Raw genomic sequence first — 111,169 nt, 5'->3', positions numbered from 1 at the left:
TGTCGGGTACGTGTTCGGCGACCAGGGATGCCAGGCGCTCCTCGAGGCCCACCGGGGCTTGTTCCGCAGGCCACGTTGAAGGGCCTCGCACCGCGGCCAGCAGGCCCGCGAGAACGCGGCGTTGCACGTCGTACAGCGCGTCGGCCCCTTCCGCGGCGCCGCTGCGCACAAAGCCTTCCTCGTCGCCAGCCACGCGCTGCAGCACACCCAGCGTCAGCAGGCTGCGGCAGACAGCGACCAGTTCGCGGCGTTCGTGCGCGGCGGTGAGCGTGAAGTCGAAGCCTCGCGAGGCGAGCATGGGGTCCGAGGCCAGCAGCAACAGGCGCTCACCCAGCACGCGCAGGGTGATCTGGGGGTCTGCGCGTTCGAGTACGGCGCAGGCCAGGCAAAGCAGCACATAGCGGCGGCGTTCGTAGCCCGGCAGGCCGCGGCTCGCGTCATTCAGGTCGGCGGGCCGCTTGTACAGCCGCGCGCAGTCTCGCTCGATATGCAGTGCCCAGCCGGTCTCTCGCGCGAACCAGGCGCGCAGTTCGTCGGCGTGGCGGCGCACGGCCGCAAAGTTTTCATGTGCCGGCGTCATCAGGGGCTCCATCAACAGCGCGCGCAGGGCCTGGCTGCGCTCGTCATCTCGGTGCCGGGTTTGCTGACGGTCGATGTGCTGGCTGTCGCGGGTAACGGTAGCGCCTTCGCGGCGGCTCATGCCAGGTCTTCCACGCGCGTGATGGTGACAACGTGGTCGCGTCCGCCGAACACGCCTGCGGGCGTACTGATCTCGGCCCGGCTGTCGTCGGCCAAGGGGTGCAGTTGAATGTGCAACAAGCCGTCGCCGCTTTGCAGTTCCACCGGTGCATCGGGAGAAGACTGCGCCGTGAGCGCTTCGCCCAGCAAGTTCAGGAACAGGGCGAAGGCGTGCGGCTCCAGCATGCCGAGTTCGGAGAGGCGCATGGCACGGCCGGTGGCCAGGCGCTGCCGCGCCGCTTCGATCTGCGCGTGTTCTTCTTGCAACTGTGCCGCGAGCAGGCGCCGCTCGGCATCGCGCGCCTGCACGCGGGGCAGGGCGCCGCGCGGCGCGGCTTCGCCGTATTCGCGCAGACGCGGATGAATGCGCAACGGCGGCGCTTCGGCCCAGGGCGTGTTGGCCGGAAGGTCCTGCGCGCCGGACGCGGGCGCGGGGATCATCGACAGATGGCGCGCCGGGTTCAGCGCGAAGGCGGCGCGTGCCAGGCGATGGGCCTGCGCGTCGTCCGCGCAGGCGGCAAACCAGCCGGCCATGGTGCGGAAGTCGGCCGAGCGGTCGCTGCGTCCGCCGCGCCGCTCGTTCAGCACCGCAACGGCCGCGAGCAGTTGCGGGATCGCGGCGCGCGCCTTCGAGCGCAGCAGCTCGGCCTGCGGCGGTTCGTGGCCGTTGGCGACGAACCAGCGCCGCAGCCCCTTCCATCGTTCGCGCCAGGCTTGCCAACCGCGCGCCACAGCGTCGAGCTGCTCCTGTTCATCGCCGGGCGCGCTGTCCCGCGCTTCGCGCTGCGCAGCCAGCCAGAGCAGCGGGTCGATGCGCGGTGACAGCGCGAGGATGTGCTGGGCGATTCCGCCCGAACGGCCGACCAGGTCGCCGATGAAGCGCTCCAGGTAGTCGATCAGGCGCTTCTTGTAAGCCAGCACGGCATGCGCCTCGGCCTGCTGCAATTCGATGCTGCGTCCTATGCCGGCCATGAACGCCTGGGCGTTGTCAGCCAGGCTCTCGAACACGCGAACCAGGTCGCGCAAGGTTTCGTGCACCTTTGCGGCATCTGGCTCGATGCCGTTCGCCAGGGTTTCCAGCGCGTGCAGGCGATGGGAAATGTCTTCTAGCGCCACGGTCTGCAATTCCGCACGGCGGCGCAGCGTGCGTGCGAAAGTGGCCAACGCAGCTTCCACGGCCTCGCCACCCTGCGACAGCCGGTACAGGTAACGCGCCCGATAGAAGTCGCTGATGCTGGCGACGCGGGCTGTGTCCGGTTGCGATTCGAGGTTGCCCCACTCGGTGAGCTGCGCGAGCGCGGCCTGTATCTCTTCGATGCGGGGCGACGTCTGATTCTCCGGGAGGGACCATTGGCCCTCGGTCAGGACCTCGTCGGGGCGCAGATGCAGTCGGAACTGGTGTTTGGCGGCCGCGAAACACTCCATCACACCGCGATAAAGCATCGCTTTCTCCGCGCTGACATGGCGGAACAGGTTGGCTTGCAGGTCGGTGTGGAGCATTCGCTTGTTCGTTGGTTGGTCCGTGCTGCCAATGCAGTTCGTCCCAATGGATGCGTGTACGTATGTCTGCTTGTCGAATTCCGAGATTCGAAGTTCCGCCAAAATTCTGGCATCTTTTGTCTTATCAAGCCACAAAATTAGCTTGTGGATGACTCTTGCTTGCGAACAAATGCCGCCCAATAGAGATGATATTTCGACTTTATCTCTCCAAAAAGAATAAAATATTGGCACTATGGCGAAAAAAACAGCGCCCCTCCTCCCCACTACCGAGGAGCTGCTACGGCAGTTCAGCGAGCGCCTGCGCCTGGCGCGTCGGCGCCGGCGGCTTTCGGCCAAGCAGGTCGCCGAGCGGGCCGGAATGTCGCCCATGACCTTGAGAAGCCTGGAGCGAGGTGGCTCGGGGGTGACTATCGGGGCGTACCTTGCCGTCATGCAGGTCCTGGGCATCGAGAGCGACCTTGATTTGCTGGGCAAGGCCGACCCCGTGGGCAGGGAACTGCAGGATGCGCAGTTGCCGCCGCAAACCAGAACGGCTGGCCTCTTGATGTCAAAAGCCCCGAAGGCCTCGCCTGCCACTCAAAGAAGTAGGGATCTACCGAAAGCTCTCACGGAGCAGCGCAAGCCCAGCTCCCAACCCGCCGCCGAGACGCAGAACTGGATCGAGAAAAGCGGCTTTTCCAGCGCCAACATGCTGGCCAACCTGATCGACCCCGTGGCGTCCCCGGCGAAAAAAGGGCGCTGATCTTATGGCTATGGACATCGCCGTCTACGCGGACTGGACCGGGCTTGCCGCGCCATTGCGCCTGGGATGGCTGCATACCCGACGCGGCGCAGGGCGGGACCTCTTCGAGTTTGAATTCGAAGCCGCCGCGCTTGCCCACAACGCAACCCGGAACTTGCATCTGGACCCTCGACTGGGCCTCTTCGAGGGCCGGCAGCACCCGCCGCAGGGCCATGACACCTTCGGTGTGTTCGTCGATGCCAGTCCGGATCGCTGGGGCCGCCTGCTGATGCGTCGCCGGCTCGAACGTGCGCAACGGGCAGGTCACGTGGGCAAGGCGATTCGTCTGCACGAATCCGACTATCTGCTGGGCGTTCACGACGCTTATCGTTCGGGAGCGTTGCGCCTGCGACTCGACGATACAGGTGATTTCCTGGACAACCAGCATGGCGCGGCAGCGCCGCCGTTCGTGCAACTGCGCGAACTGGAAGCGGCCAGTCTTTCACTGGAGCGCGATGAGGACAACACTGCTGCGGCCGGCGACGACTGGCTGCGCATATTGATTGCGCCCGGAGGCTCACTCGGCGGTGCGAGGCCCAAAGCCAGCGTTGTGGATCCGCAGGATGGGTTGTGGATCGCCAAGTTCCCCAGCGTTCGCGACGAGCACGACGTGGGTGCTTGGGAACTGTTGGTGCAGACACTTGCGAAAGGCTGCGGTCTGGCCGTGCCGCAAAGCCTGGCCCGCAAGTTCGCAAGCCCACATCACACCTACCTGGTGAAACGCTTCGACCGAACGCCAAGCGGGCGGCTTCATTTTGCCTCGGCCATGACACTCACCGGCCGCGCGGATGGCGATGATGCATCCACGGGGGCGAGCTATCTGGAAATTGCGCGTGTACTGATCGATCATGGCGCGCATACCATCGCAGATCTGCGTGAGCTGTGGTCGCGCATCGTGTTCAACATGCTGGTTTCCAACACCGACGATCACTTGCGCAATCACGGGTTCATCCTCGTGCCCGGCAAAGGCTGGCGCCTGTCCGATGCCTACGACATGAATCCAGTGCCCGACGCGCAAGGCCTGAAGCTCAACGTCAGCGAGGCCGACAACGCCTTGGACCTCGATCTGGTTCGCTCGGTGGCGCCGTACTTTCGGGTCTCCAGGAAGCTGGGCGACGAGATCGTCGCACGCAGCCAGGCCGTGGTGAAGCAGTGGCCAAAGATCGCCGCCAGCCTGAAAATCCGTGCTCGGGAGCAGGAGCAGATGGCTGCGGCGTTCCGACTCGCTGGCTGATCAGGCGCCTTGCTGGCCTCGGTGAAGCCGTGCCCTGAAGTTTCGGAAACGGGGCGGGAGTGAGGCGTACCCACCCAGGCGCCGTTCAACGCGTCATGGCGCAGCCTGACCGTTCGTTAAGTCTTCTGCGCAAGCGGGGTGTCTGCGTACTGATCGAAGGGCAGTTCGTCGTCGAAATCAATCCGTAGCGGCACATGGCGGTCGCGAGAAACGGATCTCCTTGTCGTGCGACACGCGCAGCAGCTACCTCATTTGCACCACGACCTTGCCCTTGACGCGCCCACTGTCTACGTAAGCCAGCGCTTTGTGGGTGTCTTGAAACGGGAATACCTTGTCGACGACTGGGCGGATTGCGTTGGATTCGATGAGCGCGGTGATCTCGCGCAACTGCGCCCCATCGGCCCGCATGAAGACGAAGGTGTATTCGACCCCGTTCTTCCTTGCCTTCTTCCTGATGCCTGAACTCAGCAGGCGCAGCACCTGTCGGAGCGGCCAGCCCATTCCTCGCGCGATGGCGAATGCCGGGGTGGGCGGCCCGGAGATGGAGATCAGATGTCCACCCGGCTTGAGAACCTGGAGGGATTTCTTCAGTTCGTCGTTGCCAAGGCTGTTCAGCACCACGTCGCAGTCACGCAGCACCGTGGCGAAGTCCTGCTGCTTGTAATCGATGACGACGTCCGCGCCCAAGGCCTTCATCCAGGCGATGTTGGCCGTGCTGGTGGTCGTGGCGACGACTGCCCCGAGATGCTTGGCAAGCTGGATGGCGATGGTGCCGACACCGCCGGAGCCGGCATGGATCAGCACCTTCTGCTCCTTCTTCAGCTTGGCGGTTTCGACCAGCACCTGCCAGGCCGTCAGGGCCACCAGAGGGAGGGATGCGGCCTCGACCATGCTGAGATTCGCGGGCTTCAGCGCCAGCGACGATGCCTTGACGGCAATGAACTCGGCAAAGGTGCCGATGCGATCATCGTCAGCGCGTGCATAGACCTCATCACCGGGCTTGAAGTTGCGAACGCGGGCGCCGACCCGCAGGACCGTTCCGGCCACGTCGTGGCCCAGGATCAGGGGGAAGCGGTGGGGAAGAATCAGCTTGAATTCGCCGCTCTTGATCTTCGAGTCCAGGGGATTGACGCTCGCCGCGTGGACCTGAATCAGGACGTCATCGTCCCGCACTTCGGGCTCGGGCATTTCGCCGATGCGGCCAACTTCCTTCTTTCCGTACCGCTCGATGATGAAAGCTTTCATGGGGGACTTTCTTCCAGCGTTTTTGATTGTTCAGTTATTGAGGAAACCAGCGCCTTGGACACGAACTCGCCGTGGTACTGGACGATCCCGCCCCTGGGTGTTCGTCGACAGGGATCATCGCTCGTCAAGGTGCTTTGTGCCGCGCGGTGGATCGAGGGGAGTCCAGAGCCATTGCGTTGGTCGTCACGCGTTCACATCGACGAGGGTGCGCCCCTGAACCTTCCCTGCGAGGACTTGGCTGGCGACTTCAGGAACCTCTGCCAGGCCGATCACCCTGGTGGTCCGTGCAAGCTTGTCCAGATCCAGGTCGCTGGCCAGACGCGACCACGCCTGCAGGCGCGATGGCTGCGGCGCATTGACCGAGTCGATACCGGCGAGTGTGACGTTGCGCAGAATGAAGGGCAGCACGGACGCCGGCAGATCCGCACCTTGTGCGAGACCGAAGGCTGCGACCACGCCGCGATACCGGGTCTGCGCCAGGACGTTCGCCAGCGTATGGCTGCCGACCGAATCGATGGCCCCGGCCCATCGCTCCTTGCCGATCGGTGCGCCCGCTTCGGACAGGGTGTGGCGGTCGATGATTTCCGCCGCGCCCAGCGCGCTGAGGTAGTCGGACTCCCCGAGACGCCCGGTCGATGCGACCACGCGATAGCCCAGTTTCGACAGCAGGGCGATGGCCACCGATCCTGCGCCGCCGTTGGCGCCAGTCACCAGGATGTCGCCCCGCTCGGGCGTCACGCCGCCGTGCTCCAGTGCGAGCACGGACAACATGGCGGTGTACCCGGCGGTGCCGATGGCCATGGCGTCCCGGGTCGAAAAGACCTTCGGGATCTTGACGAGCCAATCACCGCTCAACCGCGCCTTCTGCGCGAAGCCGCCATGGTGCGTCTGGCTCAGGCCCCAACCGTTGGCCAGCACCCGGTCGCCTGCAACGATGCCGGGGTAGGTCGACGCCTGGACGACACCGGCGAAATCGATGCCCGGAATCAGCGGAAACTGGCGAATGACCGGTGACCGGCCGCTGAGCGCCATCGCGTCCTTGTAGTTCACCGTCGAGTACTCGACCGCGACGGTGACGTCGCCCGGCATCAGATCCTCGTCCTTGAAGTCGACCAGGTTGGTCGAAATGGTGTCGCCGGTCTTGCTGGCGAGCAGTGCCTTGAATGTCATGTGCTGTCCTTTCCGTTCGGGCGTTGTCTGCGTTCAGGCAGCGGTTCGATAGCGTGCAGCCACCTGCGCCTGCCGGATGTCCGCGACCAGAGTCTGGCGTGACGCATTCAGCACCTCCCAGCGCGCGGCGTCATGCAGCGGCGGAATGGTCACGAGTTCGCGGCGGTCGAATCCGACCAGCGCGGCATCCACCAACTCAGCCGCATCCATCAGATCAGGCATCGCACTGCTGTCGATGCCCGCGCGCTCCCAGATCTCGGTACGCGTGCCGGCGGGCAACACCGCCTGCACGTAGACCCCCTTGGGTGTGAGCTCCAGGCTCAGCCCTTGGGACAAGAACAGCGCGAAGGCCTTGGTCGCACCGTAGACAGACATGCCGAACTCGGGCGCCAGGCTGACCACCGAACCGATGTTGACGATCGCGCCTTTGCCGGCCTGCGCCAGGCGCGGGGCGATGGCACTGGCCAGCCTGACCAGCGCGGTGGTGTTGAGGGTGACCAGGCGGGCGACATCGTCTGTCGACTGGTCGATGAATCGACCCGACAGCGCAGCCCCGGCGTTGTTGATCAGTGTTTCGATCGCGGCGTCCTCACGCAGGCGCGCCTCGACTGCGGCCAGGTCGCCGGCCTGGGTCAGGTCGGCCGGGAGGATATCGACGGCAGCGCCGGTTTCCTCCCGCAGGCGCGAAGCGAGCGTTTCCAGGCGGGCCTTGTCGCGTGCCACCAGCACAAGGTCGTGGCCGCGGCGAGCGAAGCGGTCGGCATAGATGGCGCCAATGCCGGTCGAGGCGCCCGTGATGAGAACAGTGGAATGGGAAGTCATGTGTTTTCCTGATCGGAGGGGTGAGGCCATGTCGCGAGATGCGGCTTCGACGGCATGGAAAAAGCGTTTGTGGGTCCTGTTGCAAAGCAGACATATTAATGATGTCGATCATCATCTTTGCTGTCAAGCGTTTGATGATGACTGACATCAATGTATATTCACGATTTCACCGATGGAACACCCAGAGAGATCCTGGACATGAAAGTCACCAAAGCGCAGGCGCAGGCGAACCGGGCGCAGATCGTCGAGACGGCCTCGGCGCTGTTCCGCGAGCGTGGCTACGACGGGGTGGGTATTGCGGAGCTGATGGCGGGCGCCGGCTTTACCCACGGGGGGTTCTACAAGCACTTCCCGTCCAAGGCCGGCCTGCTGGCAGAAGCGGCGATCTGTGGTTTCGCGCAGTCGGCCGCCAAAACCGAAGGGATCGATGCGGCGGAAGTCGTCGCGCAGTACCTGTCCCGGGCGCATCGCGACGCGCGTGGCGAAGGTTGCACGATGGCCGCGCTATCCGGAGATGCTGCGCGTCAGCCGGCGTCGATCAAGCTGGCTTTTGCGACCGGCGTCGAAAGCCTGCTGGCGAGCCTGAAGAACCCGCTCGGAGCGCCCGAGGACGGCAAGCAGGAAGGCGCGCGCGCCAGGCGCATCGAAGTGATTGCGCAGGTGATTGGCGCCATGGTGCTGTCGCGGGCGTGTCCTGACGACTCGCCACTCGCCGATGAAATTCTGGATGTCTGCCGCGCGGCAGCCCTGTCGAGGCTGTCGGCGCCCCTTGATGCGTCGTGTCGTTAGCGTTCGACAGTGCTGCCCAAGGGGTCGAAGATCGCGGATCTGGACGCCTTGGCGCGAACCGCGTCGATGCTTTGCAGCGCCGCGTTCTTGTCTGGAAAGCCGGTCGGGCACTTCGCGATCACCTCGCCGGCGGTGGCCCTCAGCTCCCAGTACCAGAGCCGGTTGATATCCATGAAAACGACAAACCGCATAGGATCCTTAGAACGCCGTGATGCACGACGGTGCTGCGCCCGGCGCCGGCATTCTCGTGTCGTGGGGTGCTGCAGCGCTGGCCAGGCGTCCCGGCGACGTCCGGCCTGCGAAGCATGAATTCAAGCGTGGAACCGTGGTGCGCACCATCCCATGTCTATGAAATGGAAAAGCTGCGGACAGGTCCATGTGGCGGCCCGTCAGAAGGCGTGGACGCCGGCAGGGCGACAGGCAGGGAGGGTCGGCCGTGGCGTCGTCAAGCGATCAGGTCGTCGCGATCCGACAGCACGCGGCTGTTGGCGGTGATCGAACTCACCACACCGATGGCGCTCGCACGCAGCAGTTCGTGCCGCAAGGCAACCTCCAGTTGCACACGGGCGGACTGTGGCTGGTCATGCTCGTACTCGTCGTCCAACTCGCAATGCAAGTAGTAGTCGACTTTCGCCATCAGCCGCTCAATCGAGGCGGCCAAGTCTGAATTGTTCATTCGCTTTCTCCACCGTGGACGCATTCCCTTGGGTCTTTCCAGCTCGAAATCAGCATGTGCTGATTTTGAAGCGATGACTTAGGTTAGCACGCCTGCATTGGGCGTTCAGGCGACTTCGGCAAATGACCGCGAATTTGACGCTGAAAGAACGCATTGGCTTCTCATTTTTCTTTGAAAAGACGCAGTCTTTTTAGAAATTGAGGTCTTTGGTTCTCATTTAATGTGGCAGATTGTGGAGGAGCCGGCAGCACCATTTGCACCGAGCGCGCGACTTTTACGCAATCCTTGATGTGTTGCTCCCCCAGCGCGCGCAATGCCGCATACCCCAGCGCTGCCGACACCATCTGGCCAGCGATCGGCACGTACTTGGTAGCCTGCTTGGACGTCAGGCGCAGGCCTGCATGCTTGGCCAGGCCGATCAGAAGATCCCGTGTGATCAATCGGCCCACCAGCAGCGCGCCGACGGTCGTGGCCGCCTTCTGGATGCGCTCCCGCCGCTCGGGGGCCAGCTTCTCGATCTGCGTCACGGAGAGGCCGAACTCCGCGCTGATCTGGGGCACGAGCCGCGACAGCAGGGCCGCATCAGCCGCCCAGTCGACGCCCGGCAACGGCACGGCGCTGGCCGCTGCCGACAGCAGCGCCTTGCGCGCGATCAATTTCCGGCTTCGCTGCACTGCGGCGATCAGCGCCGGATCCCCCTGGGCCAATTCGATCGCATTGGGCATGCCGGTATTCCTTTCAGGCGGCGAGGGCTTCCAGCTGACCGGACAGCGCCAGCCAGCGCTCCTCGAGTTGTTCGATTTCGTCGTTCAGCGCCTTCAGGCGCTTGCCCGCGTCCGCGATGTCCGCGGCCGGCAGCGCTTGTGTCAGCCGGGCTTCGATGGCGTCCTTGTCCTTGCCGGCCGCAGCCAGCCGCTCGTCGATCTGGCTCAGTTCGCGTTTCAGCGGCTTGGCCTGGTCGTTGCGCTGCTGACGGCCCTGCGCGTCCTGCTTGCGCTGGTCGCGCGACTCCGCCGTCGGCGCCTCGACCGCGGCGGGCTTGGGTGCCGGCACCGCGGCCTTGTTGCGCACCGCCTCCTTGGCTTCCTCGCGCTGGCGCTTGGCCTCGTCGAGCAGGTAGCGCTGGTAGTCGTCGAGGTCGCCGTCGAAATCGGTGACTGCGCCGCGGCCGACCATCCAGAACTCGTCGCAGACCGAACGCAGCAGCGCACGGTCGTGGCTCACCAGCATCAGCGTGCCTTCGAATTCGTTGAGCGCCATGGCCAGGGCCTCGCGCGTGGCCAGGTCCAGGTGGTTGGTGGGCTCGTCCAGCAGCAGCAGGTTGGGGCGCTGCCAGACCATCATCGCGAGCACGAGCCGGGCCTTTTCGCCGCCGCTCATGGTGCCGACCGGCTGCTTGACCATGTCGCCCGTGAAGTTGAAGCTGCCCAGGAAACCGCGCAGCGCCTGTTCGCCTGTCGGCTCCTTGGCCGCTGCGCCGAGCTCGCGCGCCATGCGCACCATGTGCTCGAGCGGGTTGTCCTGCGGACGCAGCACGTCGAGTTCCTGCTGCGCGAAGTAGCCGATGTTCAGGCCTTTGCCTTCGGTGACTTCACCGGCCAGCGCGCCCATTTCGCGCGCGATGGTCTTCACCAGCGTCGACTTGCCCTGGCCGTTGGCGCCCAGGATGCCGATGCGCTGGCCGGCCTGGACCGACTTGCTGACGTGGGTCAGGATGGTCTTGGGCTCGCCGTCCACCACATAGCCGAAGTCGGCATGGCTGATCGAGAGCATCGGGTTCGGGATGTTGCCCGGCTCCTTGAACTCGAAGGTGAAGTCGGCTTCGGCCAGCAGCGGCGCGACCTTTTCCATGCGCTCCAGTGCCTTGACCCGACTCTGCGCCTGCTTGGCCTTGCTGGCCTTGGCCTTGAAGCGGTCGATGAACTTCTGCAGGTGGGCGATCTTTTCCTGCTGCTTGCCGAACGCCGCCTGCTGCTGCTCCATGTGCAGCGCGCGCATTTCCTCGAACTTGCTGTAGTTGCCGCCGTAGCGCGTGAGCATCGCATTGGCGATGTGCAGCGTGACGGTGGTCACGGCGTCGAGGAATTCGCGGTCATGGCTGATCACGATCATCGTGCCGGCGTACTTCTGCAGCCAGGCCTCGAGCCAGACCAGCGCGTCCAGGTCCAAGTGGTTGGTGGGTTCGTCGAGCAGCAGCAGGTCGCTCGGGCACATCAGCGCACGCGCCAGCTGCAGGCGCATGCGCCAGCCGCCCGAGAAGCTGTTGACCGGTTCGTCGAGTTCGTGCGTCTTGAAGCCCAGGCCCAGGATCAGCGCCTGCGCGCGCGGCGCGGCGTCGTGTTCGCCGGCATCGGCCAGGTCGGTGTAGGCATGGGCCAGCGCCATGCCGATGTCGGCATCGTCGGGGTTGGCCGCGTAGGCTTCCTCGACCTTCGCCAGGGCCTCGCGCAGCTCGACCAGCCGGGTGTCGCCGCCGACCACGAAGTCGCTGGCCGATTCCTCGGTCTCGGGCATGTCCTGCGCGACCTGCGCCATGCGCCACTGCTTGGGCAGGTAGAAATCGCCGCCATCCTCGTGCAGCGTGCCGTTGAACAGGGCGAACAGGGTGGATTTGCCGGCGCCGTTGCGGCCGACCAGGCCGACACGCTCACCCGGATTGAGGGTGACGGTGGCGCCATTCAGGAGCACTTTGGCGCTGCGGCGCAGGATGACGTTCTTCAGCGAGATCATGGAATCGGCGAAATGAGGCCCAGGGCTTCGACGGCGGCCAGAACCATCGCGGTCTGGGTGTCGTGGGCGAGGATGAAGGGAGCGCCGTGGATCGTTTCGTCGGGGAATTCCGAAATCAACGTCAGGGCGGGGCCCGGTCGATGCACTTCGCTGATCATGCAGGCTGTGCCGTGGATGAGCTCGAACGGTAGATCGCCGGCATGCGCATTGTAACTGGCGAGCTGTTTGGCGTTGAAATCCCTGAGCGCCGGCCGCTCGGCCAGGCGCAGGCAGACGTGCTCGGCCAGGCGCCGGGCCCTGTCCCCCCAGCCCGGGTGGTGGCGCAGGATCAGGAAAAAGCCCTTGGGCAGCATCCAGGCTTCGAAGCCGCGCGGGATGTAGCCGCTGAAGGGGCGCGTCCATTCGTGCGCCGGATAGCCGTGCAGGTTGAGATGCAGCTGTGCCCCGGACATCGCCAGCCCCTGTTCGCGCGCCTCACGCTCGAACCAGGGCGGGGCATCGCGGTACTCGAGATCGTCGCCCAGTGCCGTGTAGCGCGCCGCGTGATGCATGTGGCGCGGCGCCTGGGCGCAGAGCGCGCGGTGCAGCGCATAGCCGTCGGGGTTCTCGAGCGGGATCAGCGCGAAATGGGCTTGCTGCGCCACCAGCTGGTGCGCGGCACGCAGTGCGCCCACCACGCCGGAGGTCTCGTTGGCATGCTGCGCGCCGGAGATCAGTACCGCCGGGCCCTTGCCTGGATGGTAGACACCGCGGACCGAACGCCCCTCGCGGCTGGCCACTTCGAAGCGGCGCCCCGGCACGCGTGCCAGCTCGGCGGCGATGCGCTCCGGCGCCAGCGGAGACGGTGTGTGCGCCAGCGGCAGCGTGTCGACCGCGACGCCATCCGGGGCCAGGGGAGGGTAGGCCGAGGTCGTGATGCGCAGCCGTGCGGCGCCGCGTCCGGCGCGAACGTCCGGCACGATCTGGCCCGGACGCAATCGGCGATCACCGGCCGGCCGCCCGCTGCGGTGCTGGAAGAATTCGAGCAGCGAGAAGTACAGGTCCTCGTGCATCGCCTCGCGCGTGTCCATCCAGCCGCTTTCCGCCGCGGGGGCATGCGCGATGCCGGGCATGTCGACGCGGAGTTCGAGGCGCTCGAAGTACGGCTCGGTCTCGGACCAGGGGTGGGCGTGCACCAGGGCCAGGGCCTCGCGGAAGATCGCCTCGTGCTCGGACTCGCGTCGGCCTTCGGTCAGCGCCGCACCGGGGCGCCGGATGCGCAGCCAGGCGGTCGGCGACAGCATGGGCCGATCGAGAAAATCGACGTGGACGCGGTTGGGCGCGGGCACGGTGTCGGTGCGCTCGCGGCCGTCGCGCCAGCGCAGGTCGATGCGGTAGCAGGGCAGGTCATCGGATTCCGGCAGCGACAGCAGTTGCAACTCGGCGCCACCGAGCATCTCGGCGAGCGGATAGGCTTCGAGCAGAAAGCGGCGCGGCGATGCGGCCGGATGCACCGGGCAATGCACCCTGACGTGTGCCAGCGACACCCGGTCGACCGCTTCGAGAAAGTGATGCACCAGCGGCTTGTAGGCGCTGCGCAGCCGGGCGTCGATGCCCAGCGTCGCCAGTTGCGCCTCCGCGCGGCGGCGCGCGCGAACGCCTTCGAAGAGCCAGCCTTCGACCACCGTCCCGGACGGACTGCCGCTCAGCTCGCGCACCCACGCGTCCAGCGTGCGCGGCACCCGGACGTCGAGCAGAACGTCCATGGGCGCGGCGCCTAGCGAAGGCCGCGGACGATGGCGTCGCGGGTGAGCAGCAGCACCTGGTCTTCACCGGCCGAGGTGTCGAGCCAGATCGCCTCCAGCCGCGGGAAGGCGGCTTCGAAATACCCGCGCTCGTTGCCGATCTCGAGCACCAGCACGGCCTGCTCGCGCATGCGTGCCGGCGCGTCGGCCAGCAGGCGGCGGATGAAGTCCATGCCGTCGGTGCCGCCGGCCGCGTTGCCCGACAGGGCGAGCGCGGGCTCGGCCAGGTATTCGGGCGGCAGCGCGGCCATGCTCTGTGCGTTGACATAGGGCGGGTTGCACAGGATCAGGTCCCAGGGGCCGGGCAGGGCCGCCAGACCGTCCGATGCAACCAGCGTGATCCGGCTGTCGAGCGCATGGCGCGTGACGTTGATCGCGGCCACTTCGAGCGCCGGCGCGGAGATGTCCGATGCGGTCACCGTCACGTCCGGGTAGGTCATGGCGGCAAGCACGGCCAGGCTGCCGTTGCCGGTGCACAGGTCGAGCACCTGCTGCGTGTGCGTGCCCAGCCAGTAGTCGATGCCGCCGTCGATCAGCAGCTCGGCGATGAAGCTGCGCGGCACGATGGCGCGCTCGTCGACGTAGAAGGGCACGCCCTGCAGCCAGGCTTCCTTGGTCAGGTAGGCGGCGGGCTGGCGCGTCTGGATGCGGGTGTCGATCAGCGCTTCGACCTGGGTCTGTTCGGCCGGCGACACCGGCCGGTCGGCGGCTGCATCCAGGTCGTCGATGGGCAGCCGCAATTGCCACAGCACCAGCCAGGCGGCTTCGTCGAAGGCGTTGGCCGTGCCGTGACCGAAGGCCACGCCGGCATCGCTCAGGCGGGTGGCGGCGGCTTCGATCAGCGCGATCACGGTGGTCGGGGTGCTCATGCGGCGCTCCCGGTTTCAGTCTGCTCCAGGCGCTCGATCGTGCGGCGGTAGACGTTCTTCATCGTCTCGATGGCGTCGACCGCCACGTGCTCGTCGATCTTGTGGATGCTCGCGTTGACCGGGCCGAACTCGATCACCTGCTTGCAGATGCGCGCGATGAAGCGCGCGTCGCTGGTGCCGCCGCTGGTCGAGAGTTCGGTCACGATGCCGGTTTCGTCCTGGATGGCCTGCTGCACCGCCGCGACCAGCTCGGCCGGTGGCGTGAGAAAGGGCAGGCCGCCGACGGTCCAGGCGAGCGTGCAGTCGACCCCGTGCGTATCGAGCACGGCTTGCACGCGCTGCTGCAGCGATTCGGGCGTGGATTCGGTCGAAAAGCGGAAGTTGAAGTCGACCACCACCGAACCCGGAATCACGTTGTTGGCGCCGGTGCCCGCATGGATGTTGCTGATCTGCCAGCTGGTCGGCTGGAAGAAGGCATTGCCCGCATCCCAGCCGCCGGCTTCATTGATCGCCACCAGCTGGGCCAGCGCCGGCGCGAAGGCATGCACCGGGTTGCGCGCCAGGTGCGGGTAGGCGATGTGGCCCTGCACGCCATTCACGGTCAGGCGCCCGCTCATCGAGCCGCGGCGGCCGTTCTTGATCATGTCGCCGCAGCGCTCGACCGAGGTCGGCTCGCCCACGATGCAGTAGTCGATCGTCTCGCCGCGCTCGGCCAGCGTGCGGCAGACCACCGCGGTGCCGTCGACCGAGGGGCCTTCCTCGTCGCTCGTGAGCAGCAGCGCGAGCCCGAGCCGCGGGGCGGGTTGCGCGACGAGGAACTCCTCGATGGCCACCACGAAGGCCGCCAGCGAACTCTTCATGTCGCAGGCGCCGCGGCCGTAGAGCTGGCCGCCGCGATGGGTCGGGGTGAAGGGCGGACTGGTCCACTCGTCGAGCGGGCCGGTCGGCACCACATCGGTGTGGCCCGCGAAGACCAGCGTCCTGCCGCCTTCGGCACCGGCGCGCACCGCCCACAGGTTGGTGACGCGAAAGTCGGCCGGACCGCTCTCGATGGTCTCGAGCCGGAAGCCCAGGCGCGCCAGGCGCTCGCCCAGGATCTGCTGGCAGCCCGCGTCGTCGGGCGTGAGCGAGGGTCGGGAAATGAGTTGTTCGGCGAGTTGGAGGGTACGGGACATGTTCAGATCAGTTCTTCTTCGCGCTGCGGCTGAAGCCAGTGATACCGCGGAACCGGCTTTGCCGGGCCGCTGGTATCACCCCCTCGAGGGGGGAGCGCCGCAGGCGCTTCGGGGGTGGGCCAAAGATACCGCGGAACCGGCTTTGCCGGGCCGCTGGTGTTGCCCCCGGAAGGGGGAAGGCGCGCGCGACACGAAGTGCGCGAAGCCTGGGGGAGAGTCAAAACTTCACGTCGAGCGTGATGTCGGTGAAGCTGGGCGCTTCGGATTGCTCCATCAACGCCTTCTCTTCGTCGCGCTTGCTCGCGGGCGCCTCGCGGTTCTGCAAGCGCCACATGAGATTGGTGGGGGAGTCGGCCTGGGCGAGGCCTTCCTCGCGCGTGACCCGGCCTTCGCCGATCAGCCGCGCGATGTCTTCCTCGAAGGTCTGGGAGCCCTCGGCCATCGACTGGACCATGGCCTCCTTGACGGCGGAAAAGTCGCCTTTCTCGATCATCTCGGCGATCAGCGCCGTGTTGAGCATGACCTCGATCGTGGGCCAGCGCTCGCCCTTGGGCGTGCGCAGCAGCCGCTGTGCCACGATCGCGCGCAGCGCGCCCGACAGGTCGCCCAGCAATGTGGGACGCACCTCGACCGGGTAGAAGCTCAGGATGCGGTTGAGCGCGCGGTAGCTGTTGTTCGCATGCAGCGTGGCCACGCACAGGTGGCCCGACTGGGCGTACGCGATGGCGGCCGTCATGGTCTCGCGGTCGCGGATCTCGCCGATCTGGATCACGTCGGGCGCCTGGCGCAGCGCGTTCTTCAGTGCCACGTGAAGCGACTGCGTGTCGCTGCCGACGTCGCGCTGGTTCACCATCGACTTCTTGTTGGTGAAGGTGAACTCGATCGGCTCCTCGACCGTGAGGATGTGGCCCGAGGCGTGCTCGTTGCGGTAGTCCAGCATCGAGGCCAGGGTGGTCGATTTGCCCACGCCGGTCGCGCCGACCATCAGGATCAGGCCGCGGCGCTCCATCACCAGCGTCTTGAGGACGTCCGGCAGATGCAGGTCGTCGAAGGACGGGATGGTCAACGCGATGTGCCGCACCACCACCGCGTAGCTGCCGCGCTGGCGCATGCCGCTGATGCGGAAGTTGCCCGCGCCCTCGAGCTGGATCGCCATGTTGAGTTCGCCGGTGCGCTCGAGCTCGGCGATGCGACTCTGGTGCACCACTTCCGACAGCAGGTTCAGCGGCGCCTCGGGCGGCAGCACCTGGCTGTTGATCGGCAGGCAGTTGCCGTTGATCCGGATCAGGGCCGGCGAATTCGCGGAGAGATAGATGTCGGAGGCCTTGCGTTCCGCCATCAGGCGAAGGATGCGTTCCATCGTGTTCATCGGTCTCTCGCTCCTCGGGGCGTTCTCAACGAGAAAAAAAGACCGCCTCGCAGCGGCCGGGGCGGGATCAGTCGCGCAGCAGGTCGTTCAGGCTGGTGGTCGAACGCGTCTTGGCGTCGACCTTCTTCATGATGATCGCCGCGTAGGTGTTGTACTTGCCGCCCGGCTTGGGCAGCGTGCCGGCCACCACCACCGAGCCGGCCGGCACGCGGCCGTAGCTCACGGTGTCGGTGGCGCGGTCGTAGATCGGGGTGCTCTGGCCGATGAACACGCCCATCGACAGGACCGAGTTCTCTTCGACGATCACGCCTTCGACCACTTCGGAGCGCGCGCCGATGAAGCAGTTGTCCTCGATGATGGTCGGGCCGGCCTGCAGCGGCTCGAGCACGCCGCCGATGCCGACGCCACCCGACAGGTGCACGTTGGCACCGATCTGCGCGCACGAACCCACGGTGGCCCAGGTGTCGACCATGGTGCCTTCGCCCACGTAGGCGCCGATGTTCACGTACGAAGGCATCAGGATCGCGCCCTTGGCGATGTAGCTGCCGCGGCGTGCCACGGCCGGCGGCACGATGCGCACGCCGGCTTCCTTGAGTTCGGCGGCCGACAGGTGCGAGAACTTGGTCTGCACCTTGTCGTAGAAGCCGAGCGAACCGGCCTGGATCTGTTCGTTGTCCCTGAGGCGGAAGGACAGCAGCACCGCCTTCTTGATCCACTGGTGCACCGTCCATTGGCCCACGGCCTCGCGGGTGGCGACGCGCAGCGTGCCGTTGTTGAGTTCGGAGATCACGTGATCGACGGCCTGGCGCACTTCGGCCGAAGCTTGCGAAGGCGAGAGGTTGGCGCGGTCTTCCCACGCGGCGTCGATGGTCTGCTGGAGTTGTTGGGTCATGAAGGAGCTCGGTTCTGGATGAAATCAACGATGCGGCGGGCGGCCTCGGTGCACTCGTCGGTGCCGGCCACCAGGGCCATGCGGACGCGGCCCCGGCCAGGATTCACAGGGTGGGTGCCGCCGACGTCGCGTGCGAGGAAGCTGCCCGGCAGCACCGTCACATTGTATTGAGCGTAGAGGTCGCGGGCGAAGGCCTGGTCGTCGCCGTTCCAGGCCGCGGGCACGCCGGCCCAGAGGTAGAAGCCGGCATCGGGCAGCCGCACGTCCATGACCTCGGCCAGCAGCGGCGTGACGGCCGCGAACTTGGCACGGTAGAGCGCGCGGTTTTCCACCACGTGCGCTTCGTCGCCCCAGGCCGCGACGCTGGCCGCGGCCACTGCGCCGCCCATGGCGCTGCCATGGTAGGTGCGGTAGAGCAGGAAGGACTTGATCAGCGCCGCATCACCGGCCACGAAGCCGCTGCGCAGGCCCGGCACGTTGCTGCGCTTGGACAGCGAGGTCAGCATGACCAGGTTCTTGAAGTCGCTGCGCCCCAGGCGCGTGGCCGCTTCCAGCCCACCCAGCGGCGCTTCCTCGCGGAAGTAGATCTCGCTGTAGCACTCGTCCGAGGCGATCACGAAGCCATGGCGGTCGGACAGCGCGAACAGCTTGCGCCACTCGTCCAGCGGCATCACCGCGCCCGTGGGGTTGCCCGGCGAGCAGACGAAGACCAGCTGGGTGCGGGCCCACACGGCGTCGGGCACGCCGTTCCAGTCGACCGCGAAATTGCGCTCGGCGATGCTGGGCACATAGTGCGTGTCGGCCCCCGACAAGAGGGCCGCGCCCTCGTAGATTTGATAGAAGGGGTTGGGCGACATCACGATGGGCGGTGTCGGCCCCGAGGCATCGACGACCGTCTGCGCGAGCGCGAACAGCGCCTCGCGCGAGCCGTTGACCGGCAGCACCTGGGTTGCGGGATCGACCGCCACGTCGTAGCGGCGCTGCAGCCAGTCGGTGAAGGCGGCACGCAGCTTGGCGTCGCCGGCGGTGGCCGGGTAGGCCGCGAGCGCATCGAGGCCCTCGCTCAGCGCGGTGCGAATGAAGGCCGGCGTCGGGTGCTTGGGTTCGCCGATGCCCAGGCTGATGGGCTTGAAATCGGCACTCGGCACCACACCGGCGAAGAGCTGGCGCAGCCGCTCGAAGGGGTAGGGCTGCAGCTTGGCGAGCAGGGGATTCATGGCGTCGATCGTCTACTTGAGTTTCTTGACCAGGACCTGGCTCTTGCGGTCCCAGTTGTACTTGCGTTTGCGCGCTTCGGGCAGCCAGTCGGGGTCGACCGGCACGAAGCCGCGCTTGATGAACCAGTGCATGGTGCGCGTGGTCAGCACGAAGATGCTGTCCAGGCCGAGCGCCTTGGCGCGCTGCTCGACGCGTTTGAGGATGCGCTCGCCGTCGCCCTGCGACTGCGAGTGCGGCGACACCGTGAGCGCCGCCATCTCGGCGGTGCGCGATTCCGGATAGGGATAGAGCGCCGCGCAGCCGAAGATCACGCCGTCGTGCTCGATCACCGAGTACTGGCTCACGTCGCGTTCGATCTCGGTGCGGCTGCGCTTGACCAGCGTGCCGTCGCGCTCGAAAGGCTCGATCAGCTGCAGGATGCCGCCGATGTCGTCGGCCGTGGCCTCGCGCAACGACTCCAGCTTCTCGTCGACCACCATGGTGCCGATGCCGTCGTGCACATAGACCTCGAGCAGCAGCGAACCGTCGACCGAGAAGGGCAGGATGTGGCTGCGCTCGACGCCCGCTTCGCAGGCCTTCACGCAGTGCTGCAGGTAGAAGGCCGTGTCGGTGGGGCGCTGTGCGGGCGGCAGCGTGGTCAGCAGCTTGCGCGCGGCGTCGAGCGGGAGCTCGGTGTCGATCGGGTTGTCTTCGCTCTCCGGCAGTTCGCTGTCGACGCGGATGCCCGGCACCTCGGTCAGGAAGATCAGCTTGTCGGCCTGGATCGAGATCGCCACGCTGGTCGCGACCTCTTCCATCGTGAGATTGAACGCTTCCCCGGTCGGCGAAAAGCCGAAGGGCGACATCAGCACCATCGCGCCGAAGTCCAGCGTGCGCAGGATGCCCGCGCTGTCGACCTTGCGCACCAGGCCCGAATGCTTGAAGTCCACGCCGTCGATCACGCCCACCGGCCGCGCCGTGATGAAGTTGCCCGAGATCATGCGGACCGTGGAGCCGGCCATCGGCGTGTTGGGCAGGCCCTGGCTGAAGGCGGCCTCGATCTCGTAGCGCAGCTGGCCCGCAGCCTCTTGCGCCGAATCGAGCGCCACCTCGTCGGTGATGCGCAGGCCGTGCGAGTAGCGGGCTTCCTGCCCCTTGGCCCGCAGCTGCTCGTTGACCTGCGGCCGGAAGCCGTGCACCAGCACCACCTTGACGCCCATCGACTGGATCAGCGCCAGATCCTGGGCGATGTTCTGCAGCTTGCCCGCGGCGATCGCCTCACCCGTGAGTCCCACCACGAAGGTCTTGCCTCGGTGCATGTGGATGTACGGGGCGACGGAGCGGAACCAGGGAACGAAGGTGAAGTTGAAGACGGTGGACATTCGGCGGTGGTGGGCAGGATGGCGAGAAGGAGGGTGAACGGCGCGAACCGGGGCGGGCTGGGATAATCGTCAATTCTCTCCGATGTGCCTCGTGCCCGACTGACTGTCTTGTCTACCGATACCTTGTCCGCCCCGCCCGCGCCCCTTCCGCCGAAGAGCACGCTGAAGATCGAATTCCCGGAGTCGCTGCCCGTCTCGGCCCGACGCGTGGAAATCGCCGAGGCCATCGCCGCCCACCAGGTGGTGATCGTCTGCGGCGAGACCGGCTCGGGCAAGACCACGCAGCTGCCCAAGATCGCGCTGCTGCTCGGCCGCGGCAAGCTCAACAAGCCGCCGGGGCAGGGCAAGCTGATCGGCCACACGCAGCCGCGGCGCATCGCCGCCAGCTCGGTGGCCAAGCGCATCGCCGAAGAGCTCAAGACGCCGCTGGGCGACGTGGTCGGGTTCAAGGTGCGCTTCCAGGACCGGCTGAGCCGCGACGCCTCGGTCAAGCTCATGACCGACGGCATCCTGCTGGCCGAGACGCAGACCGATCCTTTGCTCAAGGCCTACGACACCATCATCATCGACGAGGCGCACGAACGCAGCCTCAACATCGACTTCCTGCTGGGCTACCTGCGCGAGATCCTGCCGCGCCGGCCCGACCTGAAGGTGATCGTGACCTCGGCAACCATCGATGCCGATCGCTTCGCCACGCACTTCGCGTCAAGGAACGGACCCGCGCCGATCATCTATGTCTCGGGTCGGACCTTCCCGGTCGAGCAGCGCTACCGCCCCTTCGAGGAATCGCGCGAGTACGACCTCAACAGCGCGATCGCCGACGGCGTCGACGAACTCTGGCGCGATCCGCACAACGGCGGCGACATCCTGGTCTTCCTGCCGGGCGAGCGCGAGATCCGCGAGGCGGCCGACCACCTGCGCCGCCACCTGGCCAACCAGCCGGTGATGCGCAATGCCGAGGTGCTGCCGCTGTTCGCGCGGCTCTCGCCAGGCGAGCAGGACCGCATCTTCGAAGGCCACACCGGCCGCCGCGTTGTGCTGGCCACCAACGTGGCCGAGACCTCGCTCACGGTGCCGGGCACGCGCTACGTGATCGACACCGGCACGGCGCGCGTCAAGCGCTATTCCTTCCGCAGCAAGGTCGAGCAGCTGCTGGTCGAGCCGATCAGCCAGGCCGCGGCCAACCAGCGCGCCGGCCGCTGCGGCCGGGTGGCCAACGGCATCTGCATCCGGCTCTACGACGAGAAGGACTTCCTGGGCCGGCCGCGCTTCACCGACCCGGAAATCCTGCGTTCCTCACTGGCCGGCGTGATCCTGCGCATGAAGTCGCTGCACCTGGGCGACGTGGCGCAATTCCCCTTCCTCGAAGCGCCGGCGCCGCGCGCCATCGCCGACGGCTACCAGCTGCTCAACGAACTGGGCGCGGTGGACGATGCCAACGAACTGACGGCCATCGGGCAGGAGTTGGCCAGGCTGCCGCTCGACCCGCGTGTCGGCCGGATGATCCTGGAGGCGCGCTCGCGTGGCGCGCTGGAAGAAGTGCTGGTGATCGCCTCGGCGCTGTCGGTGCAGGACGTGCGCGACCGCCCCATGGAGGCGCAGCAGCAGGCCGACCAGGCGCATGCGAAATTCGACGATGACAAGAGCGAGTTCAGCGGCTACCTCACGCTGTGGAAATGGATCGCCGATGCGCGGGGCGGCAATGCGCCACAGACGCGCCGAGAACTGCATGGCGAGCCGACGAAGCGCGCCAACGCTGCCTTCCTGCCCATCGCGCAGCGCATGGCGGCTCCCCCCGTTCGCCCTGAGCCTGTCGAAGGGCCCACGCACAAGATCAGCAACCGCCAGTACGAACAGCTGCTGCGGCAGAACTTCGTCAACATCCGCCGTCTGCGCGAGTGGCGCGACATCCATTCGCAGCTGCTCACGGTGGTCAGCGAGCACAAGTGGCAGCTCAACCGCCAGCCCGCGAGCTACGAGGCACTGCACCTGTCGATGCTGGCCGGCCTGCTGGGCAACGTCGGCTGGAAGATGGAGGATCCTTCGACAGGCTCAGGACAGACTGGTGAGTATTTGGGCGCGCGCGGCATCAAGTTCTATCCGCACCCGGGCGCGCATCTGCGCAAGAAGCCGGGCCGCTGGATCGTGGCGGCCGAGCTGGTCGAGACCACGCGCCTCTTCGGCCGCGGCATCGCCAACATCGAGCCGCAGTGGCTGGAAGAGGTCGCGGGCCACCTGCTCAAGAAGCAGCTGCTCGACCCGCACTGGGAGAAGAAGGGCGCGCAGGTCACGGCACTGGAGCGCGCGACGCTCTACGGGCTGGTGGTCTACAGCGGCCGGCGCGTCGACTTCACCAAGGTCGATCCGGTGGCGGCGCGCGAGATCTTCATCCGCGAAGCGCTGGTCGGCGGGCAGTGGGAGAGCAAGTTTCCCTTCCTCGTGGCCAACCGCAAGCTGGTCAAGGAGGTCGAAGGGCTGGAGCACAAGGCGCGCCGGCAGGACGTGCTGGTCGACGACGAGCTGATCTACGCCTTCTACGACGCGCAACTGCCGCCCGACGTGGCGAGCGGCGCGTCCTTCGAGCATTGGTACAAGGAGCTGTCGCGCGCCCAGCCGCGTCTGCTGTTCCTCACGCGCGACGAGCTGATGCGCCACCAGGCGGCCGGCATCACCACGCAGTCCTTCCCGCCGACCGTGCGGCTGGGCGGCGTGGACTGCATCGCCACCTACCTGCATGCGCCCGGCGACGCCAAGGACGGCCTGACCGTGAGCGTGCCGCTGTTCGTGCTCAACCAGGTGAGCGAGGAGCGCTGCGAGTGGCTCGTGACCGGCATGCTCAAGGACAAGATCCAGGCGCTGCTCAAGAGCCTGCCGCAGCGCCCGCGCTCGCGGCTGGTGCCGCTGCCCGAGTCGGCGAGCAAGCTGGCCGAGGCGCTGTCGGCGCCCGAGCTGTTCGGTGCCGGCTCGCTGACCGACGTGTTGCTGCGCCGCGTGCGCGAGCTGACCAGCATCGACGTGCTGCGCGCCGATTTCAAGCTCGACATGCTGCCGCCGCACCTGTTCATGAACCTGCGAATCGTGGACGAGCACGGCCGTCAGCTGGGCATGGGGCGCAACCTGGGCGCGCTCAAGGGCGAACTCGGCGCGCAGGCGCGCGGTGCGTTCCAGGCGCTGGCGGGGCTCAACGTGCGGGCCGCGCCTGCGGCTCCGGCTGCAAAGGACACCCCGACGGCGGCGCCGCGTGCAGCGGCCCCGGCGGCCGCGCCCTCGCTGCCCGCCGGGGCGCGCTACACGGCCTGGACTTTCGGCGAACTGCCCGAACTCATGGAGGTGCGCCGCGGCGCGCAATCGCTGATCGGCTTCCCGGCGCTGCTCGACGGGGGCGACGGCGTCACGATCGAGGTCTTCGACGAGCCGGCCGTGGCCGCCGCCAGGCATCGCGCCGGGCTGCGCCGCCTGTTCGCGCTGCAGCTCAAGGAGGCGCTCAAGTACCTCGAGAAGAACGTCCCCGACCTGCAGAAGATGGCCGTGGCGTACATGCCGCTGGGCACTTCGGACGAACTGCGCACGCAGATCGTCGACGTGGCGCTCGACCGCGCCTTCCTGCAGGAGCCGCTGCCCACCGACGAGTTCGCCTTCAAGCGCCGAATCGAGGAAGGGCGCGGCAGGCTGACGCTGATCGCCAACGAGGTGGCGCGGCTGGCCGGCGTGATCCTGGTCGACTACGCGACCGCGGTGCGCAAGATCAAGGACACCAAGATCCAGCCCGATGCCACGGCCGACGCGGCGCAGCAGTTGCAGAAGCTCATGGGCAAGCGCTTCATCATCGACACGCCCTGGCCGCAGCTGCAGCATTTCTCGCGCTACCTCAAGGCGATCACCGCGCGGCTCGACAAGCTGCGCGCCGACCCGGCGCGCGACGCCGCCAAGCTGGCCGAACTGCGGCCGCAGGAGCAACGCTACTGGCGGCTGGTGGCGGAGCGCAAGGGGGCGGTCGACGATCGCATGCTGGAGTTCCGTTGGCTGCTGGAAGAACTGCGCGTGAGCTTCTTCGCGCAGGAACTGCGCACGCCGCAGCCGGTGAGCATCAAGCGGCTGGACAAGGCCTGGACGCAGCTGCAGGCATGAAAAAAGCCCGCGGAGCGGGCTTTTCTTCAAGGCGCGATCGAGGCGACTCACGGCGTCATATGCGTCCCATGACAAGCAGCACGATCACGACGATCAGGACCAGGCCCAGACCGCCGCTCGGACCATAGCCCCAGTTGCGGCTGTGACCCCAGGTCGGTAGTACCCCGATGAGCAACAGAACCAGGATGACCAGCAGTATTGTCGACATGAACTTCTCCTAAGGGCTTCGTATGGAAGACCCATGGTCGCCCCGATCGGGACGTCCGCAAAGGGAAAGCAGCCCCTGTGCCGGTCAGGCCAAACCGACGCGCCGTGTCAGAGCTTCGCCAGTCGCTCCAGCGCATGCACCAGGGTTTCGTCCTTCTTGGCGAAGCAGAAACGCACCACGCGCTGGTCGAAACCGCCGCCGTAGAAGGCCGACAGCGGAATGGCGGCCACGCCGATCTCGCGTGTGAGCCATTGGCAGAAGTCGGCTTCGCCCAGGTCGCTCACGGCGGTAATGTCGACGCACTGGAAGTAGGTGCCGGCGCTGGGCAGCAGCTTGAAGCGGGTCTTGGCCAGGCCAGCAGCGAACAGATCGCGCTTGCGCTGGTAGAAGGCCGGCAGTTCGAGGTAGGGCGCGGGGTCGGCCATGTAACTGGCCAGCGCATGCTGCATCGGCGTGTTGACGGTGAACACGTTGAACTGGTGCACCTTGCGGAACTCGGCCGTGAGCGATGCCGGCGCGGCCACCGTGCCCACCTTCCAGCCGGTCACATGGTAGGTCTTGCCGAAGCTGCCCACGATGAAGCTGCGTGCCGCGAGGCCCGGGTAGCGGGCCACGCTCTCGTGCGGCGCGCCGTCGAACACCATGTGCTCGTAGACCTCGTCGCTGATCACCAGCACGTCGGTCGGCGCGAGCAGTTCCTCGAGCGCGCGCATCTCGGCCGCGGTCCAGACCGTGGCGCTGGGGTTGTGCGGCGTGTTGATGACGATCGCCCGCGTCTTCGTGCTGATGGCGGCGCCGATCCGGGCGAAGTCGGGGCGGAAGGTGCCCGGCGTGAGCGGCACGCGCACCACGACCCCGCCGGCCAGTTCGATGTTGGGCACGTAGCTGTCGTAGCAGGGCTCGAGCACGATGACCTCGTCGCCCGGGTGCACCACGGCCAGGATCGCGGTGATGATGGCCTGCGTGGCGCCGGCGGTGACGGTGATCTCGGTCGCGGCGTCGTAGCGGCGGCCGTAGAGCGCCTCGATCTTGGCGGCCATCGCCTCGCGCAGCGCGGGGATGCCCGGCATCGGCGGGTATTGGTTGTGGCCCGCGGCCATCGCGCTGTTCACCGCATCGAGCAGCTTGGGGTCGCAGTGGAAGTCCGGGAAACCCTGTCCCAGGTTGACCGCGTTCTTCTCGGCCGCCAGCGCCGACATCACGGTGAAGATGGTGGTGCCGACGGCGGGCAGCTTGCTGGCGATCGCGGGTGTGCGGACGGAAGAAGAATCGGTGCTCATGATGCTCGTGGGTTCGATGATGCGATGTCCGTGGGACACCGCGGAACCGGCTTTGCCGGGCCGCCGGTGTCGCCCCCGGAAGGGGGAAGGCGCGCGCGACACGAAGTGCGCGAAGCCCTCGGGGGAGAGCCTAGAGCTCGTAGTCCTGCTGCTGGCCGCTCAGCGCTTTGGCGATCAGGTTGCGGTCGAGCCGGTCGCTCAGCAATTCGGCGAACTTGAAGACGAAGTTGCGCAGGTAGGCGCTGCGCTTGAAGGCGATGCGCGCGATGTTCTGGCCGAAGATGTGGCCCATCGGCTTGACCACCAGATCGTCGTTGGTGCTGTCGCGCACGGCCATCTCGGCCACGATGCCCACGCCCAGACCCAGGCGCACGTAGGTCTTGATCACGTCGGAGTCGATGGCTTCCAGCGCGATGCGCGGCGTGAGCTTCTTCTGCGCGAACGCATGGTCGATGCGGGTGCGGCCGGTGAACGAGGGGTGGTAGGTGATGATCGGCTCGGTCGCCAAGTCTTCGAGCGACACGCGCTCCTTGTCGGCCAGCGGATGGTCCTTGGGCAGCACCAGCACATGCTGCCATTCGTAGCAGGGCAGGGTCACGAGCTCGGCGTAGTCGGCCAGCGATTCGGTCGCGATGCCGATCTCGGCGATCTCGTCGATCACCATGCGCGCCACCTGGTCGGGCGAGCCCTGGTGCAGGCTCACGTTGACCTTGGGATAGGCCTCGCGAAGCTTGGCCACCGGCACCGGCAGCACATAGCGGGCCTGCGTGTGGGTGGTGGCGATCGACAGCGTGCCGCTGTCCTGGGCGCTGAACTGCTCGCCGATGCGCTTGAGATTGCCGACCTCGCGCATGATGAGTTCGATGCTCGCGAGCACGTGCTGGCCCGGCTCGGTCACGCGCTTGAGCCGTTTGCCGTGGCGCGCGAAGATCTCCACGCCCAACTCTTCCTCGAGCTCGATGATGGCTTTGGAGACGCCAGGCTGCGAGGTGTGCAGGGCCTTGGCGGCTTCGGTCAGGTTCAGGTTGCGGCGCACGGCCTCCTGCACGAACTTGAATTGGTGGAGATTCATAACAAATTACGTCTTATTGTTCTTTTCATTATGCCTTATCGGTCTATCGATTTGCGCAAGAAATCAGCTACGCAGCGCCACCTGCGCCAGCAGATCGACCACCTCGGGCGTCTCCCCCACGGCCGGCGCCAACGAAAAAACCACCTCGGGATATGCAGCCCGCAAGGCGTCTACCAATTGCGGCAGGTCCTCGCGCACGTGCTTGCCCATGCCGAGGAACAGCGGCACCACGCGCAGGGTGCGCGCGCCGTCCGCGATCAGCCGCCCGGCGGCCGTGGGCAGATCGGGCTCGACCAGTTCAAGGTAGGCGCAGGCGACCGCCACGCCCGGCTGCAGTTCGCCGATACGGCGCGCCACCGCCTCGACCGGTTCGCGCCATCGTGCATCGCGCGAACCGTGCGCGAACAGCACCACGGCGGATGTTTCTACGCCCGCCACGCTAACGCCTGAGCACCAGCCACCCGAAGGCGGCCAGCGAGAGCAGCGTGTAGATCAACCCCGGCGCGGCCGCCGTGAGCCAGGGCATCCAGTTGCTCAGGTTGCCGATGTAGCCGAAGACGTTGTTGAGCAGGAAAAAGCTGATGCCGATCAGCACGCCGCCGAACACATAGCTGGTGATGCCGCTCTGGCGGAAATGCAGGTAAGCGAAGGGCAGGGCGAGCACCACCATCACCAGGCAGGACAGCGGATAGAACACCTTGCGCCAGAACTGGATCTCGTAGCGCTGCGCGGTCTGCCCGTTGGCCTCGAGATGGTTGATGTACTCGAACAGGTCGAGCGTGCGCATGCGCTCCGGCTTGAGCAGCGCTACCGACACCATCTCGCTGGTCAGCGAGGTCGGCCAGCGGTACTCGGCCACCTGGTCGGTCACCACGCGGGCCACATTGCCCGAACGCGTGTCGTACTGCTGATGCTCGGCATCGGCCAGGATCCAGGCCCCGTCGACGATGCGGGCTGACGGCGCCAGCGTCTGCGTCGTGACGAAACCCTTGTCGTCGAATTCGAAAATGCGGGGCGAGGTCAGCGTACCGTCGCGGTTCATGGCCGAGACGTTGACCGCATAGGACATGGTCCCCTGCCGCTCCTTGAGCCATGCACCGGTGGCTCCGGCGGTGGCCAGGATGTCGCCCCGGAAGCGGGCCTTGAGCGTCTGGGCCGTCCGGTCCGCCAGTGGCGCCATGTAGTCGCCCACGGCGAAGGTGAGCACCACGAAGCCTGCGCCGAGCGCGAGCAGCGAGCGCAGCGCACGCCAGGGCCCCAGGCCGCTGGTACGCAGGATGGTGTATTCGGAACTCTGGGCCAGGCGCGACATCACGAAGATGGTGCCGATCAGCACCGTGATCGGCAGCAGTTCGTAGAGGTGGCTGGGAATCAGCAGCGTCACGTAGGCCAGTGCCTGGGGCGTGCCGTAGCCCAGGCTGTCGGGCCGGCCGATGTCGCCGAGTTCGTCGACGAAGTCGAAGAAGAAGAAGAGGGCGAGGAAGCCGAGGGTCACGAAGCCCACGGACTTGAGCACCTCGCTGTAGATCAGTCGACGGATGGTCTTCACGCGCGCGGTACCGAAGGTGAGGGTGCCGCGACACGGCGCCGCAGCCCCCAGTTGTTGTTGCGTTTGGCGAGCCAGAGGCAGGTCCCGACCAGGATGCCGCCATGCACCAGCAGCATGAAGTGTCCGATGCCGATGCGTCCGGAGCCGATCCAGCTCTGACCCAGGTTCAGCAGGTTGAAATACACCACGAAGACGAACAGCGCGAGCAGCAGGTTCCCACTGCGTCCGGCCCGCGGATTCACGTTCGACAGCGTGAGCGCCAGCAGCACGAAATTGAAGCCGGCGAACAGCAAGCCGATGCGCCACGCGAGTTCACCGAGGGCGACGGGCGTCCGCTCCATCAGCAGGGTCCTGGTGCTGCGCGACCGCACCGGCGCCGCGTCGGCCGACGAGGACACGTTGTCGCCGACCTTGGCACCGTAGGTCTCGAATTCGCTGATCTTCAGGCGCTTCTCGTCGAGCGCACGCTCCAGGCGCTGGCCGTTGGACAGCAGAAGGTAGCGCGCGCCGCCCACGTCGTCGATGCGGCCGCTGCGCGCCGAGGTGATGATCTGCAGGTTCCGCTCGATCGAGGAGATGAACACGTTGTTGGCGGTGGTGCCGTCGGGCGTGTCCTTGTCGATGAAGAACACGCGGTTGCGGCCGGCCGACTCACGGAACTCGCCGGGCGCGATGCGTTCGAGGTCGCCGCGGCGTTCGTACTGGGCCCGCATGCCCTGGGTCTGCGAGTTGGCCCAGGGCCACCCCACCAGCGCCAGCACCGCGATCAGCAGCAGCACAGGCCAGGAAAAACGGAACAGCGGGCTCACGAAGTCGAACAGGCCGCGGCCGCTGGAGAACCAGATCACCATCTCGCTGTCGCGGTACATGCGCGACAGCGTGCCCACGATGGAGACGAACAGACTCAGACTCAGGATGGTCGGCATGTAGCCGAGCACCGTGTAGGCCATCACGAGCAGCACGTCGGACGGGTTCACGCTGCCCTTGGAAGCCAGGCCGAGCGTGCGGATCAGCATCATGGTCATCACGATGGTGACCAGGACGACGAGCGTGGCGCCGAAGCTGCGAGACAGCTCTTTGCGCAGGGAGGAATGGAATAACATCGTCAAGGGAAAGAAAAGGATTATGGACTTTCAACTCAAGACCCTCAGCACCGCCCAGGCGGCCAACGAAAAGACCGACGCACTGATCGTGCTTTTCGCCGAGTCAGGCTCCACCGAGAGCCTGTCGAAATCCATCCGGTCCGATGCCCTGACCGCCATCATGGAGGATGCACGCAAAGCAGGCGACCTTCCCACCAAGGCGGGCAAGCTGCTCGCCCTGTACCGGCCGGCCGGCGTCACGTCGCCGCGGGTGGTGCTGGCGTCGACCGGCGATGGTTCGCCGAACGCGGTGCGCACGGCCGTCGGTGCCGCCGTGCAGGCCGCCAAGGCCCATGCACCCAAGCGTCTGACGATCGCCTTTGCGCAGGATGCGGAAGCCACGGCCGTGCGGGCCGCCGTGCTGGCAGCAGCCGATGCAAGCTATGTCTACACCACGACCAAGCCCAAGGCCGAAGCACGCAGCATCCGGCAGCTGGTGATCGGCGTGGCCGATTCGAAGGCCCTGACGTCCGCCTTCGCCGAGGCCAGCGCCACCGTCGCCGGCATCGAGCTGGCCAAGGAATGGGGCAATCGCCCGGGCAACCACTGCACGCCGACGCTGCTGGCCGGCGCGGCGCAGGAACTGGGCGCGCTGCCGCGCGTCCAGTGCGAGGTGCTGGGCCCCAAGGACGTGGCCAAGCTGGGCATGGGCTCCTTCGCCGCCGTGGCGCAGGGCTCGTCCGAACCGCTGCGCTTCATCGTGCTGCGCTACCAGGGCGCGGCCAAGAACGAGGCGCCGGTGGTGCTGGTCGGCAAGGGCATCACCTTCGACACCGGCGGCGTGTCGCTCAAGCCCGCGCCCGAGATGGACGAGATGAAGTTCGACATGTGCGGCGCGGCGAGCGTGCTGGGCGTGTTCCGCGCGCTGGCCGAGATCAAGCCCGCCATCAACGTGGTCGGCCTGATTCCCAGCTGCGAGAACATGAACGACGGCAAGGCGCTCAAGCCCGGCGACGTCGTGACCAGCATGAGCGGCCAGACCATCGAAGTGCTCAACACCGATGCCGAAGGCCGGCTCATCCTGTGCGATGCCCTGACCTATGCCAAGCGCTTCTCGCCCGCGGCGGTGATCGACATCGCGACGCTGACCGGCGCTTGTGTGGTCGCCCTGGGTGGCGTGCGCAGCGGCCTGTTCTCCAGCGACGAGGCCCTGGCCACGGCGCTGGCGGCGGCCGGCGAGCAATCGCAGGACCGTTGCTGGCGCCTGCCGCTGGACGACGAGTACGGCGAAGGCTTGAAGAGCAACTTCGCCGACATGGCCAACATCGCGGGCCGCGCGGGCGGCGCCATCACGGCGGCCAAGTTCCTGCAGCGCTTCACCAGCGAATTCCCGTGGGCTCACCTCGACATCGCGGGCACCGCGTGGAAAAGTGGCCCGGCCAAGGGCTCGACCGGTCGTCCGGTCGGCTTGCTCGTGAGCTACCTGCTCGGCCGTGCCGCGGCCGCCGTGGGTGATCAGCCCGCGTCGGCGACGCAGCGCAAGACCACCCGCAAGGCGCGCGCCACGACGTGACAGAGATCGACTTCCACTTCAACACGCCCGACAAGGTGAACTACGCCTGTCGGCTGCTGCGCAAGGCGGTGGGCGCGCGCGGCGCGCGGGTGGTGGTGGTCGCGCCGGCGGCAACGATCGACGCCATCGACCTGGCTTTGTGGCAGTTGTCGGCGGTGGACTTCGTGGCGCATTGCCGCGCCAGCGCCGAGCCCGCCGTGCTGTCGCGCTCTCCGGTGGTGCTCATGGACGGCGATGCTGGTGCATTGCCGCACCAGCAGGTGCTGTTGAACCTGGCATCGGAGATCCCGGCCGGCTTCGAGCGCTTCGAGCGCCTGATCGACATCGTGACCGATGACGAGGAAGACCGGCAGTCGGCGCGCGTGCGCTGGCGCCACTATGCCGACCGCGGCTACGCGATCACCCGCCACCAGTTCCAGGGCGGCGCGCGATGAACGCCCCGCGCATTCCGCCGCGCTTCGTGCCCACACTCACCACGGTGCTCGAGATGCCGGCGCCCGTGCCGCAACCCCTCGGCGACGACGCCCCGCCCCCTGCGATCGACATGCGCGAAGCGGTCGCACTCGGGCCGGCTGCACGCCTCTCCGAGCTGGAGAGTTTCGCGCTGGAAGAGCAATTGATGCACCGGGTACTGCAGCGCATCGACGCCTCGCTGGAAGAGCGGCTGAGCGACGTGGTGTCAGCCGCCGTGCAGGCCCAGCTCGACGCGATGGTGCCGCGTCTGCGCAGTGAAATCGAAGCCGTTCTGCGCACGCTGGTGGTCGAATCCCTGGCCCAGGAACTGGGTGAAACACCCGGGTCGAACCCACCCAGAGACCCGTCATCCTTGGGCTAAACTCCGCCCGGTTCGACGGCGCGAGGGCGCTGGAAGACACGGTCCGGCGCGGAATTTGCTCTGCAGGGGTATCCGGTCAGAAGGCCGTTTTTTTACTCTATTCATACTGTTCTGGAGGTTCCCATGCAATTGAAATGGACTGCGGTCGCACTGGCTGCTCTCACGTTGGTGGCTTGCGGCAAGAAGGAAGAGGCAGCGGCACCCGCTGCAGCGCCGGCACCCACGGCAGCCGCGCCTGCAGCAGCACCTCCGGCCGAGACCCTGGTGGTGAAGATCGGCCATGTCGCCCCGACCAGCGGCGCCATCGCACACCTCGGCAAGGACAATGAATTGGGTGCCAAGATGGCCATCGAGGATCTGAACGCCAAGGGCGTGAAGATCGGCGACAAGGTCGCGAAATTCGAACTGCTGGCCGAAGACGATGCCGCCGATCCGAAGCAGGGCACGGCGGTCGCCCAGAAACTGGTCGACAGCAAGGTCAACGGCGTGGTGGGCCACCTGAACTCGGGCACCACCATCCCCGCATCGAAGCTGTACAGCGACGCCGGCATTCCGCAGGTCTCGCCCTCGGCGACCAACCCGAAGTACACGCGCCAAGGCTTCAAGACCACCTTCCGTGTGGTGGCCGACGACACGCAACTGGGCGGCACGCTCGGCAAGTACGCTGTCGATACGCTCAAGGGCAAGAACATCGCCGTGATCGACGACCGCACGGCTTACGGCCAGGGCGTTGCCGACGAATTCGAGAAGGCCGCCAAGGCCGCTGGCGCCACCATCGTCGGGCGCGAATTCACCACCGACAAATCGACCGATTTCAACGCCATCCTGACCAAGCTCAAGGGTGCCAAGCCCGACGTGCTGTTCTTCGGCGGCATGGACGCGGTCGGCGGCCCGATGCTCAAGCAGGTCAAGCAACTCGGCATGAACGTCAAGTTCATGGGCGGCGACGGCCTGTGCACCGCGGAACTGGCCAAGCTGGCCGGCGATGCGATCGGCGAGGAAGTGGTCGTGTGCGCGGAAGCCGGCGGTGTCGACGGCGACTTCAAGGGCCCGCTGGATGCCTGGAAGGCCAAGTTCAAGGAAAAGAACGGTGTCGAAGTCCAGATCTACGCGCCGTACGTCTACGACGCAGTCCAGGTGCTGGCCGCTGCGATGGTGAAGGCCGGCTCTGCCGAGCCGGAAAAGTACCTGCCTGAAGTGAGCAAGGTCGACTACAAGGGCCTGACCGGCCCGATCACCTTCGACGAGAAGGGCGACGTCAAGAACGGCGCCCTGACGCTCTTCACCTACAAGGGCGGCGTGCGCACGCAGATCGCCGTGGTCCGCTGAGCGCCTTCGACGGGCAAGAGAAAAGGGCCTTCGGGCCCTTTTTTCATGGTCGGACGGCTTCCCTGCGCTCCAGCGTCACCCACCGGGCCTCACGACCTTCCACGGCAACGCACTGCGCGTTCTGAGATCATCGCCATCCTTGTCCCGCGCCAAAAGATGAACTCCTCAGCCCCCGTACGCATGCAAAGACTGCGCGACTTCCTGCTCGGTTTCTGGCCCGCCCCCATCCAGGTCGCGGCCCCCGAGCGCTGGCGTGCCCTGGCCGGTGCGGGCGTCGGCATTCTGTTCACGGCACTGGTCAGCCGATGGTGGAGCGGCGCCGACACGGCCGTGCCATGGCTGGCCGCGCCGCTCGGCGCCAGCGCGGTGCTGGTGTTCGCGCTGCCGGCCAGTCCGCTGGCGCAGCCCTGGGCGGTGGTCGGCGGCAACACGCTGTCGGCCCTGGTGGGCGCGGCCTGCGCGATGCTCATCGGCGACCCGGCCTGGGCCGGCGCGGTGGCGGTGGCGCTGGCGATCGGGTTGATGTTCATGCTGCGTTGCCTGCATCCGCCGGGCGGCGCGACCGCGCTGCTCACCGCCATGACTGCGAGCAGCTTTCACTTCGCCGTCTTTCCGATGCTGGTCGATTCCCTGCTGCTGGCGTTCGCGGGCGTGCTCTACAACAGCCTGACCGGCAAACGCTATCCGCATGCGCAGCGGCAGCCGGCTGCATCGGCGATGCCGTCGGCCTCACGCTTCACCGCCGCCGACCTCGATGCGGCGCTGGTCCACTACAACCAGGTGCTCGACGTGAGCCGCGACGACCTCGAGGCATTGCTGCAGCACGCCGAAGCCGCGGCCTACCAGCGCAACTTCGGCCAGCTCCAGTGCCGCGACATCATGTCGCGCGCGCCCTGGAGCGTTCAATTCGGCACGCCGCTCGGCGAGGCCTGGGCTTTGATGCGCGAGCGGCGCGTCAAGGCGTTGCCGGTGATCGACCGGGCGCAGCGCATCGTGGGCATCGTGACCGTGGCCGACTTCATGCGCCATGCCGACTTCGACCGGCACGACGGCCTCGCCGATCGCCTGCGTGCCCTGATACGGCCGAGCATGCGCACGCACGGCGAGAAGCCCGAGGCCGTGGGGCAGATCATGACGCGCGAGGTGCGGGTCGCCAGCGAGCACCGGCAGGTGGCGGAACTGGTGCCGCTGTTCTCGGACGCCGGACACCACCACATCCCGATCATCGACGCGGACAAGCGCCTGGTCGGCGTGATCACGCAGTCGGACCTGGTGCGCGCCCTGTACCGGGCCGCGCAGCCGGGCGGTTAGACCTCGGCAGTCTCCGCGCTGCACCGTTCAACGCGCGCTTGCACGCGACATCGCGCGGGCAAGAACCCGTCTCAGGGCGCCGGCTGGAGCGCCTCGGCCAAGGCCCGCACGCTCAGCGGCGCCGAGCCCTCGGCCTTGTTGCTGATCGTGACGTAGACCTTCTGTCCCGCACGCGCCGTGCCAGTGACGACACGGGCCAGTGCGGTCCGCGTGTCGATGTCGGGGTCGACCATGCGATCGAAGGGCTGGTAGAGCTTCTCCGCCTCTTCGTAGCCATAGGCGCCATGCAGCGGATTGACGTTCCAGCGGCACACGAGCGGGCCCGGCCACAGCGCGCGCAGCAGGGGCAACTGCTCCGCGATGGGCGGCAGCTTGGGATGCAGGCCGAGGCAGTAGGTGGCACCGGCCCCGCGCAGCACCTCGGCCAGCGCGGGCGTCAGCAGTTCGGGGTTGCGCACCTCGACCGCGATCACGCCATCGGGTGCTACGGGCTGCAGCGAGGGCAGGGCGTGCAGCATCGCTGCCAGGCGCTCCATCACGCGAGGCCATTGCGCCAGCAGCGCGACGGGCAGGGGACTCAACTGGAAGACCAGCGCGCCGACCCGGTCGCCGAGGCCTTCGAGCGCGGGCAGCACGAACTCCTGCAGCGCGAGTTCCGGGCTCAGGAAGGCTGGATTGGGCTGGCGCCCCCGACCTTCTTCGCCGCGCACCAGCGCATCGGTGACGAGGGCCGGCGCCTTGACCACGAAGCGGAAGTCCGGTGGCACCATCGCGGCAAGCTGCGCATACTGGCTCGCGCTCAAGGGCCGGTAGAAGGCGCGGTCCACACACACGCTGCGCAGCAGCGGGTGCTGGGCATAGGCCGTCAGGCCCCGCTTGGCCAGCAGCGCCTCCGAGTACGCCCGGTCCCAGACCATGCCGGCCCAACCGGGATAGGACCAGGTCGAGGTTCCCAGCCGCACCTCGGGCGGCAGGCCCGCGGCCAGCGCCAGCAATGCCGGATCGGCGGGTGCGGGCTCGATGGTCGTCGAGCGGGAGGCGCGGCGCACCGGTGCACCGTCCGTGGCCCCCTCGGGCGGGACGGCCGGCGCGGCCTGGACGGCTGGCGGCAGCGTGTCGGCGTCGGGAAAGAGCGAGTCCTGCATGATCGAAAAGATGCGGCATTCTCGCCGGCCCGCGCCCACGCCATCGACGACTCGGGGACAATCGTCGCCTCCCCAAGAGAGCCCACGCCATGTACCTGCCTCCGTTCTTCAACGCCAAGGACCGCGCCAGCGCATTGACGCTGATGCGCGAGCACCCCTTTGCCAGCCTGATCGCCAACGACGAAGCCGGCTTGCCCTTCGTCACGCACCTGCCGCTGGTGGTCGACGAACGTGCCGAGGGCGAGCTGGTGCTGCTGGGCCATTGCGCCAAGCCGAATCCGCATTGGCGCTACCTGCAGGCGCGGCCGCAGGCGGTGGTGTGCTTCCAGGGACCTCACGCCTACCTGTCGCCCACCGTCTACCCGGACCTCACGCGCGTGCCGACGTGGAACTACCTGGTGGTGCATTGCACCGTCGAAGCGAGCCTGATCGAAACCCCGGAGGCCAAGGATGCGCTGCTCAAGCAGCTGATCCATGAGCACGAGCCCGCCTACGCCCAGCAGTGGCGCGATCTGGGTGAAGAATTCCAGCACAAGATGCTGGCCGGCATCGTCGGCTTCGCGCTGCGTGTGACCGCGCTGCAATGCAAGCTCAAGCTCAACCAGCACCGGCCCGAGTCGCATGCCGCGATGCATGCGCAGTACAGCGCCGGCTCCGCGGACGAACAGGCGCTGGCCGTCTGGATGCAGCGGCTGGGCATGGTGGCAGGCTGAGATGCGGGTGTTCGGACTGATCGGCCTGGTGCTCGCGCTGCTGATCGTGGGCATGCTGGCCAGGAAGCAGATGGCCACGCCGCTGGCCGCGGTGCCGGGCCTGCCTGCGCCGGCATCGAGCGACGGTGCCCCCGCCACGGTGCGTGGGCAGACGCAACAATTGCAGCAGGACATCCAGAAGTCTCTCGACGCCGCCGCGCAACAGCAACGCCGGGCCATGCCCGAGGAAGCGAACTGAACGCCGATGACCCGCGACCTTGAATGGATGCAGTTGGCCCTGGCCGAGGCAAGGCTCGCCGGTGCCGCGGGCGAGGTGCCCGTCGGTACGGTGCTGGTGAAGGACGGCGTGTGCATTGCGAGCGGCCGCAACGCGCCCGTCGCCACGCATGACCCCAGCGCGCATGCCGAGATCGCGGCCCTGCGGGCGGGTGCCAAGGCGCTTGGCAACTACCGTCTCGACGGCTGTGAACTGTTCGTCACGCTCGAGCCCTGCGCGATGTGTGCCGGCGCCATGCTGCACGCCCGGCTTGCACGCGTGGTCTACGGCGCGACCGATCCCAAGACCGGCGCGGCCGGCTCGGTGCTCGACCTGTTCTCGCAGCCGCAGCTCAACCACCGCACGCGGGTCGAAGGTGGCGTGCTGGCCGCCGAATGCGCGGCCCTGCTGCAGGACTTCTTCCAACAGCGGCGCGACCTGGCCCGCCTCACGGCACAGCCGCTGCGCGACGATGCGCTGCGCACGCCGGACGCGCGCTTCGCGGGCCTCGATACCGAGCGCTTCGCGCCGAACTACATCGCCGATCTGCCGGACCAGCGCGGCTGGCGCATGCACTACCTCGACGAGGGCGCACGCGAGGGGGCGGCCACCGTGCTCTGCCTGCACGGGCCCGGGCGCTGGAGCCACCAGTTCCGCCATCTGATCGGCCTCGCGGGCCCGCGTTGGCTCGTCCCAGACCTGATCGGCTTCGGCCGCAGCGACAAGCCCAAGCGCGAAGCCGTGCATGCGCCCGGCTGGCACCGCGACCTGTTGCTCGCATGGCTGGACCGGCTCCAACCCGGGCCGGTGCTGCTGGCACCGGCGGAAGGTGCGCAGGCGCTTGCGGCGCTGTTGCTCGCGGGCGCGCCGCAGCGCTTCGTCGGGGTGCTGCCGGTGCCCGAGACCTCGGACCGCGCGCTGCATGCCGCCTGGCAGGCACCGTTTCCGGACCGGGGCTACGAGGCCGCGCTGCGCGCCTGGGGACGCGGTACCGGTGATGCCGCAGGCCCGTCCTTGGCACAGGCCGAGGCGTGGCTCGCCAACGCAATGGGATACTTCGCGCCGTGAGCAAACATATCTACATCTATTCGCCCTCCAGCGCGGTCCGAGACAAGGCCGCTTTCCGCCGTGGCGTGAAGCGTCTGCAGGCACTCGGTCACCAGGTCGACATCGACGAAGCCGCGCTGAGCAGCCATCAGCGCTTCGCCGGCGATGACGCCACGCGCCTGGCCGCCATCACCCGTGCCGCCGCGAGCGGCGCCGATGTGGCGTTGATCGCCCGTGGCGGCTACGGCCTCACGCGCATCCTCGATGCCATTCCCTACAAGGCGGTCGCCAAGGCCATCCATCACGGCACCGAGTTCGTCGGGCTCAGCGACTTCACGGCCTTCCAGAGCGCACTGCTCGCCAAGACCGGTGCGGTGACCTGGGCCGGTCCGGCGCTCGGCGAAGACTTCGGTGCCGAGGACGGCCCCGACGACATCATGGAAGCCTGCTTCGACGATCTGGTGAGCGGGCAGGGCGAAGGCACGGGATGGCGCATTCCAACCCGTGACATCGACGCGAGCACGGCCTTGCGGCCACTCAAGGACGCCGTGCTCTGGGGCGGCAATCTCTCGGTGCTGGTCAGCCTGCTCGGCACCCCTTACTTCCCGGCCATCGACAAGGGCGTCCTGTTCCTGGAAGACGTGCATGAGCACCCCTACAGGCTCGAGCGCATGCTCGATCAACTGCGCCACGCCGGCGTGCTGGCGAAGCAGCGCGCGGTGGTGCTGGGTCAGTTCACGTCCTTCAAGAAGGTGCCGCACGACCGTGGCTTCGGGCTCAACGCGGTGGTCGATCGGCTGCGCACGCTGCTGAAGGTGCCGGTGCTGACCGGGCTTCCCTTCGGCCATGTGCCGACCAAGGTGCTGCTGCCGGTGGGCGCGAAGATCGAGATGGCCGCAGAAGGGCGCGAGATCTTCATGGTCTGGGGCCATCGGCACGGGCATCACCACTGAGGCGGAAGCCCGGCGGCAGGCCACCGCGCCCCGGCGTCAGGCCGTGAACCGATGGTGAACGCGCGGCCCCATGGTCTGCGGCAGGCCGTGCCTGAAGAGGCGGTTGATCTGGTTCAGGCGCTGTTGCGCCACCACTTCCCCGTCGATCGCAGAAACTGCCAACAGCACGTCCTGGCGCAGATACCAAAGCGTCTCCAGATCACTGGCGAAGCGCACGCGTTGGGCAATGCGCTGGGCGGTGGGCCCATCGCTGGCGTCCAGCAGGGCCAGCATGGCCGAGCGGATTCGCCGCAATTGGCGATCCGGCGATCCGCGGAAAGTCCATCCGGAAAGCGAAAAAAAGCGAGAGAGAATTCCAGCAGACATGGGCAAAGAGGCGTATCACCGAAGCCGTCGACACTGCAACCTTAAAGGCGGCGCCAACTCCTCACAAGCCAAGAAACCATTGGATATGGTTTAAAACAACATCGGTCATCGCGGCCACTTTGGCACCCTCGAAAAACTAAAACCAATGCCTTAATTTTTGGGGCGCATCGACCGAAAAACCCGACCCTTCAGCGGCGGCGCTGAAGGTCACAATTGTTAATCAATCGATCTAAAGCCCGTGCAAGCGAAAGTTTGTATGTCTGACTCACGTCCTTCGATGGCTTTGCCATAATCGGACGGCAATTGCTACCAAAAACTGCACAACATGGGCGCCAATTCGACAGTCATCTTTGCGGACTTGACGGGGAGTACCCGAGTCTTCGAGGCCATGGGGAATGAACGCGCCACCGACACGGTGACGCGCCTGACCCAATGGATCGCGGGCGTCTGCGAAGCCCACAGCGGGCGGGTGGTGAAGATGTTGGGCGATGGTGTGCTGGCCATTTTTTCCGCCGCCGACGCGGCAACGGCGACGGCACTCGAACTCCAGCGCAACCATCAGAAGCGCCTGCAGGCCTGGCCCATCCAGCTTCGCATGGACCTGCAGATCGGGGTTGCCAACGGCGAAGTGCTGGAAGTCGATGGCGACTGCTACGGCGACGCGGTCAATCTCGCTTCGCGGCTCAGCGATCTCGCGGGCCCGGGCCAGATCTGGGCCACCGCATCGGTGATCACCCAACTGCGCGAAGGTGAAGTCCGCCATCGCAGCCTGGGGCCGATCAACATCCGTGGCAAGAATGAAATGCCGGTCGTGCACCGCATCGACTGGCAGGAAGAGCATTCGGAATTTCTCACGATGCCTGCCGCGCTGGCGCTCAGCGGTCGCGTGCAGGACTCCACCTTCGGGCAGATCGAGTTGTCTTGGCTGGATGTGCGCTCGATGTTCAGCGCGGCGCAGTTGCCCATCCATCTGGGGCGGGTCGACGACGCGCAGTTCGTGGTCAACGATCCGCGCGTCTCCCGGCTTCATGCGCGCATCGAGGCGCGGCAGGGGGGCTGCGTGCTGGTCGACGTCAGCACCTATGGCACCTGGGTCCGATTCCACGGCAGTGCGGGCGTGAGCGGCGAAATCTCCTTGCGCCGCGACGAATGCGTGCTGCACGGCAGCGGAGAGATCGGCCTCGGCGCGCCGCTGAGCGACTTCACCGCTCCCACCATCGCCTTCAACACCACCGGCGGCAACCTGCTGCTGTCGCGCCGCGACGCGCGTTGACCCGTGGCCGGAGGCTACTGGCGACAGAGGCCGAGCACCACTTCCTGTTCCGTACAGGCACGTGTCGCCGGGGCGGCTCTGGCTGCGGGGCGAGCGGCCACGTTGGCGCGGCCGGCGATGCAGGCACGCAGCCGCTTCTCCATCGGCGCAAAGTAACGCCAGCCCTGACCGAGGGGCGGCAGTGCGAGGCGCACCTGCTTCCACTTCGGATGGCCCTTGGCCTGCAGGACATCGAAGTTGGCGCACAGTGAATCCGCGAAATTGACAAGGTTCACGACCGTCGACTTCATGCCGTAGTCGTAGGTGACCAGGTAGGCCTTCACGGTCAGCGTCGGTACGTCGGCGGCCAGCCAGCTCGCATGGTTGTCGGCGCGGATGGCCGACGGGAAATAGGTCCTCTTGGCGCGCGCCGATTCCGGTGCCGTCTCGTCCAACTTGAGCAGCTTGATGTATTTGCGTGCCTCGGGCTTCATCTCCGAGAACAGCTTGGCCGGCTGCCCGGCGACGATGATCGCGACATCGATCGATTTGTCCACGGTGAGCTTCACCAGTGCCTCCTCGTTGCTCAGGTACTGCCGGTTGGCGGTCGGCATGGGCGCCTCGAACATCAGCTGGTAGAGGGTCCGGGCCGTCAACGCCGTACCGCTGCCCAACGGGCCGACGCCGATCCGCTGGTCCTTGATCTGATGGATGGCGTCGAGCGGTGAATCGGCGCGCACGACGAAGTAGATCTCTTCGTCGTAGAGCGGCATGACCAGGCGCAGCGGCTGGATCAGGTTGCCGGCCTCTGCATTGCCGGCCTTGGCCTCGTCAAGGAAGGCCTGGTACACGTCGGATTGCACAAGGGCCAGCTTGACACCGGGCTCGAAGCGCATGCGCTGGATGTTTTCCGCCGAGCCCTTGGACTCGAGCACCTCCAGCTCCAGCCCGGCCGGCTCGGCGACCCAGGTGGCCAGGTCGCGCCCGATCTGGATGTAGGTACCGGTCTTCGATGCGGTGACGATCTTGTACTTCGCCGGCGGCGCGGAAAGCGCCGCGCTCATGCAGGTCATGACGATCAGCCCTGCCACGATGGATTTCATTGCCATGGGTCGCCTCTGTGCGTTGTTGTCGAATCGATGGAATCGCGGGACCTTTGCGCGCCTGTCCGGCGGCGGTTTCTCATGGCGCGCGGCACAGTGCCAGCGCCGCCAGTGCTTCGCTGCACGGGGGTGGCGTATCCGTGCCGCCGGGAGCCATGTTTGCCAATGTCGGCGGCGGCGCGACGCGAGCCGCAGCAGCCGGGAGAAGCACCTCGGGGCGATGGCCCAGGCCCAGCGCCGTGGCGATCGTTCGCGCATCCTCTTCGGGCCGAGCTGGCATGCTCGCCTGCGGGAACGCCTGCGCAGGGGGTTCCGGGCTCGCCATCGGAACGACGTCGCGCTCGCCGTCGTTCCGGACGCCGTTGCGTGTCGGCGAAAACTCGGTGGAAGCGAGCGGCGCACCGGTTTTCGGTTCTTCGCGTTGCGAAACAGGCATGCGATTCGCGTTCAGCAGCACGGCTGTCAACGCGGCCAATGCCGAGACGGCCGCCACCCCGGCCAACACACGGCGGCGCCATGGGGACAACGGGCGCCTCGGGCTCGCAGGGACCAGGGCAGACGCTGGCCCCTGCGGCATCGCAACGGACGGCTCCCAGACAAGCGCGGGTGGGCCCGGGTGCAGAAAAGAAACCGCCGCTGAATTCGCGGCGCTTGGCCTGCCTGCTGCGATGGCCATCATGGTTTCCAGGACAGGGTCGCTGGTCGTGCTTACCGATGCATCGTCGAACCACGAGGCATCGGCGATGCCGCAGTCGACGAGAGGATCCTCGCCGCAAGAGGGACATACCCGTGCGTAAGGCGGCAGCTGCGTGGCGCAATGCATGCAGGACGCCAAGGACATGTCCGACTTCGCCAGGGAGTTCATTGTCTTTCCTAAGATACGCTCAATTTGTACACCTAAGTATTCATCTAAACAACACAAAAACCCTGAGTGATCTGGCGCGTGTTCGGCGGCGATTCGATCGCGGGGGATACCAACGGGGCGCGGCCGCTCGGGCCACATGCCGGCCGGTCTGCGATGCCTCGGCCGCCCGCGGATCCAGACGCACTGGCGCAGGGCGCACCGTCAGGACCCGTGCGCTCGGTGCTGTCGAGCGCACGGTGCGCCGACCTCCCGAAGCCGGCCGCGTCAGGTCTTCGGCGTCGCGGCCCTGGCCTTGGTCTTGACCGGCGGCTTGACTTGGCCGTTGCGGGACGAGGCGCTGGCAGAGGCCACCAGTGCCATCGCCTGCGTCAGGAGCGCCCGCGTGGCGACGTGGGCAGCGGATTCGACCGAAAGCGACTCCGCCAAGGCCTTGTTGCGTGTTTCCGTGTCGGCCAGTTGGGCCTGCAGTTCGGCGTGGGCCGTGGACAGCGCGGCCGCCTGCTGGCGCGCCGTGGCGGCCGCCTGTTCCTTCGCATGCAACGCCTCGACGGCCCGGTCGCGTGCCTGCCCGAGCGTCGCCTGCGCTTCGGCGGCACGCACCGCATCGCGCGCGGCACGGGCGACAGCCTGGCGGGTTTCCTCCCGGGCACGATCGATCTCGCGCAGCGCGCGGTGCTCGGCCGCGTCGTGTCGCTGCTGCGTTTCCGCCATCGTTGCGTCCTTCCGGGCGAGGGCGGCCGCTTGTTCTGCGCGCAGTGCCTCCTGGCGCCGCTGCGAAGCGGCGAGCGCTTCGCGCAGCTGCTCGACCTGACGCTCCATGGCGTCTTGCCGCTGCTGCGCCGCATCGAGTTGGCGCTGCAAGCCGGTGATGGTGTCGTTGCCTCGCAGGACCGATTCCTCGAGTGAAGCCTTGGTCGACGCGAAAGTTTGCTCACGGCGCTGGAACTCGGCCTCGGCTGCCGTGAGCGCATCTTCGCGGCGGTCCAGCGCGGCGCGCTGCGCCTCGTTGGCTTGGCTGGACAGCGCGCTGGCGTCGCGGCAAGCGAGTTCCCAGAGGCGCCGCGCGGCGTCCGCGACCTCCGGCGGCAGACGAGAGCCCCCGACACCCGCGGCGCTGTCGACCATCGCAGCCACGCCCAGGCGTGCGGGAAGGGTGCGGTACCACGCGTCGAGCATGGGGCTGACCGTGTTCGGAGAGCCACTGCCGATCTTCTGGCGCACGCGCTCGATGGTCGGCCGGTCGCCCGCCGCAATCAACGCATCGGCTGCGGCCCACACATCGGCTTGCTGAACACCCCTCGAACGCTTCTGCGTCATGACTCGACTCCCGGTTCAAAATAGGTCACGATTACTGAAACTTATCGTGATCTATACAAAGACACTGTAATACATCATACGTCATACATGATAAATCATACGCATAGCCTTCACCCCGCCGGCAAAGGCCTGTCATGACAGATCTGATGGCCTTGAAACGGCTGCCCGTGCTCGATCCAGGCCGCATTTCGTCGCTGACCGCGTCGGCCGTGCAGGAACTGCTGGAGGAGGGTGAATCCGCCAATACCCTCGCGGCCTACCGCTCCGCGCTGAAATACTGGGCCGTATGGTTTTCGGTGCGTTACGGCCAAAAGCTCTCGCTGCCGGTCCCCGTGCCGGTCGTGATCCAGTTCCTGGTCGATCACATCGAACGCAGCTCATCCAAGGGTCTGGTCACGCAACTGCCGCCGGCTGCCGACCAGGCGCTGGTGGAAGGGCGCTACAAAGCCGCGCTGGGTCCGCTCGCGCTGGCCACGGTGACGCACCGCATCGCAGTGCTCAGCAAGGCGCATCAGACAGCCAGTGCGCCGAATCCCTGCGCTGCAGAGGCCGTGCGTGACCTGGTGGCCAAGAGTCGACGCGCCTATGCCAAACGCGGCGTCGTGCAGCGCAAGCAGAGGGCCCTGACCAAGGAGCCGCTGCAGGCCCTGCTCGCCACCTGCGACGACAGCCTCAAGGGACGGCGCGACAGGGCCTTGCTGCTGTTTGCCTGGTCCTCGGGCGGGCGCCGACGGTCCGAGGTGGTCGCGGCCGACATGGCGGATCTGGCATGCATCGGCGAGGACCTCTATGTCTACACACTGACGTTCTCCAAGACGAACCAGACCGGCGCCAGTCGCGCCGAGAACGCCAAACCCATCGCAGGCAGGGCCGGGCGGGCCCTGACCGCCTGGTTGCAGGCCAGCGGGATCAAGGAAGGAAAGATCTTTCGGCAGGTGCGTCGCGGCGGCCACCTCGGCGGGCCGTTGAGCGACGGGTCGGTGCGCGACATCGTCAGGGCGCGATGTTCGGCGGCAGGACTTGAAGGGGAATTCTCGGCGCATTCGCTGAGGGCCGGCTTCGTGACGGAAGCAGGGCGCCAGCAGATCCCGCTGGCCGACACCATGGCGATGACCGGGCATCGGGGGGTGGGCTCGGTGCTGGGCTACTACCGATCGGAAGGGCTGACGCAAGTCCGCGTCGCGATGCTGATCGATCCCGAAGAGGCCGTTTCGGAAGGCGTGTCATAGGGCCTGTCAACGCAGCCATGCCCCGCATGCGCGTCGGCTCCCGCCCAGAAGCACCGGGTCGAACCTTAAGACCAATGCCTGCGCAGCATGGCCCTGAGCACCAGGTAGCCTGCCGCCCAGGCCGCCGCAGGGTCCGAGAAGGGTTCGCTGAACCGCTGCGGCGTGTAGCTCAGGAGTTCGTCCGCGGACTCCTCCTCATGCAGCAGGATCCAATGAAACTCGCCGAGCTCCAGTTCCTTTACGGCCAATGCGCTGGAGATGCCCGATGCCATCGCTGTCCTTTATTGAAAAACGCAGTCTGATGCCGAGGCCCAAGCGGTCTCAAGGGAGATGTTCGCACTTGTTAATTCATTCACATCCTTTGTCATTTGACTCTTCCAAATCGGGTATTTCGACACATCTGGCATTTGCGACGGCGGGCCGGCGCAGGGGCAGGGCAGGGGCTTCCCAAGGCGATCGCCGAAACAGCATCGGTCAGGCACGCGATTCATCGTGGTGAACCGCCTGGGCCGAGAGGCTTCGCGAGTCCCATTGCCACGGCTCGGCGGATCGGATCGCATAAGCACCTCAGCCTGCGAGTGCGGCTTCTATCGCAGCGATGTCGATCTTCCTCATGGTCATCATCGCGTCGAATGCCCGCTTGGCTGCTGCACGATCCGGGTTCGCAAGCGATGCCATGAGGATCCTGGGGGTGATCTGCCAGGACAGGCCCCACCGATCCTTGCACCAGCCGCACTCGCTTTCCTGGCCGCCATTGCTGACGATCGCGTTCCAAAGGCGGTCCGTCTCGACCTGGTCATCGGTCGCGATCTGAAAAGAGAAAGCCTCGCTGTGCTTGAACTGCGGGCCGCCGTTCAACCCGATGCACGGGATACCGACAACAGTGAACTCGACAACCAGCACGTCGCCTTGCCGGCCGTCTGGATAGTCACCCGGTGCGTGATGGACGGCGCCGACGGCGCTGTCGGGGAAGGTTTTGGCATAGAACTGGGCGGCCTCCATCGCAGTGCCGTCGTACCAAAGACAGATCGTGTTCTTGCCGGTCATGGTGTCTCCTGAACTTCAGTGAGCCGCACGCTCGCAGCGGGCCCACAAGCTACTGCGCCCCCGAAGGCATGTCAATTGCTGCGAGGCGATCCGCGGGCATGACATGGCGCGGAGGAGGGCGATCCGCCGACGTCGTGTGATGCAACGCGAGAAAATCGTGGCGATCGATCGATCGCGCCGAAAGCCTGGCGCCGCGCGTGTGATGTGAATCCAGGACGCGCACCCGGGGAACTGCACCTGCTGCAGCGAAACCCGCATGGGCTCACCCTTTTTTTGACGAATGCGTTGGCGAAGTGCCAGCGAAAACCGAGGTTTGATTTGAGAACGAAGAGAGCTGCCCGGCGGCGTGGCGATGCCACGCGGCTCATGCGCAGAAGCATGCTTTGCGTCGTGTTTGCGGTGGTTGCCGCGGTACAGGTTCCAGGTTGCAGCCTGGAACCTTCGACGACACCCCCATCGGCTTCCATTGAACCTGCGGCTCGTCCACGCGCCGCGGTCGAGGGCTTCGCACAGTGCCCACAGCATTTTCCCGGCCACCCGCCGACCGTCACGTGGCCAGGCCGACAGCGAGCTTTATGCTTTGACGGATTTGCAGCCTTGTACTCGGGCGAGAGCAAGACACCGATCTACACGGTCCAGAAACTCACACGCGCCAGCGTCGAAGCCGCGAAAGGCATCCGGCGCGTGGATCGCTTCTATCCCGAAGCGCGACTGCCGGCAGCCGATCGCGCACAGCTTGTCGACTACGCCGGCAGCGGCTACGACCGCGGCCATCTTTCGCCGGCCGGCGACATGCCCAGCAGCGCCGCGAAGGCCCAGTCCTTCTCGCTGGCGAACATGGTTCCCCAGGCGCCCGAACTCAACCAGGGTGCCTGGAACCAGATCGAGCAATCGACGCGCAAGTACGCGGCGCGCGCAAATGGCGCCGTCTACGTGTTCACCGGGGCCAGTTTCGATCGACAGCCGACCAAGATCGGCCCAGGCAAGGTCTGGGTTCCGGGCCACACCTGGAAGGTGGTCTACAGCAGCGCCGATGGGCGGGCCTGGGCGTACTGGACGGTCAACCGCGCCGGAACGCACAGCCTGAAGCCCATCAGCTACCAGGCGTTCGAACAACGCTCTGGTCTGACACTGTTGCCGGAAGCGATGCATTAGAACGGCGACGCGGTCTCGCGGGAGGCGTTCCGGGAGGACGACGGGCCAGCGGCTCGGGGTTGGACCAGGCAGGTGAGCTTCAGATATTTAACATAATATACATTGTATTATTCGCATGGCGACCGGCTGGGCGTAGCTACCTGTCGGCTGGTTTTCGCCTTCTGTTCGCTGATGCCGACACCCAGCATCACCAGCAATGCGACAGCGGCCAATCCACACGCCAACCAGAGATTGCCTGTCAGACCCCATCCATCCACGACCTGACCGCCCGTCCACGACCCCAACGCAATGCCGACATTGAACACGCCCACATACAGCGCGGCGGCGATCTCAACGGCACGCGGCGCGGCTTTCATCATCCAGGTCATCAGGCCGACCGACACACCGCCATAAGCCAGCCCCCAGACCAGCATTGCCGCCGCACCGCCCGTGTGGGAGCTGGCGATGGTCAGGAACAGCACCGGCGTCAGCAGCAGCCCCAGCGCAATCGCCGTCAGGGTCAGCACCGTACTGCGTGCCGCGACGATGCCTGCCAGGAAGTTGCCGGCGATGCCCGCAATGCCGTAGCCGAACAGCAGTGCGCCGATCCATTGCGGATCGAATCCCGACACCGACAACAGCAACGGGCGCACGAAGGTGAAAGCCATGAAGTGGCTGGCCACCAGCAGCAGCGTCAGGATCAGCCCGGCTTGCAAGCTGCGGTTGCCGAGCTGCTCGAGGAACTGGCGTACGGTGGCCGAGCTGGCAACAGGCAGCGCAGGAACGACGGCAAGATGAAGCACCAGCACCCCGCCACTGAACAATGCCATGCTGCCGAAGGCCCAGCGCCATCCGGCGAAATCGCCGATCAGCGCCCCGAGTGGTACGCCCAGCACGGATGCGGCCGCCACTCCGCCGAAGATGATGGATGTTGCCAAGCCGATCGCGTGACCCGGAACCAGCCGGGCAGCCAGGCCACCGGCAATGGCCCATATGCCCCCCATGCAGAAGCCGACCAGCACTCGGGCGGCCAACATCCAACCCAGGCTCGGTGCCAGAGCCGATGCCAGGTTGGCGATCACCAGCAGTCCCAGCAATCCGCACAGAATCCTGCGCCGGTCCATGCCGCCGGACGCGATCACCACCAGCGGCGCGAACAATGCTGCGAGCAACGCGGGCAGCGAAATCGTCAGGCTGGCGGTTCCGGTGGAAATGTCCAGCGTGTCGGCGATGGGTGTCAGCAGCCCGACCGGAAGCATTTCCGTCGTCACGACGGAGAAAGTGGCAAGACCGACAGCCACCACAGCCAGCCAAGGATGTCGGGCCGAGGCCCCGTCGGACGCAGATGAAAATGTGCTCATGGCTCAAGCCCTTGAAATGATGAAACGGGGTGAGCCGCCATCACGCGGCACCTAATAATGGCGAGCCGTGCGCGTGCAGGCGCCGATGCCCCCATAGCGCCACCAGCAGCACAGCCACCCCAGCGCACAGCGCGACGGTGAATCCGGCGCGTGCCCCGCCGTCATCCACCAACTGGCCGGATCCTGCCGCGCCCAGCGCCACGCCGACGTTCAACCCAGCCAGCAGCCAGGTCATGCCTTCGGTCAGCCGGCGCTCCGGCACCAGGCGCTCGACCAGCGACATCGCCACGATCATGGTGGGAGCGAAGGACAGCCCGGCGACCAGCACGGCACCAGCCAGCGCGGGAATGCTGCCCACCAGCAGCAAGGGCAACGTGGTTACCGCCGTCACCACACCGCCCAGCAACAGCAGCCGGTGCAATGGCGTTTGCAGCTTGAGCGCGCCGAACAACAGCCCGGCCAGGCAGGAACCAGCGGCGTAGGCCGACAAGACGAGACTGGCCGCAGCCGGCTGGCCCTGTTGTTCGGCAAAGGCCACGCTGACGATGTCCACCGTGCCGACGATGACGCCCATTGCGACCATCAGCAGCGCCAGCAGTCGCACGTTCGCCAATCGGATCACCGATCCCGAACCCTCGGCGGCGGCGTCTTGCGTGTCGACCGGCGGTTCGGTGCCCCGCTGCACGACCAGAGCGAACACACCCAGGATCAGCAACAGCGCCGCTCCGAGCGGGCCGGCCTGGGGCGATACCACCACGGAAAGCCCTACCGCCAGCGGCGGCCCGGCGATGAAAGTGACTTCATCGAGCACTGTTTCCAGCGAATAAGCCGTTTGCAAGTGTGGCTGGCCCCGGTACAACGCCGTCCAACGCGCCCGCACCATCGCCGACATGCTGGGCATGCAACCCGCCAGCAAGGCCCCCAGGAACAGCGTCCAGTCGGGTGCCAGCCGCCAGGAGCCGGCGAGCAAAAGCAGCAGGCCGACGACGCTGATGGCCGTGGCTGCGGGTAACACGCGGCCTTGTCCATGTCGATCCACCAGCCGGGAGACCTGCGGGGACAGCAGCGCGTAGGTCAGCACGAAGGTGGCGGATACGGCCCCCGCCAGTGCAAAGCTGCCGCGCAGTTGCGACAGCATCGTGATGATGCCGATGCCCGTCATCGGCAGCGGAATCCGCGCCAGCAGGCCGGCCAGGGCAAATCCCCTGGTGCCAGGCGCGGCGAAAAGTTCTCGATAAAGGTTGGCCATTTCGCTCTCCGTGGGCGCCCCATTTGCCATGACAAGGCAATGCGGCGAAAATACAAACACTCCGTATGAATATCATTCTATATTCATACGAAGTGTTTGTAAATAATCATACGGTTCGTATGCAAGGAGAACGGATGGTCCGCCGCACCCGCGTCGAGATGGAAGAAACCCGAGCCACATTGCTCGCGACCGCCCGCAAGGTCTTCAGCGAGCGCGGCTACGCTGACACTTCGATGGACGACCTCACTGCGCAGGCCGGCCTGACCCGTGGCGCGCTCTATCACCATTTCGGCGACAAGAAGGGCTTGCTGGCGGCGGCCGTGGAGCAGATCGACGCCGAGATGGATACGCGACTGCAAGCCATCTCCGACAGCGCCGAGGACGCCTGGGAAGGCTTTCGCAGGCGATGCAGCGCCTATCTGGAGATGGCGCTGGAGCCGGAAATCCAGCGCATCGTGCTGCGCGACGCCAGGGCCGTGCTGGGTGGGGCCTCACCCGAGTCGCAACGCCATTGCGTCGAGTCGATGCAAGGTCTGATTGACGACCTTATCCAGCAGGGCATGGTGGCCGAGGCCGATCCACAGGCACTGGCATCGCTGATCTACGGCAGCCTGGCCGAAGCGGCGCTCTGGATCGCAGATGGTGATGACGGCGATGCAAGACTGGCGCGAGGCGTGGCTGCGCTGGAGTTACTGCTGCGTGGGTTGTTGGTGAAGCGATAGTCTTGCTTACCACTTGCCCGCATTCGGCTGCTTGCTGCGCACCGCTGCAGCCAGCACATCGGCCGCATCCTGCCGCTGCGCACGCTGCGCGAACTGCACGGCCGTCAGCCCTTGCTGGTTCTTCATCAGCGGATCGGCGCCCTCCTCTAGCAGCAGCTTCACGCTCTCGAGCGAGCCGTACATCGCCGCCATCATCAACGGCGTGGTGCCGTTGGGCGACTGGGCATCGATGAAGGCGTACTTGTCGAGCAGCAGCTTCATGATCTCCACCTGGCCACTCGACGCCGCGTAGTGCAATGGCGTCCAGCCCGGCTTGTTGATGTCGGCGTCGCGCGCCATGAGCTTGACGACCAGGTCCTTCTGGCCCTTGATGGCGGCGAGCATCAGCGGGCTTTCATCGCTGGCATTGCGCGACTCGACGTTGGTCTTGGGCGACGACAGCAGCACGTCGATCACCTTCGGCGAAGGTTCACGGACCGCGATCAGCAGGCCCGTGAGCCCGTTGGCATCGCGCGTGTTCGGGTCGAAGCCCCGGTTCAGGAGCGACTGCACGCCACTGGCGTTGTCGCCGCGCACGGCCCGGAAGAAATCATCGAACGAGTCGGCACTGGCGGAAAAAGATACCAATAAAACAAAAAGATAGACGAATTTCTTCATGTGAGTTCTCAAGTTTTCACGCCCGCAAAGAGCGTCTCGAAGTTCTGGCTGGTGGCCGCCGCGATCGCTTCGACGGGCAATTGCCGCAGCTGCGCGATCTGCTGTGCCACGAAGGGCACGTAAGACGGATTGTTGGTCTTGCCGCGGTAAGGCACCGGCGCCAGGTACGGGCTGTCGGTCTCGATCAGCATGCGGTCGAGCGGCACGAATGCCGCCACGTCGCGCAGGTCCTGCGCCTTCTTGAAGGTCAGGATGCCCGAGAAGGAGATGTAGAAGCCGAGATCGAGCGCGGCGCGGGCGACTTCGGCCGTTTCGGTGAAGCAATGGAACACGCCCCCGGCGGCCTGCCCCGTGCCGTCCTCGCCCTCCTCCTTGAGGATCGCCAGCGTGTCGGCCGAGGCCTCGCGGGTGTGGATCACCAGCGGCATGCGCACCTGCTGCGCGGCGCGGATGTGCACCCGGAAGCGGTCGCGCTGCCATGCCATGTCGGCGATGCTGCGGCCACCCTTGCGCTCTTCCATCTGGTAGTAGTCGAGGCCGGTCTCGCCGATGGCCACGACCTTGGGCAGCGCCGCACGCCGCACCAGGTCCTCGATGCTGGGCTCGGCGATGTCCTCGTTGTCGGGATGCACGCCGACGCTGGCCCAGAAGTTGTCGTATTGCGCGGCCAGCGCCTGCACGTCGGCGAACTCCTCCAGCTTGGTGCAGATGCACAGCGCGCGGTCGACCTGTGCGGCCGCCATGGCGGCGCGGATCTGCGGCATCTCCAAAGCGAATTCCGGAAAGGTGAGATGGCAATGGGAGTCGGTGAACATCGGTACGGCTGCTGCGGAAATGAAGAGGCCATCGCAGCGCGCGCGACCCGGGTCGCGCGGCGGTGGCTCAGATGGTCTGGGTGGGGCGGTCGGAGGCCATCGAGCCGCCCAGGGCTTCCTCGATGCGGGCCTTGAGCTGGCGCGATTTTTCGTCGGCCGGGAAGCGCACGCCGACGCCGGGGGCGCGGCTGCCGGCCGCGCGGGCCGGCGTGATCCAGGCGACCTTGCCGGCCACGGGGTAGCGCTGCGGGTCGTCCGGCAGGGTCAGCAGCACATAGACGTCGTCGCCCAGCCGGTACTCGCGCGAGGTGGGAATGAAGATGCCGCCTTCGGCGAACAAGGGGATGTAGGCCGCATAGAGCGCGCCCTTCTCCTTGATCGCCAGCTGGATCACGCTGGGCCGTTGGGGCGCGGTGGCGGGGCTGGTGGGGATGTTCATGGGCGTCGGGCGGAGTTTAGGGTGCTTCGCGCCTCGCTCACAAGCGCTTCCAGCATCAGGCCCGCATTGAACGGATGCTCGGCGGTACGGGCCGCCGCCGCCAGGGACTTGGACCAGCGCGCCAGTGCGACGTCCGACGGCGCCGGCGGCAGCTCGCCGGCGGCGAAGAACCGGGGCTCGGCCCCGCTGCCGACGGCCATCAGGTCATGACACAGTTTCTGCAGCGCGCCGATGGCTTGCGCCGGTGCCTGGTCCGTCAGCGCTGAGACCTCGCCGCGCTGCATGGCCTTGGGCAGCAGCGACCAGGCCTTGGGCGAAGCGCCGCTGCGTGCCAAGCGCAAGGCGTCGCTGGGCCGGCCGCCCGCCGCACGCAGCAAGGCCGGCGCATCGGCCGCCGACACCGCGTGCGCGACCAGCCAGTCGACCGCCTCCGCCGGCTCGGGCCACGGCAGCGTGAAACCCAGGCAGCGGCTGCGGATGGTCGGCAGCAACTGCCAGGCGGCCTCGCTGGCGAGCACGAAGCGCACATCGCCCACCGGCTCTTCCAGGGTCTTGAGCAAGGCGTTGGCCGTGATCGCGTTCATGCGCTCGGCCGGATAGACGAACACCACCTTGCCGCGCCCACGCGCGCTGGTGCGCTGGGCGAAGCCGACCGCATCGCGCATCGCTTCCACACGAATCTCGCGGCTGGCCTTGCGTTTCTTGTCGTCGATGTCGGCCTGCGCCTTTTCGTCGAGCGGCCAGCCGAGCTCCATCATGGCCGTCTCGGGCATCAGCACGCACAGGTCGGCATGGGTGCGGACCTCGATCGCATGGCAGCTGGTGCAGTGGCCGCAAGCGCCCTGCGCGGTCGGCGTCTCGCACAGCCAGGCCGAGGCCAACGCCATCGCCAGATCGTATTGGCCCAGGCCGGAAGGGCCTTGCAGCAGCCAGGCATGGCCGCGCTGGCGCAACAGGTCGGACAGCGGGCGGACGAGCCACGGGGACAGCGGCGGCGTCATGCAATCAGTCCGCGTTGGCGCAGCACGGCTTCGACCTGTTGCCAGACCTGGTCGCGCGGCCGGTCGGCGTCGATGCGCGCGAAGCGCGGCGCCTTCGCGCGCTCGGCATAGCCGGCCGCGACCTGCTGGAAGAAGGCGACGGGCTGGGCTTCGAACTTGTCGGGCAGGCGCGCGCCGGCCAACCGGGCCGCGGCGACTTCGGGCTTCAAGTCGAACCAGAAGGTGAGGTCGGGCTGCAGCAAGGCCTCACCGCCTTCGGCCCCCTGCCCTGCCTGCACCCAGCGCTCGAGCGTGCCGAGCACGGCAAGGTCGAAGCCGCGGCCGGCACCCTGGTAGGCGAAGGTCGCGTCGGTGAAGCGGTCGCACAGCACCACCTCGCCACGCGCCAGCGCAGGCGCGATCACGTTCACGATGTGGTCGCGGCGTGCCGCGAAGACCAGCAGCGACTCGGTCAGCGCATCCATCGGCTGCGACAGGATCAGCCCGCGCAGCGTTTCGGCCAGCGGCGTGCCGCCGGGTTCACGCGTGCGCGTGACCGTGCGGCCGGCGGTCTTGAACAGCGCCTCGAGCGCGTCGATGTGGCTCGACTTGCCCGCGCCGTCGATGCCTTCCAGCGTCAGGAAAAGTCCGCTCATGGTCCGTTGTTCCTGGGTTTGGATTCGATGCCGCGCTGGTAGCGGTTCACGGCCCGGTTGTGATCGTCCAGCGTGGCGCTGAACTGGCTCGAGCCGTCGCCGCGCGAGACGAAATACAGCGACTTGCTCTGCGCCGGCTGGATCGTGGCCAGCAGCGCCGCCTTGCCCGGCATGGCGATGGGCGTGGGCGGCAGGCCGCCGCGGGTGTAGGTGTTCCAGGGCGTGTCGGTCTGCAGGTCCTTCTTGCGCAGGTTGCCTTCGTAGGCCGTGCCCATGCCGTAGATCACCGTCGGGTCGGTCTGCAGCGGCATGCCGATGCGCAGCCGGTTCACGAAGACCGCCGCAACTTCGGGGCGGTCCTTGGCCTGGCCTGTCTCCTTTTCGACAATGCTGGCCAGAATCAGCAACTCATCGGACGTTTTCAGCGGCAAATCATTGGCGCGTGCGGCCCAGGCCGCGTCGAGCTTCTTGTCCATGGCCCGCATCGCGCGCTGCAGCACGGCGAAGTCGGTCGAGCCCTTCGAGTAGGTGTAGGTGTCGGGGAAGAAGCGACCTTCCGGATGCACGCCGGGCTTGCCGAGCCGCGCCATCAGCGCCGCGTCGGCCTCGCCCACCGTTTCGGGCTTGAGCTGGTCGGCCTTGGCCAGCGCGGCGCGCACCTGCCGGAAATTCCAGCCCTCGACCAGCACCAGGCTGCGCGTGGCCTCCTCGCCGCGCACCAGCATGTTGAGCAGCGTGCGTGGGGTCACACCGCGCTCGAGTTCGTAGCTGCCGGCGCGGATCTGGCGATCCTGGCCCGAGAAGCGGAACCAGGCGTAGAGCAGTTGCGGCTGCACCCGGGTGCCGGCCGCAGCCACCGCTTCGGCCACGCCGCGCGGCGTGGTGCCGGGCTCCACGGACAGGTCGACGTTGGGGGCTGCGAGGTCGAGCGGGCGGTTCACCCACCACAGGCCCCAGGCGCCCGCGCCCAGCGCGGCAACGGCGCACAAAAGGAAGATCGTGAGGAAGAAGCGGCGCAAGGGAACAGGGAGAAATGAAGAGGGGCACAGTGCCCTGAAAGTCGAGTCCGCGCGGTAGCCCTGCGGGTCGAACGGATGGCGTGCGGCCATGATAATTCAGCGATGACCTCTGCCCTCCTGAATGGTGTAACTCCCCTCCCCCACCTGGGCGTGATCCGCGCCGAGGGCCCGGATGCCGCGAGCTTCCTGCACGGCCAATTGACGCAGGACTTCGCGCTGCTCGAACCCGCCGAGGCGCGGCTGGCGGCTCTCTGCACCGCCAAGGGCCGGATGATCGCGAGCTTCATCGGCGTGCGCCCGCGGGCCGACCTGGTGCTGCTGGTCTGCAGCCGTGACATCCTCGCCGTCACGCTCAAGAAGCTGTCGATGTACGTGCTGCGCGCCAAGGTGAAGCTCAGCGACGCCAGCGAATCGACCGCGCTGTTCGGCCTCGCCGGATCGGCATTGGCCGCCAACGGCGTCGATGCCGCGGCACCGGTCGGCGCACGCATCGCGCGCGCCGTGCCCGACGGCGAAGACGAGATCGGCATCGTGCCGCTTTACCCGGCCGACGGCGTGCCGCGCGCGCTGTGGATCGCACCGGTCGCCGCGCCCGCGCCGACCGGCCCCGCGCTGGACGCCGCGCTCTGGCCCTGGAGCGAGGTGCGCAGCGGCATCGCGACCTTGAGCACGCCGGTGCTCGATGCCTTCGTACCGCAGATGCTCAACTTCGAATCGGTGGGCGGCGTGAACTTCAAGAAGGGTTGCTACCCGGGCCAGGAGATCGTTGCGCGCAGCCAGTTCCGCGGCACGCTCAAGCGCCGTACCTATGTGGTCACCGCCGACGCGCCGGTCGAGGCCGGCCAGGAAGTCTTCGCGGCCAGCGACGCGGAGCAGCCGGTCGGCACCGTCGTGCAGGCGGCCGCGGCACCCGACGGCCGCTGGGCCGCGCTGGTGTCGATGCAGATCGCGGCGCTCGAAGCCGGTGCGCTGCATGCGGTGAGCGCGCAAGGCCCGGCGCTCACGGTCGAGCCCCTGCCCTACCCGCTGCTGGCCGACATCTAGGCAACGGCCCGTCCCATGCAGAACGGCGCCCTCGGGCGCCGTTTTTTCATCAGCAGCAGCGCCCCTTGCCGCCGCCGTAGCGCGCCTGCTCCCGCTCGCGGAAGAAGGCGACCTCGTTCATCGGCGCCTGGTCGGGGTGCGTGGCCGCCATGTGCCGCAGGTAGGCGCCGTAGTCGGGCTGGCCCACCATCAGCCGCAGCGACTGGGCCAGCGAGCGGCCGAGGTAGCGGCCCGCCTCCGGCAGGCTCATGCCCGAGTTCAGCATCAGGTGCGCGCCGGTTCGAAGGCTTCGTAAGGCGTCTCGTGCACCGTCGGCCGGTTCACGCGGCGCGCGGCCAGGCAGGCCTTCACGCTGTAGACCAGCACGCTCAGCACCACGAAGATGAACAGCGCGCACAGCGCGGCGTCGAGCCGGTCGTTGAAGACGATGCGCGACATCGCCTCGGGCGTCTTGGCCGGCGCGATCAGCACGCCCTGGGCCAGGCCGTCGGCGTACTTCGCGGCATGCGAGAGGAAGCCGACCTTCGGGTCCGGCGAGAAGATCTTGAGCCAGCCGGCCGTCAGCGTGCAGGCCAGCAGCCAGACGGTGGGCACCAGTGCCACCCAAGCATAGCGCTCGCGCTTCATGCGGAACAGCACCACCGTGCCCAGCATCAGCGCCACGGCCGCGAGCATCTGGTTCGAGATGCCGAACAGCGGCCACAGCGTGTTGATGCCGCCCAGCGGGTCGACCACGCCCTGGTAGAGGAAGTAGCCCCAGGCCGCGACCGTGAGCCCGGTGGCGAACAGGTTGGCCGGCAGCGAATCGGTGCGACCCAGCGCGGGCACGAAGCTGCCCAGCAGGTCCTGCAGCATGAAGCGGCCGGCACGCGTGCCTGCGTCTACCGCGGTCAGGATGAACAGCGCCTCGAACAGGATCGCGAAGTGGTACCAGAAGGCCATCATGCCCGGGCCGCCCAGCGCCTGGTGCAGGATGTGCGCCATGCCCACGGCCAGCGTCGGCGCGCCGCCGGTGCGTCCGAGAATGGTGGTCTCGCCCACGTCCTTGGCGGTCTGGATCAGCATCTCGGGCGTCACCACGAAGCCCCAGCTCGAGATGGTCTGCGCGACGGTGGCCGGCGTGTTGCCGACCAGCGCGGCCGGGCTGTTCATCGCGAAGTAGATGCCGGGCTCGATGCACGAGGCCGCGACCAGCGCCATCACGGCAACGAAGGATTCGGCCAGCATGCCGCCGTAGCCGATGAAGCGCATGTGGCGCTCGTTGTCGATCATCTTGGGCGTGGTGCCCGAGGAGATCAGCGCATGGAAACCCGACACCGCGCCGCAGGCGATGGTGATGAACAGGAAGGGGAACAGGCTGCCCGACCAGACCGGGCCGTTGCCCTGCGCGAACTGCGTGACGGCCGGCATCTGCAGCGTCGGCGCGACGAACACGATGCCCACGGCCAGCGCCAGGATGGTGCCGATCTTCAGGAAGGTCGACAGGTAGTCGCGCGGCGCGAGCAGCAGCCAGACCGGCAGCGTGGCGGCGATGAAGCCGTAGCCGATCAGCATCCAGGTCAGCGCCTTGCCGTCGAAGGTGAAGAGCGCGGCCCAGTCGGGGTGCTGGCTGACCGCCTGCCCGCCGAAGATCGCGAGCATCAGCAGCACGAAACCGATCACCGAGACCTCGCCGATGCGGCCCGGCCGCAGGTACCGCAGGTACACGCCCATGAAGAGCGCGACCGGAATCGTCGCCCCGACGGTGAAGGTGCCCCAGGGCGATTCGGCCAGCGCCTTCACCACGATCAGCGCCAGCACCGCCAGGATGATGATCATGATCATGAAGGTGCCGAACAGCGCGATCATGCCCGGCACGATGCCCATCTCCTGCTTGATCAGGTCGCCCAGCGAACGGCCGTCGCGGCGCGTCGAGATGAACAGCACGATGAAGTCCTGCACCGCGCCCGCGAACACCACGCCCGCCAGGATCCACAGCAGGCCGGGCAGGTAGCCCATCTGCGCCGCGAGCACCGGACCCACCAGCGGACCGGCACCGGCGATGGCCGCGAAGTGGTGGCCGAACAGCACGTTCTTGTCGGTCGGCACGTAGTCCAGGCCGTCGTTGTGGCGGTGCGCGGGCGTCTTGCGGGTGCCGTCCAGGCCCAGCACCTTGTCGGCGATGAACAGGCTGTAGTAGCGGTAGGCGATCAGGTAGACGCAGAGCGCGGCCACCACGATCCACAGCGCGCTGATCGCTTCACCGCGCGAAAGTGCGACGGTGCCGAGCGCGAAGGCGCCCACGATCGCGATGACGAGCCACACCAGGTGGCGTCGGATGCTTTGCATCGGTTTGTCTCCAGAAAAAAGTTTCTGGAGTGTTCCCGGCCGGGGCGCATCTGCCATCCGTCTCAACGCGCGACCATCCTGCGCGGTATTGCCTAAGGGATAACCCTTTACTTCAAGGATGGGCTCAGCTGTTCCCGAACTGGCGCGCGTGTTCCACCGCGTACTTGATGAGCTCGGCCTGCCCCTCGATGCCGAGCCGGCGCTTGATGCTCTGCCGATGCGCCTCGACCGTGCGCACGCTGAGGTCGAGGTCGCGTGCGATCTGCTTGCTCGATTCGCCGCGGCCCAGCGCCGTGAGGATCTCGCTTTCGCGCGGGGTGAGCGTCGGCCGCTGCGACTGGTTGCGGAACAGCCGCTGCGACACCGCCGGACTCAGGAAGGTCCCGCCCGCCGTCACGGCCTGGATCGCCGCCACGATCTCGCCCGCCGGCGCATCCTTGAGCACATAGCCGCGCGCACCCGCCTGCAGCGCGCGCTGCACGTACTCGGGGTTGTCGTACATGCTCAGCATCACGATGTGCAGACCGGGCTGGCGTTCCAGCAGCACGCCGGCGAGTTCGATGCCGTTCATGTCCTTCATGCCCACGTCGGTGAGCACCAGGTCGGGCTGGAGCATGGCGACCTGCGCGATCGCCTCCTGCGCCGAGCCGGCCTCGCCCACAATCGCCAGCCCCGGCAACGGGCCCAGCCGCGCGCGCAGGCCGTCGCGCACCAGCGGATGGTCGTCGACGAGGAAGAGGCGGACGGGCGGGGATTCGGTCATGCGGCGCGTGCGATTGTGACCGGCGCCGCCGCGACGATGCGGGTGCCGCCCTCCCCGGCCTGCACGTCGAGCATGCCGCCGATCGCGTCCATGCGTTCGCGCATGTTGCGCAGGCCGATGCCGCGGCGCGGGTCCCCGCTCAGCGCGGCCTCGTCGAAACCCCGGCCGTCGTCCTGCACCGTCAGCCGCACGCTGGCCCGCCCGAAGGCCAGCGCCAGCGTGACCTGGCTCGCCTCTGCGTGCTTGTGCACGTTGGTCAGCGCCTCTTGCGCCACGCGGAACAGCGCGGTCTTCACGTCTTCCGGCAGCTCGATCGCCGTGCCCTCGGCATGCACCTGCACGCGCAACGGCGCCTCCTCGCCGAATTCGTCGCCCAGCCGCTCGAGCGCAGCCGGCAGGCCCAGCGTGTCGAGCAGCGCGGGCCGCAGCCGGTGCGAGATACGCCGGACCTCCGACAGCGAATCGTTGAGCCGCGACAGCGCCTTGGGCAGGGCCGGCGGCGTGGCCTGCTGCCCGCGCTCGAGCGTGTCGACCGCCGATTCGATCAGCAGCTTGGCCGACACCAGCGTCTGGCTGATGCCGTCGTGCAGTTCGCGCGCCAGGTGGCCGCGCTCGTCTTCCTGCGACTGCACCACCTGCCGCGCGAGCAGGCGCAGCCGGGCTTCGGACACCCGGTGCTCGCTGAGGTTGAGCAGCAGCCCGCCCGCGCTCACCACGCCCAGGCACACGGCGGCGATGGCCGCGATCCACAGCATGGTGGTCGTGACGTTCTCGCTCACCTGGTGCTGCAGCGACTGCACCGCGGCTTCGACGTCGTCGAGGTACAGCCCAGTGCCCAGCATCCAGTTCCAGCGCGGCAGCGAGGTGATGTAGCCGAGCTTGGGCGCCATCTGCGCGCTCGAGGGCTTGCGCCACTCGTACTCGACGTAGCCGCCGCCCTTGCGCACCTGGCCGACCAGGTCCTGGATCGTCGCCCGGCCCTGCGAATCGCGCAGCTCCCAGAGGTTCTGGCCCTCGAGCTCGTGCTGGCGCGAGTGCATCAGCGAACGCCCGTCCATGTCGTAGACGAAGAAGTAGCCGTCGTTGCCGTAGTCGAGCGCGGCCAGCCGGCGCAGCGCCTCGTTGCGCGTCTGTTCGTCGTCACGGCCGGTGTCGTAGAGCGGGCGCACCGTACTGACCGCCAGCTCGACGTAGCTGCGCAGCTCGGAGCGCCGCTGCGACAGCAGGCTCAGTTCGACCAGCGCACGCTCGCGCGCCGCCAGCTCGCGCTCCTGGTGGCGCACCGCGGTGGCCACCAGCAGCAGCGCCACCACGAGCGGCACCACCGCGAGCGTGATGATCTTGGTGCGCAGGCGCATCGCGCGTTCTTCTTCAGTCGAGCGTGCGGCGCATCTCGATGTGCGCGATGCCGGCCTCTTCGAAAGGCGCGCCGTGCGGCGCATAGCCCAGGCGACGGTAGAAGGCCTCGGCGCTGCGCTGCGCATGCAGCGTGATCTCGCGGTCGCCGCGCGCCTTTGCCGCGGCCTCGAGCGCGCGCAGCACCGCCGCGCCCTGGCCGCCGCCGCGCAGGTTGCGGTGCACGGCCATGCGCCCGATGCGCCCCACGCCGGGTGCTTCGCTCAGCAGGCGCGCGGTGCCGATCACCCGGCCCAACCGGTTGCGCGCCACCGCATGCAGCGCGGTCGCATCGTGTTCGTCCCACTCGAGCGTTTCGGGGATGCGCTGCTCCTGCACGAACACCGCGCGCCGGATCGCGCCCGCGCCGCTGCCCAGCGCTTGCCAGTCGCCGGTTTCGACCGTGAACATCGGCTCGCCGGCCTCGTAGGCGCTGAAGATCGCGCGCAGCGCATCGGGCACCGGCCGCGAGGTCTGCGTGGCCGGGTCGGCGAAGACGTAGACCAGCTCGCTGGTGACCAGCAGCTCGTCGCCGCGGAACAGGCCGCCGCGGAACACGATCGACGAGGTGCCGACGCGCACGCATTTCATGCCCACGTCGAGCGCGTCGTCCATGCGCGCCGAGGCGTTGAATTCGATCGTCGCCTTCTTCACGTAGAGATCGCCTTCGAGCGACTCCATCGAGGCCTCGTAGGGCAAGGCCAGCGCACGCCAGTAGTCCGACATCGCGGTGTCGAAGTACATCAGGTAGTGGGCATTGAAGACGATCTTCTGCATGTCGACTTCGGCCCAGCGCACACGCAGCCGGTGGAAGAAGCGGAAGTCGCCGCGGGAAAGCGTTTCGGTCATGGGTTCAGGGCCTCCTTCAGGGCGTTGGCGGCATCGGCATGGGCCTGCAGCGCCTCGGGCACGGCGCGGCCCATCTTGACGAATTCGTGGATCACGCCGCGGTAGATCTCCAGGTCGACCGGGACCCCGGCGGCGCGCAGCTTGTCAGCATAGGCGATGCCTTCGTCGACCAGCGGATCGGCTTCGGCCAGCCCGATCCAGGCCGGCGCGACGCCCTCGACATCGTCGGCGTTGAGCGGCGCGAAGCGCCAGTCGTCGCGGTCGGCCGGGCTGCGCACGTACTGACCGAAGAACCAGCTGATCAGCGCCTCGTCGAGCAGCGGCCCGCAGGCGAAGCGCTCGTGCGAGGGCGTGTCCTGGTGCGCGGTGGTGCCCGGGTAGAACAGCAGCTGCAGCGCCACCGGAATGCCCGCATCGCGCGCCATCACCGCGCACACCGCGGCCAGCGTGCCGCCCGCGCTGTCGCCGCCGAGCGCGAGCAGGCCCCCGTCGAGCCCCAGCGAGGCGGCCTCGCGGGCCACGAACTGCACCGCGTCCCAGGCGTCGTCGGAGGCGGTCGGAAACTTGTGTTCGGGCGCGAGCCGGTAGTCGATCGAAACCACCGCGCAACCGCTGCGGCTCGCGAGCACACGGCACAGCGTGTCGTGCGTGGCGATGCTGCCGACGGTGAAGCCCCCGCCGTGGAAATACACCAGCACCGGCAGCACCGCGTCCGAGGGCGCGTAGAGCCGCGCCGGCAGCGCGAAGCCGTCGCGCGCGGCGATGCTGAAGTCCTCGATGCGCGCGAGCGCCGGCTTGGGCACCTCGAGCACGCCGGCGCCCTTTTCGTACGCGGCCTTGGCCTCGGCCGCAGTCAACGTGGCCATCGACGGATGCCCGGCGCGCGCCATGCGCTCGACCACGCTGGCCATCTTCGGGGTCAGCATGCGGACCTCGCGTGCGCCGACGTGGCAAGAAAAGGTGTTCCCGCCGTGACATCGGCAAGGGTTTTGTTCATGGGCAAGATGGCGTCCTGTTGCTAGATTCAAGCTTCCAAATCGTACCGCCCCCCAAGCAACCGCCATGGCCCTCATCCAGTACCTGACCCAGATCCAGTTCGAATTCGGCGCGATCCGCCTGCTCAGCGCCGAGTGCGCGCGCGTGGGCATCCACCGCCCGATGATCGTGACCGACGCCGGCGTGCGTGCCGCGGGCATCCTGCAGACCACGCTGGACGCGCTCGGCGACCTGGAGGTGTCGGTGTTCGACGCCACGCCCTCGAACCCCACCGAGGCCGCGGTGCGCGCCGCGGTCGACCTGTACCGTTCGGGCCGTTGCGACGGGCTGATCGCGGTCGGCGGCGGCTCGGCCATCGACTGCGCCAAGGGAGTGGCCATCGCGGCCACGCATGAGGGGCCGCTCAAGACCTACGCGACCATCGAGGGCGGCTCGCCCAAGATCACCGAGAACGTCGCGCCGCTGATCGCGGTGCCGACCACCAGCGGCACCGGCAGCGAAGTGGCGCGCGGCGCGATCATCATCGTGGACGACCACCGCAAGCTGGGCTTCCACAGCTGGCACATCCTGCCCAAGGCCGCGATCTGCGACCCCGAACTCACCTTCGGCCTGCCGCCCCGGCTCACGGCCGCGACCGGCATGGACGCGATCGCCCATTGCATGGAGACCTTCATGTCGGCAGCCTTCAATCCGCCGGCCGACGGCATCGCGCTCGACGGGCTGGAGCGCGCCTGGGCCCACATCGAACGCGCGACCAAGGACGGCAGCGACCGCGAAGCCCGGCTCAATCTCATGAGCGCCTCGATGCAGGGCGCGATGGCCTTCCAGAAGGGTCTGGGCTGCGTGCATTCGCTGAGCCACAGCCTGGGCGGCGTCGACCCCCGCCTGCACCACGGCACGCTCAACGCGCTCTTCCTGCCGGCCGTGATCCGCTTCAACGCGGGCGCCGAATCGGTGCAGAAGGAGCAGCGCCTGCAGCGCATGGCGCGCGCGATGAACCTCGACTCCGCCGGCGACCTGGGCGATGCGATTCGAGACATGAGCCGACGCCTGGGCTTGCCCGCTGGACTGGCCGAAGTGGGCGTGACGCGCGACCTGTTCGACAAGGTGATCGACGGCGCGATGGCCGACCACTGCCACAAGACCAACCCGCGCCTCGCGACGCGGGACGACTACCGCGAGATGCTCGAAGCCTCGATGTGAGGCTCGGGCAGCGGGTTCAGGGCGACGGCGCGATCGCCTCGGCGTACTCGTAGAGCAGGCCCAGCAGCTCTTCCCCGCGCTCGTCGGCCGTCTCTGCCGCAGTGTCGATCTCGGCAAAGAACTGGTCGACGTTGCGCGCCCCGCCCTCGCCTTCGAGCAGCCGCGCTGCGCGGTGCGCTTCCCAGCGCTCGGCCTCTTCCGGCGTGAGCGTGTCCAGGAAGTTGCGCGCGCGGTAGCGGAAGAAGATTTCCTCGAGCCGCGGGTCGTCGAAACCCGTGCGAGCCTCTGCGAGCGCGGCCGGCGCCAGTTCGCGCAGCTGGTTGAGCCGCCGCCGGTCGGCATTGCCCACGAAGCCGCCGTAGAGGTCCTCGTCGACGTCGGGTGTGGCCTCCTTGGGCCGCGCATACACCTGCGGCCAGATGGCGCTCATGTCGGGCAGGCCGGCCGCGATCTCGGCATTGCGCAGCGCGGCCTCGATGTCGATGTTCCAGCGCTCGGCCATCGCCGGTGCCAGCGTCTTGAGCTTGCCCACCACCATCGGCGACTTGTTGAGGTGGATGCCTTTCACCGGCAGCCGCGTCACGCCTTCGGGCAGGTCGGCGCTGCGCGTGAAAAGGCGCAGGCGCAGGGTCTCGACGTCGAGGTCGCGCAGCTCCGACGGGTCGTGCGCCAGGTCCCAGGCGATCAATTCGTTCTTGTTGGTCGGGTGGCTGGCCAGCGGCCACATCACGGCCAGGCAGCCGCGCTCGGCCGGGAACATGCCCGAGACGTGCAGGAAGGGCCGCGCGGTCTCGCGCGTCGCGGGCAGGCCCAGCTCGTTCGCCACGCGGTCCTTGCGGTGCAGGCCGAAGGCGAAGTCGAACAGCTTGGGTTGCCGGTCGCGGATCAGCCTGGCCAGCGCGATGGTGGCGCGCACGTCGGACAGCGCATCGTGCGCCGCCTCGTGCAGCAGGCCGTTGGCGCGCGCCAGATCGCCGAGCTTGAAGCTGGGCTTGCCGTCTTCCTTGGTGGGCCACTCGATGCCCTCGGGGCGCAAGGCATAGGTCAGCCGCACCACGTCGAGCAGGTCCCAGCGGCCGCAATCGTTCTGCCACTCGCGCGCATAGGGGTCGATCAGGTTGCGCCAGAACAGGAAGCGCGTGACCTCGTCGTCGAAGCGGATGGTGTTGTAGCCCACGCCGATGGTGCCGGGTTGCGAGAACACACGCTCGACCTCGGCCGCGAACTGGTGCTCGGGCACGCCGCGCTCCAGCGCGAGCTGCGGCGTGATGCCGGTGATCAGGCAGGCCTCGGGGCTGGGCAGGTAGTCGGGCGCGGGCTGGCAATAGAGCATCAGCGGCTCGCCGACTTCGTTCAGGTCGGCATCGGTGCGGATGGCGGCGAACTGCGAGGGGCGATCGCGGCGCGGCACGGCGCCGAAGGTTTCGTAGTCGTGCCAGAGGAAGGTGTGGGCGGACATGGGTTCGCTGGAGTCAGAGCAAGGGTGAAAAAAGTCGGGCCACCGAATCGCCCAGGCGGCGCAGGAAGGTCTGCGGCCGGTTCAGGCGCACCGCGGCGGCGCTGTGCAGGTCGGTCTCGAACTGGGCGGCCAGCGGCTGCGCCAGGGCCGGACCGTACACCACCGCCATCACCTCGAAGTTGAGGCGGAAGCTGCGGTTGTCGAAATTGGCGGTGCCGATCATCGCGCAATGGTCGTCGACGACCAAAGTCTTGGAGTGCAGCATGCGGGCCTTGTACTCCCACACCTTGACGCCGGCCGTGATGAGCTCGTCGTAGTAGGAGCGCGCGGCCGCGCTCACGATGGCCGAATCGCTGCGCCGCGGCACCATCAGGCGCACGTCGACGCCGCGCAGCGCCGCGCTGGTCAGCGCCATCAGCGCGGGCTCGCCGGGCACGAAGTAAGGCGTGGTCAGCCAGGCGCGCTGGCTGGCCGAGTGGATGGCCTCCACGTGCATGCGGTGGATCGCCTCGAGCGAACTGTCGGGGCCGCTGGTCACGATCTGCGTGGGGATGTCGCCGGCCACCGTGCGCGGCAGCATCTGCTCGAGCGACTCGTCCGCCATGCGGCGCGCACTCTCGCCGGTGGCATAGCTCCAGTCCTCGAGGAAGGTGGTCTGCAGCCAGCGCACCGCGCTGCCCTCGATGCGCAGGTGCACGTCGTGGTACGCATCGGGCTGAGTGCGGCGGTCTTCCTCGTCGGTGATGTTCACGCCCCCGGTGAAGCCCACATGCCCGTCGCACACCACGATCTTGCGGTGGGTGCGGTAGTTGGTCACGGGCCGCAGCCGGCGGCCGATGCGGGTTTCATGGAACAGTGCGACGTGGATGCCCGCCGCGTGCATCGGCGCCATGAACTTGCGACCGATGCGCTTGGAGCCCAGCGCGTCGAGCAGCAGCCGCACCGTGACGCCTTGCTGTGCGCGCTCGATCAGCAGGTCGCGCAGCGCGGTGCCGATGCGGTCGGGCTCGAAGATGTAGTACTCGAGGTGAACGTGGTGGCGCGCGGCGCGCACCGCCTCGAAGATCGCGTCGAAGGTGCGGGCGCCGCCCGACAGCAACTCGACGTCGGTGGCGCTCGACACCGGAATGCCGCAGGCGGCCGTGCTCAGCGCCGCCATGTGCCGCAACGCGGGCGGCGCCTTCTCCGCCCCTTCGCGCAGCAGCGCGATGTCGGCCGGCGCCTGGGCGATGGCCCGGCTGCGCAACCGCTTGAGCCGCTGCTTCTTGAGCCGCTGCGGCCCGAGGAAGTAATAGACCAGGAAGCCGGCGAAGGGCAGCAGCGCGAGCGACAGGATCCAGCTCATGGTGGACACCGGCGCGCGCTTCTGCAGCACGATCCAGATGGACAACACGGCGATGTAGCCACTCCACGCCAGGGAGAGACCGGTTTTCCATTCCTGGCTGAGTTGAGGGAGGATCAAGGGCGATGTGCAGTCGGTGGGAAGGGATCGCGGGCCGATGCAACAGACGCGCAAAGAAAAAGGCCGGCAGCGCGATGCTACCGGCCTTTGGCCTCATGTCCGAGACAGTGCTCAGCCTGCGGCTGCCTCTTCAGGCTCCGGCTTGGCGCCGCGGCCTTCCTTCTTCGGCAGCGGCTGGATGTCCAGCTGGACTTCGTCCTTGTCGTCGATGTCGACCGTCAGGCGGCCGCCATCCTGCAGGCGACCGAACAGCAGCTCGTCGGCCAGTGCACGACGGATCGTGTCCTGGATCAGGCGCTGCATCGGACGTGCACCCATCAGCGGATCGAAGCCCTTCTTCGCCAAGTGCTTGCGCAGCGCATCGGTGAAGGTGACGTCGACCTTCTTCTCGGCCAGTTGCGTCTCGAGTTGCAGCAGGAACTTGTCGACCACCCGCAGGATGACCGTCTCGTCCAGTGCCTTGAAGCTCACGGTCGCGTCCAGGCGGTTGCGGAACTCGGGCGTGAACAGGCGTTTGATGTCGGCCATCTCGTCGCCCGATTCGCGGGCGTTGGTGAAGCCGATGGTCGCCTTGTTCATGGTCTCGGCGCCCGCGTTGGTCGTCATGATGATGATGACGTTGCGGAAGTCGGCCTTGCGTCCGTTGTTGTCCGTCAGCGTGCCGTGGTCCATGACCTGCAGCAGCACGTTGAAGATGTCCGGGTGCGCCTTCTCGATTTCATCGAGCAGCAGCACCGCGTGCGGCTTTTTGGTGACGGCCTCGGTCAGCAGCCCGCCCTGGTCGAAACCGACGTAGCCCGGAGGCGCGCCGATCAGCCGGCTCACCGCATGGCGTTCCATGTACTCCGACATGTCGAAGCGCATGAGCTCGATGCCCATGATGTAGGCCAGCTGCTTGGCGGCTTCGGTCTTGCCGACGCCGGTGGGGCCGCTGAACAGGAAGGAGCCGATCGGCTTGTCGCCCTTGCCCAGGCCCGAGCGCGCCATCTTGACGGCCGAGGCCAGCACTTCGAGCGCCTTGTCCTGGCCGAACACCACGCTCTTCAGGTCGCGTTCGAGCGTCTGCAGCTTGCCGCGGTCGTCGTTCGAGACGTTGGCCGGGGGAATGCGCGCGATCTTCGCCACGATTTCCTCGACCTCGGCCTTGGTGATGGTCTTCTTGCGCTTGCTCGGCGCCAGGATGCGCTGGGCCGCACCGGCCTCGTCGATCACGTCGATCGCCTTGTCGGGCAGATGGCGGTCGTTGATGTACTTGGCGCTGAGCTCGGCCGCGGCCTGCAGGGCCGCCACCGCGTACTTCACGCCGTGGTGTTCCTCGAAGCGCGACTTCAGGCCCTTGAGGATGTCGACCGTTTCCTGCACGGTCGGCTCGACCACGTCGACCTTCTGGAAGCGACGCGACAGGGCCGCATCCTTCTCGAAGATGCCGCGGTACTCGGTGAAGGTGGTCGCACCGATGCACTTGAGCTGGCCGCTCGAGAGCGCCGGCTTGAGCAGGTTCGATGCGTCCAGCGTGCCGCCCGATGCGGCGCCCGCGCCGATCAGCGTGTGGATCTCGTCGATGAACAGAATGGCGTTCGGCTTGTCCTTGAGCGACTTGAGCACGCCCTTGAGGCGCTGCTCGAAATCGCCGCGGTACTTGGTGCCGGCCAGCAGCGCGCCCATGTCGAGCGAGTAGACCTGCGCTTCGGCCAGGATCTCGGGCACGTCGCCCTGCGTGATGCGCCAGGCCAGGCCTTCGGCGATCGCGGTCTTGCCCACGCCGGCCTCACCGACCAGCAACGGGTTGTTCTTGCGCCGGCGGCACAGGATCTGGATCACGCGCTCGACCTCGTACTCGCGGCCGATCAGCGGATCGATCTTGCCGTCCTTGGCCATCTGGTTGAGGTTCTGAGTGAACTGCTCGAGCGGCGAGGCTTTCTCGCTCTTCTCGTTGCCGCCTTCCTCGCCCTCGTTCGAAGGCGACTCGGCGTTGCCCTTGGCGGCTTCCGGCGGATCGCTCTTCTTGATGCCGTGCGCGATGAAGTTCACCACGTCGAGGCGGGTCACGCCCTGCTGGTGGAGGTAGTACACCGCGTGCGAATCCTTCTCGCCGAAGATCGCGACCAGCACGTTGGCGCCGGTGACTTCCTTCTTGCCGTTGCCGGTGGACTGCACGTGCATGATGGCGCGCTGGATCACGCGCTGGAACCCGAGGGTCGGCTGGGTGTCGACGTCGTCGGTCCCGGCCACCTGGGGCGTGTTGTCCTTGATGAAATTCGTCAACGACGCGCGCAGGTCGTCGACGTTGGCCGAGCAGGCGCGCAGTACTTCCGCGGCACTCGGGTTGTCCAGCAAAGCGAGCAGCAGGTGCTCTACCGTGATGAACTCGTGGCGCTGTTGCCTGGCCTCGACAAAGGCCATGTGCAAGCTGACTTCCAGTTCCTGGGCAATCATGAGATTTCCTTTTGCCTTGCTGTAAATAACTTCTTCTCAAATGGGTCAGATTCCGATTTATTCAACCGGTTCACTGACACATTGCAATGGGTGGCCGGCCTGGTGAGCCGCCTCCATCACCTGGTTGACCTTGGTGGCGGCCATGTCGCGCGAATAGATGCCGCAGACGGCGCGGCCGTCGAGGTGGATCTTCAACATGATCTGGGTCGCCGTCTCGCGGTCCTTGTTGAAAAATTCCTGGATGACCACCACGACGAACTCCATCGGGGTGTAGTCGTCGTTGAGCATCACCACTTGATACATCTGCGGCGGAGCGGTTTTCTGCGGCCGGCGCTCCAGGACGACTGCATCGCCGTCACCCCGGCCCGGCTTCTGTGCCGGTGACGTCGGGGGTTTGGAGGGGATTCTGGTTGCCATGAAAATCATTCTATCGAGCGAGCAAGCGCCATGCCGACGCCAGAGGAATTGGTGGCAGCTTTTGGAGAAAACAAGGGCCGGTGAAGCGCAAAAATCGTCTTCTGCGCAAGAAAAAACCCCGGCATCCTTGCGGACGCCGGGGCGGATCGGGTCGGCGCCCCGTCCGGCACCGGGCCGGACGCGCACCGTCGGCGATCGGGATCAGCCGTGGACTGCCGCGAGCGCCGCGTTGAGCGTCTCGCTGGGGCGCATCACGGCGTCGCACTTGGCCTCGTCGACCAGGTAGTAGCCGCCGATGTCGACCGGCTTGCCCTGCACGGCCTGCAGTTCGCCGATGATCTTCTGCTCGCCGTCGGCCAGCGCCTTGGCCAAGCCGGCGAACTTCGACTGCAGCGCCTTGTCGTCGGTCTGGGCGGCCAGTTCCTGGGCCCAGTACAGCGCCAGATAGAACTGGCTGCCGCGGTTGTCCAGCTGACCGGTCTTGGGCGACGGGTTCTTGTTGGTGTCCAGCAGCTTGCCGGTGGCCGTATCCAGCGTCTTGGCCAGCACTTTGGCTTGCGCATTGCCGGTCTTCAGGCCCAGGTCTTCCAGGGAGACGGCCAGCGCGAGGAACTCGCCCAGCGAGTCCCAGCGCAGGTGGTTTTCCTCGACCAGCTGCTTGACGTGCTTGGGGGCCGAGCCGCCCGCGCCCGTTTCGTACATGCCGCCGCCGGCCATCAGCGGCACGATCGACAGCATCTTGGCGCTGGTGCCCAGTTCCATGATCGGGAACAGGTCGGTCAGGTAATCGCGCAGGATGTTGCCGGTGACCGAGATGGTGTCTAGGCCACGGATCACACGTTCCAGCGTGTAACGCATGGCGCGGACCTGCGACATGATCTGGATGTCCAGGCCCTTGGTGTCGTGATCCTTCAGGTACTTCTGCACCTTCTTGATCATCTCGGCTTCGTGCGGGCGGTACGGGTCGAGCCAGAACAGGGCCGGCATGCCCGAATTGCGGGCGCGCGTGACGGCCAGCTTGACCCAGTCGCGGATCGGCGCATCCTTGACCTGGCACATGCGCCAGATGTCGCCGGCTTCCACGTCCTGCGTCAGCAGCACTTCGCCGGTGGCGAGGTCGACGATGTTGGCCTGGCCGGCTTCGGACACTTCGAAGGTCTTGTCGTGCGAGCCATATTCCTCGGCCTGCTGCGCCATCAGGCCCACGTTCGGCACGGTGCCCATGGTCACCGGGTCGAAGTTGCCGTTGGTCTTGCAGAAATTGATGATTTCCTGGTAGATGCGGGCGAAGGTGCTCTCCGGGATCACCGCCTTGGTGTCCTTGGGCTTGCCGTCGGCGCCCCACATCTTGCCGCCGATGCGGATCATGGCCGGCATCGACGCGTCGACGATCACGTCGTTGGGCGCATGCAGGTTGGTGATGCCCTTGGCCGAGTCCACCATCGCCAGTTCGGGGCGATGTTCGTGGCAGGCGTGCAGGTCACGGATGATCTCTTCCTTCTTGCTCGAAGGCAGCGTCTCGATCTTCGTGTACAGGTCGACCATGCCGTTGTTCACGTTCACGCCCAGCTGTTCGAACACCTTGCCGTGCTTCTCGAACGCTTCCTTGTAGAACACGCGCACCGCATGGCCGAACACGATGGGGTGCGACACCTTCATCATGGTGGCCTTGACGTGCAGCGAGAACATCACGCCGGTCTTGCGCGCGTCTTCCATCTCATGCTCGTAGAACGCGAGCAAGGCATTCTTGCTCATGAACATGCTGTCGATGATTTCGCCGTCGAGCAGCGACACCTTCGGCTTCAGCACGATGGTCTTGCCACCCTTGGTGACCAGTTCCATCTTGACGTCGCGCGCCTTGTCGATGGTCAGCGATTTTTCGCCGTGATAGAAGTCGCCATGCTTCATGTGCGCCACGTGGGTGCGCGAAGCCATGCTCCACTCGCCCATGCTGTGCGGGTTCTTGCGGGCGTATTCCTTGACCGCGTTGGGTGCGCGGCGGTCCGAATTGCCTTCGCGCAGCACCGGGTTCACGGCGCTGCCCAGGCACTTCGAGTACTTGGCGCGAACGGCCTTTTCCTCGTCGGTCTTGGGATCTTCGGGGTAGTCGGGGATTTTGTAGCCGCGCGCCTGCAGTTCCTTGATGGCGCTGGTCAACTGGTGCACCGAAGCGCTGATGTTCGGCAGCTTGATGATGTTGGTGTCCGGCAGCAGCGTCAGACGGCCCAGCTCGGCGAGGTTGTCGGGCACGCGCTGGGCGTCGGTCAGCGCGTCGGGGAACTGGCCCAGGATCCGGGCCGCCACGGAAATGTCGCTGGTGGTCACGTCAATGCCGACCGGCGCCGTGAAGGCGCGCACGATGGGCAGAAATGCGCGGGTCGCGAGCGCGGGGGCTTCGTCGGTCAGCGTATAGATGATGGTTGGTTGCGTCGTGCTCATGCGCCTACATCCTTGATTCGTATGGTCTGTGTGTTCACCGGAGTTCACCGGAATTTGCAATTGTCGCCGCTTGCCGGGTCCGCCCGCCGTGCGGAGGTCCGATGAGCTTGCCGGCGGGAGGGCGACCGCGCCTTGTCGGCCGTCAGGAAAACGCGGGGAGCGGGCGGGCCGCCCTCACATGTTCGCGATCATCACCCGCCCGAAACCGGAGCAGCTGACCTGCGTCGCGCCTTCCATGTTGCGGGCGAAATCGTAGGTCACCCGCTTGCTGGCGATCGATTTCTCGAGCGAAACGATGATCAGGTCGGCCGCCTCCTTCCAGCCGATGTGCCGCAGCATCATCTCGGCCGACAGAATCTCGGAACCGGGGTTCACGTAGTCCTTGCCCGCGTACTTGGGGGCCGTGCCGTGCGTGGCTTCGAACATCGCGACCGTGTCGCTCAGGTTCCCGCCGGGCGCGATGCCGATGCCGCCGACCTGGGCGGCCAGCGCATCGGAGATGTAGTCGCCGTTGAGGTTCAGCGTGGCGACCACCGAGTACTCGGCCGGCCGCAGCAGGATCTGCTGCAGGAAGGCATCGGCGATGCTGTCCTTGATCGTGATGTCCTTGCCGGTCTTCGGATTCTTGAAGCGCATCCAGGGACCGCCGTCGAGCAGCTCGGCGCCGAACTCCCTGGCCGCCAGGCCGTAGGCCCAGTCGCGGAAGCTGCCCTCGGTGAACTTCATGATGTTGCCCTTGTGCACGATCGTGACCGAGGGCTTGCCGTTGTCGATCGCGTACTGGATCGCCTTGCGCACCAGCCGCTCGGTGCCTTCGCGCGAGACCGGCTTCACGCCGATGCCCGAGGTGTCGGGGAAACGGATCTTGTGGACGCCCATTTCCTCCTGCAGGAACTTGATGAGCTTCTTCGCCTTGTCGCTCTCGGCCTCGAACTCGATGCCGGCATAGATGTCTTCGGAGTTCTCGCGGAAGATCACCATGTTGGTCTTCTCGGGCTCCTTCACCGGGCTGGGCACGCCCTTGAAGTACTGGATCGGGCGCAGGCAGACGTACAGGTCGAGCTGCTGGCGCAACGCCACGTTGAGCGAGCGGATGCCGCCCCCGACCGGCGTGGTCAGCGGGCCCTTGATCGAGATCACGTAGTCGCGCACCGCCTGCAGCGTCTCCTCGGGGAGCCAGACGTCGGGGCCGTAGATTTTGGTCGACTTCTCGCCGGCGAACACTTCCATCCAATGGATCTTGCGCTGGCCGCCATAGGCCTTGGCGACGGCCGCATCGACCACCTTGAGCATCACCGGCGTGATGTCCCGCCCGGTGCCGTCCCCCTCGATGAACGGAATGATCGGCTGCTCCGGCACATTCAGCGTGTTGTCGGCATTGACCGTGATCTTTTGACCCTCGGCCGGGACGGTAATGTGCTGGTAATCGGACATGGGCGGAGAAACTCCCGGAGAACGTTGATGGCTGAAGGAATTTTCAGCGCTGAAATGGCGGCGCGGAATGACCACGTAAAGGCCGTAGAATTTTAGACGCAAGCAATGAAATCGCAGGCGCTGTCAACCGCAGCCGGATCGGCTTCGTTGTTTGCAGACCTTCTGCTGGGCGGAAGGCGTCTTCATCTAACTTCTCGAGGAATTACTAAATGAACAAAGCTCTCGCAGTCATGATCGCCGGCCTTTTCGCAGCGGGCGCCTACGCTCAGAACCCGCCCGGCGCGTCGGCTGAACAGTCGGCTGTGACCAACACCAAGCCCCAGGCACGTGCCGACGCAAAGGTCGCGTCCAAGCCCGCAGGCCAGGTCAAGGCCGGTGCAGGCGGCGACATCAACAAGACGCCTGAAGGCGGCGCCATCGGCACCGACAAGGCAGCCGTGGCCGGCGAAAAGCGCGCCGAATCGCGCGACACCCGTCGCCGCGCCAAGGACGGCAGCGTGAAGCGCAAGTCGACCCAAGGCGGCACGCCCAACTGATCGACCCCGGTCGATTGAAAAAAAAGCGTTCTTCGGAACGCTTTTTTTTCGCCGGCCCAATACCGCGCCCGGCAGAGTTCGTGCGCAATTGCTACGCTTCGGGTTGCCCGTCAGAAAGAAGAAAGCTGCTCCCATGTCATTGCGTTTCCCCGCCCTCCTCTCGGGGCTTCTCGCGCTCTGCCTGTGCACGACCTCCGCCTTCGCCCAGGTTCCGCAGATGGACCTGCAGCGCACCCGGATCTCCGCCGGCATGTACCAGATCGACGCCCAGCTCGCCCTTACGCCTCAGCAGCAGCAGACCGGCCTCATGTACCGCAAGGAAATGCCCCAGGCCGAGGGCATGCTGTTCGTTTTCGAACAGCCCAGCACCCAGTGCTTCTGGATGAAGAACACGCTGCTGCCATTGAGCGCGGCTTTCGTGGCGGACGATGGTCGCATCGTGAACCTGGTCGACATGCAGCCGCTGACGCTGGACTCGCATTGCTCCGACGAGCCGGTCCGCTACGTGCTCGAGATGAACCAGGGCTGGTTCGCCAAGAAGAACATCAAGAAGGGCACCAAGCTGACCGGCGCGCCCTTCCAGGCCCGACGCTGACCCGGCCTTGCACGCCAGAATGAAAAAAGCCGGCTGAGCCGGCTTTTTCGTGGGTCACCCGAAGGCGATCAGCCGAAGTTCTTCTCGGCGAATTCCCAGTTGACCAGCTTGGCCAGGAAGGTCTCGACGAACTTCGGACGCAGGTTGCGGTAGTCGATGTAGTAGGCGTGTTCCCAGACGTCGACGGTCAGCAGCGCGGTGTCGGCGGTGGTCAGCGGCGTGCCGGCGGCGCCGGTGTTCACGATGTCCACCGAGCCGTCGGCCTTCTTCACCAGCCAGGTCCAGCCCGAACCGAAATTGCCGACAGCCGACTTCACGAAGGCTTCCTTGAAGGCGTCGTAGCTGCCCCACTTGGCATCGATGGCCTTGGCCAGCGCGCCGGTCGGTGCTGCGCCGCCTTGCGGCTTCATGCAGTTCCAGAAGAAGGTGTGGTTCCAGATCTGGGCGGCGTTGTTGTAGATGCCGCCGCTGGCCTTCTTCACGATTTCTTCGAGCGTCAGGGACTCGAACTCGGTGCCCTTCTGCAGGTTGTTCAGGTTCACGACGTACGCGTTGTGGTGCTTGCCGTAGTGGTATTCGAGGGTTTCCTTCGAGTACTCGGGCGCCAGTGCGTCGAGGGCGTACGGGAGAGGAGGAAGAACGTGTTCCATATTTTTTACTCGTGGGTTGGTTGAAGGACTCAAGGATTCTAGAAAGGATTCAATGCCCCTGCGTCGGCCGACGCCTCGTCGTGGCCGGTGCGACCTTCAGGTCCAGGCCTCCGTCCGCCAGTCGCGCGCGCACCGCATCGCCGGGCTGCGCCTGCGCGACGCTCGTGAGGGCCTTGCCCTGTGCATCCTCGAGCCAGGCGTAGCCGCGTTGCAGCACCTGTGCGGGATCGAGCAGGCGCAGCCGCGAAGCCACACGATCGAGCCGTTCGGCCTGCATGTTCACGCCGCTTTTCCAGGCCGTGGGCCATGCCTGCTGCACCGCCTGCTGGCGCGACGACAGGCGCCCATGCTGCGCGGCCACGGCGTAGCGCAGGCGCTGGGCCTCGTGCGTCAGCCGCATCTGCTGGCGCAGGACCGCGGTGGAAGGTCGCCCCATGCGGCCGGCCGCGAGGTCGAGCCGCTGCCCGAGCGCATCGAGCCGCTCGCCGATCGCATCGCGGAGCTTCTGCTCGATCAGGTCGAGCGCGCCGAGCCACACCTCGCGCGGTGCCGACACCAGTTCGGCGGCCGCGGTCGGCGTGGGTGCGCGCAGGTCGGCGCAGAAATCGGCGATGGTGAAGTCGGTCTCGTGGCCGATGCCGCTGATCACCGGCACCGGGCTCAGGACGATGGTCCGGGCCAGTGCCTCGTCGTTGAAGGCCCAGAGATCCTCGATCGATCCGCCGCCGCGCACCAGCAGGATCACGTCGACCGGCGCCGGCATCGCATAGAGCGAGCGCAGCGCACGCACCAGTTCGGCCGGTGCGCCCGCTCCCTGCACCGCGGCCGGCGCGAGCACCACCTGAATGTGCGGCACGCGCCGGCGCAGCGCGGTCACGACGTCATGCAGCGCCGCGGCGCCCAGCGAGGTGACCAGGCCGATCGATCGCGGCAGCGTCGGCAGCGGGCGTTTGCGCGCGGGGTCGAACAGGCCTTCAGCCTCCAGCATCGCCTTGCGCTGCAGGAACTGCTCGAACAGCGCGCCCTGCCCGGCCCGTGTCAGGCTCTCGACGATGAGTTGCAGGTCGCCGCGTGGCTCGTAGACGGCCAGCCGGCCCCGCACCTCGACCTGGTCGCCTTCGCGCGGCGAGAAGTCGACCAGGCTCGCGGCGCGCCGGAACATGGCACAGCGCAACTGGCCGCTGGCGTCCTTCAACGAAAAGTAGCAGTGCCCGCTGGCCGCCCGCGAAAAGCCCGAGATTTCGCCGCGTACCGTGACCGGATTGAAGCGTGCATCGAGTGCATCCGCGACCGCATGGCACAGGGCACCCACGGCCCAGACGCGCGGCCCGGCGCCCAGAGAATCCTCGCGGCCGCTCATGCTGCAGAGGCGCCGGCAGGCGTCACTCTTCCACAGTCGGACCGTCGGCGTCCGAGAACACCGAAAGGCTGCCCATGCACGCACAGGTTGTGGTGCAACTCATTGATTTGAAAGGAGAAATAGCTGCTCAAAATTAAGTCGAATCAATGACAGGCCCTGTTCATGCGGGTTCGGGCCTGTTGCTCACGCAGTTAATCACAAAGTTATCCACAGAAACTGTGCGCCGATGCCTGCAGTGCGGCACCGTCCGTTGCGACACGCCGCTCGGTGATAATCGCCGCGCATTTGCAGTCCACGGGCCGGAGGGATTCCTTGTTTTCCATCATAGTTGCTGCGGGTTGGCCCATCTGGCCGCTTCTCGCCTGTTCGGTGCTCGCAATGGCGCTCGTGATCGAGCGCTTCAGCAGTCTGAAAACCTCCCGCGTGATACCGCCCAAGCTGCTCGACGAGGCCATCACCGTCTCGCGCAACACGGTGCCCGGCCCCGACGTCGTGACCAAGCTCGAACAGAACTCGGCGCTCGGCGAGGTGCTGGCCGCAGGGTTTCGCGCGCTGAACGCCAATCCGCATTGCGCCGAGGACGACCTTCGCGCAGCCATGGAGGCTTCGGGCCGGACCGTGGCGCACCGGCTGGAGCGCTGGCTGCCCGCGCTGGCGACGATCGCCTCCGCCGCACCGCTGCTCGGCCTGCTCGGCACCGTGATCGGCATGATCGAGATCTTCGGCGCGCAGTCGCCCGCCGGCGGGGCGGTCGGATCGGGCAACCCGGCGCAATTGGCGCACGGGATCTCGATCGCGCTCTACAACACGGCCTTCGGCCTGATCGTGGCCATTCCGACGCTCATCTTCTGGCGCTACTTCCGCACCCGCGTCGACGAGTACCTGATGAACCTCGAACTCGCCGGCGAGCGCTTCGCCCGTCACCTCAACGCCTTGCGCAAGTGAAGCGATGAAACCCAGCCGCATGCACTTTCGCCACGGCTCGCGCGACGAGCCGGAGATCAACCTGATCCCCTTCATCGACGTGCTGCTGGTGGTGCTGATCTTCCTGATGCTGTCGACCACTTACAGCAAGTTCACCGAGATGCCCTTGCGCCTGCCGGTGGCCGACGTCGATGCGCAGCGCGACCATCCGAAGGAAGTGATCGTCGCGGTATCGGCCGACGGCCGCTACTCGATCAACCGCAACGTGCTGCCCGACCGCAGCGTCGAGACGGTGACCGCGGCCCTGGGCGCCGCGACCGGTGGCCTCCGCGACAGCGTGGTGATCATCAGCGCCGATGCCAGCGCCGCCCACCAGACCGTCATCACGGTGATGGAGGCCGCGCGCCGCGCCGGCCTGATGCAGATCACCTTCGCCACCCAATCCACCGCACAGGCGGGGCGCTGACTTGGCGCTGCAGCGCGCCTGGCTGAAGCGCGGCCCGCACGCGTGCCTGCTCTGGCCGGTGTCGCTGCTGTTCGGGGCGCTGGCGGCGCTGCGCCGCGGGCTCTACCGGGTGGGCTGGCTCGGCACGCAGCGGGTCGACGTGCCGGTGCTCGTCGTGGGCAACGTGGTCGCGGGCGGCGCTGGCAAGACGCCGGTGGTGATGGCCATCGTGCAGCACCTGCAGGCGCGCGGCATGGCGGTCGGCGTGATCTCGCGCGGCCATGGCCGGCGCACCGACGACTGCCGCGAAGTCCGCGCCGACAGCGATCCCCGCGACGTGGGCGACGAACCGGCCCTGGTGCGGCGCGCGACCGGCGCGCCGATGTTCGTGGCGCGCCGCCGGATCGACGCCGCGCGGGCCCTGCGCGCGGCCTACCCGGACGTCCACGTCCTCGTCAGCGACGACGGGCTGCAGCACCTGGCGCTGGCACGCGACCTCGAGATCTGCGTGTTCGACGACCGCGGCATCGGCAACGGCTGGCTGCTGCCCGCCGGACCGCTGCGCGAGCACTGGCCGCGCCATGCCGACCTGGTGCTGCACACCGGCGCCCATCCGGCTTTTGCGGGCTACACCGCGCAACGAAGGCTGGCCGACGTGGCGCTGCGCAGCGACGGCACCGCCGTCCCGCTGTCGGCGTTGCAAGGCAGCGCCCTGATCGCCGTCGCGGCGATCGCCAAGCCCGACGCCTTCTTCGCGATGCTGCGCGCGCGCGGCCTGGCACCCGCATCCTGCATCGCCCTGCCCGACCACCATGACTTCGAGGACTGGGCACCCGTGCCGCCGGACCAGGCCACGGTGCTGTGCACCGAGAAGGACGCCCTGAAGCTCTGGCGCCGTCAGCCCGATGCACTGGCCGTGCCGCTGCGCTTCACACCCGAGCCGGCCTTCTTCTCGGCACTGGATGCGCAGCTATCATCGCTCGATGGACACCAAGCTTCTTGAACTGCTCGTTTGCCCCGTGACCAAGGGGCCGCTGCAATGGGATGCCGACAAGCGCGAACTGGTCTCGCGCAGCGCGCGCCTGGCCTATCCGGTGCGCGACGGCATTCCCGTGCTGCTCGAAAACGAAGCCCGCACGCTTTCCGACGAAGAACTCGGCCTCTGAAGGTCGCCGCGGTACTGCGGCGCGCTCCTCCGGTCTTCGCACTTTTCCTGTCGTCACCATGCACGTCCCCTTCACCGTCCTGATCCCGGCGCGGCTCGCCTCCACACGCCTGCCCGACAAGCCCCTGGCCGACATCGGCGGCCTGCCGATGGTGGTGCGCGTCGCGCAACGGGCGCGCGCCTCGGGCGCATCGCGTGTGGTGGTGGCGGCGGACGACCGCCGCATCGTCGAGGCCTGCACCGCGCACGGCGTCGAAGCGCTGCTCACGCGCACCGACCATCCGAGCGGGAGCGACCGGCTGGCCGAAGCCTGCACCCAGCTCGCGCTGGCCGACGACGCGATCGTGGTCAACGTGCAGGGCGACGAACCGCTGATCGACCCCGCCCTGATCGATGCCGTCGCCCAGGTGCTGGCGGCGCAGGACGAGGCCGTGATGAGCACCGCGGCCCACCCGATCGGCAGCGCCGAGGAGTTCGCCAATCCCAACGTGGTGAAGGTGGTGCTCGATGCACGCGGTCACGCGCTCTATTTCAGCCGCGCGCCCATTCCCTGCTGGCGCGATGGCGCCGCGCAGGCCGTGCCGAGCGATCCCGCGCCGCTGCGCCACATCGGCATCTACGGCTACCGTGCCGGCTTCATCCGGCGCTTCCCGACACTGACGCCAGCGCCGGTCGAAAGCACCGAGGCGCTGGAGCAGCTGCGCGCGCTGTGGCATGGCTTTCGCATCGCCGTGCACGTCAGCGCGGACAACCCGGGCCCGGGGATCGACACGCCGGAGGATCTGGCGCGGGTTCGCGCCCTGTTCACCGCACGCTGAGTCCCTCTGCCGCACCGCATTTCGTCACGAAAAACGCGTGCTATCCTCGACGCAACTCCGTCTTGCACAGGGCCGCATTGGCATGCACGGCGTGACAGAAATCTAAGAACCGTCCGAGGACACCATGAGACTGATTTTGTTGGGCGCCCCCGGCGCAGGTAAAGGCACGCAAGCCGCTTTCATCTGCCGCAAATACAACATTCCGCAAATCTCCACCGGCGACATGCTGCGCGCCGCCGTGAAGGCCGGCACGCCGCTGGGCCTGCAGGCCAAGGCCGTGATGGATTCGGGCGCGCTGGTCAGCGACGACCTGATCATCAACCTGGTGAAGGAGCGCATCGCGCTGCCCGATTGCGCCAGCGGTTTCCTGTTCGACGGCTTCCCGCGCACCCTGCCGCAGGCCGACGCGATGCGTGCCGCCGACGTCAAGCTCGACTACGTGCTCGAGATCGACGTGCCTTTCAGCGACATCATCGAGCGCATGAGCGGCCGCCGTTCCCACCCCGCCTCGGGCCGGACCTACCACGTCAAGTTCAACCCGCCCCAGGTGGAAGGCAAGGACGACGCGACCGGCGAAGAGCTGATCCAGCGCGAAGACGACAAGGAAGAGACCGTGCGCAAGCGGCTCGACGTCTACAGCCAGCAGACCCGGCCGCTGGTCGACTACTACGCCGCCTGGGCCAAAGCCGAACCGGCGCTCGCCCCCAAGTACCGCGCCATCAGCGGCGTCGGCACGGTCGACGAAATCACCCAGCGCGCGCTGGCTGCGCTCGGCAACTGATCGATCGCCGAGGTCGGCGTCAGGCCCCTGGCGCCGCCAGCAGCAGTTCCAGCATCAACGCGATGCGCGCCTTCACCGGCGTGAGCGCACCCGCATCGCGCAGCGCCGCGTGCGGCGTGGCGAGAATCCGGCCCTCGCTGCAACGCGTGGCGCGCACCACCGCCACGCCCTCGTCCTGCGCCTTCACGGCTGCCGTCTCCAGGGCGTGATGCAGCGAGCCATTGCCCGTGGCTGCCAGCACCAGGCCCTGCACCGCATCCGCGGCGCCTGAACGGCGTTCCTGCAGCAAGGCTTCGACGAGGCGGCCGCCAGCGCCGGCGTGACTCGTGAGGATCTCGACGCGCGGCCAGCCCGCGACATCCGTGTTCACCACCCGCGCCAGCCGCGCGGCCGCATCGGCTCGGCCCTCCGCCGTAGCGCGAAGCCATCGCACAGCGCCCTCCTCCACATAGCCCAGCGGGCCGGCATCGCCCGAAGCGAAGGCATCGAGCCGGTAGGTGTGCACCTTCCGCACGTCGACAGCGCCGTGCACCGTGCCGGCACAGGCGGCCATCACCCCGTGTGCGCCCGGCGTCGCGGCCACCGCGATCGCGTCGCGCAGGTTCTGAGGACCGTCGGGCGCCAGTGCGGTGGCCGGGCGCATGGCGCAGGTCAGCACCACCGGCTTGGTGGGCGCCAGCACCGACTGCAGGAAGAAGGCCGTTTCCTCGAGCGTGTCGGTGCCGTGCGTGATCACGACGCCGGCCACATCGTCGCGTGCGAGCCAGTGGCTGCAGCGCGCCGCCAACGCCTGCCAGACCGCGAAATCCATGTCCTTGCTGTCGAGTTGCGCGACCTGTTCGCTCCGCAGCGTCAGCCCGGCGGGCAACGCCAATGGCTGCACCAGAGCCTCGACCCCGATCTGGCCCGCCACATAGCCCAGGTTGTCGCCTGCGGACGCGGCCTGGCCGGCGATCGTGCCGCCGGTTCCCAGCACCACCACGCAAGGGATCGATTCACTTTTTGTCACCATGGCTTGCAAAGTCCGGAAAACTGTTTAAAAATACAGGCACTGGATATACAGACAGTACCAAGGAGATTCACCATGCCGTTCGCCGTCAAGCTTACCGCCCGTCAGCAGCAGATTCTGGACCTGATCCGCAGCACCATCGCCCGGACCGGGGCGCCGCCGACGCGTGCCGAAATCGCGGCCGAACTCGGCTTCAAGTCGGCCAACGCGGCCGAGGAACATCTGCAGGCGCTGGCGCGCAAGGGCGCGATCGAATTGCTCAGCGGCACCTCGCGCGGCATTCGGCTCAAGGGCGATGCGCTCCGTTCGCTCAACCAATCGCGCGACAACCAGTTCTCCCTGTCCCTGCCGGGCATGGCCCAACTGGCCCTGCCGCTCGTCGGCCGCGTCGCGGCCGGCTCGCCGATCCTGGCGCAGGAACATGTCGACCAGACCTACTACGTCGAGAACACGCTGTTCCAGCACCAGCCCGATTACCTGCTCAAGGTGCGCGGCATGTCGATGCGCGACGCCGGCATCATGGACGGCGACCTGTTGGCCGTGCAGTCCACCAAGGAGGCGCGCAACGGCCAGATCGTGGTGGCCCGCCTCGGCGACGAGGTCACGGTGAAGCGGCTCAAGCGCAACAAGCTGGTGATCGAGCTGCATGCGGAAAACCCCGACTACCCCACCATCGTGGTCCAGCCCGGCGAGCCCTTCGAGATCGAAGGCCTGGCCGTGGGGCTCATCCGCAACACGATGCTGATGTAGACCTTTTCAAATCAACGGCTGCGCCAGGTGGCGGGCGTATGGCATGAGGCCATCACCCTGTCGCAGCCGGATCGAAGCAATCCTGCCTGTGTTCAACCTCTGACTTCTGGAGTTCGCATGGGAATCGTTTTGCTCACTTTCGTGGATCTGCTCTCGCCGCTGCAATCGCTGGCCAGCCGCTGGATGCCCACGCAACGTGCACGCCGCAGCGGCGGCATCGACCTTCACTCGGACCTGCGCTACGTGGCGGTGCGCCCGTCCTGCACCGCCAAGAACATCGATGCGCCCCACGCTGCCGTGGGCACGGCGCGCGTCACCCGCCCCCTGCGCGTGGTGCGCACGGTCGATGCACAGCAGCCGGGGCGCCGCGCCGGTCGCGTGGTGATCTCGGGCCGCCTGGCCGACGTCTGCGCCGAACTCGACCGCCTCGCCGCGCTCGAGGCTGCAGAGACCATGCACAAGCCGCACGCGCTGCACTGAGTCCGTCGGTACCAGGGCCCGGCGAGGGCTCTCGACGCGCGCCGTCGCACCTCCGTGCATCCCGTTACGGGCCACGGTTGCCGTGGCATGCGCATGCTTTCGGGTGACGCGAGGCACAATGGCACGCCATGAACATTGTGATCCTCGACGACTACCAGGATGCGGTGCGCAAACTGCAATGCGCGGCCAAACTCGATGCCTACGCGGCGAAGGTCTATACCAACACGGTCCGAGGCGTCGGCCAGCTGTCGGTGCGGCTCAAGGACGCCGACGTGATCGTGCTGATCCGCGAGCGCACCCAGATCTCCAGACAACTGGTCGAGAAGCTGCCCAAGCTCAAGCTGATCTCGCAGACCGGCCGCATCGGCAACCACATCGACATCGGCGCGTGCACCGAGCAGGGTGTGGCCGTGGCCGAGGGCAGCGGCTCGCCGCTGGCGCCGGCCGAACTGACCTGGGCCCTGATCATGGCTGCGATGCGCCGGCTGCCCCAGTACATCAGCAACCTCAAGCACGGGGCCTGGCAGCAGGCGGGGCTCAAGTCGGCCTCCATGCCGCCCAACTTTGGCCTGGGCTCCGTGCTCAAGGGCAAAACGCTCTGCATCTGGGGCTACGGGCGCATCGGGCGCATGGTCGCACGCTATGGCCAGGCCTTCGGCATGCAGGTGCTGATCTGGGGCCGCGAACAGAGCCGGGGTCAGGCGCGCTCTGACGGCTTTCAGGTCGCAGCCAGCCGGGAGGACTTCTTCGCGGCCGCCGATGTGCTGACCATCCACTTGCGCCTGAACGACGAAACCCGCGGCATTTTGACGCTGGAGGACCTGTCGCGCATGAAGCCGACCGCCTTGTTCGTCAACACCTCGCGCGCCGAACTGGTCGAGCCCGATGCCCTGCTCGCGGCGCTGAACCGCGGTCGGCCCGGCATGGCGGCCATCGACGTGTTCGAGAGCGAACCACCGTTGCAGGGCCATGCGCTGCTGCGGCTGGAGAACTGCATCTGCACGCCGCACATCGGCTATGTCGAGCAGGACAGCTACGAGCAGTACTTCGGGCAGGCCTTCGACAACGTGGTGAGCTTCATTCGCGGCAACCCGACGAACATCGTGAACCCGGGCGCGTTGCAGGTCCGACGCTGACATTCGGCGGAGGGTGCGCCGCCCTGGCGCGCCCTCCGTGCGTCGTTCAGGCCTTCAGGTCCGCCGCTTGGGCTTGGGCGCGATCTCGGCCTCGGTGGCCGGATCGAAAAGCTGCAGGTCCAGCGGCGCTGGCGTCGCGGGAGTTTCGATGTCGAACGACAGCCAGTCGGACGGCGCCGGCGTCGGCCGCTGCGAGGCGTCCATGGGCGCCAATGCCGCCGGTGTCGTCGTGGCGAGCAGCGTGGTGTCGAAGTCGATGATCCCGTTGACCGCCTCGCGCTGCGCGCGCTCGATGGCAGCGGGCTCCGTGTCGTGCGCCATGCCCTCGTCGAGCGTGCCGTAGATCGACGGCAGCGCTGCACCCGGCACCGTGACCGCATCGTCCCTCAGCGCATCCGGCTGGGTCTCCTGCGACTCGTAGCGCGCCTGCAGATCGACCGCGAGCATCCTCGACTCCAGCCCCGCCTCGTGCGTGTCGAGGAAGGACAGCGGCGTCACCGGTGTCGGCGGCGCGCTGTGGGGATCGATGACTTCCTTGGCCACCGAATACAGCAGCAACAGCTCGCGATAGGCTGCCAGATCGAAGCTCTCGTCGCCACCACGGGCGCCAGGCTTGCGGAACACGAGTTCCTCGATCAGGCCCAGGGTGCCCGGCCCCGGCCATTGGGCCTCGATGCGCGCCAGGGCGTTGCGGTAGTGCTCGAGGCCATTGCCCACTTCGGCGAAGTGCTCGAACACCGGCACCTCGGCATTGAAAGCGCGTTCGAACTCGCTGGCCACCCGTGCATAGTCTTCACGACGCTCCAGCGAGTGGTAGATGCGCAGCAGGTCCAGATAGGCCAGCGCGCTGGTTTCCGGGTTGTCGGCGATGTGCTCGCTGAGCACCGCGATGGCTTGGTCGTGCTGCCCCAGCGAGACAAAGAAGTCCGATTGCTGTTGCACATCGAACAGTTCCTCGGTGTTGACATGGCGTGTCGGCGCGTCGGCCTCGTCCAGCGGCTGCGGCACCGTGTCGTCGTAATGCGTGTTGTGCACCACGGGCTCGGCGGCAAATGCGCTCACGGCGCTCGATGAAGACAGGACGGCCGGCCGCACGTCGGCATCCATGCCGTCGTGCACGACGCTCGCGACCGGGGGCTCGATCACGTCCGGCGCGATGCTGTGGGGTCCGCCGTCGTCCCGGAGCGGCGCATCGCCCCACCATGCGGGCCTGTCGCCGCCATTGCGCACCAGCCGGTACAGCAGGGCCAGCGCAATGAGCGCGAGCAGCAACAACAGCACCAGGACATAGACCAGCGGATTGGCATAGCGGCTGTCACGCGCCTCGGCCAGCTCGCTGCGCATCTCCATCAGCATGCGCTGGTTCTGCGCACTTTGCTCACGCAGCACCTTGAGCGTCGCCTCGAGCGACTGCAGGCGCTCGTTGGCACGCTGCAGTTCCTCGGGTGGCACGGCAGCGGCAACCGCTGCGTCGGACGGCGTGGGCGCCGATGCCGATGCGCCTTGTACCGGCAACGGTGCTGGCGCCGACGCACCTGCCATCGGGGCCGATGCGGCGGCTGCGGGGTTGCGCACGGATGCCGGATCCAGGCCTTCGAGTTGCAGGCGAGCACCGCTGGCCGTGCTCCGGGGGACCTGCACGGCAGCGATGGTCGGCGCGGCAACCGCGGCAGCAGGTGCAACCACGGGCGGCTTGGCGGACGCGACGGCGCGGCGCGGTGCGGCGGCCCGCTGCACCGGCCGGCGGGCTTCGCCAGCGTCGGCGTTGCGGTTGCGCGCAGCGGCGGGCCGCGGTGCCGGCGGGCGAACGCGCTCGCGGGGCGCCGAAACAGGCGGCGCGACCGTGCCGTCGTCGGCATCGGCTGCCGAGGAGGAAGAAGACACGCCACCGCGCGCACCACCGGAGGGCTCGTTGCGGGCACTGACGGCCGGAAGCGAACGCGGGATGGCCGCATCCGCGCCGCCTACCACGCCCACGTCGGACGGCATGTCGGCCAGCAGCACGTACTGGCGCGAAGCGTTCATCTGGCAGCCGGCGCGAACGGTCAGTTGCACCACCGGTTCGTCGACGGGCACGCTCGAACGCACATGCAGCCGCAGGGTGCCCTGCGAAGCACCCGCGCCTGCAGATACAGTCACGCGTCGATCGTCGACACGCGTGCCGCCCTGCATGAGTTCGACTTCCGCACACAGCGCGTCCCGGCTCTCGCCTTCTGCCAACGACACCGGGATCACCAAGTCGAGCGGACGCCCGACCCAGACGGCACCCTGCGGTTGGCCGAGCGTCAGTGCAATCGATGGCAGGGCAAAGCCGAGTAAAAACAGGGATGCAGCGAGTTTGTGAAAGTGCAAGATGAACCCAAAAGGCAACCTAAAGTAAACACATTTTGACACGTTTGTCGCGCTGCTCATTACACACCGGATCTTTATCAAAATGACTGTGAACTATTCCAAAGTGGCCGTGGTCGGCGCTGGCGCCATGGGGCGCGGCATCGCCCAGATTGCGGTGCAAGCCGGCAGCACCGTGCTGATTTTCGACACCTTCGCCGGGGCGGCCGAACGTGGTCGCGGCGCCGTGGTGGCGCAGTGGCAAAAGCTGCACGAAAAAGGAAAGTTCGATGCCGCGCAACTGAGTACCTTGAGCGATCGACTGCACGCGGTGGAGTCCCTGAGCGCCCTGGCCGATTGCGACCTGGTCATCGAGGCCGTGGTGGAAGACATGGCGGTCAAGCGGCAACTCTTCCGTGAACTGGAGGCCCTGGTGGTGCCATCGGCCACGCTCGCGACCAACACCTCGTCGCTCTCGGTCACCGCGATCGCGGCCGGGCTTGCGCACCCGGAACGGATCGCCGGCTTCCATTTCTTCAATCCGGTCCCGCTGATGAAGGTGGTCGAAGTCGTCGCGGGCTTCAAGACCGATCCGGCCATCTGCCGGCAGCTGGCCGGGTACGCGGTGCAGATGGGCCACAGCGCGGTGCAGGCCCAGGACACGCCCGGCTTCATCGTCAACCATGCGGGACGCGGCTTCGGCACCGAGGCGCTGCGCATCGTCGGCGAAGGCGTGGCCGATTTCGCGACGGTCGACCGCATCCTCAAGGACCAGGCCGGCTTCCGCCTCGGCCCCTTCGAACTCATGGACCTGACGGCGCTGGACGTCTCGCATCCGGTGATGGAATCGATCTACCGGCAGTACTACGAGGAGCCCCGCTACCGTCCCAGCGTGATCACCGCGCAGCGCCTGGCCGCCGGCGCGCTGGGCCGCAAGACGGGCGAGGGCTTCTACCGCTACGTGGAGGGCGCCGCGCAGGTCACGCCCGAGCCGGCCGCACCCACGGTCGATGCACTGCCGCCGGTCTGGGTGTCGCCGCGTGCGGCCCGCCGCGCCGAGCTGCTCAAGCTGATCCACACGCTGGGCGCGCAGATCGAAACCGGTGCGGCGCCCTCCTCGCAGGCCCTGATCCTGGTGGCGCCGCTGGGCTTCGACGTGACCACGGTGGCCGCGGTCGAACGCCTCGATGCGACGCGCACGATGGGCATCGACCTGATGATCGACGATGCCGCGACGAAGCGCCGCGTGCTGGCCACCAACCCCGCGACGCGGATCGACATGCGCAACGCGGCGCACGCCCTGTTCGCACGCGACGGCAAGGCCGTGAGCGTGATCCGCGACAGCGGCGGCTTCGTGACCCAGCGCGTGGTCGGCACCATCGTCAACATCGCGACCGACATGTGCCAGCAGCGCGTCTGCTCGCCGGCCGACCTCGAAACGGCCGTGCGCCTGGGCCTGGGCTATCCGCGCGGCCCGCTCGCGATGGGCGACCTGTACGGCCCGACCAACATGCTGGAGGTGCTGTTCAACCTGCAGACCGTGTACGGTGACCCGCGCTATCGCCCGAGCCCCTGGCTGCGCCGGCGCGGTGCGCTGGGCCTGAGCCTGATGCACGAAGAAGAATGAAGAAATAGACCAGACGAGAGACAGCCAAATGACCGCCGAACTCAAGAGCACCACCGAAGGCAGCACGATGGTGCTGACCCTCTCCAATCCCTCGATGCGCAACGCGCTCGATCCGGCCATCTACGCGGCCGGCATCGAGGCGCTCAACGGCGCCGAAAGCAGCGTCGAGATCCGCAGCGTGGTCATCGTGGGCGAAGGCCCGTGGTTCTGTGCCGGCGGCTCGCTGCAGCGGCTGCAGGCCAATCGGCAGCAGGCGGCCTCGGTGCAGGCCGAGTCGATCGAAGGCCTGCACAACTGGATCGACTCGATCCGCACTTTCCCCAAGCCCGTGATCGCGGCGGTCGAGGGTGCGGCCGCCGGCGCCGGCTTCTCGCTGGCACTGGCCTGCGACTTGCTGGTGGCGGCACGCGATGCGGTGTTCGCCGCCTCGTACGTCAACGTCGGCCTCTCGCCCGACGGCGGCATGAGCTGGCACCTGGCGCAGGCGCTGCCGCGCCAGTTGGCCACCGAATGGCTCATGGGCGGCGAGCGCATCGGCGCACCGCGCCTGCATGCGGCCGGCCTGGTCAACGAACTCGCCGACACCGGCCAAGCCCTGTCCGTCGCATTGCGCCTCGCGGCCCACCTGGACGGCAAGGCCCCCAATGCACTGACGAGCATCAAGGAACTGCTCAACGAGGCGCGTGGCCACACGCTCTCGTCCCAGCTCGCGCAGGAGCGCGATCACTTCGTGCGCAACCTGCACCACCCCAACGCCGGGATCGGCATCGACGCCTTCCTCGCCAAGCAGAAGCCCCGCTACGCGTGAGCTGACACGCGTCGCTCCCGAGACATCTTTGCCACTTTCAGTCGCCGACAGGACAGACCTATGGACGAGCCCATTCTTACCATCGACGAACGCGAGGCGATCAACAACGGTCGCTGGTTCTCTTCTCTTTCTCCCTCACTGCGACACGACATCCTCCGATGCGCCTACGTCAAACGTCACAAGGACGGCGATCTGCTTTGCGCCCGCGGCGACCCGCCCGAGCAATGGATCGCCTGCGCCCGGGGCGCGGTCCGCGTGAGCTCGACGACGGTGTCAGGCAAGCAGGTGACGCTGACCTACGTCGAGCCGGGCATCTGGTTCGGCGACGTGGCGATGTTCGACGGGGACCGACGCACGCACGATGCCTATGCGCACGGCGACACGACCACGCTCAACGTGGCGCGCGCCGACTTCCAGAAGATCCTGGCCAACCACGTCGAGCTCTACGAAGCGCTGATGCGCCTGCAGGCCCGGCGCATCCGACAGCTCTTCGGCCTGGTCGAGGATCTCAACACCCTGCCCCTGCGCGCACGCCTGGCCAAGCAGCTCACGCACCTGGTGCGCAGCTACGGTGCCCCGGCGCTGGACGACGGCAGCCACATGCGCATCGGCCTGCACCTGGCGCAGGAAGAACTGGCGCAGCTGCTGGGCGCCTCGCGCCAGCGCGTCAACCAGGAGCTCAAGGCCATGGAGCGCGAGCACATCATCCGCATCGAACAGGGCGGCCTGGTGGTGCTCGACCGGGCCGGGCTCATGCGCCTTTCCGAAGCCGACCTTTGACGACGAACCCCATCGCCACTTCATGACCCAGGACTTCAGCAACTTCATCGGCACCCGCGCGGTCTCGCAGCAGCACGCCTTCGACGTCGAAACGCTCGCCGCGTGGCTCGAGGCCCACCTCGATGGTTTCAAGGGTCCGCTGACGGTGGAGATGTTCAAGGGCGGCCAGTCCAACCCGACCTACAAGCTGGTCACGCCCACGCAGAGCTACGTGATGCGCGCCAAGCCTGGCCCCGTCGCCAAGCTGCTGCCCTCCGCCCATGCGATCGAGCGCGAGTTCAAGGTGATGAGCGGCCTCGCGGGCACCGACGTGCCCGTGCCGCAGATGCACTGCCTGTGCGAAGACGAGTCGGTCATCGGCCGGGCCTTCTACGTGATGGAGTTCAAGCAGGGCCGCGTGCTCTGGGACCAGTCCCTGCCCGGCATGGACACCGCCGAGCGCAGTGCGATCTACGACGAACTCAACCGCGTGATCGCCGCGCTGCACAAGGTCAAGTTCGCGGAGCGCGGTCTGGCCGACTACGGCAAGCCCGGCAACTATTTCGAGCGCCAGATCGGCCGCTGGAGCAAGCAGTACGTCGCCTCGATCACCGAGCCCATTCCCGAGATGGACCGGCTCATGGCATGGCTGCCCGCCCACATGCCCGACAGCGCACGCGACGCGTCGATGACCTCGATCGTGCACGGCGACTACCGGCTCGACAACGTGATGTTCCATCCGACCGAGCCGCGCGCCATCGCCGTGCTCGACTGGGAGCTGTCGACGCTGGGCCACCCGCTGGCCGACTTCAGCTACCACTGCATGTCCTGGCACATCGCGCCCGGCGCCTTCCGCGGCATCGGCGGCCTCGATGTGGAAAGCCTGGGCATCCCCACGCAGAGCGCCTACATCCGCCGCTATTGCGAGCGCACCGGCCTGACCACGCCCGAGGCGCTGGCGCCCGACTGGAACTTCTACCTCGCCTACAACCTGTTCCGCATGGCGGCCATCCTGCAAGGCATCGCCAAGCGGGTCGAGGCCGGCACCGCCTCGAGCGAACAGGCCGTGGCATCGGGCCGCGGCGCGCGTCCGATGGCCGAAATGGCCTGGGCCTTCGCCAGCAAGGCCTGAGCGCCGAGATTCAACCGTTCACCCCAGGAGACGACCAATGGACTTCGAGTATTCCGCCAAGACCAAGGAACTGCAGCAACGTGTGAGCGCGTTCATGGACGCGCACATCTATCCGGCCGAGGCCGCCTACACGGCCGAGCTGGCCGCGAACACGGCCGCGGGCAAGCGCTGGACCGCCCTCAAGACCGTCGAGCAGCTCAAGGAAAAAGCCAAGGCTCAGGGTCTGTGGAACCTGTTCCTGCCGGTCGACAGCGCGGCCGCTTCGGGCTACGAAGGCGCCGGCCTGACCAACCAGGAATACGCGCCGCTGGCCGAGATCATGGGCCGCGTGCCATGGGCCAGCGAGGCCTTCAACTGCTCGGCGCCCGACACGGGCAACATGGAGACCATCGCGCGCTACGGCTCCGAAGCCATCAAGGCACGCTGGCTCAAGCCGCTGCTCGAAGGTGAGATCCGCTCGGCCTTCGCGATGACCGAGCCCGACGTGGCCTCGAGCGATGCGACCAACATCTCCACGCGCATCGAACGCCAGGGCGACGAGTACGTGATCAACGGCCGCAAGTGGTGGATCTCCGGTGCGGCCGACCCGCGCTGCGCGGTGTACATCACCATGGGCAAGACCGATCCCGAAGCGGCGCGGCATTCGCAGCAGAGCATGGTGATCGTGCCGGCCGACGCCAAGGGCATCAAGGTGATCCGTCCGCTCAACGTGCTGGGCTACGACGATGCGCCGCACGGCCACGTCGAGATGACCTTCGAGAACGTGCGCGTGCCGGTCGACAACATCCTGCTGGGCGAAGGCCGCGGCTTCGAGATCGCCCAGGGTCGCCTCGGCCCGGGACGCATCCACCACTGCATGCGCCTGATCGGCCTGGCCGAACGCGCGCTCGAGCTGATGTGCCGCCGCGCCTCGTCGCGCGTGGCTTTCGGCAAGACCGTCGCTTCGCAGACCGTCACGCAGGAACGCATCGCCGAAGCGCGCTGCAAGATCGACATGGCGCGCCTGCTCACGCTCAAGGCTGCCTGGCTGATGGACGTGGCCGGCAACAAGGTCGCGAAGAACGAGATCGCGATGATCAAGGTGGTGGCACCGTCGATGGCCTGCCAGGTGATCGACTGGGCCATGCAGGTGCACGGTGGCGGCGGCATGTCCGACGACTTCCCGCTCGCCAATGCCTATGCCCAGGCGCGCACGCTGCGCTTCGCCGACGGCCCGGACGAAGTGCACCGCAATGCGATCGCCAAGTGGGAGCTGGGCCGCTACGCCGCCGACAAGCGCGAGATCGAGCCACCCGTCACGCGCTTCTGATCCGTTGCCGTGCCATGAAGCCGCCCGCGCCCTGCGCCGGCGGCTTTTTTGCGGCCGCGCGCTACAGCGGCTTCTGCATGAAGAGCGCCGAGCCGAAGGCCGGATCGAGCTGGTAGCCCGCAAAGCCCTCGCGCTCGTAGGCGCGCACCGCGGGTGCATTGCCTTGCAGCACCTCCAGCGTGAGCTTGCAGGCGCCGCGTGCCACCGCCTCTTCCTCCACGCGCGCCAGCATGCGCTGCGTGATGCGCTGACCGCGATGGCTGGCCGCCACCACCACGTCGTGCACGTTCACCAGCGGACGGCAGGCGAATGTCGAGAAGCCCTCGATGCAGTTGATCAGGCCCACCGCCTCGTCGCCATCGAAGGCGAGCACGCTGAAGGCCTGTGGACGGGCCGCCAGCGCAGCCGGCAGACCCGCACGCACCGCGTCGGCCAGCGGCTCGCCGCCGCCGGCCGGATCGCGCGCATAGGCATCGAGCAGACGCACCAGCGCCGCAGCGTGGACAGGATGGCCATAGTCGGCCAGAACGATATCGATCACACAGGCTCCAGTCGCCGGGCGCTACCCGCCGGCATTTCGATGCGGATGGGGTCACCGGCTCGGACCTCCCCGCTTTCACATACCACCGCCATCACGCCCGCCTTGCGCACCAGCTCGCCCTGAGCGTCGCGTGCCAGCGTGGCGGCCATCAGGCCGCGCTGAAAACGGTCGATCTGGCTGCAGGGGTTGCGCAACCCGGTCAGCTCGACCACCGCCGCCTCGCCGATGTGCAGCCGCGTGCCGGTCGGCAGGTCCAGCAGCGCGATGCCGCTCGTCGTGAGGTTTTCGCCCAGGTCGCCGGGCCAGACCGCGAAGCCCGCGGCCATCAGCTCGTCGAACAGCTCGGCGTGGATCAGGTGGACCTGCCGCAGATTGGGCGCGCTCGGGTTGCGCGCCACGCGCGAGCGGTGCTGGACCGTCGTGCCCGCGTGCGCATCGCCTTCGACGCCCAGCCCTGCGATCAACCGGATCGCGGGCTCGGCGAACTTGGAGAAGCTGTGCAGCGTGCTCCGGTGTACCGCGCTCACCGTGGCTGCCGCCACGTCAGTCCTCGAGCGTGGCCGCCATGCGCCGAGCGAAGGCATCGGCCTGGTCGCGGTCGCGCGCCTCGACCATCACCCGCACCAGCGGCTCGGTGCCGCTCGCGCGGATCAGCACCCGGCCCGCATCGCCCAGCTCGGCTTCGGTGCGCTGCGTCTCGGCCTGGAGTGCGGCATTGGCCTGCCAGTCCTGCCCGGGCCTGAGCCGCACGTTGATCATGGTCTGAGGGAACAGCACCACGTCGGACAGCAGCTCGGCCACGGTCTTGCCGCTGCGCTGGCAGGCCTGCAACACCTGCAGCGCACTCACGATGCCGTCGCCCGTGGTGTGGCAGTCGAGTGCCAGCAGATGGCCCGAGCTCTCGCCGCCCAGCAGCCAGCCGCGCTTCTCCAACTCCTCGAGCACGTAACGGTCGCCGACCTTGGCACGCACGAACTCGACGCCCAGCTTGCGCAGCGCGATCTCCACCGCCTTGTTGGTCATCAGCGTGCCCACCACGCCGACCGGCTTCTCGCCGCGCTCGATGCGCTCGCGCACCATCAGGTAGAGCAGTTCGTCGCCGTTGAACAGGCGGCCGCCCGCATCGACCAGCTGCAGCCGGTCGGCATCGCCGTCGAGCGCGATGCCGTAGTCGGCCTTCTGCGCCACTACCGTGGCCACCAGCGCTTCCGGATGCGTTGCACCGACGTTCTTGTTGATGTTGAGCCCGTCGGGCGACACGCCGATGGTGCTGACTTCGGCACCCAGTTCGTGGAACACGTTGGGCGCCACCTGGTAGGCCGCGCCGTGCGCCGCGTCGACCACCAGCTTCATGTTGCGCAGCGTGAGGTCGTTGGCGAAGGTGCTCTTGCAGAACTCGATGTAGCGGCCCGATGCGTCGTCGAGGCGGCGGGCCCTGCCGAGGTTCGCGGAATCCGCCCACACGGGCGCTTCTTCGAGCGCGGCCTCGACCGCCAGCTCCCAGGCGTCGTCGAGCTTGGTGCCCTGCGCGCTGAAGAACTTGATGCCGTTGTCGGCAAAGGCGTTGTGGCTGGCGCTGATCACCACGCCCAGACTCGCGCGCTGCGCTCGCGTGAGGTAGGCCACGCCGGGCGTCGGCAGCGGGCCGAGCAGCACCACGTCGACCCCGGCCGAATTGAAGCCCGATTCGAGCGCCGATTCGAGCATGTAGCCGGAGATGCGCGTGTCCTTGCCGATCAGCACGGTGGGGCGCTTCTGCGTCTTCTTGAGCACGCGGCCCACGGCATGCGCGAGGCGCAACACGAAGTCCGGTGTGATGGGGGCCTGGCCGACCGTGCCGCGAATGCCGTCGGTGCCGAAATACTGTCGAGTCATGGTGTCGTCTTGTCTGGTTGATCTTGTGTGTGAGCGTCCTGCATCGCCTTCTGCACGGCCAGGGCCGCAACGGTCTCGCGCACATCGTGCACGCGCAGGATGACAGCGCCGCGCTCGGCTGCCAGCAGGGCCGCGGCCACGCTGGGCACCATGCGCTCGCCCGCATTCTCGATGCCTGTGACGGCACCGAGCGAGGATTTTCGCGACCAGCCGGCCAGCAGCGGGTAGCCGATGTCCAGCAGTTCGCGTTGCCGCGCCAGCAGGGCGAAATTCTGCCTCACGGTCTTGCCGAAGCCGATGCCGGGATCGAGCACGATGCGCGCAGCGTCGACCCGCAGGTCGCGCAGCCCCTGCGCGTGGACCGCGAGGAAGCTGCGAACGCCCGCCACCACGTCGCCGCTCATCGGCTCTGTCTGCATGGTCTGCGGGTCACGGTGCATGTGCATCAGGCAGATGCCGCAGGAGGGATGCTGCGCGACCGCCGCCAAGGCGCCGGGCTGGCGCAGCGCCCAGATGTCGTTGACGATGTCGGCGCCCAGGTCCAGCACGGCGCGCATCACCTCGGCCTTGGAGGTGTCGACCGAGATCGGCACGCCCAGGCTCACCGCTTCGCGCACCACAGGCAGCACGCGCTCCAACTCTTGCTGCAGCGGCACCGCCGGGCTGCCCGGACGGGTCGACTCGCCGCCGATGTCGAGCAGGTCGGCGCCTTGCGCCACCAGGGCCTCGCAGTGGCGCACCGCGGCCTGTGTCGAGGCATGGGCGCCGCCGTCGGAGAAGGAGTCGGGCGTGACGTTGACGATGCCCATCACGCGAGGCCGCGACAGGTCGATCAGGAAGCGCGTGCTGCGCCAGTGAGGAAGGGGTGTCGTCATGACGCTGCTCCAGGACGAAAAAACGGGGCCAGAGGCCCCGTCGATCTGCACTGCGCCATGCTCAGGCTGCGGTGGGCGCCGGATCGGTCGCGACCGCCGGCGTGCCGCCGCTGCCGCCGTTGTTCGACGGCGGGATGCGCGGCGTCCAGTCCTTGGGCGGACGGGGTTCGCGGCCGGCCATGATGTCGTCGAGCTGTTCCGAGTCGATGGTTTCCCATTCGAGCAGGGCCTTGGCCATGGCGTGCATCTTGTCGCTGTTCGCTTCGATCAGGCCACGCGCCAGGGCGTACTGCTCGTCGATGATGCGGCGCACTTCGCCGTCGACCTTTTCCATGGTCTGTTCGCTCATGTTGGTGGTCTTGGTGACCGAGCGGCCCAGGAACACTTCGCCTTCGTTCTCGGCATAGACCATCGGGCCCAGCGCATCGGTCATGCCGTAGCGCGTGACCATGTCGCGGGCAATCGAGGTCGCGCGCTCGAAGTCGTTGCTGGCGCCGGTGGTCATCTGGTGCATGAACACTTCTTCGGCGATGCGGCCACCGAACAGCATGCTGATCTGGTTGAGCATGTATTCGCGGTCGTAGCTGTAACGGTCCTGTGCGGGCAGGCTCATGGTCACGCCCAGGGCGCGACCGCGCGGAATGATCGTGACCTTGTGGACCGGGTCGCACTTGGGCAGCAGCTTGCCGATCAGGGCGTGGCCGGACTCGTGGTAGGCCGTGTTGCGGCGCTCTTCCTCGGGCATGACCATGCTCTTGCGCTCGGGGCCCATGAAGATCTTGTCCTTGGCCTTTTCGAAGTCCTGCATTTCGACCACGCGCGCATTGCGGCGGGCGGCCATCAACGCGGCTTCGTTGCACAGGTTGGCCAGGTCGGCGCCCGACATGCCGGGCGTGCCGCGCGCGATGATGCTCGGGTTCACGTCCTGGCCGAGCGGCACCTTGCGCATGTGCACGCCGAGGATCTGCTCACGGCCGCGGATGTCCGGCAGCGTGACGTAGACCTGGCGGTCGAAACGGCCCGGGCGCAGCAGTGCGGCGTCCAGGATGTCCGGGCGGTTGGTGGCCGCGACCACGATCACGCCCAGGTTGGTCTCGAAGCCGTCCATCTCGACCAGCATCTGGTTGAGCGTCTGTTCGCGCTCGTCGTTGCCGCCGCCGAGGCCCGCGCCACGCTGGCGACCGACCGCGTCGATTTCATCGATGAAGATGATGCAGGGGGCGTTCTTCTTGGCGTTCTCGAACATGTCGCGCACACGGGCCGCGCCCACGCCGACGAACATTTCGACGAAGTCGGAACCCGAGATCGAGAAGAACGGCACCTTGGCTTCGCCGGCGATCGACTTGGCCAGCAGCGTCTTGCCGGTGCCCGGGGGGCCGACCAGCAGCAGGCCGCGCGGAATGCGACCGCCGAGTTTCTGGAAGCGACCGGGGTCCTTGAGGAAGTCGACGACTTCCTTGACTTCTTCCTTGGCCTCGTCGCAACCGGCCACGTCGGCGAAGGTCACGGTGTTGGTGTTCTCGTCGAGCATGCGCGCCTTGCTCTTGCCGAAGCTGAAAGCACCGCCCTTGCCGCCGCCCTGCATCTGTCGCATGAAGTAGACCCAGACGCCGATCAGCAGCAGCATCGGCCCCCAGCTGACCAGCAGCGTCATGAGGAGCGAGCCCTCTTCACGCGGCTTGACGTCGAACTTGACGTTGTTGGCGATCAAGTCGCCGATGAGGCCACGGTCGAGGTAGGTGGCGGTGGTACGGATGCGGCGATCGTCGTTGGTGACCGCCACGATCTCGCTACCGCCGCCCTGGCCTTCCTGGATGGTGGCACTCTTGATGCGGTTACCGCGGACCTCTTCGAGGAAGTCCGAATAACCGACGCTGCCGGCGCCGGCGGCACCGCGGGTGTCGAACTGCTTGAACACAGTGAACAACACCATCGCGATGACAAGCCAGACGGCAACTTTGGAAAACCACTGATTGTTCAAACGAAGCTCCAGTCAAAAGCGCGTGACAGCGAAATGAAACTTCGCCCAGGTCACGCAACTGATGGCCATTTTAGGCTTTTCAAGCCGTGAAACACCGCGATTTCCCCCGAGCAGCCACAGCCGGGGCACGGTTTTGCGCCGCTGTCCGACGTATCAATTCGTGTCTGCGGCTTTCAAGCCGATGCCGACCATGAAGGTTTCGGACGATTTGTCGCGCGAAGCCTTGGGCTTGATCGGCTTCACGGTCTTGAAATTCGCCTTGAATAACTGGGTCAGCTCGGCGTAGCCGCCGCCATGGAAGAGCTTGGTGACGAGCGCCCCTTCGGGCTTCATGTGCCGGCGTGAAAAGTCGATCGCCAGCTCGACCAGATGCGAAATGCGCGCCGCGTCGGCCGAAGCGATGCCCGAGAGGTTGGGCGCCATGTCCGACACGACGACATCCGCCTTGCGGCCCGCCAGGGCGGCTTCCAGCCGGGCCAGCACCTCGTCCTCCCGGAAATCGCCCTGCAGGAAGATCACCCCTTCGATCGGTTCCATCGGCAGCAGGTCGAGCGCGATGATGGTGCCGTCCAGCGTGCCGGACGCGGCGCCGTGGGGGGAAAGCCGGCGCCGCACGTACTGGCTCCAGGCCCCCGGCGTCGAGCCCAGATCGACCACCAGATGCCCTGGACGGATCAATCCCAGCGTCTCGTCGATCTCCTTGAGCTTGTAGGCGGCGCGTGCGCGGTAACCCTCACGGGCGGCCAACTTGACGTACGTGTCGTTCACGTGATCGTTCAACCACGCCTTGTTGACCTTGTTGCTTTTCGTCTTGACTTTCATTCGCCTCGATAATACGGGCATGACAGCCATTCAACTTACCCCCGCGCAACGCAAGGTGCATCGCGCCGACGCCCACCACCTCGATCCGATCGTCATGATCGGTGGCGACGGGCTCACGCCAGCTGTCACGAAAGAGGCCGAAGCTGCGCTCAAGGCCCACGGCCTGATCAAGGTGCGCGTCTTCTCCGACGACCGTGCGGCCCGCGAAGCCATGCTGGCCACGCTGGCCGACGAACTCAACGCCGCGCCGATCCAGCACATCGGCAAGCTGCTGGTGCTGTGGCGCCCCAAGGTCGAAAAGGAGCGCGTGGTCGACGAAGACCGCATGCCCGGCCCCCGTGACGTCAAGGTGCTCAAGTACAGCAAGCGCGGCGGCCAGCGCCCCGAGATCAAGACCCTGCGCGTGCTGGGCAACCAGCGCCTCACGCCCGGCGGCACGATCAAGCGCGCCAAGCCGCCGCGTCCGCTGTCGGCCAAGAAGCGCAACCAGGCAGACTGAGCTTGGCGGCAGTGCAAGGCGCCCGGCGCCATATTCTCTGCATGAAGTGGGGCACGAAATACGGCCCCGACTACGTCAATCGCCTCTATGCGATGGTGCGCCGCAACCTCAGCGGCGACTTCAACTTCGTCTGCCTCACCGACGACGGCCAGGGCATCCGCAGCGAAGTGCAGTGCCTGCCGATTCCGCCGCTCGACCTGGAAGTGCCCGCGGGCCAGCCGGACCGGGCCTGGAAGAAGCTCACGACCTTCGAGGCGGACCTGCACGGCCTGCGCGGCACCGCCCTCTTCCTGGACCTCGATGTGGTGGTGGTCGGCAGCCTCGACGCCTTCTTCGAGCAGCCGGGCGAGTTTTTGATCATTCACGACTACGCGCGCCCTTGGCGGACCGAGCGCATCACCGGCAACTCGTCGGTCTACCGGTTCGAGCTCGGCGCGCATGCGGACGTTCTGGCGTATTTCCGCGCCAACATGGACGCGGTGCAGGCCAAGTTCCGCAACGAACAGGCCTACCTGTCGGACTTCATGCACGCCCAGGGGCGCCTGCAGTACTGGCCCGACGCCTGGTGCCCGAGCTTCAAGTACCACGGTATCCCGACCTGGCCGACCAACTACTGGCAGGAGCCTTTCGTGCCCGACGGTGCGCGCATCGTGGTGTTCCACGGCGAATGCAACCCGCCGGATGCGCTGGCAGGCCGCCGCAACCGCGCCTTCCGCTTCATCCGGCCGGCGCGATGGATCGCCCGTTACTGGACCAGCGCCTGATCAGCCGCCGGTGCGGCGCCCCATGCGCCACAGCAGCACGCCGGTGCAGGCCCACTGCAGCAGGTACATGGCGCTGCCCACCGGGTGCCAGAGCTTCAGATTGTCGCGCGCCATGATGCGCGGCGCCACGGCGTACTGCTGCAGCAGGGCCAGCAGCAATGCGGCCAGGACCAGGCCGATGGCGAAGCGGATGGCGTCGTCGAAGCCCTGGTCGGCTCTCTGACGCAGGTACATCAGCAGGATCAGGCCGCAGGCGATCGCGATCCAGCTCTGCGCGGCGAACAGCTGGCCGGCGAAATTGCCGGCCACCGACGGGTTGCCCAGCTTGGCGAACAGCATCGGCACCACCAGGAAGCCCACGGTGCTCAGGCTGCCCCACCAGAAGGCAGCCACGAGCAGCGCGATACGGTCCTTCATGGGGCTCAGACGTAGCTGATCGCGACGATCTCGTAGTGCTTGAGCCCGCCGGGCGCCTGCACCTCGGCGGTGTCGCCCTCCTCCTTGCCGATCAGCGCGCGCGCGATCGGGCTGGAGATGTTGATCAGGCCGAGCTTCAGGTCGGCCTCGTCCTCGCCCACGATCTGGTACTTGACGGCCTCGCCCGTGCTCTCTTCCTCGAGCTCCACGGTGGCACCGAACACCACCTTGCCGCCGGCGTCGAGCGCGGTCGGGTCGATGATCTGCGCGGCCGACAGCTTGCCTTCGATTTCCTGGATCCGGCCTTCGATGAAGCCCTGGCGGTCCTTGGCGACTTCGTACTCGGCGTTCTCGCTCAGGTCGCCCTGGGCACGCGCCTCGGAAATGGCGTTGATCACCCAGGGACGGTCGACCGTCTTGAGGCGATGGAGTTCTTCGCGCAGTTTTTCGGCGCCGCGCTTGGTGACGGGGATGGTGCTCATGTTTTGTTGCTCCAGAAAGCGAAAACGCCGAACGCTGCCGTTCGGCGGTGCATGTGGGGAGAGAGGATCAGACGAGGGTTCGTCCGGTCAGCCGGCTCAGAATGGCGAGCGGGCTTGCCTCGGGATTGTATTGCCTCGCCGCGGGCAGGTGCAGCGTCTGTTCGAGCATGTACTGCCCCGACATCACGGCATGCGAGGTCTGGTCGGAGAAGCACACCCAGACCGAACCGGCCGGGAACGGCACGGTCTGCTGGGGCGCGTTCTTCTGGTAGTCGAGGTCGGCCTTCATGCCGTCGTGCAACTGCAGCATCAGATGGTCGTACTCGCTGCGCAGCGACTTGGTCACGCGCAACGCGCGCAGCAGCTTCGCCTGCCAGGCCGAGTAAGGCTTGGCGCGCGGCAGGAAGCGCTGTGCGACCGTCTCGAAGGGCTCGCCCACCCGCCAGACGCGCGGCGCGCCGTCAGGGTTGGCGTTGGTGAACACGCGCAGGATGCGCTCGCCATAGTTGGGACGCGACGGAAAGGCATCGACATGCATGCGCTTGTCGTCGGCGCGCCATGACTGCACGCGCGTCTCGACCTGCGCCGGCCGATAGCTGGTGGGCGCGAGCCGCAGCGCCGGCGTGTAGTGCGGCAGCAGGCCGTGGATCAGCTGCTGCGCCTGGGCGCGGAAGCGCCCCACCATCGCCGCGGCGGCACGCTGTACCGCCTCGTCGCCCGCGGCGCCCTTCAAGCGCCCCTCGGCGTCGAGGCTGATGTTGCGCACCTTGGGCGCCAGCAGGTTCGGCGTCAGGAGGCTGCGTTCCTCGGGCAGAAGCTCGAAGCCCAGCCTGGGGAAATACAGCACCTTGCCGGCCTCGAGCGCCGCGATCCACGCCGGGTTGGGCGTGGCCGCGGCCCAGTCGGCCAGGTCGAGTTCGACGAGCTGCGCGTCCATGTCCGGCCTCAGGCCGCCGCCAGCTGCGCGTGCATCTCCTGCACCGAGATCACGCCGAGTTCGTCCATGTGCTGCATGCCTTCGACCGCAGCTTCGGCGCCGAAGATCGTGGTGAAGGTGGTCACACGCGCCAGCAGTGCCGAGGTGCGGATCTGGCGCGAATCGGTGATCGCGTTGCGGCGCTCTTCGACCGTGTTGATGACCAGTGCAATCTCGTTGTTCTTGATCATGTCCACGATGTGCGGGCGGCCTTCGGTCACCTTGTTGACGGTCGCGCAGGCGATGCCGGCGGCGCCGATCGCCGCAGCCGTGCCCTTGGTGGCCGCCAGTTCGAAGCCCAGCTTGACCAGGCCGCGCGCCACCTCGACGGCGCGTTCCTTGTCGTTGTTCTTCACCGAGATGAAGACCTTGCCCGACTTCGGCAGCAGCGTGCCGGCACCGATCTGCGACTTCACGAAGGCTTCGCCGAAGGTCTTGCCCACGCCCATGACTTCACCGGTCGACTTCATCTCGGGGCCGAGGATGGTGTCCACGCCCGGGAACTTGACGAAGGGGAACACCGCTTCCTTCACGCTGAAGTACGGCGGGGTCACTTCCTTGGTGATGCCCTGCGAAGCCAGCGACTGGCCGGCCATGCAGCGTGCCGCCACCTTCGCCAGCTGGATGCCCGTGGCCTTGCTCACGAAAGGCACGGTGCGCGACGCACGCGGGTTCACTTCGAGCACGTAGATGACGTCCTTGCCGTCCTTCTGCTGGATCGCGAACTGCACGTTCATCAGGCCGACCACGTTCAGTGCCTTGGCCATGGCGGCGCTCTGGCGCTTCAGTTCGACGATGGTGTCGGCGTTCAGGCTGTAGGGCGGCAGCGAGCAGGCGGAGTCGCCCGAGTGCACGCCGGCCTGCTCGATGTGCTCCATCACGCCGCCGATCAGCGTGCCGCCTTCGGCGTCGCGGATGCAGTCGACGTCGCATTCGACCGCGTCGTTGAGGAAGCGGTCGAGCAGCACCGGCGAGTCGTTGCTCACCTTGACCGCTTCGCGCATGTAGCGTTCGAGGTCACGCTGCTCGTGCACGATTTCCATCGCACGGCCGCCCAGCACGTAGCTCGGGCGCACCACCAGCGGATAGCCCAGGGCCGCGGCCTTTTCGAGCGCTTCGGGTTCGGTGCGCGCGGTGGCGTTCGGCGGCTGGCGCAGGCCCAGCTCGTGCAGCAGCTGCTGGAAGCGCTCGCGGTCTTCGGCCGCGTCGATCATGTCGGGCGAAGTGCCGATGATCGGCACGCCGTTGGCTTCGAGGTCGAGCGCGAGCTTCAGCGGCGTCTGGCCGCCGTACTGCACGATCACGCCGACCGGCTTTTCCTTGTCGACGATCTCGAGCACGTCTTCGAGCGTGAGCGGTTCGAAGTACAGGCGGTCGGAGGTGTCGTAGTCGGTCGAAACGGTCTCGGGGTTGCAGTTGACCATGATGGTCTCGTAGCCGTCCTCGCGCATGGCGAGCGCGGCATGCACGCAGCAGTAGTCGAACTCGATGCCCTGGCCGATGCGGTTGGGACCGCCGCCGAGCACCATGATCTTCTTCTTGTCCGTCGGGTCGGCTTCGCACTCGTCCTCGTAGGTCGAGTACATGTAGGCCGTGTCGGTGGCGAACTCGGCCGCGCAGGTGTCGACGCGCTTGTAGACCGGGCGCACGCCCAGGGCACGGCGCTTCTCGCGGATCGCGGTGTCGGTGGTCTTCAGCTGGCGCGCGAGGCGACGGTCGGAGAAGCCCTTCTTCTTGAGCGCGAGCAGCGTGTCCTTGTCGATGTCGTCCAGCGACTTGGTTTCCAGTTCGAGTTCGATCTTCACGATCTCTTCGATCTGCACCAGGAACCACGGATCGATCTTGGTCAGCGCGAACACTTCATCGACGCTCAGGCCCATGGCGAAGGCATCGCCCACGTACCAGATGCGCTCGGGACCGGGCTCGCCCAGTTCCTTCTCGAGCACTTCGCGGTCCTGCGTTTTTTCGTTCAGGCCATCGACGCCCACTTCGAGGCCGCGCAAGGCCTTCTGGAACGATTCCTGGAAGGTGCGGCCCATGGCCATCACCTCGCCCACCGACTTCATCTGCGTCGTGAGGCGCGAGTCGGCCTGCGGGAATTTCTCGAAGGCGAAACGCGGAATCTTGGTGACCACGTAGTCGATCGACGGTTCGAACGACGCCGGCGTGGCGCCGCCCGTGATCTCGTTGCGCAGCTCGTCGAGCGTGTAGCCCACGGCCAGCTTGGCCGCGACCTTGGCGATCGGGAAACCCGTGGCCTTGGAGGCCAGCGCCGACGAACGCGACACGCGCGGGTTCATCTCGATGACGACCATGCGGCCGTCCTGCGGGTTGATCGAGAACTGCACGTTCGAGCCGCCGGTGTCGACGCCGATCTCGCGCAGCACGGCCAGCGAGGCGTTGCGCAGGATCTGGTATTCCTTGTCGGACAGCGTTTGCGCCGGGGCCACGGTGATCGAGTCGCCGGTGTGCACGCCCATCGGGTCCAGGTTTTCGATCGAGCAGACGATGATGCAGTTGTCGGCGGTGTCGCGCACCACTTCCATCTCGTACTCTTTCCAACCGAGGAGCGACTCTTCGATCAGCAGCTCGTTGGTCGGCGAGGCTTCGAGGCCGCGCTTGCAGATGGTCTCGAACTCGTCGGGGTTGTAGGCGATGCCGCCACCGGTGCCGCCGAGCGTGAAGCTCGGGCGGATCACGGTCGGGAAGCCGAGCGTCTTCTGCACCACCCAGGCCTCGTCCATCGAGTGCGCGATGCCGGAGCGGGCCGAACCCAGTCCGATCTTGGTCATCGCGTCCTTGAACTTCAGGCGGTCTTCGGCCTTGTCGATGGCCTCGGGCTTGGCGCCGATCAGCTCGACCTTGTACTTGTCGAGCACGCCGTTGCGCCACAGGTCCAGCGCGCAGTTGAGCGCGGTCTGGCCACCCATGGTCGGCAGGATCGCGTCGGGCCGTTCCTTGGCGATGATCTTCTCGACCGTCTGCCAGGTGATGGGCTCGATGTAGGTGACGTCGGCCGTGGCCGGGTCGGTCATGATCGTCGCGGGGTTGCTGTTGATCAGGATGACCTTGTAGCCCTCCTCGCGCAGCGCCTTGCAGGCCTGCACGCCCGAGTAGTCGAACTCGCAGGCCTGGCCGATGATGATCGGGCCGGCGCCGATGATGAGGATGCTCTTGAGATCTGTGCGCTTAGGCATTCTTGTTTCCTGCTTTGTGCTTTTCCATCAATGCCGTGAAGCGATCGAACAGGTAGCCGATGTCGTGCGGGCCGGGCGAGGCTTCGGGGTGTCCCTGGAAGCAGAAGGCCGGCTTGTCGGTGCGCGCCAGGCCCTGCAGCGTGTTGTCGAACAGGCTGATGTGCGTGGGGCGCAGGTTGGCCGGCAGCGACTTCTCGTCGACCGCAAAGCCGTGGTTCTGGCTGGTGATGCTCACGCGGCCGCTGTCGAGGTCCTTGACCGGATGGTTCGCGCCGTGGTGGCCGAACTTCATCTTGAAAGTCTTCGCGCCCGAGGCCAGCGCCATGATCTGGTGGCCCAGGCAGATGCCGAAAGTGGGAATGCCGGTCTCGATCAGTTCCCGGGCCGCGCGGATGGCGTAGTCGCAAGGTTCCGGATCGCCAGGACCGTTGGCCAGGAAGATGCCATCGGGCTTGAGCTTGAGCACGTCGGCCGCGGGCGTCTGCGCCGGCACCACGGTGATGCGCGCACCGCGTTGCGCCAGCATGCGAAGAATGTTCTTCTTGACCCCGTAGTCGAAGGCGACGACATGGAACCTGGGCGTGATCTGCACGCCGTAGCCCGGCTTGCCGTTCAGGTTCACGAGCTTCCACTCGGTCTCGGTCCATTCGTAGGTCTGCGTGACCGACACCACCTTGGCCAGGTCGAGGCCGGCCATGCTCGGCGCGCCCTTGGCGGCAGCGATGGCCCGGTCGATGTGCGACTGCGTGACGGATTCGCCCTGGGCCAGGCCCACGATGCAGCCGTTCTGCGCGCCGTGCGTGCGCAGATGGCGCGTGAGCTTGCGCGTGTCGATGTTGGCGATGGCCACCGTCTTGCTGCGCACGAGGTAGGCGTCGAGCGTCTCGGTCTGGCGGAAATTCGAGGCAAGGAGTGGCAGGTCCTTGATGATCAGGCCCGCGGCATGGACCTTGTCGGCTTCGATGTCTTCCTCGTTGACGCCGTAGTTGCCGATGTGCGGATACGTGAGCGTCACGATCTGCTGGCAATAGCTGGGGTCGGTCAGGATTTCCTGATAGCCGGTCATCGAGGTGTTGAACACCACTTCGCCGGCTGTGGAGCCGGCGGCTCCGATCGAATTGCCGAGAAAGACCGTGCCGTCTGCGAGCGCCAGGATGGCGGGAGGAAAAGCTCCCTTGAGAGACAAAAGCACTGGGTTCTCCGGATGGATGACGCCCAAAGCGAACCCAAGGTGCCCGACATGCAATGACATGCGATGAAGGGGCGGGCTGCGGCTTTCGTCGAAGGGTAAGCTTGTGTGCGCTGTGGGCGGGGTGTGAGCGGGAAAGCCGCTGATTATAGCCGGCGCGCTGTCACAATCCGGACAAAGCCGCGCTCGCGTGCAGACAAATCGCCGCGGCGGCCGCGACGTTCAGCGACTCTTCGCCGCCCGGCTGGGCGATCCGGATGCGGTGCGAGGCACGCGCCTCCAGCGCCGCCGAGACGCCCTGCCCCTCATGCCCGAGCAACCAGGCACAGGGATGCGGCAGTTGCGCCTTGTGCAACCAGTCACCGTGATGCGAACTCGTCGCCACCAGCGGGACGCTCAGCCCATCGAGCAGTTCGGCATCGACGCCTTCGATCAGTCGCAGACCGAAATGCGCGCCCATGCCGGCGCGCAGCACCTTGGGCGCCCAGAGCGCGGCCGTGCCCTTGAGGGCAACGATCTGGCTGAAGCCGAAGGCCGCGGCACTGCGCAGCACCGAGCCGACGTTGCCCGCGTCCTGCAGCCGATCGAGCACCACGGTCGGCGCATCGGCCACGAGTTCGGGACGCATCGGCAGGTGCAGCACGAACCCCATGGGCGCGGGCGACTCGAGGCCGCTCACACCGGCCAGCAACGCATCGGCCACGATCAGCGTGCGATCGGCGGCGTCGGTCCATTCGAACTGCGCCTGCGGCCAAAAAGATTCGGAGAAGACTGCGATGGCGGGCCGAACGCCGCGTTGCCGTGCCGCGCGGCAGAGGTGGTCGCCCTCGAGCCAGATCTTGCCCAGCTTGCGGTAGGCACCGGGGTCCTGCGCGAGCTTGCGCAATTCCTTGAGCAGCGGGTTGTCGCGCGAGCTGATGTGCTCCGGTGCGGAACGACTCATGCGCCGATCCGATCCGGCTGCACGCCGCCCATGACCTGCTGCATCGCCATCCGCTCGAATGCAGCCGCCACGGGAGCGAACGACCGCCGGTGGTGCACGCAGGCGCCGTGGAGCTGCAGCGCATCGAGGTGCGCCCGCGTGCCATAACCCTTGTGGCCGGCAAAGCCGTAGTGCGGGTATTCCAGGTCGAGTTCGCGGCACAGTCGGTCGCGGTGCACCTTGGCCAGGATCGAGGCGGCCGAGATGGCCTTGACCCGCGAGTCCCCCTTGACGATGGCCTCGGCCAGCACGTCGAGCGTAGGCAGCCGATTGCCGTCCACCAGCACCTTGACCGGCCTGAGCCGCAGGCCCTCGACCGCGCGGCGCATGGCCAGCATGGTGGCCTGCAGGATGTTGTGGGTGTCGATCTCCTCGACGCTGGCCTGCGCCACCGAGCAGCACAGCGCCCGGGCCAAAATCTGCTCGTACAGACGCTCGCGCTGCAGCGCCGTCAGCGTCTTGGAGTCGGCCAGGCCGGGGATCGGACGGCGATCGTCGAGGATGACGGCCGCAGCCACCACCGGGCCGGCCAGCGGCCCGCGGCCGGCCTCGTCCACGCCGGCCATCAGACCGGGCGCGTCCCAGACCAGCGCGGCCTGCTCAGCCTTCAAGAACTTTCTCGATCGCATCGGCGCAAAGTGTCGGAGTGTCGCGCAGCAACTCGACGTGCAGCGCGGTGAAACGTTGTTGCAGGGCCTCGACTTTGGCCGGGTCTTCCAGCCAGCGCAAGGTGGCGGCGGCCAGTGCCTCGGGCGTTGCTGCATCCTGCAGCAACTCGGGCACGACGAATTCGCCGCAAAGGATGTTCGGCAGGCCCACCCAGGGCTGTAGCTGCTGGCGATGCATGAGGTGCCAGGAGACCCGGTTCATGTTGTAGGCGATCACCATCGGGCGCTTGAACAGCGCGGCCTCGAGCGTGGCGGTACCGCTGGCGATCAGGGTCGCATCGCAGGCGGCGAGCACCGGATGCGACTGGCCGTTGACCAAGGTCACCCTGCCCTCCATGCCGCTGGCCTTGAGTGCCGCCTCGACCTCGGCGCGCAGGCCGGGGATCGCAGGGGAAATGAACTGGATCTCGGGCCGCGACTTCGCCATCAGCGCGGCCGCCTCGAAAAATCGCAACGCCAGGTAGCGCACCTCGGACCGGCGGCTGCCGGGCAGCAGCGCCACGACGGGCGCCGCCGGATCGAGCCCCAGCGCCGCACGCGCGGCCGCCCGATCGGGCTGCATCGGGATCACGTTGGCCAAGGGATGGCCGACGTAGCTGGCCGCCACGCCCTGCTCCGCCAGCAGGGCCGGTTCGAAGGGGAAGATGCACAGCACATGGTCGGCCGCCGCACGGATCTTCTCGATGCGGTCGGGCCGCCAGGCCCAGATCGACGGACAGACGAAATGCACGGTCTTGATGCCGCGACCGCGCAGCCCGGCTTCGAGGTCGAGATTGAAATCCGGTGCATCGATGCCGATGAACAGCCCCGGCCACTCGCGCAGCAGGCGCGCCTTGAGCTGGCGGCGGATGCCTGCGATCTCGGCGTAATGCCGCAGCACCTCGATGTAGCCGCGAACGGCCAGTTTTTCCTGCGGCCACCAGCTCTGGAAACCGCGCGACAGCATCTGCGGACCGCCGATGCCGACGGTTTCGACCGCCGGCCAGCGCGCCTGCAAGCCGTCCATGAGCAGGCCGGCCAGCAGATCGCCGGAAGGCTCGCCGGCGACCATCGCGAAGCGTCGCGTTGCTGATTCGGCGCTCATGCGCGGCTCAGCGGGCGATGCCGCTGACGGAGCTGCCGAGGAAGCCATCCATCAGCGCCACATCGGCGGCCGCGTCGGGCATCTGCGTAGACAGGGCGGCGATGGCGGAGCGCGCCTCCTCCAGGGTCTTGCCTTGCCGATAGATCAGCTTGTGCATCTCGCGGATCGCGGTGATGCGCTCGGCGGAGAAGTCCCGACGGCGCAGGCCCACCAGGTTCACGCCGCGCACCGCGAGCGGATTGCCGTCCACCACCATGAAGGGCGGGATGTCCTTGCCCACATGGGCAGCGAAACCGATCATCGCGTGGGCACCGATGCGCATGCGCTGCAGCACGCCGGTGAGCCCGCCCACCGTGACCCAGTCGCCGATCACCACATGGCCCGCCAGCGTGGCGTTGTTGGCCATGGTGATCTGGTTGCCGAGCTGGCAGTCGTGCGCGATGTGCACGTAGGCCATGATCCAGTTGTCATTGCCGATGCGCGTCACGCCCACATCCTGGGCCGTGCCCAGATTGAAGGTGCAGAACTCGCGGATCGTGTTGCGGTCGCCGATCACCAGTTCGGTCGGCTCGCCCGCGTACTTCTTGTCTTGCGGCACCGCACCCAGCGAGGAGAACTGGAAGATGCGGTTGTCGCGGCCGATGGTCGTGTGGCCCTCGATCACGCAATGCGCACCGACGGTCGAGCCGGCGCCGATGCGCACGTGCGGCCCGATCACCGCATAGGGCCCGATCGACACCGAGGGATCGAGTTCGGCTTTGGGATCGACGATGGCCGTCGGATGAACCTGCGTCATTGCACGCGAGAACTTCAGTTGATCTGGCGCATCGCGCACATCAGCGTGGCTTCGCAAGCCAGTTCGCTGCCGACGAGCGCACGGCCCTTGAACTTCGAGATGCCGGCCTTCATGCGGTCGATCTCGACCTCGAGCGTCAGCTGGTCGCCCGGCTCCACCGGCCGCTTGAAGCGCGCGCCGTCGATGGCGGCGAAATAGTAGACGGTGTTGTCGTCGGGCACGATGTCCAGCGAATGAAAGGACAGCAGCGCGGCGGCCTGCGCCATTGCTTCAAGCATCAGCACGCCCGGCATCACCGGCCGGTGCGGGAAGTGGCCATTGAAGAAGGGCTCGTTCATCGTGACGTTCTTGAGCGCCGTGATGCGCTTGCCCTTTTCCATGGCGGTCACGCGGTCCACCAAAAGGAAGGGGTAGCGGTGCGGCAGGAGCTTGAGAATCTGATGAATGTCGAGCGTCGTCATGTTTTTCTATCGTCCAATTTCTTTTTTCTCAAGCGCCTTGAGCCGGTCCCGCAGGCTGTGCAACTGCTTCAACGTGGCGGCGTTCTTTTCCCAGGTGGCATTGTCGTCGATGGGAAACACGCCCGTGTAATGGCCCGGCTTGAGGATGGAACGCGTCACCAGCGTCGCCGCCGAGATGTTCACGCCGTCGGCCAGCTCGAGATGCCCCAGCACGATCGCGCCGCCGCCCACGGTGCAATGCGCACCGATGACCGCACTGCCCGCCACACCGACGCAGCCGGCCATCGCGGTGTGCTTGCCGATGCGCACGTTGTGGCCGATCTGGATCAGGTTGTCGAGCTTCACGCCATCCTCGATGACCGTGTCTTCCAGCGCGCCGCGATCGATGCAGGTGTTGGCCCCGATCTCGACATCGTCGCCGATGCGCACGGCACCCAGCTGCTCGATCTTGACCCAGGCGCCCTGGTGCGGCGCAAAACCGAATCCGTCGGCGCCGATCACCACACCCGGGTGCAGCAGGCAGCGCGCGCCGATGTGGCAATGCTCGCTCACCGTCACGCGCGACTTGAGCACCGTGTGGGCACCGATTCGTGCACCGCGCTCGATCACGCACAAGGCACCGATCTGCGCACTCGGGTCCACCTCGGCCAGCGGATCGATGACCGCGCTCGGATGGATGCGCACCGCGTCCGCCGGGGCATGCGCCCGCTTCCACAACTGGGTCAGCTGCGCAAAGTAGAGGTAAGGATCGTCGGCGACGATGAAGGTACCACGCGTCGCGGCGGCATCCCGCATGGCGGGCGACACGATGACGCAGCCGGCCTGCGAGGCGGCCAGTTCCTTGCGGTACTTGGGATGGCTCAGGAAACTCAGCGCATCGGGCGTGGCACTCTGCAGTGGCGCCAGGCGCTCGATCGCCAGCTCGGGGTCCCCTTGGAGTTCACCCCCGAGGGCTTCGACAATGGCTCCGAGCCGCAACACCACGCGTGACGCGGCCTACTTCGTGCCCGCAGGCGCGGCAGCAGCAGCGTTCAGCGCCTTGATCACCTTCTCGGTGATGTCGTGCTTGGGGTTGATGTAGATGGCTTCCTGGAGGATGGCGTCGTACTTCTCAGCCTCGGCCACCTGCTTCACCACGCGGTTCGCCCGGTCGTAGACCTGCTGAAGCTCTTCGTTCTTTCGCGCGTTCAGGTCTTCCTGGAATTCACGGCGCTTGCGCTGGAATTCACGGTCCTGGTCGACCAGCGCTCGCTGACGCGTGGCGCGCTGGCTTTCGGACAAGGTCGGCGCCTCGCGCTCGAATTTCTCCGAAGCAGCCTTCAACGCTTCACCTTGGGTTCCCAGATCGCGTTCGCGCTTCAGGAATTCAGCTTCAAGCTTGGCTTGCGCGGCCTTCGCGGGCTGCGCCTCACGCAGCACGCGATCGGGATTCACGAAACCGATGCGGAAGCCTTCCTGCACCTGCGCTTGCGAAGGGGCAGCAAACAGGGCCAGCAGCGGGAGCAGCAAGGCGCCGGCTGTGCGGTACGAATGGTTCATCAAAAAGCGGTACCGATCTGAAATTGGATGGTCTGCATTCTATCCTTGTAGATCGGATGCAGCGGGTCGGAGAAGTCGTCCTCCTTCTGTGAGCGCACAGGCTTCGCATAGGCGATGCGCAGGGGACCCAAGGGCGAAA

The 111,169-nt window shown here is 67.0% G+C and carries 109 protein-coding genes (2 of these 109 only partly in view); 37 read left to right on the top strand and 72 right to left on the bottom strand.

Annotated features, from left to right (window positions below; translation table 11 throughout):
* Both ACSFBC_RS01280 and ACSFBC_RS01275 read right to left on the bottom strand, forming a co-directional pair.
* Nucleotides 1–700, bottom strand: partial view of a TIGR02678 family protein gene (locus tag ACSFBC_RS01280; protein ID WP_435508499.1) — the 5' portion only. Its footprint begins 566 nt before the window's first position; 700 of the gene's 1,266 nt are visible here — the first part of the coding sequence; the start codon lies at nt 698–700; the stop codon falls past the left edge of the window.
* Nucleotides 697–2,238, bottom strand: coding sequence for a TIGR02677 family protein (locus ACSFBC_RS01275; RefSeq protein ID WP_435509242.1), 1,542 nt, complete (start codon nt 2,236–2,238; stop codon nt 697–699). The genes ACSFBC_RS01280 and ACSFBC_RS01275 overlap by 4 nt, the downstream gene beginning before the upstream one ends.
* A 232-nt stretch (nt 2,239–2,470) precedes the next feature.
* Between ACSFBC_RS01275 and ACSFBC_RS01270 the strand changes: the two genes are divergently transcribed.
* Nucleotides 2,471–2,980 (top strand): helix-turn-helix domain-containing protein, encoded by a 510-nt coding sequence (locus ACSFBC_RS01270; RefSeq protein WP_435508498.1) that lies wholly within the window; start codon nt 2,471–2,473, stop codon nt 2,978–2,980.
* A 10-nt stretch (nt 2,981–2,990) separates the two neighbouring features.
* Complete coding sequence (locus tag ACSFBC_RS01265; protein WP_435508497.1) at nt 2,991–4,253, top strand: type II toxin-antitoxin system HipA family toxin; 1,263 nt, start codon at nt 2,991–2,993, stop codon at nt 4,251–4,253.
* A gap of 243 nt (nt 4,254–4,496) precedes the next feature.
* Here the strand turns inward: ACSFBC_RS01265 and ACSFBC_RS01260 are convergent, their stop codons facing one another.
* The 3 genes from ACSFBC_RS01260 to ACSFBC_RS01250 form a co-directional block, all read right to left on the bottom strand.
* On the bottom strand, nt 4,497–5,498 hold the full coding sequence (locus ACSFBC_RS01260; protein ID WP_435508496.1) for an NADP-dependent oxidoreductase: 1,002 nt from the start codon (nt 5,496–5,498) through the stop codon (nt 4,497–4,499).
* A 183-nt stretch (nt 5,499–5,681) separates the two neighbouring features.
* A complete protein-coding gene (gene acuI / locus ACSFBC_RS01255) occupies nt 5,682–6,668 on the bottom strand; it encodes an acrylyl-CoA reductase (NADPH) (RefSeq protein ID WP_435508495.1) in 987 nt (328 codons plus the stop codon).
* 33 nt (nt 6,669–6,701) lie between these two features.
* Nucleotides 6,702–7,490 (bottom strand): SDR family NAD(P)-dependent oxidoreductase, encoded by a 789-nt coding sequence (locus ACSFBC_RS01250; RefSeq protein WP_435509241.1) that lies wholly within the window; start codon nt 7,488–7,490, stop codon nt 6,702–6,704.
* Between the two features lie 198 nt (nt 7,491–7,688).
* Between ACSFBC_RS01250 and ACSFBC_RS01245 the strand changes: the two genes are divergently transcribed.
* The gene (locus tag ACSFBC_RS01245) at nt 7,689–8,279 is read left to right on the top strand and encodes a TetR/AcrR family transcriptional regulator (RefSeq protein ID WP_435509240.1); all 591 of its coding nucleotides are present in this window, start codon (nt 7,689–7,691) and stop codon (nt 8,277–8,279) included.
* On the opposite strand, the gene ACSFBC_RS01240 is transcribed toward ACSFBC_RS01245, so the two are convergent.
* The 11 genes from ACSFBC_RS01240 to argA all read right to left on the bottom strand — a co-directional run bounded on the left by ACSFBC_RS01240 (nt 8,276) and on the right by argA (nt 20,353).
* Nucleotides 8,276–8,470 (bottom strand): DUF1508 domain-containing protein, encoded by a 195-nt coding sequence (locus ACSFBC_RS01240; protein WP_435508494.1) that lies wholly within the window; start codon nt 8,468–8,470, stop codon nt 8,276–8,278. The genes ACSFBC_RS01245 and ACSFBC_RS01240 overlap by 4 nt on opposite strands.
* A 254-nt stretch (nt 8,471–8,724) precedes the next feature.
* Nucleotides 8,725–8,955, bottom strand: a complete 231-nt coding sequence (locus ACSFBC_RS01235) for a hypothetical protein (protein WP_435508493.1) — start codon at nt 8,953–8,955, stop codon at nt 8,725–8,727.
* 161 nt (nt 8,956–9,116) lie between these two features.
* Nucleotides 9,117–9,680, bottom strand: a complete 564-nt coding sequence (locus ACSFBC_RS01230; RefSeq protein ID WP_435508492.1) for a hypothetical protein — start codon at nt 9,678–9,680, stop codon at nt 9,117–9,119.
* Nucleotides 9,681–9,693: 13 nt separating this feature from the next.
* Complete coding sequence (locus ACSFBC_RS01225; protein WP_435508491.1) at nt 9,694–11,685, bottom strand: ABC-F family ATP-binding cassette domain-containing protein; 1,992 nt, start codon at nt 11,683–11,685, stop codon at nt 9,694–9,696.
* Nucleotides 11,682–13,430 carry a M14 family zinc carboxypeptidase gene (locus ACSFBC_RS01220; RefSeq protein WP_435508490.1) on the bottom strand — a complete coding sequence of 583 codons (1,749 nt, stop codon included), beginning with the start codon at nt 13,428–13,430 and terminating at the stop codon, nt 11,682–11,684. The genes ACSFBC_RS01225 and ACSFBC_RS01220 overlap by 4 nt, the downstream gene beginning before the upstream one ends.
* Nucleotides 13,431–13,441: 11 nt before the next feature.
* Nucleotides 13,442–14,338: a 50S ribosomal protein L3 N(5)-glutamine methyltransferase gene (gene prmB, locus ACSFBC_RS01215; protein WP_435508489.1), complete on the bottom strand. Its 897-nt coding sequence runs from the start codon at nt 14,336–14,338 to the stop codon at nt 13,442–13,444.
* Nucleotides 14,335–15,513, bottom strand: coding sequence for a succinyl-diaminopimelate desuccinylase (gene dapE, locus ACSFBC_RS01210; protein ID WP_435508488.1), 1,179 nt, complete (start codon nt 15,511–15,513; stop codon nt 14,335–14,337). The genes prmB and dapE overlap by 4 nt, the downstream gene beginning before the upstream one ends.
* Before the next feature lie 217 nt (nt 15,514–15,730).
* A complete protein-coding gene (locus ACSFBC_RS01205) occupies nt 15,731–16,882 on the bottom strand; it encodes a PilT/PilU family type 4a pilus ATPase (RefSeq protein WP_435508487.1) in 1,152 nt (383 codons plus the stop codon).
* A gap of 67 nt (nt 16,883–16,949) precedes the next feature.
* Complete coding sequence (dapD, locus tag ACSFBC_RS01200) at nt 16,950–17,774, bottom strand: 2,3,4,5-tetrahydropyridine-2,6-dicarboxylate N-succinyltransferase (protein WP_435508486.1); 825 nt, start codon at nt 17,772–17,774, stop codon at nt 16,950–16,952.
* Nucleotides 17,771–18,991 (bottom strand): succinyldiaminopimelate transaminase, encoded by a 1,221-nt coding sequence (dapC, locus tag ACSFBC_RS01195; RefSeq protein WP_435508485.1) that lies wholly within the window; start codon nt 18,989–18,991, stop codon nt 17,771–17,773. The genes dapD and dapC overlap by 4 nt, the downstream gene beginning before the upstream one ends.
* Nucleotides 18,992–19,003: 12 nt before the next feature.
* Nucleotides 19,004–20,353 carry an amino-acid N-acetyltransferase gene (argA, locus tag ACSFBC_RS01190; RefSeq protein ID WP_435508484.1) on the bottom strand — a complete coding sequence of 450 codons (1,350 nt, stop codon included), beginning with the start codon at nt 20,351–20,353 and terminating at the stop codon, nt 19,004–19,006.
* 108 nt (nt 20,354–20,461) lie between these two features.
* Here argA and hrpA point away from each other — a divergent pair, with 108 nt between their 5' ends.
* A complete protein-coding gene (hrpA, locus tag ACSFBC_RS01185) occupies nt 20,462–24,481 on the top strand; it encodes an ATP-dependent RNA helicase HrpA (RefSeq protein ID WP_435508483.1) in 4,020 nt (1,339 codons plus the stop codon).
* A 55-nt stretch (nt 24,482–24,536) separates the two neighbouring features.
* Here the strand turns inward: hrpA and ACSFBC_RS01180 are convergent, their stop codons facing one another.
* The 6 genes from ACSFBC_RS01180 to lptF form a co-directional block, all read right to left on the bottom strand.
* Nucleotides 24,537–24,689: a DUF3309 family protein gene (locus ACSFBC_RS01180; protein WP_435508482.1), complete on the bottom strand. Its 153-nt coding sequence runs from the start codon at nt 24,687–24,689 to the stop codon at nt 24,537–24,539.
* Nucleotides 24,690–24,796: 107 nt separating this feature from the next.
* Nucleotides 24,797–25,969, bottom strand: coding sequence for a pyridoxal phosphate-dependent aminotransferase (locus ACSFBC_RS01175; RefSeq protein WP_435508481.1), 1,173 nt, complete (start codon nt 25,967–25,969; stop codon nt 24,797–24,799).
* A 130-nt stretch (nt 25,970–26,099) separates the two neighbouring features.
* Nucleotides 26,100–27,041, bottom strand: a complete 942-nt coding sequence (locus ACSFBC_RS01170) for a CysB family HTH-type transcriptional regulator (protein ID WP_435508480.1) — start codon at nt 27,039–27,041, stop codon at nt 26,100–26,102.
* A gap of 63 nt (nt 27,042–27,104) precedes the next feature.
* Nucleotides 27,105–27,479 carry a sirohydrochlorin chelatase gene (locus ACSFBC_RS01165; RefSeq protein ID WP_435508479.1) on the bottom strand — a complete coding sequence of 125 codons (375 nt, stop codon included), beginning with the start codon at nt 27,477–27,479 and terminating at the stop codon, nt 27,105–27,107.
* A gap of 1 nt (nt 27,480) precedes the next feature.
* Nucleotides 27,481–28,590 carry an LPS export ABC transporter permease LptG gene (gene lptG / locus ACSFBC_RS01160; RefSeq protein WP_435508478.1) on the bottom strand — a complete coding sequence of 370 codons (1,110 nt, stop codon included), beginning with the start codon at nt 28,588–28,590 and terminating at the stop codon, nt 27,481–27,483.
* A complete protein-coding gene (gene lptF / locus ACSFBC_RS01155; RefSeq protein WP_435508477.1) occupies nt 28,587–29,693 on the bottom strand; it encodes an LPS export ABC transporter permease LptF in 1,107 nt (368 codons plus the stop codon). Before lptF ends, lptG begins: the two co-directional genes overlap by 4 nt.
* Nucleotides 29,694–29,715: 22 nt before the next feature.
* Between lptF and ACSFBC_RS01150 the strand changes: the two genes are divergently transcribed.
* From ACSFBC_RS01150 to ACSFBC_RS01130, 5 genes are all read left to right on the top strand, one after another.
* Nucleotides 29,716–31,245 carry a leucyl aminopeptidase gene (locus ACSFBC_RS01150; RefSeq protein WP_435508476.1) on the top strand — a complete coding sequence of 510 codons (1,530 nt, stop codon included), beginning with the start codon at nt 29,716–29,718 and terminating at the stop codon, nt 31,243–31,245.
* Nucleotides 31,242–31,679, top strand: a complete 438-nt coding sequence (locus ACSFBC_RS01145) for a DNA polymerase III subunit chi (RefSeq protein ID WP_435508475.1) — start codon at nt 31,242–31,244, stop codon at nt 31,677–31,679. Before ACSFBC_RS01150 ends, ACSFBC_RS01145 begins: the two co-directional genes overlap by 4 nt.
* Nucleotides 31,676–32,080: a hypothetical protein gene (locus ACSFBC_RS01140; RefSeq protein WP_435508474.1), complete on the top strand. Its 405-nt coding sequence runs from the start codon at nt 31,676–31,678 to the stop codon at nt 32,078–32,080. Before ACSFBC_RS01145 ends, ACSFBC_RS01140 begins: the two co-directional genes overlap by 4 nt.
* Nucleotides 32,081–32,203: 123 nt before the next feature.
* The gene (locus tag ACSFBC_RS01135; RefSeq protein WP_435508473.1) at nt 32,204–33,409 is read left to right on the top strand and encodes a branched-chain amino acid ABC transporter substrate-binding protein; all 1,206 of its coding nucleotides are present in this window, start codon (nt 32,204–32,206) and stop codon (nt 33,407–33,409) included.
* A gap of 180 nt (nt 33,410–33,589) precedes the next feature.
* Nucleotides 33,590–34,720, top strand: coding sequence for an HPP family protein (locus ACSFBC_RS01130; RefSeq protein WP_435508472.1), 1,131 nt, complete (start codon nt 33,590–33,592; stop codon nt 34,718–34,720).
* Between the two features lie 71 nt (nt 34,721–34,791).
* On the opposite strand, the gene ACSFBC_RS01125 is transcribed toward ACSFBC_RS01130, so the two are convergent.
* Nucleotides 34,792–35,865 carry a DUF72 domain-containing protein gene (locus tag ACSFBC_RS01125; RefSeq protein ID WP_435508471.1) on the bottom strand — a complete coding sequence of 358 codons (1,074 nt, stop codon included), beginning with the start codon at nt 35,863–35,865 and terminating at the stop codon, nt 34,792–34,794.
* Between the two features lie 89 nt (nt 35,866–35,954).
* Between ACSFBC_RS01125 and ACSFBC_RS01120 the strand changes: the two genes are divergently transcribed.
* The 4 genes from ACSFBC_RS01120 to ACSFBC_RS01105 are packed head-to-tail and all read left to right on the top strand — an operon-like array spanning nt 35,955 to nt 38,834.
* The gene (locus tag ACSFBC_RS01120; RefSeq protein ID WP_435508470.1) at nt 35,955–36,578 is read left to right on the top strand and encodes an FMN-binding negative transcriptional regulator; all 624 of its coding nucleotides are present in this window, start codon (nt 35,955–35,957) and stop codon (nt 36,576–36,578) included.
* 1 nt (nt 36,579) lies between these two features.
* Nucleotides 36,580–36,816 (top strand): hypothetical protein, encoded by a 237-nt coding sequence (locus ACSFBC_RS01115; protein WP_435508469.1) that lies wholly within the window; start codon nt 36,580–36,582, stop codon nt 36,814–36,816.
* 6 nt (nt 36,817–36,822) lie between these two features.
* On the top strand, nt 36,823–37,902 hold the full coding sequence (gene tadA / locus ACSFBC_RS01110; RefSeq protein ID WP_435508468.1) for a tRNA adenosine(34) deaminase TadA: 1,080 nt from the start codon (nt 36,823–36,825) through the stop codon (nt 37,900–37,902).
* Nucleotides 37,899–38,834 carry an LD-carboxypeptidase gene (locus ACSFBC_RS01105; RefSeq protein ID WP_435508467.1) on the top strand — a complete coding sequence of 312 codons (936 nt, stop codon included), beginning with the start codon at nt 37,899–37,901 and terminating at the stop codon, nt 38,832–38,834. The genes tadA and ACSFBC_RS01105 overlap by 4 nt, the downstream gene beginning before the upstream one ends.
* Nucleotides 38,835–38,870: 36 nt before the next feature.
* On the opposite strand, the gene ACSFBC_RS01100 is transcribed toward ACSFBC_RS01105, so the two are convergent.
* Nucleotides 38,871–39,107, bottom strand: coding sequence for a hypothetical protein (locus tag ACSFBC_RS01100; protein WP_435508466.1), 237 nt, complete (start codon nt 39,105–39,107; stop codon nt 38,871–38,873).
* A 418-nt stretch (nt 39,108–39,525) separates the two neighbouring features.
* Here ACSFBC_RS01100 and ACSFBC_RS01095 point away from each other — a divergent pair, with 418 nt between their 5' ends.
* Complete coding sequence (locus ACSFBC_RS01095) at nt 39,526–40,473, top strand: adenylate/guanylate cyclase domain-containing protein (protein ID WP_435508465.1); 948 nt, start codon at nt 39,526–39,528, stop codon at nt 40,471–40,473.
* 14 nt (nt 40,474–40,487) lie between these two features.
* On the opposite strand, the gene ACSFBC_RS01090 is transcribed toward ACSFBC_RS01095, so the two are convergent.
* The 3 genes from ACSFBC_RS01090 to ACSFBC_RS01080 form a co-directional block, all read right to left on the bottom strand.
* Nucleotides 40,488–41,561, bottom strand: a complete 1,074-nt coding sequence (locus tag ACSFBC_RS01090) for a TAXI family TRAP transporter solute-binding subunit (RefSeq protein ID WP_435508464.1) — start codon at nt 41,559–41,561, stop codon at nt 40,488–40,490.
* Nucleotides 41,562–41,634: 73 nt separating this feature from the next.
* A complete protein-coding gene (locus ACSFBC_RS01085; protein ID WP_435508463.1) occupies nt 41,635–42,012 on the bottom strand; it encodes a hypothetical protein in 378 nt (125 codons plus the stop codon).
* Between the two features lie 672 nt (nt 42,013–42,684).
* Entirely contained in the window at nt 42,685–43,737 is a 1,053-nt protein-coding gene (locus ACSFBC_RS01080) for a DNA-binding protein (protein WP_435508462.1), read from the bottom strand.
* Between the two features lie 134 nt (nt 43,738–43,871).
* On the opposite strand from ACSFBC_RS01080, the gene ACSFBC_RS01075 reads away from it, so the two are divergent.
* A complete protein-coding gene (locus ACSFBC_RS01075) occupies nt 43,872–44,966 on the top strand; it encodes a site-specific integrase (protein ID WP_435508461.1) in 1,095 nt (364 codons plus the stop codon).
* Nucleotides 44,967–45,031: 65 nt separating this feature from the next.
* Here the strand turns inward: ACSFBC_RS01075 and ACSFBC_RS01070 are convergent, their stop codons facing one another.
* Together ACSFBC_RS01070 and ACSFBC_RS01065 are read right to left on the bottom strand one after the other, a co-directional pair.
* Nucleotides 45,032–45,238 carry a hypothetical protein gene (locus tag ACSFBC_RS01070; protein ID WP_435508460.1) on the bottom strand — a complete coding sequence of 69 codons (207 nt, stop codon included), beginning with the start codon at nt 45,236–45,238 and terminating at the stop codon, nt 45,032–45,034.
* A 295-nt stretch (nt 45,239–45,533) separates the two neighbouring features.
* Nucleotides 45,534–46,013 (bottom strand): VOC family protein, encoded by a 480-nt coding sequence (locus ACSFBC_RS01065; protein WP_435508459.1) that lies wholly within the window; start codon nt 46,011–46,013, stop codon nt 45,534–45,536.
* A 465-nt stretch (nt 46,014–46,478) separates the two neighbouring features.
* Between ACSFBC_RS01065 and ACSFBC_RS01060 the strand changes: the two genes are divergently transcribed.
* The gene (locus ACSFBC_RS01060; RefSeq protein ID WP_435509239.1) at nt 46,479–47,168 is read left to right on the top strand and encodes a DNA/RNA non-specific endonuclease; all 690 of its coding nucleotides are present in this window, start codon (nt 46,479–46,481) and stop codon (nt 47,166–47,168) included.
* Between the two features lie 107 nt (nt 47,169–47,275).
* On the opposite strand, the gene ACSFBC_RS01055 is transcribed toward ACSFBC_RS01060, so the two are convergent.
* Together ACSFBC_RS01055 and ACSFBC_RS01050 are read right to left on the bottom strand one after the other, a co-directional pair.
* Nucleotides 47,276–48,508 carry an MFS transporter gene (locus tag ACSFBC_RS01055; protein ID WP_435508458.1) on the bottom strand — a complete coding sequence of 411 codons (1,233 nt, stop codon included), beginning with the start codon at nt 48,506–48,508 and terminating at the stop codon, nt 47,276–47,278.
* A 40-nt stretch (nt 48,509–48,548) separates the two neighbouring features.
* On the bottom strand, nt 48,549–49,757 hold the full coding sequence (locus ACSFBC_RS01050) for an MFS transporter (protein ID WP_435508457.1): 1,209 nt from the start codon (nt 49,755–49,757) through the stop codon (nt 48,549–48,551).
* A gap of 134 nt (nt 49,758–49,891) precedes the next feature.
* Between ACSFBC_RS01050 and ACSFBC_RS01045 the strand changes: the two genes are divergently transcribed.
* Entirely contained in the window at nt 49,892–50,479 is a 588-nt protein-coding gene (locus tag ACSFBC_RS01045; protein WP_435508456.1) for a TetR/AcrR family transcriptional regulator, read from the top strand.
* A 6-nt stretch (nt 50,480–50,485) separates the two neighbouring features.
* Here ACSFBC_RS01045 and ACSFBC_RS01040 read toward each other — a convergent pair whose 3' ends face one another.
* The 6 genes from ACSFBC_RS01040 to mltG all read right to left on the bottom strand — a co-directional run bounded on the left by ACSFBC_RS01040 (nt 50,486) and on the right by mltG (nt 55,045).
* The gene (locus ACSFBC_RS01040) at nt 50,486–51,148 is read right to left on the bottom strand and encodes an ankyrin repeat domain-containing protein (RefSeq protein ID WP_435508455.1); all 663 of its coding nucleotides are present in this window, start codon (nt 51,146–51,148) and stop codon (nt 50,486–50,488) included.
* On the bottom strand, nt 51,145–51,951 hold the full coding sequence (locus tag ACSFBC_RS01035; RefSeq protein WP_435508454.1) for a TatD family hydrolase: 807 nt from the start codon (nt 51,949–51,951) through the stop codon (nt 51,145–51,147). Before ACSFBC_RS01035 ends, ACSFBC_RS01040 begins: the two co-directional genes overlap by 4 nt.
* A 67-nt stretch (nt 51,952–52,018) precedes the next feature.
* Complete coding sequence (locus ACSFBC_RS01030) at nt 52,019–52,390, bottom strand: PilZ domain-containing protein (RefSeq protein WP_435508453.1); 372 nt, start codon at nt 52,388–52,390, stop codon at nt 52,019–52,021.
* Entirely contained in the window at nt 52,387–53,391 is a 1,005-nt protein-coding gene (locus ACSFBC_RS01025) for a DNA polymerase III subunit delta' (protein ID WP_435508452.1), read from the bottom strand. The genes ACSFBC_RS01030 and ACSFBC_RS01025 overlap by 4 nt, the downstream gene beginning before the upstream one ends.
* The gene (gene tmk, locus ACSFBC_RS01020) at nt 53,388–54,026 is read right to left on the bottom strand and encodes a dTMP kinase (RefSeq protein ID WP_435508451.1); all 639 of its coding nucleotides are present in this window, start codon (nt 54,024–54,026) and stop codon (nt 53,388–53,390) included. Before tmk ends, ACSFBC_RS01025 begins: the two co-directional genes overlap by 4 nt.
* Complete coding sequence (gene mltG, locus ACSFBC_RS01015) at nt 54,023–55,045, bottom strand: endolytic transglycosylase MltG (protein WP_435509238.1); 1,023 nt, start codon at nt 55,043–55,045, stop codon at nt 54,023–54,025. Before mltG ends, tmk begins: the two co-directional genes overlap by 4 nt.
* A 102-nt stretch (nt 55,046–55,147) precedes the next feature.
* Between mltG and ygfZ the strand changes: the two genes are divergently transcribed.
* Nucleotides 55,148–56,089, top strand: a complete 942-nt coding sequence (ygfZ, locus tag ACSFBC_RS01010) for a CAF17-like 4Fe-4S cluster assembly/insertion protein YgfZ (protein ID WP_435508450.1) — start codon at nt 55,148–55,150, stop codon at nt 56,087–56,089.
* 49 nt (nt 56,090–56,138) lie between these two features.
* Here ygfZ and ACSFBC_RS01005 read toward each other — a convergent pair whose 3' ends face one another.
* The 6 genes from ACSFBC_RS01005 to ACSFBC_RS00980 form a co-directional block, all read right to left on the bottom strand.
* Nucleotides 56,139–56,354 (bottom strand): YbdD/YjiX family protein, encoded by a 216-nt coding sequence (locus ACSFBC_RS01005; RefSeq protein WP_435508449.1) that lies wholly within the window; start codon nt 56,352–56,354, stop codon nt 56,139–56,141.
* A complete protein-coding gene (locus tag ACSFBC_RS01000; RefSeq protein ID WP_435508448.1) occupies nt 56,354–58,417 on the bottom strand; it encodes a carbon starvation CstA family protein in 2,064 nt (687 codons plus the stop codon). Before ACSFBC_RS01000 ends, ACSFBC_RS01005 begins: the two co-directional genes overlap by 1 nt.
* A 124-nt stretch (nt 58,418–58,541) precedes the next feature.
* Nucleotides 58,542–59,180 carry a response regulator gene (locus tag ACSFBC_RS00995; RefSeq protein WP_435508447.1) on the bottom strand — a complete coding sequence of 213 codons (639 nt, stop codon included), beginning with the start codon at nt 59,178–59,180 and terminating at the stop codon, nt 58,542–58,544.
* Nucleotides 59,177–60,538, bottom strand: a complete 1,362-nt coding sequence (locus tag ACSFBC_RS00990) for a cache domain-containing protein (protein ID WP_435508446.1) — start codon at nt 60,536–60,538, stop codon at nt 59,177–59,179. Before ACSFBC_RS00990 ends, ACSFBC_RS00995 begins: the two co-directional genes overlap by 4 nt.
* Nucleotides 60,539–60,551: 13 nt before the next feature.
* Complete coding sequence (locus ACSFBC_RS00985; RefSeq protein ID WP_435508445.1) at nt 60,552–61,424, bottom strand: YbgC/FadM family acyl-CoA thioesterase; 873 nt, start codon at nt 61,422–61,424, stop codon at nt 60,552–60,554.
* On the bottom strand, nt 61,421–62,350 hold the full coding sequence (locus ACSFBC_RS00980) for an alpha/beta hydrolase (protein WP_435508444.1): 930 nt from the start codon (nt 62,348–62,350) through the stop codon (nt 61,421–61,423). The genes ACSFBC_RS00985 and ACSFBC_RS00980 overlap by 4 nt, the downstream gene beginning before the upstream one ends.
* A 136-nt stretch (nt 62,351–62,486) precedes the next feature.
* Here ACSFBC_RS00980 and ACSFBC_RS00975 point away from each other — a divergent pair, with 136 nt between their 5' ends.
* Complete coding sequence (locus ACSFBC_RS00975; protein ID WP_435508443.1) at nt 62,487–63,623, top strand: iron-containing alcohol dehydrogenase; 1,137 nt, start codon at nt 62,487–62,489, stop codon at nt 63,621–63,623.
* A gap of 16 nt (nt 63,624–63,639) precedes the next feature.
* Here ACSFBC_RS00975 and sbcB read toward each other — a convergent pair whose 3' ends face one another.
* From sbcB to icd, 6 genes are all read right to left on the bottom strand, one after another.
* The gene (gene sbcB, locus ACSFBC_RS00970) at nt 63,640–65,082 is read right to left on the bottom strand and encodes an exodeoxyribonuclease I (protein ID WP_435508442.1); all 1,443 of its coding nucleotides are present in this window, start codon (nt 65,080–65,082) and stop codon (nt 63,640–63,642) included.
* A 13-nt stretch (nt 65,083–65,095) separates the two neighbouring features.
* Nucleotides 65,096–66,544 carry a cardiolipin synthase gene (gene cls, locus ACSFBC_RS00965; protein WP_435508441.1) on the bottom strand — a complete coding sequence of 483 codons (1,449 nt, stop codon included), beginning with the start codon at nt 66,542–66,544 and terminating at the stop codon, nt 65,096–65,098.
* Between the two features lie 111 nt (nt 66,545–66,655).
* Nucleotides 66,656–68,980, bottom strand: a complete 2,325-nt coding sequence (clpA, locus tag ACSFBC_RS00960) for an ATP-dependent Clp protease ATP-binding subunit ClpA (RefSeq protein WP_435508440.1) — start codon at nt 68,978–68,980, stop codon at nt 66,656–66,658.
* A gap of 57 nt (nt 68,981–69,037) precedes the next feature.
* The gene (clpS, locus tag ACSFBC_RS00955) at nt 69,038–69,397 is read right to left on the bottom strand and encodes an ATP-dependent Clp protease adapter ClpS (RefSeq protein ID WP_435508439.1); all 360 of its coding nucleotides are present in this window, start codon (nt 69,395–69,397) and stop codon (nt 69,038–69,040) included.
* Nucleotides 69,398–69,598: 201 nt separating this feature from the next.
* A complete protein-coding gene (locus tag ACSFBC_RS00950) occupies nt 69,599–71,836 on the bottom strand; it encodes an NADP-dependent isocitrate dehydrogenase (RefSeq protein WP_435508438.1) in 2,238 nt (745 codons plus the stop codon).
* Between the two features lie 174 nt (nt 71,837–72,010).
* Nucleotides 72,011–73,270, bottom strand: a complete 1,260-nt coding sequence (gene icd / locus ACSFBC_RS00945; protein ID WP_435508437.1) for an NADP-dependent isocitrate dehydrogenase — start codon at nt 73,268–73,270, stop codon at nt 72,011–72,013.
* Between the two features lie 209 nt (nt 73,271–73,479).
* On the opposite strand from icd, the gene ACSFBC_RS00940 reads away from it, so the two are divergent.
* Together ACSFBC_RS00940 and ACSFBC_RS00935 are read left to right on the top strand one after the other, a co-directional pair.
* The gene (locus ACSFBC_RS00940) at nt 73,480–73,806 is read left to right on the top strand and encodes a cell envelope biogenesis protein TolA (protein ID WP_435508436.1); all 327 of its coding nucleotides are present in this window, start codon (nt 73,480–73,482) and stop codon (nt 73,804–73,806) included.
* A 133-nt stretch (nt 73,807–73,939) separates the two neighbouring features.
* The gene (locus ACSFBC_RS00935; protein ID WP_435508435.1) at nt 73,940–74,401 is read left to right on the top strand and encodes a DUF192 domain-containing protein; all 462 of its coding nucleotides are present in this window, start codon (nt 73,940–73,942) and stop codon (nt 74,399–74,401) included.
* Between the two features lie 68 nt (nt 74,402–74,469).
* Here ACSFBC_RS00935 and ACSFBC_RS00930 read toward each other — a convergent pair whose 3' ends face one another.
* Together ACSFBC_RS00930 and xseA are read right to left on the bottom strand one after the other, a co-directional pair.
* Nucleotides 74,470–75,051, bottom strand: a complete 582-nt coding sequence (locus ACSFBC_RS00930; RefSeq protein WP_183023644.1) for a superoxide dismutase — start codon at nt 75,049–75,051, stop codon at nt 74,470–74,472.
* Nucleotides 75,052–75,100: 49 nt separating this feature from the next.
* Nucleotides 75,101–76,411 (bottom strand): exodeoxyribonuclease VII large subunit, encoded by a 1,311-nt coding sequence (xseA, locus tag ACSFBC_RS00925; protein WP_435508434.1) that lies wholly within the window; start codon nt 76,409–76,411, stop codon nt 75,101–75,103.
* Nucleotides 76,412–76,723: 312 nt separating this feature from the next.
* Here xseA and ACSFBC_RS00920 point away from each other — a divergent pair, with 312 nt between their 5' ends.
* From ACSFBC_RS00920 to adk, 6 genes are all read left to right on the top strand, one after another.
* Complete coding sequence (locus tag ACSFBC_RS00920) at nt 76,724–77,356, top strand: MotA/TolQ/ExbB proton channel family protein (protein WP_435508433.1); 633 nt, start codon at nt 76,724–76,726, stop codon at nt 77,354–77,356.
* A gap of 19 nt (nt 77,357–77,375) precedes the next feature.
* Entirely contained in the window at nt 77,376–77,801 is a 426-nt protein-coding gene (locus tag ACSFBC_RS00915) for an ExbD/TolR family protein (RefSeq protein WP_435509237.1), read from the top strand.
* A 1-nt stretch (nt 77,802) separates the two neighbouring features.
* Complete coding sequence (lpxK, locus tag ACSFBC_RS00910) at nt 77,803–78,783, top strand: tetraacyldisaccharide 4'-kinase (RefSeq protein WP_435508432.1); 981 nt, start codon at nt 77,803–77,805, stop codon at nt 78,781–78,783.
* Entirely contained in the window at nt 78,764–78,946 is a 183-nt protein-coding gene (locus ACSFBC_RS00905) for a Trm112 family protein (protein WP_219217725.1), read from the top strand. The genes lpxK and ACSFBC_RS00905 overlap by 20 nt, the downstream gene beginning before the upstream one ends.
* A gap of 58 nt (nt 78,947–79,004) precedes the next feature.
* Nucleotides 79,005–79,763 carry a 3-deoxy-manno-octulosonate cytidylyltransferase gene (kdsB, locus tag ACSFBC_RS00900; protein WP_435508431.1) on the top strand — a complete coding sequence of 253 codons (759 nt, stop codon included), beginning with the start codon at nt 79,005–79,007 and terminating at the stop codon, nt 79,761–79,763.
* A 124-nt stretch (nt 79,764–79,887) separates the two neighbouring features.
* Nucleotides 79,888–80,544 (top strand): adenylate kinase, encoded by a 657-nt coding sequence (adk, locus tag ACSFBC_RS00895; protein ID WP_435508430.1) that lies wholly within the window; start codon nt 79,888–79,890, stop codon nt 80,542–80,544.
* 19 nt (nt 80,545–80,563) lie between these two features.
* On the opposite strand, the gene ACSFBC_RS00890 is transcribed toward adk, so the two are convergent.
* The gene (locus ACSFBC_RS00890; RefSeq protein ID WP_435508429.1) at nt 80,564–81,556 is read right to left on the bottom strand and encodes an asparaginase; all 993 of its coding nucleotides are present in this window, start codon (nt 81,554–81,556) and stop codon (nt 80,564–80,566) included.
* Between the two features lie 72 nt (nt 81,557–81,628).
* On the opposite strand from ACSFBC_RS00890, the gene lexA reads away from it, so the two are divergent.
* The 3 genes from lexA (at nt 81,629) to ACSFBC_RS00875 (ending at nt 83,919) form a co-directional block, all read left to right on the top strand.
* Entirely contained in the window at nt 81,629–82,303 is a 675-nt protein-coding gene (lexA, locus tag ACSFBC_RS00885; protein WP_435508428.1) for a transcriptional repressor LexA, read from the top strand.
* Nucleotides 82,304–82,420: 117 nt separating this feature from the next.
* Entirely contained in the window at nt 82,421–82,783 is a 363-nt protein-coding gene (locus ACSFBC_RS00880) for a hypothetical protein (protein ID WP_435508427.1), read from the top strand.
* Between the two features lie 128 nt (nt 82,784–82,911).
* Nucleotides 82,912–83,919: a D-2-hydroxyacid dehydrogenase family protein gene (locus ACSFBC_RS00875; protein ID WP_435508426.1), complete on the top strand. Its 1,008-nt coding sequence runs from the start codon at nt 82,912–82,914 to the stop codon at nt 83,917–83,919.
* A 54-nt stretch (nt 83,920–83,973) separates the two neighbouring features.
* Here ACSFBC_RS00875 and ACSFBC_RS00870 read toward each other — a convergent pair whose 3' ends face one another.
* Nucleotides 83,974–86,145, bottom strand: a complete 2,172-nt coding sequence (locus ACSFBC_RS00870) for a type IV pilus assembly protein FimV (RefSeq protein WP_435508425.1) — start codon at nt 86,143–86,145, stop codon at nt 83,974–83,976.
* 208 nt (nt 86,146–86,353) lie between these two features.
* On the opposite strand from ACSFBC_RS00870, the gene ACSFBC_RS00865 reads away from it, so the two are divergent.
* From ACSFBC_RS00865 to ACSFBC_RS00845, 5 genes are read left to right on the top strand one after another with little or no spacing between them, the layout of a single operon-like run.
* Nucleotides 86,354–87,874 (top strand): 3-hydroxyacyl-CoA dehydrogenase, encoded by a 1,521-nt coding sequence (locus ACSFBC_RS00865; RefSeq protein ID WP_435508424.1) that lies wholly within the window; start codon nt 86,354–86,356, stop codon nt 87,872–87,874.
* A gap of 28 nt (nt 87,875–87,902) precedes the next feature.
* A complete protein-coding gene (locus ACSFBC_RS00860) occupies nt 87,903–88,682 on the top strand; it encodes an oxepin-CoA hydrolase, alternative type (protein ID WP_435508423.1) in 780 nt (259 codons plus the stop codon).
* A gap of 60 nt (nt 88,683–88,742) precedes the next feature.
* On the top strand, nt 88,743–89,462 hold the full coding sequence (locus tag ACSFBC_RS00855) for a Crp/Fnr family transcriptional regulator (protein ID WP_183023630.1): 720 nt from the start codon (nt 88,743–88,745) through the stop codon (nt 89,460–89,462).
* 22 nt (nt 89,463–89,484) lie between these two features.
* Nucleotides 89,485–90,573: a phosphotransferase gene (locus tag ACSFBC_RS00850; protein ID WP_435508422.1), complete on the top strand. Its 1,089-nt coding sequence runs from the start codon at nt 89,485–89,487 to the stop codon at nt 90,571–90,573.
* Between the two features lie 37 nt (nt 90,574–90,610).
* Nucleotides 90,611–91,882 (top strand): acyl-CoA dehydrogenase family protein, encoded by a 1,272-nt coding sequence (locus tag ACSFBC_RS00845; protein ID WP_435508421.1) that lies wholly within the window; start codon nt 90,611–90,613, stop codon nt 91,880–91,882.
* 61 nt (nt 91,883–91,943) lie between these two features.
* Here ACSFBC_RS00845 and ACSFBC_RS00840 read toward each other — a convergent pair whose 3' ends face one another.
* From ACSFBC_RS00840 to ACSFBC_RS00815, 6 genes are all read right to left on the bottom strand, one after another.
* On the bottom strand, nt 91,944–92,423 hold the full coding sequence (locus tag ACSFBC_RS00840; protein WP_435508420.1) for a GNAT family N-acetyltransferase: 480 nt from the start codon (nt 92,421–92,423) through the stop codon (nt 91,944–91,946).
* Nucleotides 92,420–93,007, bottom strand: coding sequence for an MOSC domain-containing protein (locus tag ACSFBC_RS00835; protein WP_435508419.1), 588 nt, complete (start codon nt 93,005–93,007; stop codon nt 92,420–92,422). Before ACSFBC_RS00835 ends, ACSFBC_RS00840 begins: the two co-directional genes overlap by 4 nt.
* Nucleotides 92,967–94,298 carry a phosphoglucosamine mutase gene (gene glmM / locus ACSFBC_RS00830; RefSeq protein ID WP_435508418.1) on the bottom strand — a complete coding sequence of 444 codons (1,332 nt, stop codon included), beginning with the start codon at nt 94,296–94,298 and terminating at the stop codon, nt 92,967–92,969. Before glmM ends, ACSFBC_RS00835 begins: the two co-directional genes overlap by 41 nt.
* A complete protein-coding gene (gene folP, locus ACSFBC_RS00825) occupies nt 94,295–95,173 on the bottom strand; it encodes a dihydropteroate synthase (protein WP_435508417.1) in 879 nt (292 codons plus the stop codon). The genes glmM and folP overlap by 4 nt, the downstream gene beginning before the upstream one ends.
* A 61-nt stretch (nt 95,174–95,234) precedes the next feature.
* On the bottom strand, nt 95,235–97,154 hold the full coding sequence (gene ftsH, locus ACSFBC_RS00820; RefSeq protein WP_435508416.1) for an ATP-dependent zinc metalloprotease FtsH: 1,920 nt from the start codon (nt 97,152–97,154) through the stop codon (nt 95,235–95,237).
* A gap of 153 nt (nt 97,155–97,307) precedes the next feature.
* On the bottom strand, nt 97,308–97,976 hold the full coding sequence (locus ACSFBC_RS00815) for an RlmE family RNA methyltransferase (protein ID WP_435508415.1): 669 nt from the start codon (nt 97,974–97,976) through the stop codon (nt 97,308–97,310).
* Nucleotides 97,977–97,995: 19 nt separating this feature from the next.
* On the opposite strand from ACSFBC_RS00815, the gene ACSFBC_RS00810 reads away from it, so the two are divergent.
* Entirely contained in the window at nt 97,996–98,475 is a 480-nt protein-coding gene (locus tag ACSFBC_RS00810) for a YhbY family RNA-binding protein (RefSeq protein ID WP_435508414.1), read from the top strand.
* A 41-nt stretch (nt 98,476–98,516) separates the two neighbouring features.
* Entirely contained in the window at nt 98,517–99,239 is a 723-nt protein-coding gene (locus ACSFBC_RS00805; protein WP_435508413.1) for a glycosyltransferase, read from the top strand.
* Here ACSFBC_RS00805 and ACSFBC_RS00800 read toward each other — a convergent pair whose 3' ends face one another.
* The 13 genes from ACSFBC_RS00800 to bamA all read right to left on the bottom strand — a co-directional run.
* Complete coding sequence (locus ACSFBC_RS00800) at nt 99,240–99,656, bottom strand: DUF4149 domain-containing protein (protein WP_435508412.1); 417 nt, start codon at nt 99,654–99,656, stop codon at nt 99,240–99,242.
* Nucleotides 99,657–99,661: 5 nt separating this feature from the next.
* Nucleotides 99,662–100,138, bottom strand: coding sequence for a transcription elongation factor GreA (gene greA / locus ACSFBC_RS00795; protein ID WP_219217805.1), 477 nt, complete (start codon nt 100,136–100,138; stop codon nt 99,662–99,664).
* Between the two features lie 67 nt (nt 100,139–100,205).
* Complete coding sequence (locus ACSFBC_RS00790; protein ID WP_435508411.1) at nt 100,206–101,075, bottom strand: Kdo hydroxylase KdoO; 870 nt, start codon at nt 101,073–101,075, stop codon at nt 100,206–100,208.
* 8 nt (nt 101,076–101,083) lie between these two features.
* Entirely contained in the window at nt 101,084–104,311 is a 3,228-nt protein-coding gene (gene carB, locus ACSFBC_RS00785) for a carbamoyl-phosphate synthase large subunit (protein ID WP_435508410.1), read from the bottom strand.
* Nucleotides 104,304–105,503 (bottom strand): glutamine-hydrolyzing carbamoyl-phosphate synthase small subunit, encoded by a 1,200-nt coding sequence (gene carA / locus ACSFBC_RS00780; RefSeq protein ID WP_435508409.1) that lies wholly within the window; start codon nt 105,501–105,503, stop codon nt 104,304–104,306. The genes carB and carA overlap by 8 nt, the downstream gene beginning before the upstream one ends.
* A gap of 160 nt (nt 105,504–105,663) precedes the next feature.
* The gene (locus tag ACSFBC_RS00775) at nt 105,664–106,443 is read right to left on the bottom strand and encodes a TrmH family RNA methyltransferase (RefSeq protein ID WP_435508408.1); all 780 of its coding nucleotides are present in this window, start codon (nt 106,441–106,443) and stop codon (nt 105,664–105,666) included.
* On the bottom strand, nt 106,440–107,111 hold the full coding sequence (gene rnhB / locus ACSFBC_RS00770) for a ribonuclease HII (RefSeq protein ID WP_435508407.1): 672 nt from the start codon (nt 107,109–107,111) through the stop codon (nt 106,440–106,442). Before rnhB ends, ACSFBC_RS00775 begins: the two co-directional genes overlap by 4 nt.
* On the bottom strand, nt 107,083–108,234 hold the full coding sequence (gene lpxB / locus ACSFBC_RS00765; protein WP_435508406.1) for a lipid-A-disaccharide synthase: 1,152 nt from the start codon (nt 108,232–108,234) through the stop codon (nt 107,083–107,085). The genes rnhB and lpxB overlap by 29 nt, the downstream gene beginning before the upstream one ends.
* A 7-nt stretch (nt 108,235–108,241) precedes the next feature.
* Nucleotides 108,242–109,030, bottom strand: a complete 789-nt coding sequence (lpxA, locus tag ACSFBC_RS00760; protein WP_435508405.1) for an acyl-ACP--UDP-N-acetylglucosamine O-acyltransferase — start codon at nt 109,028–109,030, stop codon at nt 108,242–108,244.
* A 14-nt stretch (nt 109,031–109,044) separates the two neighbouring features.
* On the bottom strand, nt 109,045–109,491 hold the full coding sequence (fabZ, locus tag ACSFBC_RS00755) for a 3-hydroxyacyl-ACP dehydratase FabZ (RefSeq protein WP_219217834.1): 447 nt from the start codon (nt 109,489–109,491) through the stop codon (nt 109,045–109,047).
* 6 nt (nt 109,492–109,497) lie between these two features.
* Nucleotides 109,498–110,475 (bottom strand): UDP-3-O-(3-hydroxymyristoyl)glucosamine N-acyltransferase, encoded by a 978-nt coding sequence (lpxD, locus tag ACSFBC_RS00750; protein ID WP_435508404.1) that lies wholly within the window; start codon nt 110,473–110,475, stop codon nt 109,498–109,500.
* Nucleotides 110,476–110,487: 12 nt separating this feature from the next.
* Nucleotides 110,488–111,030 (bottom strand): OmpH/Skp family outer membrane protein, encoded by a 543-nt coding sequence (locus ACSFBC_RS00745; RefSeq protein WP_435508403.1) that lies wholly within the window; start codon nt 111,028–111,030, stop codon nt 110,488–110,490.
* Nucleotides 111,030–111,169, bottom strand: partial view of an outer membrane protein assembly factor BamA gene (gene bamA, locus ACSFBC_RS00740; protein WP_435508402.1) — the 3' end only. The gene runs 2,257 nt beyond the window's last position; 140 of the gene's 2,397 nt are visible here — the last part of the coding sequence; its start codon lies beyond the right edge, outside the window; its stop codon occupies nt 111,030–111,032. Before bamA ends, ACSFBC_RS00745 begins: the two co-directional genes overlap by 1 nt.

The organism is Variovorax frigidus (genome assembly GCF_051216515.1).
Lineage (GTDB): Bacteria > Pseudomonadota > Gammaproteobacteria > Burkholderiales > Burkholderiaceae_C > Variovorax.
Note: the sequence above shows the minus strand (reverse complement) of the source record. Positions and strands in the feature narration are given on the sequence as shown.

Bases quoted from the DNA above. Each gene is read 5' to 3' on its own strand.
- ACSFBC_RS01275 (WP_435509242.1), bottom strand. From the start codon at position 2,238: ATGCTCCACACCGACCTGCAAGCCAACCTGTTCCGCCATGTCAGCGCG.
- ACSFBC_RS01270 (WP_435508498.1), top strand. From the start codon at position 2,471: ATGGCGAAAAAAACAGCGCCCCTCCTCCCCACTACCGAGGAGCTGCTA.
- ACSFBC_RS01265 (WP_435508497.1), top strand. From the start codon at position 2,991: ATGGACATCGCCGTCTACGCGGACTGGACCGGGCTTGCCGCGCCATTG.
- ACSFBC_RS01260 (WP_435508496.1), bottom strand. From the start codon at position 5,498: ATGAAAGCTTTCATCATCGAGCGGTACGGAAAGAAGGAAGTTGGCCGC.
- acuI (WP_435508495.1), bottom strand. From the start codon at position 6,668: ATGACATTCAAGGCACTGCTCGCCAGCAAGACCGGCGACACCATTTCG.
- ACSFBC_RS01250 (WP_435509241.1), bottom strand. From the start codon at position 7,490: ATGACTTCCCATTCCACTGTTCTCATCACGGGCGCCTCGACCGGCATT.
- ACSFBC_RS01245 (WP_435509240.1), top strand. From the start codon at position 7,689: ATGAAAGTCACCAAAGCGCAGGCGCAGGCGAACCGGGCGCAGATCGTC.
- ACSFBC_RS01240 (WP_435508494.1), bottom strand. From the start codon at position 8,470: ATGCGGTTTGTCGTTTTCATGGATATCAACCGGCTCTGGTACTGGGAG.
- ACSFBC_RS01235 (WP_435508493.1), bottom strand. From the start codon at position 8,955: ATGAACAATTCAGACTTGGCCGCCTCGATTGAGCGGCTGATGGCGAAA.
- ACSFBC_RS01230 (WP_435508492.1), bottom strand. From the start codon at position 9,680: ATGCCCAATGCGATCGAATTGGCCCAGGGGGATCCGGCGCTGATCGCC.
- ACSFBC_RS01225 (WP_435508491.1), bottom strand. From the start codon at position 11,685: ATGATCTCGCTGAAGAACGTCATCCTGCGCCGCAGCGCCAAAGTGCTC.
- ACSFBC_RS01220 (WP_435508490.1), bottom strand. From the start codon at position 13,430: ATGGACGTTCTGCTCGACGTCCGGGTGCCGCGCACGCTGGACGCGTGG.
- prmB (WP_435508489.1), bottom strand. From the start codon at position 14,338: ATGAGCACCCCGACCACCGTGATCGCGCTGATCGAAGCCGCCGCCACC.
- dapE (WP_435508488.1), bottom strand. From the start codon at position 15,513: ATGTCCCGTACCCTCCAACTCGCCGAACAACTCATTTCCCGACCCTCG.
- ACSFBC_RS01205 (WP_435508487.1), bottom strand. From the start codon at position 16,882: ATGAACACGATGGAACGCATCCTTCGCCTGATGGCGGAACGCAAGGCC.
- dapD (WP_435508486.1), bottom strand. From the start codon at position 17,774: ATGACCCAACAACTCCAGCAGACCATCGACGCCGCGTGGGAAGACCGC.
- dapC (WP_435508485.1), bottom strand. From the start codon at position 18,991: ATGAATCCCCTGCTCGCCAAGCTGCAGCCCTACCCCTTCGAGCGGCTG.
- argA (WP_435508484.1), bottom strand. From the start codon at position 20,353: ATGTCCACCGTCTTCAACTTCACCTTCGTTCCCTGGTTCCGCTCCGTC.
- ACSFBC_RS01180 (WP_435508482.1), bottom strand. From the start codon at position 24,689: ATGTCGACAATACTGCTGGTCATCCTGGTTCTGTTGCTCATCGGGGTA.
- ACSFBC_RS01175 (WP_435508481.1), bottom strand. From the start codon at position 25,969: ATGAGCACCGATTCTTCTTCCGTCCGCACACCCGCGATCGCCAGCAAG.
- ACSFBC_RS01170 (WP_435508480.1), bottom strand. From the start codon at position 27,041: ATGAATCTCCACCAATTCAAGTTCGTGCAGGAGGCCGTGCGCCGCAAC.
- lptF (WP_435508477.1), bottom strand. From the start codon at position 29,693: ATGTTATTCCATTCCTCCCTGCGCAAAGAGCTGTCTCGCAGCTTCGGC.
- ACSFBC_RS01150 (WP_435508476.1), top strand. From the start codon at position 29,716: ATGGACTTTCAACTCAAGACCCTCAGCACCGCCCAGGCGGCCAACGAA.
- ACSFBC_RS01140 (WP_435508474.1), top strand. From the start codon at position 31,676: ATGAACGCCCCGCGCATTCCGCCGCGCTTCGTGCCCACACTCACCACG.
- ACSFBC_RS01135 (WP_435508473.1), top strand. From the start codon at position 32,204: ATGCAATTGAAATGGACTGCGGTCGCACTGGCTGCTCTCACGTTGGTG.
- ACSFBC_RS01130 (WP_435508472.1), top strand. From the start codon at position 33,590: ATGCAAAGACTGCGCGACTTCCTGCTCGGTTTCTGGCCCGCCCCCATC.
- ACSFBC_RS01125 (WP_435508471.1), bottom strand. From the start codon at position 35,865: ATGCAGGACTCGCTCTTTCCCGACGCCGACACGCTGCCGCCAGCCGTC.
- ACSFBC_RS01120 (WP_435508470.1), top strand. From the start codon at position 35,955: ATGTACCTGCCTCCGTTCTTCAACGCCAAGGACCGCGCCAGCGCATTG.
- ACSFBC_RS01115 (WP_435508469.1), top strand. From the start codon at position 36,580: ATGCGGGTGTTCGGACTGATCGGCCTGGTGCTCGCGCTGCTGATCGTG.
- tadA (WP_435508468.1), top strand. From the start codon at position 36,823: ATGACCCGCGACCTTGAATGGATGCAGTTGGCCCTGGCCGAGGCAAGG.
- ACSFBC_RS01100 (WP_435508466.1), bottom strand. From the start codon at position 39,107: ATGCTGGCCCTGCTGGACGCCAGCGATGGGCCCACCGCCCAGCGCATT.
- ACSFBC_RS01095 (WP_435508465.1), top strand. From the start codon at position 39,526: ATGGGCGCCAATTCGACAGTCATCTTTGCGGACTTGACGGGGAGTACC.
- ACSFBC_RS01090 (WP_435508464.1), bottom strand. From the start codon at position 41,561: ATGGCAATGAAATCCATCGTGGCAGGGCTGATCGTCATGACCTGCATG.
- ACSFBC_RS01080 (WP_435508462.1), bottom strand. From the start codon at position 43,737: ATGACGCAGAAGCGTTCGAGGGGTGTTCAGCAAGCCGATGTGTGGGCC.
- ACSFBC_RS01075 (WP_435508461.1), top strand. From the start codon at position 43,872: ATGACAGATCTGATGGCCTTGAAACGGCTGCCCGTGCTCGATCCAGGC.
- ACSFBC_RS01070 (WP_435508460.1), bottom strand. From the start codon at position 45,238: ATGGCATCGGGCATCTCCAGCGCATTGGCCGTAAAGGAACTGGAGCTC.
- ACSFBC_RS01065 (WP_435508459.1), bottom strand. From the start codon at position 46,013: ATGACCGGCAAGAACACGATCTGTCTTTGGTACGACGGCACTGCGATG.
- ACSFBC_RS01055 (WP_435508458.1), bottom strand. From the start codon at position 48,508: ATGAGCACATTTTCATCTGCGTCCGACGGGGCCTCGGCCCGACATCCT.
- ACSFBC_RS01050 (WP_435508457.1), bottom strand. From the start codon at position 49,757: ATGGCCAACCTTTATCGAGAACTTTTCGCCGCGCCTGGCACCAGGGGA.
- ACSFBC_RS01045 (WP_435508456.1), top strand. From the start codon at position 49,892: ATGGTCCGCCGCACCCGCGTCGAGATGGAAGAAACCCGAGCCACATTG.
- ACSFBC_RS01035 (WP_435508454.1), bottom strand. From the start codon at position 51,951: ATGTTCACCGACTCCCATTGCCATCTCACCTTTCCGGAATTCGCTTTG.
- ACSFBC_RS01030 (WP_435508453.1), bottom strand. From the start codon at position 52,390: ATGAACATCCCCACCAGCCCCGCCACCGCGCCCCAACGGCCCAGCGTG.
- ACSFBC_RS01025 (WP_435508452.1), bottom strand. From the start codon at position 53,391: ATGACGCCGCCGCTGTCCCCGTGGCTCGTCCGCCCGCTGTCCGACCTG.
- tmk (WP_435508451.1), bottom strand. From the start codon at position 54,026: ATGAGCGGACTTTTCCTGACGCTGGAAGGCATCGACGGCGCGGGCAAG.
- ygfZ (WP_435508450.1), top strand. From the start codon at position 55,148: ATGACCTCTGCCCTCCTGAATGGTGTAACTCCCCTCCCCCACCTGGGC.
- ACSFBC_RS01005 (WP_435508449.1), bottom strand. From the start codon at position 56,354: ATGCTGAACTCGGGCATGAGCCTGCCGGAGGCGGGCCGCTACCTCGGC.
- ACSFBC_RS01000 (WP_435508448.1), bottom strand. From the start codon at position 58,417: ATGCAAAGCATCCGACGCCACCTGGTGTGGCTCGTCATCGCGATCGTG.
- ACSFBC_RS00995 (WP_435508447.1), bottom strand. From the start codon at position 59,180: ATGACCGAATCCCCGCCCGTCCGCCTCTTCCTCGTCGACGACCATCCG.
- ACSFBC_RS00990 (WP_435508446.1), bottom strand. From the start codon at position 60,538: ATGCGCCTGCGCACCAAGATCATCACGCTCGCGGTGGTGCCGCTCGTG.
- ACSFBC_RS00985 (WP_435508445.1), bottom strand. From the start codon at position 61,424: ATGACCGAAACGCTTTCCCGCGGCGACTTCCGCTTCTTCCACCGGCTG.
- ACSFBC_RS00980 (WP_435508444.1), bottom strand. From the start codon at position 62,350: ATGCTGACCCCGAAGATGGCCAGCGTGGTCGAGCGCATGGCGCGCGCC.
- ACSFBC_RS00975 (WP_435508443.1), top strand. From the start codon at position 62,487: ATGGCCCTCATCCAGTACCTGACCCAGATCCAGTTCGAATTCGGCGCG.
- sbcB (WP_435508442.1), bottom strand. From the start codon at position 65,082: ATGTCCGCCCACACCTTCCTCTGGCACGACTACGAAACCTTCGGCGCC.
- clpA (WP_435508440.1), bottom strand. From the start codon at position 68,980: ATGATTGCCCAGGAACTGGAAGTCAGCTTGCACATGGCCTTTGTCGAG.
- clpS (WP_435508439.1), bottom strand. From the start codon at position 69,397: ATGGCAACCAGAATCCCCTCCAAACCCCCGACGTCACCGGCACAGAAG.
- ACSFBC_RS00950 (WP_435508438.1), bottom strand. From the start codon at position 71,836: ATGAGCACGACGCAACCAACCATCATCTATACGCTGACCGACGAAGCC.
- icd (WP_435508437.1), bottom strand. From the start codon at position 73,270: ATGTCCGATTACCAGCACATTACCGTCCCGGCCGAGGGTCAAAAGATC.
- ACSFBC_RS00940 (WP_435508436.1), top strand. From the start codon at position 73,480: ATGAACAAAGCTCTCGCAGTCATGATCGCCGGCCTTTTCGCAGCGGGC.
- ACSFBC_RS00935 (WP_435508435.1), top strand. From the start codon at position 73,940: ATGTCATTGCGTTTCCCCGCCCTCCTCTCGGGGCTTCTCGCGCTCTGC.
- ACSFBC_RS00930 (WP_183023644.1), bottom strand. From the start codon at position 75,051: ATGGAACACGTTCTTCCTCCTCTCCCGTACGCCCTCGACGCACTGGCG.
- xseA (WP_435508434.1), bottom strand. From the start codon at position 76,411: ATGAGCGGCCGCGAGGATTCTCTGGGCGCCGGGCCGCGCGTCTGGGCC.
- ACSFBC_RS00915 (WP_435509237.1), top strand. From the start codon at position 77,376: ATGCACTTTCGCCACGGCTCGCGCGACGAGCCGGAGATCAACCTGATC.
- ACSFBC_RS00905 (WP_219217725.1), top strand. From the start codon at position 78,764: ATGGACACCAAGCTTCTTGAACTGCTCGTTTGCCCCGTGACCAAGGGG.
- kdsB (WP_435508431.1), top strand. From the start codon at position 79,005: ATGCACGTCCCCTTCACCGTCCTGATCCCGGCGCGGCTCGCCTCCACA.
- adk (WP_435508430.1), top strand. From the start codon at position 79,888: ATGAGACTGATTTTGTTGGGCGCCCCCGGCGCAGGTAAAGGCACGCAA.
- ACSFBC_RS00890 (WP_435508429.1), bottom strand. From the start codon at position 81,556: ATGGTGACAAAAAGTGAATCGATCCCTTGCGTGGTGGTGCTGGGAACC.
- lexA (WP_435508428.1), top strand. From the start codon at position 81,629: ATGCCGTTCGCCGTCAAGCTTACCGCCCGTCAGCAGCAGATTCTGGAC.
- ACSFBC_RS00880 (WP_435508427.1), top strand. From the start codon at position 82,421: ATGGGAATCGTTTTGCTCACTTTCGTGGATCTGCTCTCGCCGCTGCAA.
- ACSFBC_RS00875 (WP_435508426.1), top strand. From the start codon at position 82,912: ATGAACATTGTGATCCTCGACGACTACCAGGATGCGGTGCGCAAACTG.
- ACSFBC_RS00865 (WP_435508424.1), top strand. From the start codon at position 86,354: ATGACTGTGAACTATTCCAAAGTGGCCGTGGTCGGCGCTGGCGCCATG.
- ACSFBC_RS00860 (WP_435508423.1), top strand. From the start codon at position 87,903: ATGACCGCCGAACTCAAGAGCACCACCGAAGGCAGCACGATGGTGCTG.
- ACSFBC_RS00855 (WP_183023630.1), top strand. From the start codon at position 88,743: ATGGACGAGCCCATTCTTACCATCGACGAACGCGAGGCGATCAACAAC.
- ACSFBC_RS00850 (WP_435508422.1), top strand. From the start codon at position 89,485: ATGACCCAGGACTTCAGCAACTTCATCGGCACCCGCGCGGTCTCGCAG.
- ACSFBC_RS00845 (WP_435508421.1), top strand. From the start codon at position 90,611: ATGGACTTCGAGTATTCCGCCAAGACCAAGGAACTGCAGCAACGTGTG.
- ACSFBC_RS00835 (WP_435508419.1), bottom strand. From the start codon at position 93,007: ATGCCTTCGCTCGGCGCATGGCGGCCACGCTCGAGGACTGACGTGGCG.
- glmM (WP_435508418.1), bottom strand. From the start codon at position 94,298: ATGACTCGACAGTATTTCGGCACCGACGGCATTCGCGGCACGGTCGGC.
- folP (WP_435508417.1), bottom strand. From the start codon at position 95,173: ATGACGACACCCCTTCCTCACTGGCGCAGCACGCGCTTCCTGATCGAC.
- ACSFBC_RS00815 (WP_435508415.1), bottom strand. From the start codon at position 97,976: ATGAAAGTCAAGACGAAAAGCAACAAGGTCAACAAGGCGTGGTTGAAC.
- ACSFBC_RS00810 (WP_435508414.1), top strand. From the start codon at position 97,996: ATGACAGCCATTCAACTTACCCCCGCGCAACGCAAGGTGCATCGCGCC.
- ACSFBC_RS00805 (WP_435508413.1), top strand. From the start codon at position 98,517: ATGAAGTGGGGCACGAAATACGGCCCCGACTACGTCAATCGCCTCTAT.
- ACSFBC_RS00800 (WP_435508412.1), bottom strand. From the start codon at position 99,656: ATGAAGGACCGTATCGCGCTGCTCGTGGCTGCCTTCTGGTGGGGCAGC.
- greA (WP_219217805.1), bottom strand. From the start codon at position 100,138: ATGAGCACCATCCCCGTCACCAAGCGCGGCGCCGAAAAACTGCGCGAA.
- ACSFBC_RS00790 (WP_435508411.1), bottom strand. From the start codon at position 101,075: ATGGACGCGCAGCTCGTCGAACTCGACCTGGCCGACTGGGCCGCGGCC.
- carB (WP_435508410.1), bottom strand. From the start codon at position 104,311: ATGCCTAAGCGCACAGATCTCAAGAGCATCCTCATCATCGGCGCCGGC.
- ACSFBC_RS00775 (WP_435508408.1), bottom strand. From the start codon at position 106,443: ATGAGTCGTTCCGCACCGGAGCACATCAGCTCGCGCGACAACCCGCTG.
- rnhB (WP_435508407.1), bottom strand. From the start codon at position 107,111: ATGCGATCGAGAAAGTTCTTGAAGGCTGAGCAGGCCGCGCTGGTCTGG.
- lpxB (WP_435508406.1), bottom strand. From the start codon at position 108,234: ATGAGCGCCGAATCAGCAACGCGACGCTTCGCGATGGTCGCCGGCGAG.
- lpxA (WP_435508405.1), bottom strand. From the start codon at position 109,030: ATGACGCAGGTTCATCCGACGGCCATCGTCGATCCCAAAGCCGAACTC.
- fabZ (WP_219217834.1), bottom strand. From the start codon at position 109,491: ATGACGACGCTCGACATTCATCAGATTCTCAAGCTCCTGCCGCACCGC.
- ACSFBC_RS00745 (WP_435508403.1), bottom strand. From the start codon at position 111,030: ATGAACCATTCGTACCGCACAGCCGGCGCCTTGCTGCTCCCGCTGCTG.